We start from the raw sequence: 82,069 nt of genomic DNA on the forward strand, positions 1-82,069 counted from the left end.
GATTCGACACCTTTATCAAAACGGGTAACTCTCTCTTTTTCAAGATGATGTGTCAGATCTAGTCTGAGCTAATTCAACTAAGGATAGCTGAACAACATCCTGAAGTTTTTAGTGAGTTAAGATAAGCGCATTGGCTAATAACAAATCAATGAAGACGGACGTTCGCAAAGAGCGCGATCGCTGCTTATTGAGGCGTTGGTATGAATATGACAACAACGGTATCGATCATCTCGCTTTTACTACTGAGTTTCGTGGTTTTCCTGACTACATTGGTAGAAGTGACTACGTGTACTCAGGGCAGTCTCGATGTTTGGCTTGTATCATTATTCGTGTTCGTGCCAGCAATTGTAGGTCTTTCTAGCGTTGCTCTCATTGGGCGAGCGCGAAGAGCTTTTATACGCTGGTTCACATTGCCTGTGTTATTGGCGCTACCGTTGTCCAGTTATCATGTAGTCCGATATATCATCGGCATTAATTTAAAAGGGGAGCATCCTTGTAGCATTGCCACGGGAACGGATTTCGAATCTTTTCCTCTGGAGCCATGGGTACCTTATTGGGCCCCCATCCATTTTGCGGCGCTTGTTTTTTGCAGCTGGGTTGTCATCCAATTTTGGTTCGGCAAGAGAAAAGGCTAATAAGGTTATCAACTTGATGCACCATACTCCGCGCCTTTTTGGGGTGGCTACGCGACCTTACCCAAAAAGCCACTCCATATGTGGCACAGATTATCATGGCGTTAGGTGTGTTTTATCCAAAGACCAAGGAGGAGGTTCTGATGACTGATTATGTGGGTTCTTGTCTATGTGGCACTGTGAGTTTTGAGATAAAGGGTGATTTTGATAGTTTTTACCTGTGTCATTGTCAGCATTGCCAAAAAGATACGGGTTCAGCTCACGCTGCAAATCTATTCTCACAGTCCGCTAAATTGGTCTGGCGGTCGGGAGCAGATGCTGTGACGTCCTTTACGCTTCCTAGCAGTCGTCATAACAAAAGCTTTTGTAAGGTCTGTGGTTCAGCACTGCCAAATACTCAGATCGAAGGTTTGCTCGTCGTTCCCGCAGGGTGCTTGGACACTGAAATATCTATAGCGCCAACAGCGCACATCTTTTTGTCCAGCAGAGCTGCTTGGGATGAGGAGTTAGGGGAAGTACCAAAGTTCGAGGGGCTGCCTGATTGAGCTACTATCACATACTGTTGGTGGACGCATCTATGCTCCGGCACATCGGAAAGCCAAAGGTTAAATTTTCAATCAGGTTTAGTGATGAATATTGAAGTTGTAGAAAAAGCAGATCATCTTAGGCTGCTAAAAATTTGGGAAGGATCGGTGAGAGCAACCCATGATTTTTTGGCGGAAGAAGATCTTCAGGAATTAAAGCCACTGATCTTAGAGCAGTATTTTGACACCGTTGATTTAAGGTGTGCAAAAAATAGTAAGGGTGAAATATTGGGGTTCTGTGGTGTGCATGGAAGTAACATTGAGATGCTGTTCATTTCACCTGATGCGCGTGGCAAAGGTTTAGGAGCTCTGTTAGCTACTTATGCGATCAAGTCTCAAGGGGCTAGCAAAGTTGATGTTAATGAACAGAATGAGCAAGCGTTAGGTTTTTACCAGCATATTGGTTTTTCTGTTACGGGCCGTTCACCAATTGATGGTCAGGGCAAGCCTTATCCGCTATTGCATATGGCGCTATAAACATTAAACAAGGCCAAGCAACGTGATAGCTTTTTGTAGGGAACGCCAACCAATCACTAAAGAGAATCTAATTTAGATGCCAGAACCTGATCCATTAAAAATCATTGCATTTGCAACGCCAAAAGATCTTGGCAAGTGGCTCGAGAAGAATCATGCAAGGGAACGTGAGTTGTGGGTAAAGATTTTTAAAAAGAATACTGGAATTCCAAGTGTTACTTGGAATGATGTGGTGATAGAAGTTTTATGCTGGGGCTGGATTGACGGTGTAAAAAAGTCAATTGATGATCAAGCCTATCTTCAACGCATAACTCCTAGAACAGCACGAAGCAACTGGTCTAAAAGAAACACAGAGCATGTGGAACGTTTGATAGGCGAAGACCGGATGAAGGAACCTGGGCTTGTACATGTGCATGCAGCAAAGACTGACGGTCGGTGGGAAAACGCCTATGTAGTAAGTGAAATGGAAGTGCCTGCAGATTTCTTAGCAGCATTGGATAATCAGCCAAGAGTAAAAAGATTTTTTGAGACACTTAATAAATCGAGTCGTTATGTTATCGCTTACGGTTTAACAAGCGCAAAGAAACCCGAAACTAGACAAAGGCGTTTCACAAAATATATGGAAATGCTTGTGCATGAGGAAAAACCCAAATAGTTGAATCGTGTATATCAATGCGCTTAGTACTCAGGGTTGGGGCAGAAATAATACTATGTCGAATCACTATACTTTTACGTTGAATTTAAAACTTAAACGCAATCTAACGACCACAGAAATTGCCACATTAGAATATATTCTTAATGGTAATGGCTCTCCACCGACTGATTCACCCAATCACTCCTTTTTTCTAGCGGCTTAACTAACTATGTTTACTGGCAATCATACAGCGAGTTTCCAGTAGGAGGTTGGCGATCTGAGTTTTGGCAATCAGGCTGCTCGCCAGCTTGCCTTGCCGATGATCAAATGAATTAAACCTTAAGGGTCAGGTCTTGCAGCGTGCAGTTAATTGCTGGAATTAAAGGAGTCAGCTAATATTCCTACAAACCGCATTGGATGCATCGATAATGAAATTAAAAACAGTATCATGTGTACTTGGTCTGCTAGCTCTCAGCAGCGGATCAGCGGTCGCAGAAGATTATGCCGATCTATGCGGAAGCAATATTGAAGGCGTGAACCTAACGATGCCGAAGGACGAGGTTCAGTTAACTTTGGCAAGCGGTGGTTACGAAAAAGCCGCTGATAGTGACGATAGTAAGAAGAAAAAAACAGAATCGGCCCGAATCCATACAATCGTTGCTCTTTCAAACTGAAGACCGGCAACCCAATGCAGATTTCATCCGCTCTGTAAGTTGGAAGCGTACTCTTTCGACCGGACGTAATACAATTTATGTTACCTATGTTGTGCCAACCGATCCGGCTCGATTGGAAGCCTATGAAGCGTTCTGGTGTTCTAAGATAATCGATTATTGCATGCATGAGATCGACACATTACGTGCGACATCCTCAGCCCAGAGTGTTTCGAAAGTGTCGAGAATGAACCCGAATCCCATGTCACCTATGCATGAGTTTTGCGAGAACGCCTTGCAGGGAGCGTTTCGCACTAACGGTATCGGCCATGCTCAGACCCCTCCAGGTACATTGCATATCACCGGTGCGCAGGGCTGTAGAGTTTTTTACCGAAACGCCAATCTTCGGGGTTTCACTTCAGCTTTTATAATAGGTTTTGAGCACATACGATAATGGCTTGTGAAGGCAACCTTAAGCGCGAAGATAAGACCAACCAGCGGCTTGTTGATGAGCAAGGTACTGCACAGCGGCGTCCACCAGCTTAACGTCTGCCTGAGCGGTCAGCGATTGTGCTTGTAAACTATTACGACACATCACCAGTCGACTTAAAATATCCTCATCTGTCAAGGTGACCGCCATTGCCATTGCGGGACCATTGACGACGATTTCCACTTGGGCATCCGCTTCTAATTTGAGTAAATTACGAGCGTTATTTTGCGCTCGCTTTAATGCATCTACTGTTGGTGCGTGAATCAATAATTGTGTAACAGCCATGAGGGTATCCTTCTAACAATTATTCTAAAAAATTAAAGTGCGTTTGCGATCTCTTGAGCCATTTTTTGCAAGCTATCTGTGCCACGATCTCTTGGACGGGGCAGGTCAATGGGTTTATCTAACACCACGTTCGCAGGTGAGCCCGACAAGACAATCACTCGGTCCGCTAAATATATTGCTTCTTCAATATCGTGGGTGATAAACATCACGGCTTTACGCGTCTTTTCCCAGATAGCCAGTAACTGATCTTGTAAATGTTGACGAGTGATCGCATCCACCGCGCTAAAAGGCTCATCCATCAACAACAAATGAGGCTTTACTGCTAATGCTCGGGCTATGCCGCCCCTTTGTACTTGGCCACCCGATAGCTGGTGTGGCCAACGCTCGGCTAGCTCATCAAGGCGAGTCAGTTTTAATACTTCGTCTACTCGGTTACGTTTCTCTTCGGCGGTCAGTTTTAGGCCCGTCAGCCCGTAAGCTATATTGCTGCGCAATCGACGCCAAGGCATAAGGCGACCATCTTGAAACACCACGCTGCGAGAGCGTCGGGTTTCGTCTTCTTCCACGTTGAGCGAAATAGTGCCATGACTCGCTGAGGTAAGGCCAGCGACACAACGTAACAGGGTTGATTTACCAACGCCTGAACCACCAACGACCGCTATAAACTCGCCGTCTTCTATTTGAAGATTCAAATGAGAAAACACGGGGTCAGGATTGTTACCGTAGTGATAACTCAGATCTTCAATCTTTAGGATGGGCGCCATGTTAACACTCGCTTTTCAATGAAACCAAACAGGGTATCGCTCAAGGTGTAAACCAGAGAAATAATCAGCATGTAAACCACAACCACTTCATAAGCGCCTACGCCTGCGGCTGAATTCATCTCTTGCCCCATGCCGGGGACGCCTAACAATTCGGCGGCGATCAAGGTCATCCAAGCTTGTCCGATACCGGTGCGAATACCCGAAAAAATACCCGTGGCAGCACCCGGTAAGGTTACTTGAAAGGTTTGACGTAAATGACCATGTTGCCCAAAAGCACGGGCCAGTTCATAAAAACGAGAATCCACATTGCGTACCGCTGAATAGGTTGCAAAGTAGTTTACCCAGAATACGCCTATGGCAATAACAAAGGCGGCTCCCGCATGGCTTACTTTAAACCAAGCGATGGCAAAGACTACCCAGGCCAATGGCGGAATTGGACGTAGAATCCGCGCGAGCAAAGCATGTAATGCGTCTAGCAGCGATGAAGACGCCGCCAATGTACCCACTAAGAAACCAAGAAACGTACCAATCGCCAAGCCCCATGCGTAATGAACTAAACTTGAGAGGACGGCTGGCATTAAGCGCTCGGACGTCCACTCATCTGCCAGTGCTTGTGGCAGTTTAAATGGGTCCGGAATGGTGCCAGCGGCCGCCCAGCCTGCCGCTTGTGCGTATTTCCACAACAGCACAAATGCGGCTAGACCTAAGATTCCCAGTAAAACACGCCCCCATCGAGAGCGTGTTAAAGGGTGAGTGTGTGATTCCATGATGTGGAATTACTCCCTAATGAGTTCGTTATAAAAACGAACATCAAATAGTGCGTTTAGGTCCACGCTTGCTTTAAGTGTGCCTTGGCTGGCTTGAAAATCATGCATGGTACGGGTGCCATCGATGATGGCGTTCGGATCTGCTTGGAACTGATCGTGTGAGTTCTTTAATGCATTTAGGATAATTTGTTTCGGTAAACGACCACCACCGACGTATTTACCAACCGCTTTAGCTGCTTGTTCTGGGGCGTTACGCAGTTCATCGGTGGCGGCGATGTGTGCTTTCACTAATGCTTTCACCAATTCAGGGTGCTCATTGATCAATGATTCACGCACGGCTAATACAGCGCCTGGCTGATGAGGGAACATGCCCGAGCCAGAAGCGACGACTTTAGCAGCGGATTTTTTATCACGAATAATACTAACAACCGGCTCTAAAATAGCTGCGCCATCAACCGCTTCGGTCATCAGTGCTTGTTGTACCTGTGCTGCGCCTTGGTAAATGATGTCGATATTTTGCTTAATCTCATCACGGCTCATACCCAACTGGTTCTGCAACCAATACTGTAAGACGGTTTCGGGTACTGAACCCCTAGGGAAGGTGGAGATAACGGCTTTACGGCCTTTATCTGCTTTAAAGCGAGCAAAGGCTGTTTTTGCATCACCATTATCAAAGTAAGGAGACAGTTCGCCCAATGCGATCATGCTGATTTGTTCAACAATGTTAGAGGCAACCACTTTAATGTCTGCCCCTTTGGCGCGCGCAACCATGGCAGGCCCAATACCTAGATAAGCAACATCTAATTGACCGGCTAACAGGGCTTGTACAATGGCGGGTCCATTTTGAAATTTAAATAGCTTGGGATCGTTAACGCCAGCCTTTTGTAAAGTGTCATTTTCTAACACAATAAAAGCTTGGGAAATTGGAATAATCGGCATATAGCCAATTTCAAGATTTTTATCAGCCGCAGTCACTAAACTGCTCCAGCCACACAATAACAAGGTCATCAGAGCCACGAAACGGGACATTAGAGCACTCCAGAGAATTAAAATTTGAGTATGGATTATATATAATGCAAAAGAATATTAAATATTATTTAAATACTATTTTGGAATAAGTAAATAAGCTATTTGGGGGGATGAGTAGATAGGGATAGAAATCGATAAGCATTTTATATCAATGCATAAACTAGGTCTGCTCTTAATTATTTACAATAACCTAACGTGGCTGCTCTTTATCGTTTTTTATTATCAGGGTCTTTGGTCTTAACTATTTCGGCCAAAGGTTGGCTTCCTACAGGGAGTCATAACCTAGAAAATACTCTAGGACGGCGCGGTTGGAAAAGAGGGAAAAATACCCGTCTTTATGACACACCTTTCATTGCTTGACCGGTCACTGCCCTATAAAAACAGCAAAGAATTTCAAAGCCTCTATCTCTGTGATATCTTCCCGCACAACTTGTAGTTAACTGTTGATGCAAACAGTAAATGTTGAAGGTTTAGGATTAAGTTGTATGAAAAAACAAAAAAGCCAAACATCAGTACCGTCCTGTACTATAGCGTTTCATATAAGCGCATGATGATCAATAAAACGCATAAGCGGTTATTCATACTACTATCTATAATGCTTTTTGTAGCAGATACGTTGTTCGTCACTATTAACTATATTAGTGATAAGCGCACCTTGCAGCAGAGCTTGAAGCAGGATGGTCAACAGCTTAAAAGATCATTTGAAGTCGCATTAACCATGACGCTCAATAACATGTCTCAACTCGCGACCTTTATTGCCAGCTCAACGGAGGTGCAGCACTTATTTGCCCAAGGTGTACAAGCGGTTCAGGAAGAGGGAGGAGGTGCGGGAGGCGCTGAATCAGCTCACTTGCGAGACATACTCTACGATAGTGTGTCGTCAGGATGGGCTACCATGACGGAAAAGTATCAGGTTCGTCAGTTGCATTTTCATCTTGGTCCAGGCTCGACCAGTTTCCTTCGTGTTCATAAGCCTGAGAAATTTGGCGATAATATGGATAATCTTCGGCACATGGTAGTCGATGTTAATCGTGATGGTGTTCCTCGACAGGGCTTTGAACTAGGGCGTGTATATTCAGGCCTTCGTGGCATCGTGCCGGTTTTTTCTGATAATCATCCCAAACATCAAATTGGCGCGTTGGAAGTAGGAACCTCTTTTAAAACCTTAATTGATTCGTTGGGTTCTTCTATTGGAGGAAATATTGCGGTGTTGCTTAACGAGGCCAATGTTGAAAATGCTACTTGGTCTCGTCCAGATGAACCTGAAAGCAGGACACCTTGTGGCTGCTTTATTGAAGCGACGTCATCATCTGAACTGAGTGCTTTGTTAGCTGAGCGATCGACTACTAAGTGGTCTAAGCCGCCTAAGAGCGTGCGTACGATTTTAGTTAATATGGCAAATGGTCCTGTTGCTTTGACTGAATTTGCACTGTCAGATTATGTTGGGGAGCGAGACGGCAGCGAGACTCCGGTGGGCCGTATTCTGATCTGGAAATCGGCCACTGATGTTGTACAAGAGCTCAATCATAATACTGGGATTAACATTATCTATGGGATTATCGGTTTTCTCATAATTGAACTGGCTCTTTTTTTGGGTATTCGATTGGTGTTAGGTCAACTTAAGCAGACCGTGGATGAGCGGACGCAGGAAATACAGGTCTTGAATAGGCAATTAGAGGAAATTGCACACCAAGATATGCTTACCGGTGTTTCTAGTCGTCACTACTTTATGATGCGGTTCCAGCAAGAGCTTAATCGTAATCAGCGCTCGAAACAGCCCATGACATTATTGATGGTGGATGTAGATTACTTTAAAAGGGTAAATGATACTTGGGGCCATCAGGTCGGTGATCAAGTGTTGTCAGACCTAGGTCACTTGATGGTAGAAAACAGTCGCAACTATGATGTGGTTGGTCGCTATGGGGGAGAGGAGTTTTGTCTTTTGTTACCGGGTGTTGATGCAGTAACTGGGTTACAAATGGCTGAAAAACTACGCGAGCGGGTTGAACGTCAAATCATAATACCGGGTAGTGATGGTATACATGTGACTATTAGCATCGGTGTTGCGCTTTATGCAAAGGGGCAAAGTGCTGAAGAGTTGATTAACGCGGCTGACCAAGCCTTATATAAGGCTAAACGTGGTGGCAGAAATCGATGCTTACTAGCCGAAACGGCTACCCCAAACCTCTGTTAACAATTTAAAAGAAAGCATGGAACTCGAGTGTAAACTCTTGGCGATATATAGGACAAAAATAGGCCTGCGCAAAAAATTGACAGAACGCAATAGAATTGTAATCGTTCCTCCAGCATCTCATCCAGCCCGCTATAATGAATTCTGATCTATTTTCTAGATTGATTTCTATACATACGGAGATGAGCCATGAAGAATTTTCCTGAACACTTTAAAGAACTTAGTAGCTGGATGGAAAAGCTTGGTCTGGAGATTCCTGGCGCAATGCAGGGGTTTTCTGCATTACATGAGTCCAGCCTAAAACCCGGTGCATTAGAGACAAAAACGAAAGAGCTGATTGCTTTAGGTATTGCTGTCACTGTTAGATGTGATGGGTGCATATCTTTCCACGTACATGATGCTTTAAAGGCGGGTGCCAGTAAAGAAGAGGTCGCCGAAACAGTATCCGTTGCTATTCTTATGGGCGGTGGACCCTCAGTTGTTTATGGGATTGAGGCGATGCAAGCGCTAAGTCAATTCCAAGAGCAAGGCCTTTAAATCTATCTTTTCGTAGGGCTAATAAGCCAATACAAAAGGTGAGATTAGGACAGGCACTTTTAAGACCTTTTTAATTAATCGATCAGACTTTTAGGGTGTCTGTCCTATTTCAAAATTTTATGTTTTCAGATGACCCGTCTCCACATAAATCATTCTTTAGTAAACGGTTTATGATGGCTCCGATGAAACTGCGTAGCCAAGAACCTTTAGGGTTGAAATACCCAGCTACATTCACAAAGCATTATTTAATATGCCGCTGTTGGCCATTAAAAAACGATATAACAGTTTTTTTGTGCAAATAAGCGATGTTATTTGTTTAATAGACCTATTATACGCCCCTTAATTTCCCCAAAGTTGAAACATATTGCTTAGAAATTGGGTATTTATTCTATGATGTTGTACCGTTGTTATATGAAAAAAATCAATGGAGGATCGAAAGATGAAGAATCCTTTAAAGTGCCGAGCTGAAAATTTAATATTTCATAACCCGCCTGAGAACAGAAAATATAAAAAGGTAACAGATAAAGGGGGGAATTCATGATCGAAATAAGCTTCTTGTGTTCATTATTTTTATTTTTAATCATTGGGTTATCCTCCATGCTTAAGAGTAAAAAAACAACTGAAGATTATCTGGTCGCAGGTAAATCTATACCCGCTTGGCTTGCTGGGCTTTCTGCGGTGGCGACAAACAACAGTGGTTTTATGTTTATCGGCATGATTGGGTTGACCTATACGACAGGGCTATCTTCTATTTGGTTGATGCTGGGCTGGATCGCTGGTGACTTGATGGCCTCACTAATCACGTTGAAGCCTCTGCATGCTGCTTCGCACAAAAACAAAATACACTCTTATGGGGAGTTGTTAGCGCATTGGCATGGCGGTGAAAATCATGGATTACGTCGCTTAGTGGGTTTGCTGACACTCTTTTTTCTTACGCTTTATGCGGCAGCTCAGTTTAAAGCGGGAAGTAAGGCAACATCAGTACTGCTGGAGTGGGATCCGACCTGGGGTATCATAATTAGTGCCGTTATCGTCCTTTTGTACAGTGCAGCAGGCGGATTACGGGCCTCTATTTGGACTGATGCTGCTCAATCATTTGTGATGCTGATTGGCATGGCAATGTTGATTGCTGGGGGTATTGAATTAGCGGGTGGATGGACGTTGGCATTGGATAAGATCGACCGTGTTGATGTGAATTTTCTTGGCTGGTTCCCTGATAAAGACTGGATTGGCATCATACTCTTTATTGTTGGTTGGGTGTTTGGTGGATTTGCTGTGATTGGTCAGCCTCATGTTGTCGTTCGTTTTATCAGCTTAAAAGACGAGTCGGAAATTAAGCGCATGCGCTTTTACTATTATAGTTGGTTTACGTTGTTTTACGGGGCAACTATTATGGTGGGCTTGTTAAGCCGTATAGCCTTTCCAGAGAGTACAAGCTTTGATTCAGAGCTGGCATTACCGACCATGGCGCAATTGGTCTTGCCTGATATCTTTGCCGGTATGGTTCTTGCCGCACTGTTTGCCGCGACGCTGTCCACAGCGGATTCGTTGGTTCTTTCATGCTCTGCTGCGGTCACCCGTGATTTTGTTCGGTTACCGGGGAAGATGCATTCACTCTGGGCCGCAAAACTCACCACAGCAAGTGTCATCACTGTTGCCGTTATTATTGCGTTAACGGGCGCTGAGTCGGTATTTTCTTTAGTGCTTGATGCATGGGGTTTACTTGGTTCAGCTTTTGCGCCGTTGGTCATTTTACAGGCTTTAGGCAAACGTATTCCGCAGTCGGTATCCATTAGCATGGTTATTGCTGGTGTTGGGATCTTTCTTTTATGGCAACAAATGGGCTGGGGTGGAGCAATTTATAGTGTTGCGCCAGGCATAATGACGGGCTTTATTGTTTACATTTTATTTAAGGTGCGTGGACCTGAAAGAGGCGCTGAATCGGTAGCTAATGAAAACTAAAATAGAAAAGTAAGGATAGTTTTTAAAAACGGTTAGTGTTAAGCCGCCACGGTCGGGCTTCTTCTGTGGCGAGCCTTCCTTGCTTGCGAAGTCTAAAGGCTCTTATATGTTATAGGGCGAGATTAGTTCTATATTACTGAACACTACACCATCACGTCCTTGTGCTTTAGCTTGATAAAGGGCTTCATTGGCGCGTTGGAGCCATGTATCTATAGTTGTCTTTAGCTGGCAAGAGGCAACTCCAAATGTTAATGAAGGCTGCGATTATTGCACTGACTAGACGGGTTTTTTGGAGTAAGCGGCATAAGGAACTAAGGCTATAAGTCTAAGCATGATCATCATATCTATAATGGCAGCGGTGACATTCCCCGCCATATAGCGGAGGACTACAAATGGAAAAGCGCCCACATTGCTACAGAGCTAAGCAGCATTAATAAGCAGAGTTGATATTTTTCCTGTAGCTGATTAATCATAATCGTGCTCAAGTAAAAAGGATTTTCATGTCTATAAAGTTAATAGCTACACAAGGGGATGATTTTATTTATTGTCAAAATTTACATTTAATCTGTGCTTAATCTTAAATGGGTTGTTATTGGTTGGAAGTCGTTGCAGATAATTACCTATACAACGGAAAAAACTATACCAGCCCGTTCATGATGTTTTAGCTGTAACCAGACTTTATGACTCTATTATGGAATATGAATCAGGCGCTAGTTTAAAGGTGTTGTAGCTTAAGTATGCTGATCTTATATGGGTTCAGATTTGTTTTATATGTAACGTTTTTTGTTTCACTATTATAGTAACTTAAATGGATGTTTGTATTGTTACGAGGGGAAATTAAAAGAATAGATAAATCAAATAGCAACGTGTCTGATATGATGCCTAGTAAGTGGAACTTAGTATAATTTGAAATTTAAGAGGGAAGTGGAATGAGTAATGACCTTATGCCAGACTTTAAGGAAATCACACAAGATTCGAAAAATATGGCGTTACTATCATGGATTGGGACGTTCTTTTTAGGCTTTATTCCAGGATTGATTCTTTATGTGATCAAAACGGATGATGCTTATGTTCAGGATCAATCGAAAGAATCATTAAATTGGTCGATAACCGTAATGATTGCCTATGTAACAGCTTTTTTGTTGAGCTTTATCGCTATTGGTGTCGTTCTTTTCCCTATTATCGGTATTTGCCATTTGGTTTTTTGTATTATGGGAGCGGTTTCAACGTCAAAAGGGAATCAGTTTCGTGTGCCTTTCGCGATTCGGTTAATAAAATAACTTAATCACTTTGCTAAAAGTGTGATGATGAAAACGTCGTATTTAGGCTGATATATACGTTCACATTGCTAGAGATAAGGCCAAGTCTGATGGTTCTTTCCGTTACGGCTTAGCCTTTATTTTTTGTGCCATATAGCTTGTTTTATCTAATCAAATTGTTTGTAAATAGGCTCTAACGTTTGAGGTTTAAGCCTGATGAAATTTTATGTTTTCCTCCCCCTGCTTTTTTTATCGCTCTCTTGTTCGGAAATAGGGAAGGCTCCTAAACGGGTGTTTACGTTTAGTGGTTCAACTATTGATCTGTCTACTAAAATAGAAGGTGACTGGGACAAGGTCTGCTTATTAACACCTTATTCTAGCAATCAAGAAGCGGAAAGGCTTATCGGCTTTGAGTTTGATATAGAGTCAAAGAGTAATATTTATGAATTGGATAGCATCACCTTATTTCTAGTCGTCAAAAGGCAGCAGGTGATTGACTACTTTGAAGTACCGCGTAACAGTATAGATTTTTCAGCTAGAGAGGCTGATTGTTATCCGCGAGAAAAGGCGTGGTTTAAGATTGTGACCGATAGTGCTGGTGGTTATAAGATATAAACCTATATAACGATCTAACTAGGTTAAGAAGGCTATGAGAAAAGTTTTAATATTCGGCAATTCTGGATCAGGAAAATCGACCCTTGCGAAAGCAATCAGTCGATCTGAAGGCCTTTCTCATTTAGATCTTGATACATTGGCCTGGAAAGAGGAAATGCCACCGGAAAGGAGGCCGCTAAGTGAATCATCATTAGAAATAAGTGGCTTTATGAATGCCTATAATGGCTGGGTAATAGAAGGTTGCTATGCTGATTTACTGGAAGTTGCGTTGCCATTTTCGAACGAAATTATCTTTATGGATCTACCTATAGCTCTCTGCATAGAGAACGCGCGTAATCGTCCTTGGGAGCCTCATAAGTATAGTTCTAAGGCAGCGCAAGATAAGAATTTAAATATGTTAATTAATTGGATCTCACAATACTCAGATAGGAAAGATACTTTTTCCAAGTCGGCTCATGAGCACCTATTTAACAATTTTTCTGGGGTCAAAAAAAGGGTGATCGAAAATCAATCGGTTAACGAACTTTATAATCCGATAAATATAAAGAAAGAAGGTTGAGAGAGAAGCATGCTTATACAAATAGTCGACCCAATCTTCAAGTGTGCTGTGGATGAAGAGGTGTTTATTTCACGTTTACATGGCATGAGCACTTATCAATCTGTTTTTAGGCGGAATGATACTTACCAGCTTCGTTTAGCCGGACCTTTAGATAAAACTGAAAATGACGAGTTACAAGAGATTTGTGATATCTGGGGCGCTGATTTTAACTTAGTCGAGGAGGGAGAGTGAAGTTTTATAAACATAGAATCAACCTGCTTAGAACTATTTTGAAAGGAAGCGTATGTCATACCCTATAGATAAAAAACTGGTTGTTGCCGTATCTTCCAGTGCGTTATTTGACCTTTCTGAATCGAATTCTGTCTTTGTCGAGGAGGGGCCGCAGGCCTATAAAGACTTTCAGAAGAAAAACTTAAATAAAGTACTCGATAAAGGAGTCGCCTTTCCTTTTATTAAACGCTTTTTACAGATTAATAAGCGCTTCCCAGGTAAAGAGCCGGTGGAAGTTGTTTTGCTTTCAAGAAACTCGGCCGCGACGGGGAAGCGTGTTTTCCGTTCGATACAGCATTATGGGCTTGATATATCTCGTGCTGCGTTTATGGAGGGGAAGTCTCCCTATGAATATATTCCAGCTTTTAATGCATCTCTATTTTTATCCGCGAATGAAGAAGATATTCAGAATGCTATAAATTCGGGGTATCCCGGCGGGGTTGTATTGCCGAGTAAAAGTATAAACGACGATGATAGCGAGATACTTAGAATTGCTTTCGACTTTGATGGCGTTATTGCTGATGATGAATCTGAGGCTGTCTTCAAAGGCGCTGATCTTCCCGGTTTTTATGATTATGAGGTTGAGAAATCTGAGATACCGCATAAGCCGGGTCCTTTAGCCGATCTATTTAGAAAGCTATCCTTTTTACAAGAACTTGAAGATAAAGAGGTTGAGCGTGACCGGGATTACCAACGTATATTAACGACTGCGATTGTTACTGCTCGCAGCGCTCCTGCCCATGAAAGGGTCATCACAACGCTGGAAGATTGGGGGGTTAGTGCAAATGAGGTCTTTTTTCTTGGTGGGATGTCAAAAGATCGAATTCTTTCAAAACTGAAACCGCATATGTTCTTTGATGATCAGCGTAGCCATCTGGAATCGGAGGCGGGTGATATTCCAATGGTTCATATTCCGTTTGGTATAGCTAATAAAAATCAGTAAATAGATTTCCTTGTCAGCTAACCCCTCCTGTTTGTAAATGTTGAGGAAATATGAAAAAGGCCGCATTATGCGGCCTTTTATATTTATTAAATAATCTTATTTAATAAATAGCATTTCTGCATATTTAGGCAAAGGCCAAGCACTATCTGCAACAATAGTTTCAAGTAGATCTGCATGAGTCCTAATGCTGTCCATTAGAGTACGAATTTCATTCGCGCAGAATTTCATATGATCTTCTACGGTAGGGAAATCATGCTTGGTAATGGCAATAGACAGAGCATCTACATCAGCCATCATTGCGTCAGCAGTACTTGCTACTTTTTGCGCAATGCTATTATCAAGTGTCACACCCACATTTGATGCTGTGGCAATCGTTGATGCTAGCTCTGATAGGTAAGTCGCAGCAGCAGGATAGATAGAAGTTGTTGCCATATCGATCACTAACTTAGCTTCTACTTCAATCGATAAAATGTACTGCTCAGAATACACTTCATAGCGGCTTGCTAGCTCAACAGGTGATAATACCCCTGTGTTTTTAAACAAGGAGATAATTTCTTCTTCTTGGAAAACAGGTAGGGCATCTGCTGTTGTTGGGATGTTTTTCAGACCGCGTTCTTCTACAGCGATTTTGTGCCACTCTTCTGAATAGCCGTCGCCGCCGAATATAACATTACCATGCTCATCCATAAGATCTTTTAGTACAGAAAGTACTGCAGAAGCTTGATCTAAGCCTGATTCTAACGCTGTTTCAAGTTTGCCTGCAATCCAATCGAGGGAATCGGCAAGCATAGTATTCATTGCTACCAACGGCCCAGATACAGACTGTGATGAACCGACGGCTCTAAATTCAAAGCGGTTGCCTGTGAAGGCAAACGGAGAAGTACGGTTTCGGTCGCCAGGATCACGAGTAAAGGCCAGAATCTGAGATAAGCCTAGATCCATCTCGCCACCGCAAACTGTTGGTTGTAAGTCGCCTGCTTGAATCTCTTTAAATACTTTTTCTAATTGGTCGCCCAAATAAACCGATAGGATTGCCGGTGGTGCTTCATTGGCACCTAAGCGGTGGTCATTGGATGCCGTCGCTATGACTGCGCGTAATAGTGGGCCATATAAATGTACCCCACGGATAACCGCACCACAGAAGATAAGGAAGTTTAAGTTTTCTTCAGGTGTGTGGCCCGGATCAAGCAAGTTACCTTGGGTTGAGTTACCTACAGACCAGTTTACGTGTTTACCAGAACCGTTAATGCCTGCGAAAGGTTTCTCATGTAGTAAAGCAAGGAAACCGTGTTTTTTAGCGGTATTTTTGATGATAGTCATCAACAACTGCTGATGATCAGCAGCTACGTTAGCTGCTTCAAAATATGGTGCGATCTCAAATTGGCCCGGCGCTACTTCGTTATGATGTGTTTTTGCAGGGATGCCTAGCTTAAACAGCTGGTCTTCAAAGTCCTGCATAAAGACTTGTACGCGCTCAGGAATTGCACCGAAATAATGATCGTCAAACTGTTGACCTTTTGCTGGTGAAGCGCCAAATAACGTACGACCGGCAAGTAGCAAATCTGGACGGCTATTAGCAAAGTTTTCATCTACTAAAAAGTACTCTTGTTCAGCGCCACAGCTAGAGTTTAGTGTTGCAACCTCTTTTTCACCCATAAGTGAAAGTACTTTTTTAGCTGCTTTATCCATCGCCGCATTTGAGCGTAACAGTGGAATCTTCTTATCTAATGCTTCGCCAGTCCATGACATAAAGACACTAGGTATCATTAATGTCGCGCCGTTTGGCGTATTCATAATGTAAGCAGGGCTGGTTGGATCCCAAGCAGTATAACCACGTGCGGCATTGGTTATACGTAAGCTACCGTTCGGGAAAGAGGAACCATCAGGTTCGCCTTTGATAAGTAAGCTGCCTGTAAATTCGGTGATAGCAGCGCCATCAGCATTGGTAATAATAAAACCGTCATGCTTCTCAGCAGTAGCATTGGTCATGGGGTAAAAAATATGGGAGAAGAATTTGGCACCTTTGGACATAGCCCAATCTTTCATGGCAGCAGCAACAACATCAGCCGTAGCGGGATCTAAAGGTGATCCTGTTTGCACGGTTTTCTTTATCGCTTTAAAAGCGTTTTTGGATAGTGCTTCTTCCATTTTGGCTAGATTAAATACATCGCTAGCCCAAATTTTACTTAATGGTTTTGGCATCTCCACATCGATAGGTTTACCGCTAGTGATTGCACTGATTGATGTTAATCTTGATGTGTTACCACTCATTATGTTACCCCAGAAAAATTATTCAATTCGTTAAACGCAGCATCCAACATATTCATAAACAACGACCATATTGATGCTCAATATGCTATTTATTAAGCAAGTACTAGACCAATTAGGGGTTCTCTGTTTGTTATCAAATAACTTATTGTTTTATAAATGAAAAATTAAATTTCCTAATAGGGAGGAGGGTATTTTAAATTATATTTAGCACTAATATGGTGCACCATATGTTTTGTATTGGTGCGTAATGACCAATATCGTGCATTATAAGTGTTTATGAAGGTTTGTCTGCTTTATTGTGGTGCAAACAAGGGAGGTGAGGGATAATCTATTGGTTGTGTTTCTATCACATTGATCATGAAGAAAAAGCAAAGCTGGCTGCGATGATAGCTACTGTTAAGTGATGGTTATTTAAAGCCCTATTTGAATAACGACTCTTGTGGACCTAATAGATCCTTAAGCCGCTATTAAATAGGACTCCTGTCCTTTGTGTTTGTTGCTGCGAAGGTAGGCGCCTTTACCTTTTTTTGCTTTAACAACTTGTGTTTTGAAAACCCGTGAGGTGACTAGGGCCGCTAAATGGTTGCTACGAATAGTGCCTCTGCCGGTTTCTAGGGAACCTGTGTTCTTGACTCCCTTTTGGGTCTTTTGGGTGTTATGTTTTTTCATGTTGAGTCCTAATGATTGTTTAATTAATAAGTTGCGTGGAACAGTCAGATATTACGCCTCTGTTTACGGAATAAACAGAGTTTAGCTCGCTTTTTTAGCTAAGTGATTATGTAATCTTCTTAAGCACTTTAGCGGGTACACCGGCGACCAGTGTTTGTTTAGCTACATCTTTTGTTACAACTGATCCTGCTGCGATGACAGCGCCTTCATCTATAGTCACACCGGGCAATATTGTTGCTCCCATGCCTATCCAAACATCTTGAGCAATTGTGATTGCTGCTGCTTCAGTTGTACTTTTCTTTCTCTCTGAGGCCAGCAATGGGTGAGTTGTAGTGCTAATAACCACATTGGGGCCTATCATCACATTGTTGCCAATATTAACGGGAGCTGCATCAAGGATAGTACCGTTATGGTTGATATAAACATTCTCTCCAAGCTGGATGTTATAGCCATAATCGCATTGGAAGTTAGGTTCAATCGTAGGTTTGAATCCTTGGCCTAATAATTTACTTAATTTCTGTTGGCGCATGCCTTTTTGATCTGGGTGTAACTGGTTATATTCGAAGCATAGAGCTTTGGCGCGTTTGCGTTCTTTTACAAGTTCAGGATCAAGTGCGTTGAAAGGTAATCCCGAGAGCATTTTTTGTTTTTCACTTATCATCGTATGTGCTCAGCGTTTTAGGTTAAGACTTAGGGCGAAGAGCTTTCTTGCTTGTTCTAGATGCTACATAATGCGCGCTTATTCATTAGGTTACAGCGAGCATTTCTTTGCAGTTACTCAAGATCGATTGTTTAGGCCGTGAGCTTCGTTTAGAAGGATCTATGGCCGGTTGGCAGGCATTGTACTGGGATAATCAGTTGGTGTCTCAGCATGATGCTAGCGCAGACCCTTCCTCATCCTCTCTACATAGTTTCCAGTTAAAAGCGGGGGAGCAAGAGCTCAATTGCGTGCTGCAGCTTGAATTAACATGGCAGCCATTTGCATTAAGTTATTCATTACAGCTAAGTGATGGTTTGAGGGACGAGCTTCTCAGCCAAGGTGAGCGGAGTGAAAAGGATATAGAAGCTCAAGTGATAGAGCCTCGTCCAAAGCAGCCTAATAAAGTGAGTTGGTTAGGTATAGGTTCCTTAGGGTTAAAGCTCTTTAAAAGTGCAAAGGTTCTGAAAGTTCTTTTTGCCGCAGGTAGTTTGGCAGCATATACCTGGCTGTTTTCGATACAGTTCGCGATTGCCCTGATACTTTGTTTAGTGTTTCATGAGTATGGGCATATTCGTGCGATGAAGCGTTTTGGTTTGAAAACAAAAGGGATCTATTTGATTCCGTTTGTAGGGGGCTTAGCCCTGTCAGATGATCGTATTAATACCCGTTGGCAGGACGTTTATATCTCAATTATGGGTCCTTTTTTCGGGCTGTTACTCTCCTGTGCTTGCTTCGTTGTTTATTGGCTGACTGATATAGAGCTTTTTGCGGGTTTAGCCGCCTTTAATGCGCTATTAAACTTGTTTAACCTCTTACCTGTTTTACCTTTAGATGGTGGGCATATTTTGAAGAGTATCGCTTTTTCAGTGAACTCTGTTATAGGTTTAGTTTGTTGTGCTTTAGGTGTTATTGCTGGGGTTGTACTCAGTTACTATTTTAATATGACATTGTTAGGTTTTTTATTAGCTATCGGCAGTATTGAGATTGTGTTTGAATGGAAGCGCCGACATATAAGCGATCTGTTACCTTTAGATCGTTATGGTCAGATTGTGTCGGCTCTTTGGTATTTTAGTACGGTTGGAGGCTTATGCACGGTTATTTGGGTGTTGGCGCAGAGTGGTAATGAGGCGTTGGCACTACCGATGAAGATCCTTGGTAGTTGAGCAACGGGATAGCGGGACGGTAAATAATTGAACTTTACAGAATTGAGTCTGAACCCTCTTATCGTAAATGCAATCGAGAGTGCGGGTTATAGTGAGGCGACGCCTATTCAAGCGGCGGCGATTCCTGTGATTATGTCGGGGCGTGATCTTTTAGCTGGGGCACGAACGGGCACAGGTAAAACCGCCGCTTTTGCTTTGCCTTTGCTAAATAGAATTCTCAGCGAGCATGAGCATCTAAACGATACTGATAACCTTAAAAAAGTATTAAAAATCCTTGTCTTAGCGCCTACACGTGAACTGGCTCAACAGGTTAATGATAGTTTTAAAAAGTATGCCAAAGGTAGCGGATTTAGATCGGCGGTTGCTTACGGTGGGGTCGGAATAGCCCCTCAAGTGAATCAAATAAATAAGGGGATTGATCTTCTTGTTGCGACCCCTGGACGTTTACTTGATCTCATTAAAAAGCGGGTGGTTAATTTATCGACTATCGAAGTGTTAGTGATAGATGAAGCCGACAGAATGCTGGATATGGGTTTTAAGGATGAGATTAAAGCGGTAATGAGTAAATTGCCTAAATCTAGACCTGAGGCAACAACCCGACAGACATTGTTATTCAGCGCAACCTTGAGCGATAGCATCTATAAATTTAGTAAAAACTTATTACATAAGCCTGAACTGGTTGAGGTTGATCAGCGCAATAGTCGATCTCTTGATGTGCAGCAGGTTGTTTATAATTGTGATCCTGAGCGTAAGTTGGCTTTGGTTTCTCATCTTATTGCTAAAGAGGGATGGCTGCAGGTCTTGATTTTTAGCCGGACAAAGCAGGGTGCAGACAAGATTGCTGCGGCATTAAGCTTAACGGGTCTTTGTGCTGAGGCTATACATGCGGATCGTTCACAAACATCTCGTGAACAAGCCTTGTCTGATTTTAAAAGTGGTTTAGTTAAGGTGCTGGTTGCTACGGATGTGGCAGCACGCGGTCTGGATATTCAGCAGTTGGAGGCGGTGATTAATTTTGAGATGCCGTATAAACCAGAAGATTATATACATCGTATAGGCCGCACAGGACGAGCAGGGCATCAGGGAAAAGCGATTACTCTGCTTATTGAGGAGGAAAACTATCTTTTAGAAGAGGTTGAAGCTCTTCTTGATGAGCGTTTACCACAGCAGTGGTTAGAGGGGTTCGAGCCAGATTTTACTCGGGTGATTGAGGTGAATCGAAAGAACTCAAAAAGTGCACAAAAACGCAGGGCAAAAAAGCGAGCATTAGGTAAACGTTGATTATTACAAGAAAGCCCCTACAAAATGACAGCTAATCTTTTGTAGGGGGCTTTGGTTCCAGCTAAAGGTTTTTAACGTTTATTAAATGGAAACATTAAGCGCTTTTACTGTTTCTATATTAATGTATTTATCCGTAGGCAACTGATTGTCGCGTTGGAAATCATTAACCGCACTCATCGTCTCGCGTCCTACAACACCATCAATCTTACCGGGATTATAGCCTTTGCTAGCCAAAGCGCGTTGAATATCCATGATGGTAGTACGCGTCATATTGGTTTCACAAAGAATCGAGCGCCATTCCATATAGCCATCTTTATCTATTTTGCTTAATGAAACGGTTTCGTACTCTGCTGGAATTTCTGTACGGTTTTCGCTAGCTGCTGACGCTAGTTTGGTCACTGTTACAGTTTCGTATTTAGCAGGGATTTCAACTTTCTGCGTTGTCGCAGGCGTTGCTACTACAGTACGTTTGATTGTTTTGTACTGAGCTGGTTGCTCAGTTAAACAGATCTTATTACCTGTGCGTGTTTCTCTTGGGTGTTCATGGTTGTGTACTTCGTGCCATACAAAAGCAACATCACTGACTTTCTTCGTGACAGGTACATCTTTGTATTTAGCCGGTACCGTTGTACGCACCTCTTTTGCTTCAGAAACTAGCTCTTGTACGCGAACGGTTTCATAAACAGCTGGGATTTCAATCGTGCGAGTTGTCGCAGGTGAAGATAGAACGCGTTTAGTTACCGTTTTGAAGGTGTCAGGTACTTCAACTAGGCACATGATCTCGCCGGTTGCCGCATCGATTTTTTGGATTGGACCCGTGCCTTTTTTCCAAATAGTGTGGGCAGGTACGTCGATCACTTGTTCTGTCACAGTAGAGTACTGAGCTGGGATCTCTTCAATACGTGTACTGGCTTCTTTCACCAGTACTGTTTTCTCAACCCAACGGAATTCAGCGGGTTGGGTGGTTACCACTTCATATTCTTCTTGAATAAGAACAGGTTCATTTACTTGTTCAAATTTTGCAGGAAGGTAATGTTCATGGAAACACATTCCAGGCTGTGCTGCTGCTAGATCGATACCATGTTCGCTGGCTGCATCAAGTAGTTTTTGACTGGCAGGAGCGCTGCCTTTTTTTAGATCGATCAACCACTGAGTGCTGGCTTCTTTTACCAGCTTTTGCTCAGTCACTGTTTCGTATTGAGCAGGAACGGCAATCATCTTATAGCTAGCAGGTTGAATAAGTACTTGTTCCGTTACTTTTTCATAGGATGCAGGGATGATGTCGACTTTCTCACTCGCATCTTTAACAAGTAAGGTTTCTGTGTAGTTTTGATAGGTTGGCTCTACCCAAACACGGGCATAGCATTCGCCGGGCTTAGCATTAGGGGGAAGTAGTTCGTTACCATCGGATGTTTGCTGAGTTTCAGCTTCACGTTTTGCAACGGCTTTTTCTCGTTCAACGAGTTCTTTGTTTCTTTGTTCTAATTCTGCTGCTGAATAAGGGGATGATTGGACTTGTGGATTGTTTCCACTACAAGCCGCTAACAAAATAGCGCTTGAGATGAAGCTGAGTTTGATTATACCTTTACTTGTGATAACCATGGTTCCTCCTGGATGGGGTTTACAAGTGTCGACCTAGGGTATTTTAGAGCGTGAAACTTAAGGGAAGCTGTACAGCTCTATCAGCAACTCATGGAATTAAGTATAAAGAGACTATTGTCTTATGCATACAAGCACTTCGTATGCCTCTCTTATTTTAATGAACTGTTCTGGGTCGCCTCCTTTATCGGGATGATGTTGGGAAGCTAGTTGTTGGTATCTTCGACGAATGCTGTTTGTATCGGTGTCACCCTTTAACCCTAAAGTGGCAAGAGCGTGTTCTGCTTCATCAATTTTGTAATAACGTTGCCAGAAACTATCCAGAAGAGTATCAACACTTTCTTGATCGCTTTTTAAAAATTCATTCCAGTCAAGATAGTAAGAGCGTATACCTTCGTCAGAGACTGGAGAGGTTAGCGTTTTATCGGCTGTGTTTTGTCTGGGGCTGAGTTCTATTTTTAATGCGGAGATAGATAGGGATAATCCCTCTTCCCAAAAGACAGGCTGCAGTTGATAAAGAGCATTCATTACTAAAAAGTGGCGACGGAATAAGGTTAAATCAGCGGAAGGGTCTGTGGGTAGCTTTAAGTCGTTATCATCAAAGGCTAACTGTTGAAAGAGTTCATATTCGCTGATCGCTTGCGGAGAATCCCTAAGGATTTTTGCGATAGGTAATAATAAAGGGTTATGTTGCATAGTGCCTGGATAGATTTGAATGTGTGATTCAGCATAAAGTTAATAGATGCCTCTTTCCAGTTTAAGTGTAGGTTATTTATCTCTTTTAAGGTTTATTATGCATTTGGTATCTATTTACCTGTTTTAGGGCTTAATCTTATTTAGTCTCAAGAGTAGAATCGCGGGTATAAATTTAATATGGAAGATTATATGAATTTGGCTGACAAAGTTCAGGCGTTGTATGCGGAATACGGTGCTCTGAAAGGTGTAACAATTGAGATCTATAAGCAGCTTATTGCGGTTAGTGTGAAGAATAAAGCTGCGTCGGCCACTATTTTTCTTCAAGGAGCGCAGCTTGCTGAATACAAACAAGCGGGTGAGCGTCCTTTGCTTTGGTTAAGCGATCAATGCGACTATCAAGTGGGTAAGCCGCTTCGTGGGGGAATTCCTATTTGTTGGCCTTGGTTTGGCGATTTAGCTAAGAATCCGGATCAGGTAAAAGATCAAATATCATTGGATGTTGTTCCCGCTCATGGCTTAGTTCGTGATCAAGAGTGGTGCTTAGCTGATGTTAAGTTAATTGATAGTGAAACTACCCTGATTAAACTGGAATTAGATGTACAGCCATCTGATCTTTGGCCGTTTCCAGCCTTATTAAAGTTAGAGGTGACTGTAGGTCGCTCTCTTTCTATGAACTTTGAAGTAATAAATACGGGAGATAAGGCATTTTCCTTTACCTCTGCACTGCATAGTTATTTTAATATTGCCGGTATTGAGAGGGTTGAGGTCTTAGGGCTAGAGGGTGTGGAATATATAGATACATTGAAGGATTGGCGGCTTAGTTGTTCTAATAATCCTTTACGCGTCTCATCTGAAGTCGATCGCATCTATAAGAATTTGAGCGGTGTTGTGCTGATTAATGATCCCGGTTTTGTACGCCAAATTGAAGTGACAAGCCATAATGCACCAGACCTTGTTGTTTGGAACCCGTGGGCTGAGAAAGCTAAAAGGTTAAGCAATTTTGCTGATCAAGCTTTCCATAAGATGCTTTGTTTGGAAAATGCGCATCTTTTAGATAATCTACAAACCTTAGCGCCTGATCAATCTTTTTCAATGGGGCTGAATTGTCGGGTCTCGATCACTTAAATAGCATTTTTGAGTCGAAGTCAGTATTTGAAGTAATCCGCTTGTCTGCTGTTTTTTACCCGATGTTGACTAGGGTTGTTTCTGGGTACTGGCGTTTTTTTCCACCTTTAATTGTTTTCTTCGTTCAAATGCCGCATTCGCTACTTTGGCGTAAGAGGCATATTGTGCACTGCTAAGGTGTAAGCTTGAATTACCTGACCGACTAACGGTTCTATGATTTGTTTTAGGTGAATTACACATCGCTTAATCTCCACAATCTGATAGTGACTATGATCAGATAAAGGAATAAAAGTTCAATAATTGTTCATTTGCGTTGTTTATTTGAGTTGTGTGTTAAGAACCATCCGTGGCCTTAGCGCGTTAAGATGATTGTGCATCGAGCTTTTCAAGTTGTTTAAACTGGGTTATACCGCTAATTTGATCTTCTGCATGGTGGTTGACATAAAGTACGGTGGTGTCGCCACTAGTGCATATTTTTTCAATCAACGCTAAAACAAGCTGGCGGTTGATATCATCTAAGCCTAAGCAGGGCTCATCTAAAATCAACAGCGTAGGGTGTTTAACCATTGCACGTGCGATCAGCAGTAAGCGTTGATCACCGAACGAAAGCTGATTATAGGGCTCGTTAGCTCGATCTTTCATGCCGAGCAGCGCTAGCCACTGGTCTGCGACTGCTTTTTGCTTGTCTGTACTCTTTGTATAGACCCCAATGCTGTCATGGAAACCAGATAGAATGACGTTACGCAGGCTTATGCTGACTCGGTATTCCCACTGAAGGGCGGTGGATACGTAGCCAATATATTGTTTGATCTGCCAAATCGTTTCACCGTGTCCACGCTGCATACCAAATACAAAAATATCATTGGTATAACACTGAGGGTGATCGCCGGTAATTAGGTTTAATAAACAGGTTTTTCCACTGCCGTTAGGTCCGCTTAATTGCCAATGCTGACCCGCTTCAATCGTCCAATCGAGACCGTCGATAATAGTGGCATCGCCGTAAGCGACTTTAATGTTTTTTAGGCGCACAAGAGGATCTTTGGGGTTGAGTGAAGGCGGGCGGTCAGAAAGATCTGTCGCAGGCACCGAGAGCTCAGTTGTTTTTAAGTGAAGCAGTTGGTAAAGGTCGTCGTAAGCCTGTTTGTTATTGATATCTACGCTGTGTTGAAGCTTGCCGTGATCGGTGTAGGCAATATGGGTAATAAAGTCGGGAATTTCGTCAAAACGGTTGAGCACGAGCACCATTGCTATGGAATCGATCTTGCTTTTTAACAAGCTTTGCAACAGTTGCATAGAGGCCGTATCGAGCCCATCAAAAGGTTCATCAAGAATAATGAGGTCAGGGTTGTTTGCTAATGCTCGAATCAGCATTATCTTACGCGTCTCGCCCGTTGATAGCTTTCTAAAGCTACGATCCAACATCGGTTCTAATTTGAACATGGCAACTAGCTGATCTAGTAAGGCGCTATCAAATTCAGGGTAAAGTGCTTTGCCTTCTTCAAGGATCTCTCTGACGGGGGTGCCTTCGGATATTACATCCATGATGTCAGCATCGTCTTTTTTCAACTCACGCTCAATTAGCTCGGCTTGGGCTTCAAAAGATACAATTTCAATATGCTGAGGTAGGCCTGAAATAGAGCCGCTGACTTTATGGCCCGCACCGGCCAAAATAGCTGATAGGGCAGATTTACCTGAACCGTTAGCGCCAGTGATAACCCAGTGTTGGTTTGGCTCAAGTGTCCAGTTAATATTGTTTAAGGTGAAGGACTCACCAAAGGCTGCCGTATAATTTTCTATTTTGATGCTTTTCATTTCAATATGTGACGGAAGTATTTGGGTCAATACTCTACCGTTCCTCGTCAAAAAAATGTGGAACAACTTACGTTAGTGCGAAAAAAAAGCCAAGACCAAAGGCCCTGACTTTTATTTATTCTATGAATAAAAATGCATAATTATCAAATAATTATACGATCTTCTTCATGTCAGCCATATGGCCACGTAGAACTGCACCAATGGCTTCTACTGGATGGCTGCGTAGGGCAGCATTTACTTCAATCAGGCGAGCGTTATCTACACCGGTGTCTGTTGTATCTAGACCTTTACCGATAACGTCAGTTTTAATGCCTTTCATGAAATCAGCCAATAGCGGTAGGCATGCGTGGTTGTATAGGTAGCAACCGTATTCTGCTGTATCAGAGATTGTTGCGTTCATCTCATAAAGTTTCTTACGCGCAATTGTATTAGCGATAAGCGGTGTTTCATGTAGTGATTCGTAGTAAGCAGATTCAGCAATGATGCCTGCAGCCGTCATTGTTTCGAATGCAAGCTCAACGCCGGCTTTAACCATTGCAACCATAAGGATACCGTTGTCGAAGAATTCCTGTTCAGAAATTTCAACATCGCCTGCAGGAGTTTTCTCGAAAGCAGTCTCAGCCGTTTCTGCGCGCCAGCCTAGAAGATTTTTATCATCATTCGCCCAGTCTTCCATCATAACGCGTGAGAAAGTACCGTCGATGATGTCATCTTGGTGCTTGTTGTAAAGTGGGCGCATGATCTCTTTCAACTCTTCAGCAAGATCGAATGCTTTGATCTTAGCTGGGTTAGAAAGACGATCTAGCATGTTAGTCACGCCACCGTATTTAAGTGCTTCAGTGATCGTTTCCCAACCATACTGAATAAGCTTAGATGCGTAACCAGAATCAATACCTTCTTCAACCATTTTGTCGAAGCAAAGTAGGGAACCTGTCTGAAGCATACCGCAAAGAATTGTCTGCTCCCCCATAAGGTCAGACTTAACTTCCGCGATGAAAGAAGACATTAGAACGCCTGCTTTGTGGCCGCCTGTACCTACAGCGTATGCTTTTGCAAGTGCAAGACCTTCGCCTTTAGGATCGTTGTCTTCGTGAACAGCAATAAGTGTTGGAACACCAAAGCCACGCACGTATTCAGCGCGAACTTCAGAGCCAGGGCACTTAGGTGCAACCATGATTACGGTTAAGTCTTCACGGATTTTCATGCCTTCTTCCACGATGTTGAAACCGTGAGAGTAAGATAGGCAAGCGCCTTTTTTCATAAGTGGCATGACTTCGTTTACAACAGGCGTGTGCTGCTTATCAGGTGTAAGGTTCAATACAACATCAGCTGTTGGGATAAGTTCTTCGTATGTGCCCACAACAAAACCGTTTTCTGTCGCGTTTTTCCAAGACTGGCGCTTTTCAGCAATTGCAGCTGCACGAAGGGTGTAAGAAACATCTAGACCACTATCACGTAAGTTAAGACCTTGGTTAAGACCCTGTGCACCACAGCCGATTACGACTATTTTTTTGCCTTTAAGCGCTTCAACACCATCGCTGAACTCGTCCATAGACATAAAACGACATTTAGCTAGCTGTGCAAGCTGCTCACGTAAAGGTAGTGTATTGAAATAGTTGTTAGACATTTCCAAATTCCGTATTAATTATGTCGGGTGAAACCCGAAAGCTGGTTAATTATGGCGATACTCTAATTGAATTAAAGCGTCGCGTAAAATGATATATATGGGTTGTTCTGTTGCATTTATTGCAATGATAAACTGCATCAAAACAGGTTGGGCTAAATAATAGCTATATTTTGAGCAGGTGCCAGTAGAACCCGCAGATATTGGATCGATTGTGCGAAAAATATCCATTTCATGAAGTTCTGATCAGATAGTAATCAACCTTTTATCTCTATTTCATTTATTTTGCATTTGCGTGAAATAGGGCTTGCTAAAGTCTAAGGCGGTCTATACTATTCGCCCCACATTGATGCGGGGTGGAGCAGCTTGGTAGCTCGTCGGGCTCATAACCCGAAGGTCGTTGGTTCAAATCCAGCCCCCGCTACCAAATACAGAGAAAGCCGATTTAGTTAATTCTAAGTCGGTTTTTTTGCGTCTGAAGCTTGCTTAAATTAATACTAAGACAAGAGATGCTCGTCGGACTCAGCTCATGTAACCCCGGGCGAAGGCCGTTGGTTCCGTGCCCATGGGTCAGCCATTATCTTTGTCGCATTCGGAAACGCGGGATGAGTAATCAGGCTAAATATCGGGCGCTCAGGATCGTTTTTAAATGAGTCTGCAATGCTCAAGACATTGCGACCATTCTTAAACCCTGAGATAGCCGATCAGCACGCCATGAATCGAGAGCTGTAGAACATTTACTTCATCGCTTTGGCCATTGTTGGCATCTGCGATCATTCATTCTCTCCCAGCAACCCCTGCCATGGATCATCGGTCAGCGGGTTACTCTGTTCTTTTCCCGTTTGGCTTGGCTGGTGCCCCAGTCGATGACGGATTATCCTCGGCCAGTACCGCCAGCACAGCATTCAATTTTTCTTGTGGTATTAGCAGCAAAAAGAAACATACATATTGCTTTTATCGAGGTGCTTCTATGTGCTGTTGTTCGCTTATTGTGTTGTGCCAAAATTCGCTTATTGTGCTTATTTCTCAAATGAAAGAGGTGAGGAAAGAGCGAGCGAGCCAAATCTCAAAACCCTAAAAGCCTTCTGCCAGTTTCCCCAATTTGCATAGCAAATAGCGCAAGGCGCTCTAGTTCGGCCTAGTATATGTATATATACCAGTGTGTCCGCAGAAATTTACCGGATTCATTCAGCTTAATAGGCAATTTAAGCGATGTTTATCGGGTTAAATACCCGCTGTGTGATGTGGGCTTTGGTATAGACTGTGTAGCAAAGTATATTCTCTTAATTAGCTTGATTTGTGTGCTAGGGTGCTAGGACGCTTATTTAACCTGACTAATGATAAGTATAACGGGTAGCTCTTTTAATATAATTAAGGAGGGAGTTAATTAAGGGGGTATTGATAGTAAACAATTATTAAGGGGGTAAATATGAATAGGCTCATGCTCTATTTGGTCTGTATGTTAGGCGCAGGAGGTTACGCGTATGGAGGTGGTTCTAATTGGTCGACATATGGTAACGGGCTATCAAATCAGCGTTTTAGCCCATTATCTCAAATTAATGCTGACAATGTTAACCAGCTCAAATTGGCTTGGTCGTATAGCACTGGCATTAAAGCAAGTTTTCAAACCACTCCGATTAACATAGGAAATCGGCTCTATATAAGTACGCCTTTTAATCACGTTGTGGCTTTAGATGCTGAAAATGGAAAGGAAATTTGGCGTTACAAACATACACTAAAACATAAGAAAAGTTGCTGCGGCCCTGCGAATAGGGGGGTAGCAGTGAATCACGGTGCCGTTTTTCAAGCGACGATTGATGGATATTTAATTGCATTGGATCAGGAGACGGGCGCTGTTTTGTGGAAAGTGGAGGTGGAAGATATTGCGTTATCGACACCTGAGAGTATGAAAGGGCTTTTACAAGGCGTTAACCTAGGCAGCAATGCGAAAGTGATTGGTGAAACCAGTCATAGCTTTAATATGGCACCTCAAGTGTATGACGATAAAGTTTTTATTGGTAGCACTGGGGCAGGGTATGGGCTTCATTTAGATACTGATTCAGGTTTAAAGGTTGTTGGCTTAGGTGATGGTCGGACTGGATTGAGAGGTTTTCTTGCTGCATTTGATAGTCAAACAGGAAAGGAGTTGTGGCGTTGGTACAGCATTAATGGCGAAGGTTGGGTAGGGCAATGGCGAGAAATGACAGTCGATGGTGTATTGCTCAATAGAGATATAAAAAATGAGCAAGCACAAGAGGCTCGCTTTCGCCAAAGCTGGAAATTAGGCGGTGGCTCTATTTGGAGTACGCCTGCGATAGATGAAGAAAGTGGTTGGCTTTACATAGGGACAGGTAACCCAGCCCCTAATATGGATGGCTCTACCCGCCCAGGGGATAATTTACATACGTCGAGTATCGCTGCTATTGACAGTAAAAGTGGTGAACTTAAATGGGCTTTTCAGCAGGTACCACATGATCGTTGGGGCTATGATGTTTCAAGTCCTCCTGTGCTTTTTGAGACAGTCATTAATGGTGAGCGAGTTAAAGCCGTGGGGCAAGCAGGGAAAACGGGCTGGTTTTATGCGTTAAACCGAGAAACCGGGGAGCTACTGTATAAATCGGAAGCCTTTGTACCGCAAATAAACTTATTTGCTGATCCCTCAGCAGCAGGGGTGACTATTGCTCCAAGTATTGCGGGGGGGAGTAATTGGTCACCGGTATCTGTTAATCAGGCCAAGCAGCAAGTGTATATTGCCGGTATTCATAAGCCGGCGACTTATTATCGGAAACCGCTAAATGTAAATAAAGAGCTACCTTGGCAAACCTATACCTATTTTGAGTTTAGTGATGAACCAGCATTTGGTACGTTAACAGCGATTGCGCTGACAGACGGTAAAATCCAATGGCAACATAAAACGCGGTTACCTATGTTAGGTGGTGTTCTATCGACAGCGGGTGGTTTGATTTTTAGTGGTGAAGGAGATGGTGAATTTTTTGCCTTAGATGAAAATAGCGGTAAAAAATTATGGTCATTTAAACAATCGTACGGAGTCAATGCGCCTCCGATTAGTTATTCAATCAAAGGGAAGCAATATATTGCCGTTGCGGCTGGGGGAAATAAAATTGCAGGTTATCCAACCGGTGATAGTCTTTTAGTTTTCAGCCTACCTGATAAGTAAGTGACGTGAGTGTAAAGCCGACTTAGTGAATGTCTAAGTCGGTTTTTTTATTGAATGTTTTTAGTCCATTCATTCAGTGCGGGTTATAAACTGAATGCCCGCGCTAATTTACGGTAGCTATCACAGCGTTTTTCAAAACTGTGGGTTACAGCCACAACCATCATCTCGTCTACATCATAGTAGTTCGCTTGCTCTTCTAATTTAGCCCTACATTCACTAGGTGTGCCGGTGATGATGCTATCCCGTGTTTCATGGAAGTAAGCTTGATCAGAAGGTGAGAGTTTTTTCATTAGGTCTAGGCAGACCTCAGGAGGTTTAACCTCTTCACGAATGCCATGGCGAAAGGCTAAGACTTTCCAGTAGGTATGTGAGGAAGCTAAAAGCTCAGCTTCCTCTTTTGTCTCTGCTGCAATGGCGGCACTGGCGATAATGGCGGGTCCCGATTGAGGGGCATTTTCTGTACGTGGTTGATATAGTTTACGGTAGCGATTTATAATATCAGCGGACCGCTCGTGGGTGCCAATAAAGAGGGCTAATACAAAGCCTAATCCCATGGATGCCGCTAAATCTATACTGCCATCGCTTGAACCTAAGGTCCAAAGCGCTGGGGAGCTTCCACCCATAGGTGTCGTTGTGAGGTCTGAAAATGGGTGTTGGTTTGCAAACTGATAATCGTCAATAAAAGCGGTTAAGGCTTCTAGTTGGCGAGGATAATGGTCAGATGCTAATGGGTTGTGTGGATAAGCTAAAGCGATACTTGACGCTTCTGATCCCCCCGGTGCTCGGCCAACACCTAAATCGATTCGACCAGGATGAAAGGCTTCTAGAGTTTTAAAAACTTCCGCAACTTTGTAAGGGCTGTAGTGGGAGAGCATAACGCCGCCACTACCCACTTTGATTTGTTTGGTGTTGGCGGCAATTTGGCCAATAACAATTTCTGGGGCTGAGCTGGCATAAGCAGGGGTTGAGTGGTGTTCAGCAATCCAATAGCGGTGATAATTTAGTTCATCCGCTAACTTGGCTAATTTTATACTGTCATTTAATGCATCAGCTTGGTTTTTCCCATCATGAACAGGGGACTGATCGACAATGCTTAATTTGATATTAGCCATTCAGTTCTGTTTCCTTTACTGCAAATTCTGCAATGGCTGTATCTTGCGCTTCAGTGGCACCTGAGATACCGATCGCACCGATCTGAGCGTCATCAACAAAAATGGGATGCCCTCCGCCAAAACCGATAAGGCCATCGTTAGAATTTTCCATACCTAAGAGGTTTTCCTCTCTAATCAGTTTGCCGAAAACACCGGATGGGATAGGGAAGAGGCTTGAGGTTTTTGCTTTGCCAGCCGCTACATCAATTGATCCTAAAAACGCATTATCCATACGGCGAAAAGCATTAAGGTGTCCACCTTGATCGGTAATAGCGATACAAACTTTAACACCAAGTTCCTCTGCTTTTTGTTCTGCTTTTGTGATTAATGTAGTGGCTAATAATTGGTTCATGTTCTTATCCTTTTTCTTCCATTTTCTTCATGCGGTAAGCGAGTGTGGGTCTAGAAATACCTAAAATACGTGCGGCTTCTGATACATTGCCTTGGGCGTTGTCTAAGGCATAATCTAAAAATTTCTGTTCAATATCTTCTAGTGAACCGCAATCATTAAGTGCTTCTTGAATCCATAGTGTGGAGTGTTGTTTTGCATCATTTTCGGATGAATCTATTAAATGTCCATCCTCTGATAATATTTGGCTTGCTTTAAAACTAAGGGTTGGGAATAAAACCGTTGCGCTGATCTCTTCGCCACTATCAGTAAGAATAAGTGCACGTTCAATCAGGTTTTCTAATTCACGAACATTGCCCGGCCAGTCATAATTCATCATTGCCTGCATGGCCATTCCTGAAAGGCCTGCGGTTCTTTTGCTGTAGTAGGCGTGATATTTCTCAAGAAAGTGTTCAATCAATAAAATAAGGTCTTCGCTACGCTCTCTTAATGGCGGTATATGTATCGGGTAAACATTCAAACGATAGTAGAGGTCGGCTCTAAAGCGCCCTGTTTTAACCGCTTCCTCTAATGATTCGTTGGTTGCGGCGACTACACGGACATCAACTTTTCGGGTTTGACTATCGCCAACGCGTTCGAGTTCACCTTCTTGTAAAACTCTTAAGAGTGCCGCTTGTGCGCGAGGGGATAGCTCAATCACTTCATCTAAGAAAATAGTCCCTTGATGGGCCCGTTCAAATTTTCCTTCTCTGGAATTGCTTGCCCCTGTGAATGCTCCTTTTTCGACACCAAAGAGTTCTGATTCTATAAGGTCAGGGGGGATGGCTGCGCAGTTGACCGCAACAAATTTTTTATTTTCTCGGTTACTTGCATCGTGTATTGCCCGTGCAACCAGCTCTTTACCTACACCGGTTTCACCGAGTAGAAGTACAGTAACATTGGCGTCGGCTGCTCTGTTAGCTAATTTACAGACATGCTGAAAGCCGGGGGATTGTCCGCGGAAGTTACCTAAGGTCGATTTTTTATCAACTTTATGACGTAAAACGGAGATCTGAGATTGAAGTTCATACAGTTCTTCAATAATAGGCGAACGACTAAAATATTTACGATAGGTGGCTACATCGTCCCATTCTTCAGCGGGTTTACCTACGAGCAAGCAGGTGTTGTCACCACAGCCTCGGCAAGTGATCTCTTTAAAAAGTATCTCTCGACCAAGTAGAGCGGATGTGAAGGCACTGGCCTGTCCAATAAGGCTCCAGCAAACAGGTTCTTCAAGTTGTCCTAACTCTGTGCAGAACATTTCAGCTTCATAAGAATCATGCATGATGTATTCAGCATAAAAATGTCCACTGGCTTGATCGACTTCAAGTTGTTGTTCATCAACACGGACAAAGCCTTTAAGGGAGTGAAGGCTAAAACCAGTCCTAATAAGATCTAAAGGTTCTTTGGATTGGCTGAGTCTAAGGGCAAGTTGTGCGTCTTTTTTGCCAATACTATAGCCCAAGCGCATAAAAAAGCCTTTAGCGCGCTCCAGCCCTAGGGTTTCTATCTGCTCTTTACGAAACTCTGCAAGCGCGATCAATTGCATGAGTAGAACTCGTTGTTCGTCCAACCAGATCTGTCCATCTCGTTCATCAAAACGAACTTGTTGGCAAAGCTGTGGATTTACTGGCAATTTTAAATGATCCATACGATCCCCAATTGGCTTTTCGTTTGATTCTATAATATCTCGTATATAAAATTTACTGGTATAATTGAGAACTTAAATCCTACAAATGGGATAATGTGAATGGATTTTCATAATCTTTATCTTTTCGTCAAAGTGGTTGATCGTGGTAGCTATATAGCTGCGGCTAAAGAGCTGAATATGCCGAGCTCTACATTGAGTCGCCGTATACAGCAGCTCGAAGAGCAGCTGGGCTATCAGCTTTTGTATAGGAGCTCACGTAAGCTCTCTATGACAGAAGCCGGCGCATTATTTTACCGACGCTGTCAGCCATTATATGAGGAGCTTAGTGATGCAACTCAAGGCTTAGAGGGGGAGCTGACATCTCCCCAAGGAAACCTAAAAATCACTGCACCAGTGAGTTTAGCTAATGAGTTGTTAAATGCATGGTTTTTTGAGTTTATGGAGTGTTACCCCAAGATCAATATCGATCTATTACTGTCGAACAGTAATATAGCGCTAAAAGAGGAGGGGATTGATATAGCTTTCCGTATTGGAGAGATACATATCGCAGATTGGATATCCCGTTTTTTGTTTACCTCCCGTTTTTCATTATGTGCAAGCCCTCGTCTAATTGAGCGTTTAGGTCATCCGACCTCGATCAACGAGTTAAAAGAGTATCCGTTAATTTTGTCGCGTCGCTCTCCTATTTGGAATTTTACCGATAGATATGGAAATACCTCTGAGTTTACCGGCGAGGCTCGGTTGATCTTTGATGAGCTACAAGGTGCCGCTGAGGCTGTTGAAGCGGGTATTGGTGTGGCTTGCTTACCCGATTATATTGTTGGCGAGGCATTAACAACGGGGCGCTTGATTACCCTTTTACCTGAATATGAGCCGGCTGGGCGAGAGGTGAAAATGGTTTATCCCCATCGCCAATATCTGCCAACCAAAGTTAGATTGTTTATTGACTTTATTTTGGCGAAAACGGAAGAGGAGCGAAAGGTTATGGCCGCGACTTAGTCTTCGACCTTTTGACAAAAAAAGCCCTGCAGGCGCAGGGCAAAGGTGTAGATCAATGCTCGTTTACAAGGACGATGAAGTAGTGAATGTTAATCTTAGCCTAGCTTTACTTACCTAATTTTTTTGCGGACTCTCCCGCGATACCGAAATGCTGTTTAGGCATCTCATTAATCATAATACGGACGCTAGGTTTAGGTGCATCTAAGGCTCTAACACAAGCATCAGTTACTTCGGCTATAAGGCGCTCTTTCTGTTCATCAGAACGTCCTTCCATAATGTTGATCTGTATAATTGGCATATCTTCCCTCAGCTATAAAGCCATGATTTTAATAGACGCGTTACTCTGGGCATAACGACATAGGTCATCAACAAAACTTGGGCTACGACAATTGTTAATGTTTTAAACCAAAAAGACATTGGCTCTAAAATGGGAGCAAACGCTAAGTTGATTGCGACAACAAGAACATAAACGACAATGATTAATATCAGCGCCATTTTGTGAGGGGAAGGGTGCTTTTGGGTGGGGAGTTCAGGTAGATCAAACCAAAACTCAAGTCCTGTTCCTCGTTTTGTTACCGCTTCCCCTTCAACTAAACTTTCAAGTTTAGCTAACCATTCGCTTCTTGTTTCAGATTGTTCCCAATGCTGACAATTAGCATAATTATCAAAGCGATAGATAATGACGTATTCATGGTTAGTTGCTTTGCTCGGTCGTAAAACATTTGTTCCCAGATGACCGGGGTAACTAGATGCAGCATTGATCACACCTGAAACCCAGTTTTCATACTCGGCCTCAGAACCTAACTTTACTTTACGTGAGATGCTGACCGTAATGGGACCTTCATCTCCCGGTTGGCAAACCGTAGGTTTAGTATTTTCTGCTGAATTCATCTAGTTACCCCTTTTAAGTATTAACTATACGAACTTACCACTAACAGTACCTAAGTCTTGATAGCGCACTGTAAAGCTATCGCCTTTATTAACTTGGACGGCCGCGGTAATTGCTCCGATCATAATAAAGGTTCCGGCAGGGATTTCTTCCCCTCGTTCACCTAACATATTAGCCAGCATTGCAACGGAGGATGCTGGGTGTCCTAGTACGGCCGCACCGGCACCTACTTGAACCACTTCACCGTTGATCTCCATTACCACACCAATATTTTTCAGATCTAAGTCTTCTGCTTTTGCCATAGTGCCACCGGCGACAAAACGGCTTGATGAGGAGTTGTCAGCAATAACGCTTTTAAGATCAAATTTAAAATCCTTGTAGCGTGAATCAATGACTTCCACTGCCGGCATAACAAAATCAGTTGCGCGTAGAACATCCGCAATATGTACACCTGGGCCCTTTAGGGGGGCTTTAGTAACAAAGGCTAGCTCGGCTTCTATTTTGGGATGAATCAGTTCATCAATTTTGATCTCACCGCCATCAGGAACAGAAAAATAATCGGCAAGGAAACCATAGCAAGGGTGTTCAACGCCCATTTGAGCCATTTTAGCCCATGAGGTTAACCCCATTTTCATGCCAACAATTTTAGTGCCGCGGGCCTCTTTACGGCGACGCATCTCCCATTGAATATCGAAGGCATCTTCGTAGGTCATATCAGGAAAATCATCTGTGATTTTAGTGATTTCGTATGCTTTTAACTCGGCGTTTTCACAATGCTCGGCTAGTTGTTCAATTTGTGCTTTTGTTAGATTACCCATTAGATTAATCCTTTTTCTTTAGCCATTGTTAGAGCTAAATCTTCAATCATATCTTCTTGACCACCCACAGTACCGCGACGACCAAGTTCTACTAAAATATCCCGTGCTTGGATACCATATTTGGCTTCTGCACGCTGAGCAAAGAGAAGGAATGAGCTATAAACGCCCGCATAACCTAGGGTTAATGCATCACGGTCAACACGTATAGGTTGATCCATTAGAGGGACGACTAAATCTTCCGCAACATCCATAATCTTATAGAGATCTACACCATGATTAGCGTGCATACGATCAAGCACAGCGACAAACACTTCGAGTGGTGTATTGCCAGCGCCGGCGCCTAAACCGGCTACAGATCCATCTATGCGGTTTGCACCTGCATCAACTGCAGCTAATGAGTTAGCAATGGCCATCCCCATATTGTGATGACCGTGGAAGCCTAGTTCTGTATTAGGATTTAATTCAGAGCGTAGTAGGCCGATTTTTTCGGATACTTCATCAGGAAGCATGTAACCCGCTGAATCGGTGCAATAGATACAGTTAGCACCGTAGCTTTCCATCAATTTTGCTTGTTCTAGTATTTTCTCTGCAGACACCATATGCGCCATCATAAGAAAGCCCACAGTATCCATATCCATTTTAGCGGCCATACCTATATGCTGCTCGGATACGTCTGCTTCGGTACAGTGAGTCGCTACACGTATTGTGTTGACGCCACAGTCACGGGCCATTTTAAGATGATCGACGGTACCAATGCCTGGCAGTAATAATGCAGACACTTTTGCGTTTTTAATTTTTGGAATGACAGCGTTTAGGTACTCTTCGTCAGTATGGGCTGGAAACCCATAATTCAAGGATGAGCCCCCTAAACCATCACCATGTGTCACCTCGATTAGGGGGATACCGGCATCATCTAAGCCGGTTGAAATAGCAACCATCTGTTCTAATGAAAGTTGATGACGTTTAGCATGCATCCCATCACGTAGACTCATATCGTGAAGTGTTACTTTTTTACCTGTTAAGTCCATTGTTTTAGCCTCGTTCTGGTAGCGTGATTGTTCCGTTATAGGCTTCTTCAGCAAACATCTCTGCTGTGCGAAGTCCTGCGGCAGTCATAATGTCCAAGTTACCTGCATATTTGGGTAGGAAATCACCTAGCCCTTCAACTTCCATAAAGACAGATACTTTATTGCCATCAAAAATAGGGCCGTTTACTAATTTATAGCCCGGCACATATTTTTGAACCTCTTTGACCATGTTGTGAACGGATGCTGTGATTGCTGCTTGATCGGGCTTTTCTTTCGTTAAGCAATGCACTGTATCGCGCATCATCAAAGGGGGCTCCGCTGGATTGACTATGATGATTGCTTTGCCTCTATCCGCACCACCTACGGCCTCAACTGCACCGGCAGTGGTGCGGGTAAACTCATCAATATTCTGACGGGTGCCTGGGCCAATAGAACGGGAGGAAACGGTCGCAACAATTTCGCCATATTCCACGTCTTGCACTTGTGAAACCGCGGCCACCATCGGTATGGTTGCTTGTCCACCACAAGTCACCATATTGACGTTCATCTCTAATTGAGAGGCGTGTTTCTTTAAATTTACCGGCGGGACGCAGAATGGGCCGATAGCTGCTGGCGTTAGATCCACCATAATCACGCCAAGCTCATTTAATTTCCGGCTGTTTTCTGCGTGTACGTAAGCAGACGTTGCATCAAAGGCGACACGAATATCGTCTTTTATTACTTGATCCAACATACCGTCGATACCTGTGCTAGAGATTTTCATGCCCATCTCTTTTGCACGCTTAAGACCTTCTGATTCAGGGTCTATACCCACCATCCATACAGGTTCAACCCACTCAGAACGCTGCATTTTCATCAGTAAATCGGTACCAATGTTACCCGGACCGATAATGACTGCTTTTAGTTTCTTGCTCATATTTATATCCTCAAAGTCAGTGTGGTCGAGTTAGGTGAAACGAACAGATGCAGATCCAATACCGCCAATACTGACTGTCATGAAGTCGCCTGCTTGAACGGGTTCAAGTGGTACTAATGAGCCGGAGAGTATGACTTCTCCTGCTTTGAGTGATATACCGAATTCACCTAAGGTATTGGCCAGCCAAGTCACGCAATTAACGGGGCTTCCTAGTGCTGCAGCGCCCGCTCCGGTGGAGATAACCTTGCCGTTTTTTTCAACTACCATGCCGCAAGTTGCTAGATCTACTTCACTTGGTTTTACTGCACGGTCGCCCAACACAAAAAGGCCGCAAGATGCATTGTCAGCGACAGTGTCTTCGATTTTTATTTTCCAATCTTCAATGCGTGAATCGACAATCTCAAAGCAGGGCATTACATAATCGGTTGCCGCTAATACATCTGCATTTGTGATGCCTGGGCCAACAAGATCTTTTTTAAGAATAAAAGCAATTTCACCTTCTGCTTTGGGTTGAATCAAGCGTTCGGAGATAGGCATCTCCTCTCCTTGGCTAAACGCCATATCATCAGTTAAATAGCCAAAGTCTGGTTGGTGTACATTCAGCATGTTTTGAACAGCTTTTGAGGTCACACCAATTTTTTTGCCGATAATTTTAGCGCCGGCTTGTACTCGACGGTCCACCATACGTAACGAAATATGATAAGCATCTTCAATGGTTATATCGTCAAAGCGTTCAGTAAATGGCTTTAATGTTTTGTGTTCGGTGAGCGCCTCATAGAGTTCATCACCGCATTTCTCTATCTGTTTTGGGTTCATTTTATTTCTCGTATGCAAGTTGATCACCTTCTTTTAAAAAGGTGGCAATTAACTGATTAAACCGCTCTTCGTGTTCAATTTGAGTCCAATGACCGCATTCACCAAAAATATGAAGTTGAGATCGACTGATCCAGCGGTTTAATGTGAAGCTATTTTCAAGCGGAATGACTTGATCATCCCGGCCATGGATAATGAGAGTTTCATGCCTGAGTGCACGAATCTGTTGTTCTTCACTCGTCATGGCATCGATCCAACGCTGCCTAGGGGCTGGAAACATTGCAGAATATGATCTCTGTACACCTTCACGTATGCTTGCTTGATAACGAAGCTCTGCGAGCTCATCGGTAACAAGGTTTCGGTCAAAGGCAAAGATATCTAACATTTTTTTCATTGATTCTAGTGAGGGCTGATAACCCCAAACCTGATCCAGTCCTTGGGTTAAAGTGAAGGGAACACCGACACTTCCCATCAAGACTAGGCGACGTATGCGGTTGGGGTTTTTAATGGCTATAGCCAGTGCAAGCGCCCCCCCAAATGAGTTGCCTATTAAATCGGTTTGATCAATTTCTAAGTAATCTAGAGTATCGATTAGGTGCTGAACCCATAGGTCCATGGTGTAGTGGTTGTGGGTTGAGCCTTGGGTGTAACCAAAGCCCATTAGGTCTGGTGCGATAACACGCCGCTCTTTTGCTAGAACTTGAATGCTAAGGCGCCAATTGGCCCACGCTGTTACCCCTGGACCTGAGCCATGAAGTAGTACAACGGGGAAACCTGTCCCCTGGTCATGTACATTAGTCATAACGCCTTTAATATCGGTGAGTAAACCGATTTCAGGGTTATTGTTTGTAGCGGTTGTATTCATGGCTCAGCTCGTGTCTTAGAATTTAATGCAGATGTTTTTAGTTTCGGTGTAGAACTCAAGGCCATGAACACCCCCTTCACGACCAATACCTGATTCTTTTGCACCACCAAATGCGGTGCGAAGGTCGCGTAGGAACCAGCTATTAATCCATACCAATCCAACTTCTAGTTGCTCGGCTATACGGGATGCTTTAGCTGAGTTTTCAGTCCATACCGCTGCAGATAAACCGTAGTTGGTATTGTTTGCTAAATGGACAACCTCATCTTCTGAATCAAAAGGGCGAATATGACAGCAGGGCCCAAATACCTCTTCTTTAATGAGGCGAGCGTCATCAGGAAGGTCTGTCCAAATAGTAGGTTCTACCCAAGCTCCAGCATTTAGCGCATCGCCCATCTCTGGGACACCACCACCCGTAACGACGGTTGCACCTTCTTCTACGGCTAATTTGTAGTAGGAGAGGACTTTATCTTTGTGTTCTTGGCTAACCAGTGGGCCAAAATCTACACTTGGATCTTCAGGACGACCCATTTTTAGTTTCTCTACTCCTTCTTTTAAGCGTTGAACAAATTCATCAAACAGAGGACGTTCAACATAAACTCGTTCGGTACCTAGGCAAACTTGACCGCAGTTCACAAAAGCTGAACGTAGGGTACCTTCAACTGCTTTATCAAGATCACAATCTGCGAAAACAATCCCAGGGTTTTTACCACCACACTCCATAGAAATATTACGTAAACCGACAGAGGCAGCACGCATGATTATTTCACCGGTGCGGGTTTCTCCAGTAAATGTAATCGCATCTACATCTTTATGTTCGGTTAAAAAAGCACCAGCAGAGTCTGGACCAAAACCATGAACCACGTTGTAAACCCCTTCAGGTACACCGCATTCATTCATAACTTCACCAAGCAGTGTGGCGGTTGCTGGTGTTTCTTCAGAAGGTTTGACCACTACGGTATTGCCGCAAGCTAAGGCCGGGCCTACTTTCCATGTCATTAATAACAACGGAAGGTTCCAAGGGCTGACAACGGCAATAACACCTTTAGGCGTGCGATGTCCGTAGTTCAGTGCACCTAAGCCATCCGGTGTATCCATGTGGAAAGCTTCAGTCGGATGGTTTGCAACGGTTTCAGAAAAGGCTTTGAAATTCGCAGCACCCCGGGGAATATCAATGTGGGAAGCAATTTTATGAGGCTTACCTGTATCTAAACATTCAGCTTCGAGGAACTCATCAAAGCGTTCGTTAATACGGTCGGCAACTTTGTTAAGTAAGGCGGTACGTTGAGCTTGGGTCATTTCCCCCCAAGGTCCTTTCATCGCAGATTTGGCTGCGCTAACGGCCATGTCAACTTCTTGTAGGCCTGCCTCATGGACAGTACCAATAACACTGTTGTCTACAGGACAGCGGTTCTCGAACGTTTTACCGCTGCTTGAAGTAACAAATTGACCATTTATAAAATTCTTAAATTCTTTCATTCTTTTTCTCAAGCTAAGTAAAAGGATTCAGTGGTTGATACTGATTGAGTAATGGCAGCTTCTAATTGAGACATTAAAAGCTGCACCTTATGCTTACGTTAAAACAGTTAGGAATCGCTCATTGAGGACACGATCATGGTAGAAAATCGCTTTACCTAATTGTTCCTCTTGCCATGTAATCGTGGGGTGATCTGGATAGTGGTAATCACCACCACAAAATACTTCAGTGCGATTTCCGCTAGGATCAAAGAAATAGATGGTTTTGCCGTGCGTTAGGCCATGCCGTGTCGGTCCAATATCGATAGATACATCTCGCATTGAGATGAGATCCGCTGCACGTAAAACATCATCCCAAGTTTCTAGCAGGAAGGAGGCATGGTGGAATTTACCCAGTTCTGGGCATTCAATAAATGCGACGTCATGGGCTTTAGAGCTGCAGGTTAAGAAGCTGGCTATTCTTGTTCCATCGGCGGTTAGTACTTGTTCAGCAAGATCAAAGCCCAGAATATCAGTGAAGATCTCTGTGCTTCCGTCTATATTGGGTCCATAAAGGAGGGCATGATCAAAACGTACCGCCTTCATGCCTTTTAGACCTTCAGGCCAGGCTTCTGGGTTTACAGGATTAATACCCCATTTACCGGTTTGCTCTTTGCTTGCGTATAGCTCAAATGTGTGACCTGTCGGGGTATCAAACTGCACGCGACGACCACAGTCTTTTAGGTCTCCTGCCGGAATATCTTCAACATTACAGCCATACTTAATAAGCTCTGATCGTAGGCTATCGACGGTGGCTTCGTCGATACATTTAAAGGCAAAGAAGTCTAAACCGGGCTCATCTGCTTCACGTAGGACAACTGAAAATTTATCTATTTCAGACCAGGCTTTTAAATAGACGCGCCCCTGATCATCGCGATCCATCTCTATAAGACCTACCAGATCTCGGTAATGGGTAAGTGCCTCTTCCATATCGAGTACGCGTATTTGAACATGCCCTGGACGCATAACACCTTTTTTCATGAAACTATCCTCAATTATTATTTTTAAACGATTATTTGTTTCGGATCGGGTGAGTGAATAACCTCTATCTCAAGATCGCTGGTTGGAAAAATACGACAGGCAAGGACAAATCCATCCTGTAACTCTTTATCCGTTATATGCGCTTTGCTCATTTTTTTACTTGAGAAAGAGCCATTCACAACTCTTATTTTGCAGACCCCGCAGCCTCCGCCACGGCAGCCCACATTGATACAGTGTGAATTAATTGTTTCCATACCAATCAATAAGCTGATCTCGCTAGGGCATAGAAACTCTTGCCCTTGGTTAATTACCTGAATCTTATGTTTAGTTATTGTTTGACTCATGTATCAGTCTCTAACTACTACTGCATTACAGTTTCATACGTGCAAACACTACCAAGCAATCGATATGCCATTGTGGATATTTTTTTGATTCTTTTATTTTAAAATTATGAAAAATAAGGAAAAATTTGTTAATTTTTTATAAAGGCTCTGATCAAAAAGGTGTACTTGGGTAAGGGCTAAGATTATCAAATGATTAAATGATGACTCGGTGTGTGACGAGTTGATTAAATGGAACTGTAGATTTAATGACCGCGGAAATTACTGCAGATATGCCGGTTTATTACTTTTTAGAGGTTAGCGCTAACGCTATAGTTCATAATCACACAAGCGTCGGATAGGGGCTCAGTCGAACCCGTTATATAGGCCTATATTAGGGATGATGGGTTCTGGACGGAGAGACGTTTGTCTAAAGCTGATTTTGCTATTATTTTTTGAGTCGATAGGCCATTTGCGGGCGGGTTATACCTAGAATGCGAGCAGCTTGGGTGATATTTCCATCGGCTTTTTCCATAGCACGCTCAAGTACCTGTTGTTCAAAGTGAGCTAGATCAAAATTATGATTAAGGAGTTGATCGATCACTGTATCTTTAGATGCATCGTCACTTTCTAAGCTGCTCAATTCCCCTGTTTTGCTAATAATATTCAGAGGGTGAGTTGGCTCTGAAAGAGAGGGGAAAAATGAACTCATATCGATACTACGATTATTATCGGTAAGAATAATACCGCGCTCAATCATGTTTTCTAGTTCACGAATATTGCCAGGCCATTTGTAGTGCATCAGTGCTTGTAATGCTTTCTCTGATACACCGAGTGTCTGTTTGTTGTATTTAGCGTGATACTTTTCAAGAAAGTGATCGACTAAAAGGGAGATATCCTCGGATCGCTCCCTTAGTGGGGGGATTAAGACAGGGTAAACATTCAGACGGTAGTATAAATCTTCACGAAACTTACCTGCTTTCACAGCATCAATTAGATTCTCATTTGTCGCTGCAACAATACGAACATCAATTTTACGTAATTGATTATCGCCTACACGTTCCAGCTCTCCTTCTTGGAGTACGCGCAATAGGGTGGCTTGTGCTCTAGGGCTTAATTCAGCCACTTCATCAAGAAAAATTGTGCCAGTATTTGCTCTTTCAAATTTACCTTCTCGAGACTCGGTTGCACCGGTATAAGCGCCTTTCCTAACACCAAAAAGTTCAGCTTCAATAAGATCTGGCGGAATGCACGCACAATTGATTGCAATAAAGGGGTTGTTAGAGCGTTGACTACTTTGATGCAGTGCGCGTGCGACTACCTCCTTACCCACGCCCGTCTCGCCTTGAAGGAGGACGGTGACTGTGCTGTCTGAGGCACGTTGAATCAGATGACAGACATGTTTAAATGCCTCAGATTGTCCGACCGAGTTGAATAATATTTCATCTGAAGGGAATCGGTGAGCTTGGAAGTTTTCTTTTAATGTGCTGACTTCATAACGGAGGGCAAAAAGTTCATCAGCGATAGGGTCGGGTAATAGACAACGTTCTAGTTCTTCTTGATCTTCCCATTCAGAAGCCGGTTTACCAACGATTTTACAGTGATCGGCGCCAGTACCAGCACACTGAGTTTCTTTAAAGATGATTTTGTGGCCCATATAGTATGTGGAGAAACCACTAGCGTAACCGAGCAAGGTCCAGCAGATTGGATCTTCAGATACACCAAACTCATGTATATGCAGATCGGCTTCGTAAGAATCATACCAATTAAATTCGGCATAGAACTGTTTGTCGGGAAGGTCAAATTCGAGTGCGACAGGTTCGACGCGTACCATACCTTTTATACCATGAAGCTGAGGGCCGACAAGGAACGCTTCGGATTTAGTGATTTCTGGGCGAACCTTATGTGCTAGTTCAGCATCTTTCATTCCGCTGTTATAGCCAAAACGCATCAAAAAACCTCTGGCGCGTTCTATGCCTAGGGAGGCGACTAATTCTGTGCGTAAAGAGCCCATAACAGCAGAATGAATAAGGAGCATTCTCTGCTCATCTAACCAGATTTTTCCATTTTCGTGGTCAAACTGTATTTGAGAAATAAGATCTTCAGGCGTAGGAAACTGCAATGCCGGTTGTTCGCTCATTCAAGGACTCGCTATATTTATTTTTTTTATATGCTGCTAGCTATATTTAGGGTGACTTTAAATAATGAATACTAATTCTTTTAGTTTGTCCCCTAATACATTAGATACCCAGATCGCATCGCTAAGTGGTATGAAGTAATAAGAACCTTTATTTATAAAGCGTTTTACTTAGCGGGTGTTAAGCAAGAAACATGCACAATCCGCAAAGCAGCGTTTACCTCTTTCAGCCCTGAGAGGTTGTTTATATGTCTCATCATTTCATCACTATTTCATACTAGCCTAACCATTTCGTCACCCTTTAGATAGAGGGAGTCGTATAAATAATTCGTCGTAAAGTCAGTCTATTTTTATTTGTTCGGGCTTCGGCTTTGTTTATAAAAAGCTATATATATCAATTGGTTATGTTTTTTAATTTGCCTTTGTTTTTGTTTTTACTTCCGGTTCTGGCACAGCCTTTGCTGATAGCTGTTCGACTATGGCCCAAAAGGTGATTGAAACAAAATGAAAAAAGCAGATCTAGATGTGAACAGTCAACAGAACAACGCTTCGTTTGAAGAGTTAGTGAAGTATGTTCGTGTTCGCAGCGCTGAAGGTGCTCGATTTGTGGAGTTTGATTTTGCCATCGGTGACCCGAGTCTGTTTGTTGAATTAGTGATGCCTCAAGGGGCGTTTGAACACTTTTGTTCACACAACAACGTAGTTCATATGACAACAGAACAGACCCAGGCCATTGATGCTGAAATGGATAAATGGCGCTATGGCGAAGAAACGCTAATGGCCCGTAATCACAATCGCACAACCAAATAACAATAAACTCGTTTTGCTGGGGCACAACCGCATGACTATTGAAATAAAAACAGCAACCCTTGAACCCGTCCGAAATACGTTTGCGCATATAGAGCGTCGATTCGGTGATAAGCCCGCTACACGTTATCAGGAGGCAACCTATGATGTGCAATCGGAAAAGTACTTCCATTATCGTCCGCTTTGGCAACCGGATAAGGAGCTGAATGACCCAAGTCGTACCGCTATAAAAATGAAAGATTGGTATGCATTTAAAGACCCACGCCAATTTTATTATGGTGCGTATGTTCAACAGCGCGCAAAAATGCAGGAAGCGGCTGAAAACAACTATGCCTTTTTTGAAAAACGTAATTTAGTTGCGTTGCTGCCTGAAGGCATGAAAGAAAATATCATTAAATACCTCGTCCCGCTTCGCCATGTAGAACATGGTGCGAATCTCAATAATATGTACGCTTGTGCATACGGTTTTGGCACCGCAATTACTCAGGCGTGTCTGTATAACGGAATGGACCGCTTAGGTATTGCTCAATATCTCTCACGTATTGGTTTAATCATTGATGGAAATACAGGGGGTTCATTAACTGAAGCTAAAGTCGCTTGGTTGAATGATCCTATTTGGCAGGGTGTGAGAGCACTGGTTGAAGAGTTGTCGGTGACTGAAGATTGGTTTGAAGTTTTAGTTGCCCAAGATGTTGTGCTGGATTGCTTAATGCATGAGCTAATTTATGTCCAGTTTGATCAATGGCTTCAAGAGAATGGTGCTCAAGATATCGGCATGTTGACTGACTTTATGCAAGCTTGGTCAAAAGATACGAATCGCTGGATAGACGCAACACTAAAGATTGCGGCAACTGAATCGAATGAGAATAGAGCGCTGCTAGAAAAGTGGGTTCTTCATTGGAAGCAAGTCATAACTAAAGCATTGGCACCATTGGCTGCAGACATGCTAAACGACGACGCGTTGGCATTAGCCGAGTCTGTACTTGATAAACGCTTACAGAAAGCGGGTTTGTTCAAATAATAAGGGTGTTAAGCATGTCAAAAGTTTATATCGCATTACAGGATAATGATGAGTCTCGTTATATCGTAGAAGCCATTGAAGAAGATAACCCTGAAGCAACGGTTATTCATATGCCGGCGATGATTCGAATTGAAATGGAAGGCCGGTTGACGGTTTTAAAGGAAACCGTAGAGGAGAAGATGGGGCGTGATTGGGATATTCAGGAGTTGCATCTAAATCTCATTACGCTAGGTGGCAACGTTGAAGAAGATGATGACAGCTTAAGTCTTCATTGGAATGAATAAAAAGAAGGTTTGAATCATGGCTAAGAAACTAAATATAAAAGATAAATATCGCCTGCTAACCCGTGATCTTGATTGGGAATACTCTTATGTGGATAAAAAGGATGCTTTCCCATTTGAAGAATTTGAAGGTATCAAAATTACAGATTGGTCGAAATGGGAAGACCCATTTCGCTTAACAATGGATTCCTATTGGAAGTATCAAGCGGAAAAAGAGAAAAAACTTTATGCAATATTTGATGCATTTTCACAAAATCACGGTCATTTAAACGTATCAGACCCGCGTTATGTAAATGCACTTAAGTTGTTTTTAACCGGCGTTTCTCCGCTTGAATATCAAGCCTACCAAGGCTTTGCTCATGTAGGTCGTCAGTTTGGTGGTGTAGGTGCGCGTGTTGCTTGTCAGATGCAAGCGATTGATGAATTGCGTCATGTACAGACACAGATTCACGCGATGAGCCATTACAACAAGTATTTTGATGGCTTCCAAGATTATAGCCATATGCATGACCGTGTTTGGTACTTGTCTGTACCGAAATCTTTCTTTAATGATGCTCGTGCAGCTGGACCATTTGAGTTTATGGTCGCGATAGGTTTCTCATTTGAATATGTATTAACCAACCTATTGTTTGTGCCTTTCATGTCGGGTGCGGCTCATAATGGTGATATGGCCACAGTGACCTTTGGCTTTTCGGCGCAATCTGATGAAGCACGCCACATGACCTTAGGTCTTGAGGTTATTAAATTCTTATTGGAACAGCATGAAGATAACGTACCGATTGTCCAGAAATGGATTGATAAATGGTTCTGGCGTGGTACGCGTTTATTAACACTAGTGGCGATGATGATGGATTACATGTTGCCAAATAAGGTGATGTCTTGGAAAGAGGCGTGGGAAGTCTACTTCGAAGAGGCGGGTGGCGCGTTATTTAAAGATCTCGCACGCTATGGCATCAAAATGCCTAAATATGCGGAAACCATTGAGAAAGAAAAAGAGCATGTGTCTCATCAGGCATGGTGGATCTTCTATACCCACGGTCATGCTGCAGGCTTCCATACGTGGATTCCATCAGATGAAGAGTTGGATTGGTTATCTGAAAAGTACCCAGATACGTTTGATAAGTACTACCGTCCTCGCTGGGAGCTAGCTAAAGAGATGGAAGCTAAGGGGGAACGTTTCTATACCAAAGCGCTGCCTCAGCTTTGTACGACGTGCCAGATCCCTATGGGCTTTACTGAGATGGATGATCCTACCCAAGTGTGCTATCGCGATTCAGTTTATAACGGCGACCGTTATCATTTCTGCTCCGATGGCTGTAAAGAAATTTTTGATGATGAACCTGAAAAATATGTCCAGTCATGGTTACCGGTTCATCAAATATTCCAAGGTAACTGTGGCGGTCCGGATGTCGAGAATGTGTTAAGCGATTTCTATCGGATGAATTTAGGTGAAGACAACATGGATATGAAAGGCTCACCGGATGAGAAGCGCTGGAAGCAGTGGAAAGGTGTTGCCTGATTAGGCAACAAAATAATTAAACGATCGATAGTCCCTGACAAGAGGGGCTATCGTATTGATCGGGAGAATAATAATGCCTATACATGCCATAACACCTGAATACAAAGGCGAAGTATTAGATAAATTTGAAAATTTTAACGGTAACCAAGTTGTTTATGTAGGTTGGGATCATCATTTGATGTTTTGCGCAGCATTTGCATACCCTTTGCCCCCTGAAATGCTATTTAGAACCCTGTTAGACGATGTAATACCTGAAGCATTTAGCCTTCATCCTGAGTTTTCTAAAATTAATTGGGATAAAGCAGAATGGTTATTAGATGGTCAGCCATTTATTCCTCAACTCAATGCATCATTAATAGATCAAGGGATTGGTCATAAATCATTATTACGTTTCCAAACGCCCGAACTAAAAGGCGTTCAGGAAGCGGGTATCTAAAGCCAGTTTATAAGGTGGAATACTATGACTTATGAAGTAGTTGTTGAGCCGACAGGTGATGTGATTGAGGTGGAAGAGGGCCAGACTATATTAGATGCAGCGCTAAGGCAGGGGGTTTGGCTGCCTTTTGCCTGCGGTCATGGCACTTGTGCAACCTGTAAGTGTCAAGTAACCGAAGGTGATGTGGATCTTGGTAATGCATCGCCCTTCGCGTTGATGGATATAGAGCGAGAAGAGGGGAAAATCTTAGTTTGTTGTGCAACACCTGAATCAGATTTAGTGATTGAAGCTGATATAGATGTTGATGAAGATTTTGAGGGTTTTCCTGTTAAGGACTTTATCGGCACCGTTTCGGCAATTAAAGATCTATCACCGACGATTAAAGGTATACATTTTACCCTTGATGATGAGATCGAATTTCAAGCAGGGCAATATATAAACCTGAGCATTCCAGGTGTGGAAGGATCTCGTGCATTTTCTATTGCTAACAAACCTTCTGATAATAAAGTGCTTGAGTTGCATGTGCGCTTAGTTGAAGGAGGCGCGGGTACTACTTATCTACATGAACAGTTGAAGGTGGGTGACACTTTAGAGCTCTCAGGTCCTTATGGTCAGTTCTTTACGCGTTTGTCTGATAGTCAGGATGTGATCTTTATTGCTGGTGGATCAGGCTTGTCGAGCCCACAATCGATGATTTTTGAATTACTAGAGCGTGGCGATAGCCGTGAGATTTATCTCTTCCAAGGCGCACGCAATGTTGCGGAGCTTTATAACAGAGCTATTTTCGAAAACTTAGCAAAAGAGCATAGTAATTTTCATTATATTCCAGCGCTGAATGCGCCAGAGCCTGATGATGATTGGCAAGGCTTTACGGGCTTTGTTCATGATGCTGCAGATGCGCATTTCAATAGCCGTTTTGATGGTCATAAAGCTTACCTTTGTGGTCCACCTCCTATGATCAATGCCGCGATTACAACGTTGATGCAAGGGCGTTTATTTGAGCGAGATATCCATATGGAACGTTTTCTAACGGCTGCAGATGAGTCTGAAGATCAATCTAGGTCTGCTTTATTTAAGCGAATCTAAACGTTGTTTCTCCTCTCTTCTTAAACCAGCGAATGCTGGTTTTTTTATTTCTTAAGTTTAGTTAGATCTTTGCCATTGATTTAGAGTCAGCCATTAATTATTTGATTACCCCTTTTGACATCATTTGATTATTTGGTGAATGAGGAGATTTGTTAAGTCGAAGATTATGTTGAGATAATCTTATAGGTTATGCCTAACCTACTGAATTTTAAGTATTTTATTTCCTCATCAATAAGCTGGCACGGTGGTTGCTGTATTCTAGTCGTCGAGGTGTATATGCACCTATAAATACAGTTTTTGGTGATGTGAATAAAATGACGTCAATAATTAAAAAAAGATACGTCGATAATCTTAACTTTTATAAATCGTCAGGGCCGACCTTAGCGAAGCTTGAAACAACAGGGCTAGCGCTGGTCATTTCTCTATCTTTAGTGGGCTGTGAAGCACCACTTAATCTTGAAGGGGTTGAAGCCGAGAAACAAAAGCAAGTTCGCCGTACAGATCAGCTTCAGGGCATTGCTGCCAATGCTACAACGCTAGTAGTCGTTGGTTCGGATGGTCTTGTTCTAACCAGTCCTCTAGATCAACTATCTTGGACCCGTCATCAACTTGATGATGCACCAGCGCTCGTTGATGTGGCTGTCTGTCCAGATGAAAGCTTTGTTGCGCTAAGTATCGACAAGAAAGCTTGGTTTAGCCGTGACAGTGGTGCTACATGGCAATCGAAAAAACTCCCCACCGCGGAAGACCTTCTTGATCTAACTTGCGCACCTGATAACAGTATTTGGGTCGTAGGTAGCTTTTCTACTGTCCTTAATTCTACCGATAAAGGTGAATCATGGCATGAGACGACTTTAAACGAAGATGCCATGTTGACGGGTATTCAGTTTGTCGATCAAAACACGGTCTTTATCAGTGGTGAGTTTGGTTTAGTTAGTCGTAGTGATGATGCTGGCATGAGCTGGAATACACCGGAGATGATTCCCAATGACTTCTATACCCATGCGGCTCATTTTACCTCAGCCTCAGAGGGTTGGGTCGGTGGCTTAAGTGGCCAGATTCTTTATACCGAGGATGGAGGGATTAGCTGGGAAAAACAACTAACGCCGACTGAATCACCTATTTATGGTTTTTATTCTGTAGGGGAAAAGCTCTTTGCTTTTGGCGATCACTCAACGCTATTGAGTTTTACCGGTCAGGATTGGGCCGAAATAGATACCCATGGTCGTCCGGTGTATTTGCGTGATGTCACACAACTTAAGTCGGGGAATTTCCTCTTAGCCGGAGGCTCTGGGTCTCTGTTTTCTTTAGCTATCCAACCTACATCTGGTAAGTAGAGGCCTTTATCATGGATAAGCAGTCCACTAAGGCTCATAAAGCCACCCATTTTTTACATAACTTGGATGAGATTGTCTTTTCTTATCCTAAGTTAATTCTAAGTTGTATTTTGCTGGTGACGCTCTTTTTCGCGTACCAGATTCCGAGTGTAAAAATGTACTCGGATTTTGCTGACCTGCTGCCGCAGGAACACACTTACATAGAACTTCACAACGAGATTAAGGAGTCCTTTGGGGGCGCCAATGTTGTGATTGTTGGGGTGGAAGTGGAAGACGGAGATATCTTCAGTAATGCTGCTCTCGAAAAGATCCATCGTGTAACTCAAGCTGTAGATAGCTTACCTGGTGTTAACCATAACCTTGTTGCCAGTGTAACTCACCGTAACTCCCGTAAAGTGTGGATGACGCCGGAAGGGAATGTGAACTCTGAGTCCTATTATGATCCTCAGGGTGGTGAAATGAATGTGGAAGCCCTGTCGGTACTGCGTTCTGATGTGTTGGCTGATCCTAGGGTGTATGGCCCCTTAGTCTCGCCAGATATGAAAATGGCGCTGGTTAAAGCGCAGCTCAATGAAGGCCAGTTGGATTACGTTAAAACCTTTAATGAGATCCAAAGCTTACGTGATGCGGAAAACGCCGAGGGCTTTAAGATCCATGTGACTGGCCAGCCTATGCTTGTGGGTTGGGCGTATCAGTACTTAGATCAGATCATAGAGATCTTCCTGTTTACCGCGCTGATTATGGTGTCGCTATTGATCTTTTACTTCCGTAAAGCCTACGGGGTACTGATTCCTTTAGCCGCGGTGATCGTCTCCTCTATTTGGGGGATCGGTATTATTTCGCTGTTTGGGTATAACCTCGATCCATTAGGACTGGTGATCCCATTCCTTATTTCTGCCCGTGCTATGTCGCATGGTATTCAGATTGTCGAGCGCTACTATCAAGAGTTGAATGACCATTCAGATCATCATGTGGCAGCACGTAGTACATTTGAGAATCTATTTCGTCCTGGGAGCTTAGGTGTTGTCTCTGATGCGATAGGGTTGTTGCTTATTGCGATTGGTTCTATTCCGCTGAATACTAAATTGGCCCATTACGCGTCCCTCTGGGCGCTATGCATTATTATTACCGTATTGCTGGCGGTACCTCTTTTACTCTCAATTCTTCCAAAGCCTAAAAACACTGAAGTTAAACACAACATATTTCGTAATGTTGGCTTTGCCTGTGCGGAGATTATTAGCGATAAACGCTCAGCAAAGAATGCTTTATGGATAGCGGCTTTCTTCCTTGTAGGAGGCTGGTATTTCTCCTCTAAGGTTGTGATTGGTGAGTCTGAGCCGGGATCGCCGATTCTCTATCAAGATCATGATTACAACGTGTCCTCAAAAGCCATCAATGACAGTTTCCCAGGCTCAGAGGAGCTTTACATTGTGGCCGAGACCTCAGAGAAGGGCGGTATTAAACGTCCAGAAGTGCTGAAAGCGTTAAGTGAGCTTGAAAATCACATGATGCTTGATCCTGAGGTTGGTGGGGCGAAAGGGATTCCTGATTTAGTAAAACAGGTTAACCGTTTACTGCACAATGATGATCCCCGTTGGGCTCAGATACCGGCGGATTCACGGTACGTAGGTGGACTTATGTTTACCTATATGATGTCGAGCCCAATCCCTGGCGCATTGAATGAGTTTGTCGATACCGATGAACGTATTGCTAACTTGGTGTTTTATTACAAAGATCACCAAGGGGAAACGATCCGCCGTGCGATCCATACGGCTAAAGAGTGGATTAGCGCGAATGAAGGCAAAGTTGAAGGGCTAACCATTCGCCTCGCTGGCGGCACCATTGGTGTAACTGCGGCGATGAATGAAGCGGCCTATGAAACCAACCTATGGGTTTTACCTTTAGTCTTTATCCTGATCTTTGTGATGGTGATGTTCTTTTACCAATCATTAGCCGCTGGCACGATGATGTTTATGGCGATGCTATTCGCTACCACTTTGACCTATGCCTACATGGGTGTGACTCAAATGGGTATCAATATCAATACTGTGCCGATCATTGCGGTGGGTGTCGGTGTAGGTATCGATTACTCAATCTACATGATGGATCGCATTCGCTCCGAGATGGTGAAGCTGCAAGATTTAAATGTAGCGGTGAGAGAGGCGATCCGAACCACAGGGCTAGCAATCAGCTTTACGGCCATTACCTTAATGGCGGGCATCGTGATGTGGGTGCTGTTATCTGACCTACGTTTCCAATCGGATGCAGCGTTACTGCTGATGGTTATGGTTGTACTTAATGGCGCTGCGGCCATGTTACTGGTGCCGAGTTGGGTGCTGGTCTTTAAACCTAAATTTATCTGCAAGGCTTACCAAGATGAGGATGGTGTACTTCATTCGTGAAGGCCGTTTCATTGGTCAGCGTTGGAGAAAATACTCGCTGGATTGAAAACCTAAAATAAAAAACCTGAAGGGGTTTAGTGATGACAAAAAAAATAAAAACACTTAACAAAGTAGCCATTGGGGTGGCTACAGCGATAGCAATGAGCTATGGCCCAACCGTGTCTGCGGGAGAAACGCAATGGTCCGGTTATGTTGAGAATGCTACCTATTTTCGCGATAAAAAAGGGCTGTCTAAATTTCGAAATACGGCACAAGCGGAGTTTTATAAACCTGTCGAGTCAGATGGTTGGAGCAATGTCAGCATCAACGGTGTGCTGCGTGCTACCTATGATGGGGTATACGACTTAAATGATGGAGAGTTTGGCAAGAATGCAGGTGAAAACTACTTAGGTGAAAACTGGCATGATAATAATACGGCCTCTTCATCGGCAGTATTAAATCCTGGTGTTGCTTTCCCTTGCGAAAATGACCCTGCCTTATGTAACAACCTCGATGGTTACATGGATCAAGATGAGAATGACGCTAAGTTCTCAGACTTTAACGATGAACTAGATTTTATTCGTGAGCTTTATATTACTGCGGATAAGCAGCTTGCTAATGGTGATATTTTCAATGTGACCTTTGGCAAGCAACAGGTTGTATGGGGTAAAACCGACCTGTTCCGTGTTTTAGATGTGGTTAATCCAGTGGACTACTCGCGTCACAATATTTATGACGAGCTTGAAGACATCCGTATTCCTCAGTGGATGTTAACGGCTGAATGGCGTATGGGTGCCAACACCATTTTTGATGATCAGAACCTACAGCTTATCTGGAACATTGATAAGTTCCGTCCTCATAACTTAGGGACCTGTGGTCAGTCCTACAAAATGGTTGATGCCGGCTGTTTCTTTGCCTCGTCCATTCAAGGCGGTGGTCCTTACGTTATCAACGATGTTGAAGAGTATGACTGGAACCTTAAAAACACTCAGTTTGGTGTGAAATGGGAAGGGGTATATGGCGATGCAACGTTCTCACTTAATGCTTTGCATTACCGTCAGCAACTGCCTTCTATTCATGCGCTAGGTGCGCCAGGCAATAACTTCGGCTTGTTCGATATACACTTCCCGCGCGTTACATTGCTAGGTGGTGCGATTGATTATTACTCCATGAATATGGATGCCACATGGCGTTTAGAAGTGGCCTATACCGAAGGGGAAGAGCAGCCAAGAGACACAAACGGTTATAAAGAAACCGATATGCTGCGGTATGTTATTGGGTTTGATAAAAACAAGATCATACCTTCTTTAGGGACACGTAGTGCCTTCCTGATCTCAGCCCAATTATTTGGTGAGCATATTCTCGATCATGAAGTGGATATGCCAAACGACGAAGATAACTGGATCGCTACAGGCTTATTTAAAGGCTTCTACATGAATAACCGCCTTAGCCCTCAGATTATTGTAGCCCATGATTTTGCTGCAAAAGCGACCGCTATTGCACCAAGTATCTCGTTTACACCGGACAACCACTGGATGTTTAACCTTGCCTTGAATGTGAAAACTGGGGGTGATGAAACGTTCCCTTGGAGTGCAACAGGGGGTGAAGCAGGTGGTGGTCAAACGGAGCCTTTAGCTCGTTTCTTAAATGGCCCGATCGGTGTAGCTAATCAGGAAGACGAAATCCAGTTTACGGTTCGTTACAGCTTCTAATTACGACAGAATAATAAAAGGTAGATAGCGATGTTGAAAAAAACATTAATAACGTTAGCGGTTACGACAGCATTAAGCGTAAGCGCTCAAGCGGCACAAGTTTCTGAAGATGTGATTCAGAAAGCGTTTCATCCTTATGCGAAATCACTTCCTAAAGTGGATGCGATAACACCAGGAATGACCATTAATGCAGGTAATGTGGATTCAGTTAAGGAATACCTTGATCCTGCCATGTATATGTTCATCAAAAATGGTGATTATGAAATGAAAGTGGGGGAAACGACCTCATTTGATCTCCATAAGTCCTACATAGACGCCACTCGTAAATACTCAGGGGATGTAAAGTTAGGTTCAAAACCGGGTGAAATATCAGGTTCTGTTGCGGGTCGGCCTTTCCCTCAAGAGCCATCAATGGATGACCCCCGAGCAGGTGAGAAGCTAGCTTGGAACTACAAGTTTGGTTACAACTGGGGAGATTCTTCCGCGATTTACCCGTTCTATTGGAAATACCGCGATATGAACAGTGGTAAAGTAGAACGTACAGTAAAAATGAACTTCCACTTTTTGAATTTCACTCACCGAACGCAACAGGAGCCATTCCCTGAAATTACGCCCAACCCATCCAATCTTTTTCGTGGTATCTACGTGCAAGTGTTAGAGCCGTTTGATGTGAAAGACACTCAATTACTGATCCAGCGATTTGATGATGATCTTAAGCGTGATAATGCTTATTTATATTTAGGTTTTCAACGTCGTGTACGTCGCTTGTCTTCAGGTCAAACAACCGATGCCTTCCTTGGTTCTGATGTCATGATCGAAGATTTTGAGGGTTATAACGGTCGAATTAGTGATATGAACTGGACTTACAAAGGCACCAAATATATTTTGTCGCCGATGTATAACCATAACGAGATGGTGCTTGACACTGAAACCCATAAAGATGATGACGGTTATCAGGTGATTAAGTTCGGTGGTAAAGGGGGATGTTTCCCCGAAATTACTTGGCAGCTGCGTAAAACCTATGTTGTAGAGTCTTCACCTGTTGATCCGAACCATCCAATTAGTAAGCGTGAGCATTACATGGATGCACAGACCTTCATTATCCCACGTAATATTACCTACGACCGCAAAGGCGATATGTGGAAAAGTTGGACTATTGGGCAAGCCCATCCTGATCATCACTTACCTATAAACAAAGGTACTGGTGTTGCTATTGATGATAGCTTCTCCATGGTTGATATACAGGCTAATCATTGTACGACAGGTCAGTTTAAAGGGATTGTTGATCCTGAGCTGACGCCACCAAGTAAAATGACAGTACAAAACTTACGCGCATCAGGCCGTTAAGTTTTTGAGGTTGTTATGGTCCCCTTCTTTACCTTAACAACCTTTCTTTCACAACATACTGCTCGAAGCTGGATGCTTATTTTTTTTAGCCAAGGATGGCTTTTATTTTAAGCTTATTGCAAATACTCCCAACTATAGGACAGTGAATCATCACTTAAATACTTTGAGTGATTGTTAATGACCTATCTCATGATATTCATAACGCTGTCGGTATCTGTTATTCAAATCTGACGTAGAACAATAAAAAATGAATAGATTTAAACAAATGTCCATTAGCTTACGGATTACCTTAGGTTATATGGTGATGATGTGCCTTTTAGCCATGTTAGGTTTTTCCTCTGTCTTTAATATCAGTAAGCTCGCATCTGCTTTGCAGTTTGTATCGGGGCCGGCGCTTCAAGCATCAAATGGAGGTAGTGATACAGCCTTCAGTCTGCAAGCTGAAGTGTTAAAAACACAGCAAATATTACTTAAGCAGATTGATCATAAAAAAGGGTTTGCAGAGATAAAAGAGTTACATAAAGCGGGTCAAAAGGGTTTTTCTCAAGTTTTAGAGAGTGGCTTAGTGGATCAATCGCTATTGAAGTTATCCGCTCAGCAAATGGATGATTATAAAAGCTTAAATGAGCGTGCGCTGTCCCTGTATATCCGTGTTGAAAAAGAGAGGACTGATCTAGCAAAGCTGACTGATATAGTTCTAGAAAACGTAATGGTTTCTCAAGAAGACACCATGATCTTAATTGATGAACATTATAATAATCGTCTAAAGGCCGAGCGCTACCGTGATTTAGATTTACTGCTTTCTGAAGTTAAAACCTTAATTCTCTCACGCAACTATGTGTTACAGCAGTTTTTCAATGGGGTGGAGGTAGAAAAACAGCGTAAAGTAATGGCAGAACAATATAGATTATTAGAGCCAACTTATCAGCGCTTACTTGTGATGCTGAAAAATCTAGCACTAACCGAACATGCGGTGAATATAGAAGCATCTCTCGGCAAATTATTACAACAATATGAGCAAGTGGTTAATGACCACTTAGCGTTTAAAAAAGTACAGGACTCCTCATTTAATAAAGCGCAGGCTCTACTCAGCAACTTATCCAAAATAAAGGATCAAGGTGAGCAGAAAATATTAGAGAACACTCATTCTGTAGTGTCTCTTGTCGAGCAAGCAAAGGAGTTTATCTTAGCCGTTGTAATTATTGGCTTGTTAGTAGGTGTTATTGCAATGTTATTTGGCTACCGAACGGTAGTAAAACCACTTGATGCTATCGCTGATAACTTAGATAAAATTGGTCGTGGTGATGGTAATTTAAATGTAAAACTTAGTGAAAAAGGGGCCAAAGAGCTACGTAAGCTTTCCATCGGCTTTAACGTTTTTGTGAATAAAATCAAACATACCGTTATTGGGGTTAATGATGCTGCTAAAAATCTCTGTAGCCAAACAGATAAACTGGTTGTTATCAGTGATACCACACGAACCGTAATAAACGAGCAAACAACAGATACTGAGCTTGTGGTTGAGGCGATAGACCAACTTGCCATTAGTACCTCTGAAATTGCTGAAAGTGCGGCTCATGCAGCTGATGCAGCAAAAGATGCAGATGCATTTTCAGAGAGCGGTAAACATGAAGTCTATGCCATGATTCAAGCTATTCGTAGCCAAGTCGAGCAGCTTAATAATACAAATACTGTAATGGATAAACTGTCGCATGATTCGAAGCGAATTGGTGAGGTATTAAGTGTTATTAATGATATTGCTGAACAAACAAATCTATTAGCTTTAAATGCTGCAATCGAGGCTGCACGTGCAGGAGAGAAGGGCCGAGGTTTTGCCGTTGTTGCTGATGAGGTAAGAACCTTAGCGAGTAATACGCAGCAAGCGACAACGACGATTCAAAACGTCATTAAAGAGTTACAAAGTGCTTCTAAAGAGGCCGAGTCATCGGTGGCTTATACGCTAAAAATCGCAGAGCAAGGGGTTATTCAAGCGGAGAAAGCGGATGATATTTTAAAGAAAATTACAGATGCGATAGGGACGATTAACAGTGTTAATATGCAAGTTGCCGCGGCGACTCAGCAACAGGCTGTTATTACGCAATCTATAAAAGAGAATATCTATTCTGTCAGCGGTAAATCAATAAAAACGAGCCAATCATTTGATGAAATTAACGAGAGTATAGAGGTTATAATCGCCGTTATTGATGGTTTAAATGGTGGCATTAAGCAATTCAAACTGAACTGAACTTCGCGCTAAGTTAAGAAACTAGGGTGCCTTCGCGGAGGCGCCTTTTTAAACTTCCTTCTTAATATCCCTCAAATCAGTGGATATTAGCTCCTCGATTAACAAAATATTTTTTTAAATATCGATTTTAAGCTTAGGCCGTTTTTTCATACTTAATTAAATCAGAGTAAAACTGAACCAATTCCATGCAAGTTCCGTATAGCTGATTAATTCAAATGGGCATGGGAACGGCTAATGTTTTCAGGTATCACTCAAAATGTATGGGTCAATTTGATCGGATTTAATCTGATATGGATTTTATCTATTACTTATAAAAATGAAGCGGTTCTTATCGTTAGTCTATTTCTATTACTTCACCTATTACTTCATACGGATCCCATAACTGAAGCGTTTATATTGGCCATCGTTACTTTGCTTGGTTATAGCTTGGATAGCGTGATGACTTTATTGGGCGTTTATTGGTTTGAAAATAATAGCCCGAATGATCTTAGAATCTTTGCGCCATTATGGTTGGCACTACTCTGGTTATCATTTGCGGCCACGTTGAGACAAAGTCTAAGCTTTTTCTCTAACAAACTTAAACTAAGTGTAATTGCGGGGGCCTTTTCTGGAGGTTTTTCTTATTTTGCAGCGGCTAATTTAGGTGCCGTTAGCTTTCCGCTAGGCGACTTTGTAACTGTTTTAATGGTTGCAGTTATCTGGGCCTTTTTATTCCCACTACTGCTGATCTTAACCTCTTACATAGAGAGGGCATTATGCACAGAGTATTGATCGTTTTGTGTATCTTCCTGTTTTCTAAGGATAGCTATGCCACCCAGCTACCTTCCGCTTGGCGGGTTGTAGGTTCAGCGGAGTTAAAACTGTTGTGGTTTCCTATTTACAGTGCGCAATTGAAGACCCCTAAAGGTGTGTTTTCTGGTACGGATCGCTCTGTTTTGCTGTCTCTTGAATACCATCGAGATATAGAAAAAGCAGTGTTACTGCGTGAGACGGAGAAAAGTATTAAGCAGACAATATCGCCGGACGATCGTGAAAATTTATTATCAGATCTTGCCATTATGTGGCCGGACATTCAGAAGGGAAGCAGCCTTGCTTTTTTGATTGATAAAGATGGATATGGGCACTTTTTTTATAACGGTGGATTTCTAGGTTCACTAGACGAACCAGAAATGAGCCAAATCATTATTAATATTTGGCTTTCAGATAAAAGTAGATATCCCGATTTGGCGAAACAGCTTAGGGGAGAGTAATTTTGCATAAATATGTTCTTAGGGTGGCCATTATGATTTTCATTCCTTTTGTTACAAGTTGTGCTGTAAATATTGACCAGTATGAAGAGAATCAACCTGTATTAGATCTGAGCGAGTTTTTTGATGGGCACTTGGAAGCGTACGGCATTGTGCAGGATTATAAAGGCAAGGTAAGTCGCCGTTTTCGTGCCGATATACTAGGACAGTGGGATGGTGATAACGGTGTATTAGATGAGTTGTTTTTCTTCACGGATGGTGAAGAGGAACATCGATGCTGGCAGTTAAGCAAACAAGGGAATAACTATACAGGTACCGCGGGCGATGTTATTGGTCGTGCGGAAGGTCAGGTCGCAGGCAATGCTTTAAATTGGAAATATACTTTATCTGTACCGGTGAAAGGTAAGACGTGGAAGATTAATCTTAATGATTGGATGTATCTTGTTGATGATAAGAACCTAATCAACCGTGCAAAAATGTACAAGTTCGGTTTAGAGGTTGGGCAAGTTACTCTCTACATACGCAAGGTCTCATCATTACCCCATCGTAATTTAACGAATGGCTGTAAACTTTAATGATAGGGGAACATTATGAATCATTATGAGCCTTTACCTTGGAAAAATGTTTGGATCACAGGAGCTGGAAGAGGAATTGGGCGTGCGCTTGCTATCCTATTAGCGGGTCAAGGGATAAGAGTTTATGCCTCCTCTCGAACTGAAATTGAACTTGAAAAATTAGTCGCTGAGTATCAACACTTACCCGGTGAAATTATTCCTATAAGATTAGATACTCGATGTGTCGAAGAGCTTGAACAGCTGATCAAAGAGTGGGATCAAACAGATTTCTTTCCAGAATTAGTGGTTCTTAATGCGGGAACTCACGATCCCTTTTCAGCCGCTGAATTTAGCGCTAAGCGCTGTAAACACTTATTCGATATAAACCTGCAAGGCACGATCAATTGCCTAGAGCCTGCTCTCCAGCGAATGCTCAAACGAGATAAAGGGCAGATTGCAGTGATGGCATCTGTCGCGGGATATAGAGGTCTACCCACAGCGGCTGCCTACGGTGCTAGCAAAGCGGCTTTAATTCATCTGTGTGAATCATTGCGGTTAGATCTGAAAAACACGCATATAAAGCTTCAGGTTATAAATCCTGGATTTGTTAAAACCCCGCTGACTGATAAAAATGAATTTACGATGCCGGCTTTGTTGGCTCCAGATGAGGCAGCGACACGCATACTCAATGGTTTATTAAGCGATCATTTTGAAATTACCTTTCCTAAACGCTTTACCTTTATACTTAAACTCTTACGTATTATTCCTTACCGTTTATATTTCTATTTAGCCGGTAAAATAGTGAAGTAACTTGTTTCTTTCATCGAGTAATGGAAATAAAAATGAGTCCTTGGTTAACGAACTATATTACTGTCCTTGAGTCGCTTAGTTCTGCTGATTTACCTCGGTTGCGAGCATGTATCTCTGAGGACATTAAATTTAAAGACCCCTTTAACGACACGAGTACTCAGGATGAGTTTATTGCCATTATGGATGATATGTATTCACGTCTTGATAACGTTCATTTTAAGGTCCACAGCTCAGCAGAATATGAACGTGAGGCTTTTATTGAATGGACCTTCTATGGAGAATCGAAACTGACAGGGACATTTAGTTTTGTTGGTACAAGTAAGTTAATATCAGATCAACGTGGAAAGGTTACACACCATTTTGACTATTGGGATGGTTCAGCGTTAATGGAGAAAATCCCACTGATAGGCTTCTTTATTCGTCAATTAAGAGGCCGCTTTTCACATAAAAATTAACTTTATGAGTATGTCTTAGTAAATGCGTAGAATAGGTTAGTTGATGTTAGGGAAATAGGACTTGCTACATAAATGGATTCATTTTGAATAGATTAAGCTTTTTCTGTATATCACTGGGCACCGCCTGTTTAGTGAACAGTGTATCTTTGTATGCAGATTCACTTGCTCCGTTTACGAGTGATGGTTGCAGCGCCTTTCCTGATGGAACCATGCAACACCGCCAGTTGTGGTTAAAATGCTGTACGGCGCATGATTACGCGTATTGGAAAGGGGGAACCTATCAAGAGCGAGTACAAGCAGATAAAGCCCTCAATCATTGTGTTACTGAAGTAGGTGAGCCAGAACTCGCATTATTAATGTTAGCGGGTGTGCGGGTTGGAGGCACTCCTTTTTTCCCTACAACATTTCGCTGGGGGTATGGTTGGCCCTATCCTCGAAACTATAGGGCGCTTACTCCCGATGAGCTGGGGCAAATTCGAAAACTGTCAATGAAAGCGTATATAAACTATCAACTGGAAAAATAGATCTACGCTCTAGTTTTTATTATCTATTTTAAGCTATTATTTTACCACTGCTTATAGTTAGCAGTTCAGCATCAAGGATTGTGCTGTCTCTTCATAGAGTGTTTTCTTTCCTTGTGTCTTTTACTTGTTAGTGGTTTAGGCACATTCTCACATATGCATTTATGTTGTGCTTTTTCCTTTGACCTGTATTTATATATGAAGTTATAGACGTATCACTATCAAAAAAATAATTTAGAGCAGGGTAGGGAATATGAAAACGTGCGCATTGGTCATCGGACATAAAAAAAATTCACCTGGAGCCGTTAATGAGCGCCGTAAACTCACTGAATTTACATTTAATGAGGCGCTGGCAAGTGAGATCGAGCGGGCGGTTGTAGGGGTGAATATTCAGCGGGTTTATAGACGCACATACACATCACTACCTGATGACTTAAATGAGCTAGACCCTGATTTTATACTTAGCCTTCACTGCAATGCGTTTAATAAAAGCGCTTCTGGGACAGAAGTGCTCTATTACCATCGTTCAGCCTTAGGTAGACAAATGGCTGAAATTCTACAGCAGCAGTTAGTTTACGCGCTTGATTTGCCCAATCGAGGCGTTAAACCAAAAAACTCTGAAGATAGAGGAGGTTATCTTTTGCAAAAGACTTATGCGCCTTGTTTAATTGCTGAACCTTTCTTTATAGACAATGATCAAGATCTTGAGGTGGCATCGACCCATTATTCCGCTCTGATCGATGCCTATGCGAGAGGGATAGAGGAGATGGCTGAACTTATCAGTTAATATCTATCCATCGGATAAAACTGATCTGCTTCATTCTAATAATTGCTACACCTATTTGTTAAGATAGGTGTAGATAATTTTATTGAAGGGGATTAATTTGTCTAATCAATTATTAGAAACTTTGTGTGATTTAGTAACGGAAGCCCATACGCGTATTCAAAAGAACTTTAGCCACCTTGATCCAATTGTTGGGGTTAGCCAGAGTATGAGAAAGAGCGGGGTTCCAGCTGATGCGATGACTATCGACTGTCTAAGGTCAGGTAAGCGTATTATTATTGTATTGCATGATGAAAGCCCAAATTTAGTAAACTACCAGTTTGCCTATAGAGATAAAGATCCCTTCAATGATTTTGAACAACTGGCATCCAATGAACTATCGGAGCAAATTTTGTACGACTGGATGCACAGTTATTTCTTAGCTAATGATAAGTGAACCTTATAAGGGCGCTAGCCTTTAAACTATCGTGTTGCTGTATTAAACGGGGTAGTTGTATTGCTGTTTACCCAGATTTCTACACGACGGTTTCGTTCTCTTCCCGCTTTTGTTGTATTGGAAGCTATTGGTGCCATTTCACCTAGCCCTATAGTATTTTTAATATTGATCCCGCGCGATATAAGTGCAGATTCAACCGCTTTAGCTCGCTGCAAAGAGAGGGATTGGTTACCTAATGGATCGCCAATACTGTCAGAAAAGCCGATAAGCATTGCTTGCTGCCCTGGATTTGTTTCAAAAAACTGGACTACACGTTCTAAATCGCGCACCGCTTTATTATCTAAAACAAAAGTACCACTATTAAAACGAAAGTTAAGTGATAGCCGCTGTGCATTCTTAACCGTTTGAATGTATTTTTGTGGAAGGTTATCGGTCAGCATAGGTTTAATGTTATATACATTTTGTGAAATAAACCCTGCCTGTTTAACGACTTCTTGGCCCTCTTTTGATAAGGCAAACTCTATAAATTGATGGGCCTCTGATTGAGTATTAATTGTGCTGGGTTCGTAAATATATAAGCGACGAACAAGAGGGTAGTCTTCTGTAGAAATCGTGAAGGATGTTGGGTAGATAGGTTGGCCGTGTTGATCATCAGATATAGCGAGTGCTTTAGCTCGCAATACATAAGGAAGACCAATAAACCCAATCGCTCCAGGGGTTTTGCTAACGTGATCAGACAGCTCAACGCTTGATTCTATGCGTGTGGCATCCGCACTTAAGGTTGCGCCATGTTTTTTAAGGACCATAGATTTAAACGAATCCCATGTTCCCGAGTTACTATCACGTGCAAAGATCGCTACATCTTGGTTTTTACCACCTAGCTCTTTCCAGTTTTTAATAGTGCCTGAGAAAATTTTGGCCAATTGCTCTGTATTCAAATCACTAATAGGGTTATTGGGATTGATAATTACAGCGAGTCCATCCATGCCAATAATATGCTCAGTGCTTTTAGAGCGAAGGTCACCGTACTGAGCCGTTAATTGTTTGACCTCTTTATCTTTAATGCGCCTTGATGCCATGGCTAAGTCGGTTTTACGACTAGCAAGGGCTTTGAATCCGGTGCTTGAACCATGAGCATAGATAGGTATTGTGCGTTGAGAGCGATCCGATTGGCTATAAACCTCTAAATTCTTTTCAACATCAATATGAGATTCAACAAGTTTAAAGTCAGTAGCCCCTTGGCTTTTATAAAAGGCCTTGATTAATTCTGGAGCCAATACTTCGCCAATAGTGTTTGAGCCTTGAATACGGAAAGCGATATTGTTTTCTTGGCTCTTAATTGTGGGTTGCGATGGTTGAATCTTATTTTTATAGTTTTTAATGATTGAGGAGGCGTCTTGCTGATCTACTATCAGGGGAGCTGCTGCGTCCCTTATAGCTTTAGCGGGTTCTATCGTAACTGTTTTTTTGATCACTGGTGCTTGGGACTTTTCTTGGGAGTTATGAGCAAAAGATTGCACCTCAGTTGTTTTGTCAAACAGCATAAAACTAAGGCTAAATAAGAGAATGATAATAACGCCAGAAATAATGTAGATAGGTTTGTTATTATGATTAAGTACTTCTATGCTAGTTTCTGATGTGTTGCTAGATTGAGTAACAGGCTCCTCCTGTGGAAACTCAACTTCTTTGATGAGCTCTAATTCATCAGTGGTTAAAAGATCAGTGTAAATTTGTTGTAGCGGTTTGCTAATTGGAAGCTCTGTAATATCAACATTGAGTAAAATGGAGCGTCGATACTCTTGATCATGGGTGAAACGATGTAAATCTATTTTCTCATGGCCTTGGCGCTCAAGTTCACGTTTGAGTTTCCAAATTAGGTCAAAAACCGTTGTTTTCACAGCACTATTCTCATCGATGGACAGGGTTTTAGGTGGGGGTAAGGCGGCTGATTCTAATAACGGAACATTGCCGGAATATGACAAAAATAATTTAGCGCTAATTGGCTTTTTGCATATGTAAAAACTTTGTCGCTAGATATAAATCGGAAGAGGTTAAAATGAAAAAACGGATTTTACTGTGTAGCTTTATGATGAGCTTATCCCTCTGTTCTATTGCTGATGAGATGTATAGTTGGGTTGATGAAAACGGTGTTAAGCACTTTAGTAATAAGCCACCTCAAGGGGATGAGAGAGAAACTGTCCGAGGTGAGGTCAATTTTGGTAAATTGAATGGGACTCAGCTTAATACTATGCAGCCTTTTACGCGGCCACAGTCAACAGACCCTGCTAAGCCAACGGAAAATAAAGTAGAGAATAAAAGTGTTGATGAAACCAAAACACCTGTTGCGGATGATGTAGATAAGACAACCCAAGGTAAGACAGACAAATCTAGTTTACAGAGCCGAGCTCAGCAGCTAGAAGGTTATAATAATGGCGGTAAGGCCAAGAGAATTAAGGAGATTAAAGAAGGCTCTGAGCAACAGACCTCTACTAAAACGATCAGTCAAAAGTTAAAGACATACAATGCGTCTAAAGCTGTAAATCAGACGACAAGTGAGTAGATTTCATACTCCCCGCAGCCTTGCAGGAGTAACAGCTGAATAGATGAATTCGCTATTGTTTAAGTAGGTTTTGGTGAATACTTTTCATTGATTATAGCTAGAGTGAAAAGAGTGTCATTTTCTGGGGTTGATGATTTATAGGGATCGGGTGCTAATCTTGACTTTAGCAAGTGACCTTTATGGCATTACTTCTTTTTCTGCTTTAATTTATCCTCGTTTTTATAATATTCATCTTCATAGTATATGCCGCTCACATTGAGTTTTTTTTCTGCCCAACGATTAAATCTGGACCATAGAAAGAAGCCTGGTGTCATCAGGATCATAATACCTAGCATAAGTCCTGATCCTGCATATTTATCAGGCATTTGCTGAGTAATCCAGTCCAAAAAACCAAGCTCTCTGCCAATGTAAAACCATAAAATAAGCCCTACAAATCCGGTTCCTACAGCAAGGTGATGTAAATATTTCTTTGAGTTTTTTTCAGTCATATCATCTATAACGGTGTATGCGTAAGCTTGGCAAGTAGGGCTCTGGGTCAATAATTAGATCGCTACGTTGCTGACGTTTTCGCGTTTCGGGTGGGGTTAAACTGGGTATATTATATTCCGGAAAATTTTCTTTATCACCTAAGGGAAAGAAAATAGGTAGAGGAGCATTTCTTGCTTTGCGTAATAATTGCTCATTCTCTTTCCATAAGATATTAGCACGCATCAATGGTACTTGTGGCTGTAATTGAGCTAAATGTTCTGTTTGGGGTATTTTAGCCAGAGCTTCGAGCTGCAGTTGTATGTGTAATTGAGAGGTATCCATTTTAAGGAGTTTTTTTTCAGCGCTAGCAACTGAGACTTTTTTGATACTTCTGCCGCTGGTATACCAACTAAATAAAACCTTTGCGGGAGTGCTATCTAATACAGGAAAAAGGCGATAGCACTGTTTTAAGTGTAAACGTGCTAAGCCTTGACTCTTAAGCTCAATATTTAGTTGCTCGGAACGTTTTTTTAACAGAGATAAAGGGTCGCCTACTTGTTCTCTAAATATTTTCACCGAATGTTGGAAGTTGGTCTTGGCGTGATTGAGTTGATGAATAATCGGGATAAGCTCAAGTGGAACACCAATTATACCATATAGGTTATCGGTTTTTCGTCCATCCCCTTCATGTAGGTGCCAAATATTAGTGAGGGTGTTAGCAACATTGAGCAGGGATGTCTTCGGTTGATGGTTAGATAGTATCCAATGCTGTGTTTTATTTTCGTCATTATAGTGAAGTAGCAGTGAGCGAAACTGCTTTAAACGTTGATTGAGATGATCAAAATCCCTGACTAAGATTTCTGTTTCGCAACGCTTGGTCATTTAATTATCTTCAGCGGGTGATTCCGACCCTTGTTGTCTTAATCTTGCTTGGCTCTCAAAAATTTGACGAGCCAAAACCATCCGGCAGCTTTCAGGCATTTTTATAAATTCTATACCTATCATAAACCCGCCATCATCTAAGGCTTGACTGCGGCAGCATTGAGCATACAAAAGTAAGCCTAAACAGGATTCAGGGAAAACCAATTTGACCGATACAAATGTGCCTATGTCGAAAGCCTCGTTGCTTTTAAATTGAATACCTCCTTCAGAGAGGTTTACTTCTTGAACCTCTGAGTTGGCGATGATCATTTCATTTGAAGCGATGGCTTGCGCAATACGCTCTATTTTATCGTGTATGATCTGTAGGAAAGAGGCTACGTTACTATCTTTTTCCGAGATTTTTCGGAGCAAATGGTGGCTTTGTGAATCTATTTCTTGAAGTTCACTTAAAAGCAAAAAGTTTGGAGAAACACCAAATTGGGTAGGGCTAGGGTGATGTTCAATCTCTGATTCAGCAATGACCTTTAGCTCCAGTGAAACACGTTGGTCTATTCGGAAATACTGGCGGCGGTCTTGTTCCTGCATTGATGAGCCCTCATCGGTGTAAGTGGTTTATTAACGAGTATAAGTACAAATGCATAGAAAAGCACCACTATAAGGACTTTTTATTAGCATGATTTTATTGAGGTTTTAAGTTGGTTTGTACCTATTAAACAGTAGGTTAGCTATGTTTCGTGTCATTATAAATTAACAGTGTAAACTTTTTACACAGTGACCTTTCTATGGTTTAATCGCGCCATGTTTAAACCATTATCCCTATTTATTGGATTGCGCTATACCGCAGCTAAGCGAAGCAATCACTTTATCTCTTTCATCTCATTGGCTTCGATGCTTGGTTTAATGCTCGGAGTTGCTGCGCTGATCGTTGTTCTTTCTGTTATGAACGGTTTTGACCGTGAGCTGAAACAGAGAATTCTCGGTATGGTGCCGCATGGTTCAATTAGTGCTTACGGCAAACCGCTCGAAAACTGGCCAGTGTTGGTTGAACAACTTTCCCGTCATCCTGATGTTGTTGCCGCTGCGCCCTTTATCCAAGCGCAAGGTATGCTAACTAATAGTGGTGTTGTACGCGGAGCGTTGGTTAATGGTATCGATCCATCAATCGAGCAAAAGGTTTCTATTCTTGGTGATCACATTACTTCGGGTTCTTTAGAGGCATTGAATCAACAACGGTTTGGGATTGTTTTAGGTGATCTTCTTGCTCGTTATTTGGGGGCTAGAGTAGGGGATAAAGTAACATTAGTCCTTCCAGAAGCCTCTGTTAGTGTCGCGGGTGTTGTTCCTCGTTTAAAGCGTTTTACTGTCGTGGGTATTTTTTCCGTTGGTGCAGAGCTTGATGCAAACCTTGCTTATATTAATCTTGATGATGCCGCGAAAATTAAACGTTTAGGCGAAGGGGTTGATGGTATTCGTCTTAAATTTGATAACCTTTTTTCTGCTCCAGGTAAGGTCAAAGAGATTGCTGCTGGGCTACCGGGTTATTATAGCTCAAGTGATTGGACGCGAACCCATGGTAATCTATTTCAAGCGATTCAGCTTGAAAAACGTATGATTGGACTGCTTCTATTTTTGATCGTTTTAGTGGCGGCTTTTAACATCGTTTCAACACTGGTGATGGTCGTTACCGACAAGAAAGCCGATGTCGCTATATTAAGAACCTTAGGGGCTACACCGGGACGAATCATGCGAATTTTCATGGTTCAAGGTACAGTTATCGGTATTTTAGGGACACTATTAGGTACGTTGCTTGGTGTTACTTTGGCGCTGACTATCTCAGACCTCATTGCTTGGGTTGAGCAGACCTTTAATATTCAGTTTTTAAATGCGGATGTTTATTTTATTAGTTATCTGCCTTCAGATTTACAGTGGCCTGATGTTGGCGTTATTACTGTAACCGCTCTTGTTATTAGTTTTTTAGCGACGATTTATCCTGCATGGCGAGCTGCCAAAACACATCCAGCAGAGGCTTTGCGCTATGAGTAAAGGTAATCGCTCTTCAAATATTGTACTTGAAGCTAAAGCTGTATCAAAAATTTATAAAGATGCAGGTAACGAAGTTGCTGTTTTATCTGAGTTAGACTTCTCTCTGCATCGAGGTGAGCAGTTAGCGATTATTGGATCATCTGGCTCAGGGAAAAGTACGTTATTAAATATATTGGGTGGGCTTGATGAGCCTACTCAAGGAGAGGTGCTTGTAGCAGGAAGGAATCTTCATTCTGGTAATGAATCTGAACGAGCTAAAGTGCGTAATGAAACCTTAGGCTTTGTTTATCAGTTTCATCATCTATTGGCTGAATTTTCTGCCTTGGAGAACGTTGCGATGCCTCTATTGATGCGCAACATGCCGATGAAAGAGGTTGTGGAAGAAGCAGAAGCTGTTTTAAATTCCGTAGGCTTATCCCATCGATTTTTACACAAACCATCACAATTGAGTGGTGGCGAACGCCAACGGGTTGCAATTGCAAGGTCACTTATAGGTAAGCCAGCGGTTGTGCTAATGGACGAACCTACTGGTAACTTAGATAGAAATACCGCGGCGAGTATTCAAACGTTAATTGATAGTTTGAACCAAGATTATGATATAGCTTTTGCTTTGGTAACTCATGACCCTGAACTGGCAAAAAGAACAGGGCGAGTACTTGAGTTGGTGGATGGGGCTCTGGTGGAAAGATGATCATAGCTTGAATAATAGTGTGCTTAATACTTTCCTCTTTTTGTTTATTTATTCCTTTTAGTCCGCTTTTTCCAGTTGTGGTTTACATGCCAAGTCCATAAGCCATGGACGGTAAAGAATCCGATAACACCAAAAAACAATCCCGATAGCACAGAGCCTAACAGTAACGGCCACCATATGTGTGATATTCCACTCTCCCAAAACTCTATACTCATTTCAAAATGGATTGAGCTACTGGGGTTTCCAATCAAAAAGCTACCGACCAAATAGTTAAAATAGAATATAGGTGGAATAGTGAATGGGTTGGTTAGCCAAACCAAACTAACCGAAATAGGCAGGTTACTACGTACAGTAATGGCGATAACTGCAGCAACAAGCATCTGAAGTGGAATTGGAAGAAATGCGCAGAATAAACCCACAAAGAAAGCTCTAGCCACTGATTTGCGATTCAGGTGCCAAAGGTTAGGTTCATGAAGGTGGTGCCCAAGCCAGCTCAAATATTTGTGCTGTTTGAATTTTGCTTCATCTGGCATGTATTTTCTTATAAGTTTGCGTGGCATTATCTAACTTACTTATTATGGGCTAGCAAACGAGCGTAATGGGCATTATGCCCGCTGCTCTTAACTAAGCCAAGGAAAGTTAAGCATGAGATCAAGGATGATCGCAATTGCTGTCGGTTTTTTATGCGCCGCATGGCAGCCTCAAGTTATACCTATTACTGGTTGCATTTGTATTGCACTTTTAACATTGGTCTACGCTTTTTATGGTAGATCTTCTTATAAGCCATTTTTTATCTGCTGTTGTGCTGCCTTTCTTTATGCATCCTGCTGGGGTCATTGGCAGCTTTCTCATAAATTACCCGATCAATTACTGCGCTCTGACTGGGTTGTTTCGGGCAAGCTAGTAGGCCTTCCTAATGTTGAGGAGGGAGTCATTAGGTTTAACTTAGATGTTAAGTCGATGGAGTTACTCCGCTTATCGGCAAGTTCACAAATAAGTATTCAAAAAGCAAATGCTATAACAGATACAGATCTTAATGTCCGTTTATTAAAGCTGGCTTGGTATAAGCCTACTAAAGATCTCATACCTGGGCAGTATATTAAACTAATCGTTAGGCTAAAGCCTCCCCATAGTTTAGTTAATCCATCTGGGTTTGATTATGAGCGCTGGTTGTTAACGCATAAAATAGATGCCACGGGTTATGTTCGAGAATTTCTTGGTTCAGAAGATTATATGGATCAGGGAGTCACGAGTTTACGCTACGCTATAAATAAGTTGATAGAGAGTAGGTATGAAGAACCAAGTGATCGGGCTTTAGTTCAAGCCTTAGTCACTGGCTATAAAGATAATCTATCGCAAGATGATTGGGAAAAGCTGCGAGAAAGCGGAACGGTACATCTTGCGGTTATAAGTGGATTACATATTGGTTTTATTGCCCTTGTTGGTTGGTGGCTGGGTCGTATACTGTCAGCGTTTACTCCACGTCTTTATTATTTACCTTACCTTTTGTCCGTTGTTTTAGCGGGTTTATATATGCAAATTGCAGGCGGGGAGGTTCCGACCCAGCGCGCTTTTATTATGGTTCTCGTCTTTACGCTGTCAGGGTTATTGAAGTGGTATATCGATATTTGGCAGCGTTGGTGGTTAGCTTTAGTTTGTGTGCTTATATTTTCGCCTTTAGCGGTTCTCGAGATGGGGTTTTGGTTATCTTTCTCTGCTGTGGCACTGCTTATCTGGTTTGGCCAACAACCTGTACGTTGGTATAGCATCATAAAGATTCAATTTTTACTGCTGATTGGCATGTTGCCTTTTTACCTGTATTTCTTTTCTGGGGTGTCTTTAATTGCCCCTCTAGTGAATATCATTGCTATTCCTTTACTCTCGTTTCTAATTGTTATTATTGCCGTTAATTTGGTTTTTTCAGGTTTTTCTATACCTCTTTTAAGTCAGTGTGAATCTGCTTTAGTTGATCTCTTTTGGACGCTTGTTGATATGTCTGCTAATCAGGCTTGGGCCTACTTAGTAATCGATTATCCTAGTCTCGAGGCCATTGTTTTTGCGGCAATCGGAGTGATTATTTTAATTATGCCATCGGGTTTAGTGCCTAAATACTTAGCTCTTTTTTGTTTTTTATCTTTGGTCAGTCACGAACCGTTTATAGATTATGCAGTTGACAAGAAAGCAGTCGATGATAAGAACTTCTCAGCTATTGTTTTTGATATTGGCCAAGGGCTTAGTGTTTTAATAGAGGTAGGGGAGTATCGAGTTTTATATGATACAGGCGCTTCTTATCCTTCTGGTTTATCTGCATTTGAACGAGCTGCTTTGCCTTATTTTAAGCAAAAGAAAATCAAACAGCTTGATTACATGATCTTGAGTCACAATGATAATGATCATGTAGGTGGTTTCGCTAAGATTAAGCAATGGGTTGATATCAAAACCATTTTTTCTTCATTTCATCCAACCAATCAAAAAATAAAAACCTGTCAAGAGGGGGTGAGATGGAAAATTAACGGTGTGGACTTCGAGTTTCTAGCAGGGTCTAAAGGTCGTAATGATAATGATCGTTCTTGCGTATTACTTATCTCTAACGGGGATTGTTCTCTATTACTACCAGGGGATATTAGTAAGGCTGTAGAATCTAAAATGGTTTTAAAGCATAAGCGGCTTAAAATAGATCAACCATTAACTTGGTTAGTTGCTTCCCATCATGGCAGTCGGACGTCCAGCTCTGATACATTTCTAACCGTAATCTTACCTAAGCATGTTATTTTTAGCGCGGGTTATGGAAATGCATTTAATCATCCACATCCGGAGGTTGTTAGGCGCGCAAAAAGCTATGCAGCGCATACCTATACAACGGCTATAGATGGGGCTGTATTATTGAAATCGGAAGCGGGGCAAGCCTGTAGTACAACAACAATGCGCAAAGATGAAAAACGCTTCTGGAGATAGATTAATTCAATGTGGTAGAGTACGGCGCAGTTAAAGGAGAAATTACTGTGTTTGAAATTTTAAAATCAGGTGGTTGGTTGATGATACCAATCGTAGCATGTTCTATTATTGCCTTAGCTATCTGTTTAGAGCGCCTGTGGACATTGCGTCCCAGTAAAGTTGCCCCAGCCGGACTGTTGGCTGAGGTATGGGCGTTAATCAAACAACGTAATATCACTGCTGAGCGGTTAAGAGATATTAAGAATAGTAGTCCTCTAGGTGTGATTCTCGTTGCCGGGCTGAATAATGCTTCTCATGGTCGTGAGATAATGAAAGAAAGTATTCAAGAGGCGGCAGGGCAGGTTGTCCATGATCTTGAACGTTTTCTTAATCCCTTAGGTACTGTTGCGGCAATTACTCCGCTTTTGGGGCTGCTAGGTACGGTTATCGGTATGATTAAGGTGTTTACCGAAATAATGATTCAAGGCACTGGTAATGCCAATGTTCTTGCCGGCGGCATCTCCGAAGCCTTGATTACTACGGCGGCTGGCTTAACGATCGCAATTCCAGCTTTAATATTCCATCGTTACTTTCAGCGAAGAATTGATTCCTTAGTTATTACGATGGAGCAGGAAACCGTAAAGCTCATAGAAGTCATGCACGGTGAACGTGATATTGATGTTGAGTAAGGGATAATAGTGTGAGATTTCCTAGACAAAAACGGGAAGAGGTTAATGTAAACCTGACTCCACTGATTGATGTGGTTTTTCTGCTACTGATCTTCTTTATGGTTTCAACAACGTTTACAAAAGAAACTCATTTAGAAGTGGATCTTCCACAGGCATCGGGAGATAAAAGTGTTGTAGAAGAGCAAATCTTAGAGATATTAATCACGGATGAGGGAAATTACAGTGTTAATGGTAAGCCTCTAGTCAATACTCAAGCAACAACGTTACGACGGGCATTAAAAGAGCTGTCAGGTGAGAAACGAGATATGCCTCTTGTGATTACAGCTGATGCAAAGACACCACATCAATCAGTTGTTACTGCTATGGATGTTTCTGGGCAACTTGGTTTTAGTAAGCTAAGTATTACGACTAGGGATCCGGACAGCGAATGAGTTGGCTTGAAACGCGCTGGTATAATAGTTTAGCACCGGCGCCTATTTTTTTAAGACCTTTAGAGGCTTTGTTCAAGTGTCTAGCAGGTCATAAAAAAAAGCGAGATCTGATCTCTCAATGGGACGCTCCAGTGCCTGTTATTGTTGTCGGCAATATTAGCGTGGGTGGGACAGGGAAAACCCCTTTAACCGTTTATTTAGTGGACCAGTTAAAGGCGCAAGGTTATAAGCCTGGCATTATTAGTCGGGGCTATAAAAGTAAAGCGCCTCAATATCCATTTGATGTTTCTCTTGCCGTCTCTTCAGATGAGTCAGGCGATGAGCCTTATATGCTGCAGCGCCGTTGTCAGTGTCCGGTTGTTATTGATGCTGATAGGCGATCTGCAGCGGAGTATCTGCTCTCTCATTATGACTGTGATCTGATCATTAGCGATGATGGTTTGCAACATTATCGCTTGGCGCGAGATATTGAGATTGCTGTAGTTGATAGTGAGAGGGGGTTAGGCAATGGTCATTGCTTGCCTGCCGGTCCGTTGCGTGAAGAGCCTTTACGCTTAAAGAGCGTAAATTATGTGGTTAGCAATGGCGGAGAGTGTGCAGCTTTACCTAAAGGGGTTGTTGCGTATGATATGCAGTTGATGCCTTGCTTTTTTCATCCATGTGGCTGGAATAGTGCGTCGAGTCGTTCTTATCCGTTCAATGAGTTTCCATATAAAAAAATTAATGCGGTGGCGGGCATTGGTCATCCTCAGCGTTTTTTTAATACGTTAAAATCAATAGTGGGTGCAGAGGTCTTAGGCTACCCAAAACCAGATCATTATTCATTTAGCGAGAGTGATTTTAATTTCGCTGATGGTGTAACCGTTATGACGGAAAAGGATGCTGTGAAGGTATCCACACTAAATTTAAAGAATGCATGGTATCTTGAGGTTTCAGCTCAGCTACCAGATAGTTTTATGTCAGTATTAATCGAGCAACTTAAACATATTGCGAATAAGAAGGGTAATAAACGTAATGGATAAAAAATTGTTAGATATTTTGGTATGCCCTGTCGCGAAAACGCCTTTGGAATACAATGAAGAAACAAAAGAGCTTATTTCAAAAGCGAGTGGTTTGGCATATCCGGTCCGTGATGATATTCCTGTATTGCTTGAAACAGAAGCGCGAGAGTTAACTTTAGAAGAACGTGAAAGTAAGTAAGGTAATTACATGAGTTTTGCTGTCATCATACCTGCGCGCTTTGCGTCAACGCGCTTTCCCGGTAAACCCCTTGCTGATCTGCAAGGTAAACCAATGGTTCAACATGTTTATGAACGAGCCTGTGAAAGTGAAGCCAGTCGAGTACTCATTGCTACAGATAATCAACAGATTGCTGATGTGGCACGTGGGTTTGGTGCTGAAGTCTGTATGACATCAGCAGATCACCCCTCAGGAACTGACCGCTTACAACAAGTAGTATCTGATTTAGGGTTTTACGCGGATGATATTGTTGTGAATGTTCAGGGTGATGAGCCTCTTGTCCCAGCTCGAATTATCAATCAGGTTGCACACAACTTAAAAGCAGAGCCTGAGGCAAGTATTGCGACCTTGAGTGAACCTATTACTGATATTGAAAGTTTACTTAATCCTAATGTGGTCAAAGTGGTGTCTGACATAAGAGGTATAGCTCTCTATTTCAGTCGAGCTCCAATCCCTTGGCCACGTAATGAGTTTGCTGACGATCCATCAAGATCATCTATGCCGCTCAATTTTCCATGGCAACGTCATATAGGTATTTATGCTTATCGCGTTAAGCTGCTGAATGACTTTGTTAAATGGTCACCCGCAGCGGTCGAAGAAACTGAATGCCTTGAGCAGTTAAGGGCTATGTGGAACGGCGCACGAATACATGTCGCTGAAGCAGATGAGCAACCACCGGCAGGTGTTGATACTCCTGAAGATCTGGAGCGTCTTAGACGTTTACTTGAGCAAGGCCTGTAATAGATGAAGAAGGTTCTATTTGTTTGTCTTGGTAATATTTGTCGCTCACCTACAGCGGATGGCGTGTTTAAGAAGTTGGTTAGCACGCAGAGACTTCATAATAAAATTTATGTAGATTCAGCAGGTACTGCTGCATATCACATAGGTAATCCGCCGGACTCCAGATCCATCGCTGCAGCAAAGCAGCGTGGTTACGATTTGTCATCTCTGCGTGCACGTCAGGTGATAAGTGCTGATTTTGAAGAGTTTGATTATGTGCTGGCGATGGATAATGAAAACCTCTCTAATCTGAAGTCTATATGTCCTGAAAGCGCCAAGGCTTATGTGGGCTTGTTTCTGGACTTTACTGCGCTGCCTGTAGATGAAGTGCCTGACCCTTATTATGGCGGTGAGGGTGGCTTTGAGCATGTACTCGACCTTGTTGAATCTGCATCGGCTGGTTTGTTACAGCATATTCAAAAGGAGCTATGAGAGTGCAGTGGCAAAAAGATATTGATCTGACCCATAAAAATAGCTTTGGTTTTCCTGCTATAGCGGATCATTTTGCAGAAGTGGATCAAATTGAAGATTTAGAATCGGTATTAGACTCTGTTGAAAAAAATGGCTGGCCACTTCTTATTTTAGGGGGTGGAAGTAATTTGGTTTTGAGGGAAAAGATTCCTGGCGCGGTTCTTTCTGTTGCAACACAAGGTTTAAATATTCTTGCTGATAATGAACATACAGCCATTATTGAAGTAGGCGCCGGTGAGAACTGGCATGGATTTATTACCCAATTATTGCAAAAAGGACTGCACGGTCTTGAAAACTTAGCCTTGATTCCAGGGAGTGTTGGTGCGGCTCCCGTGCAGAATATAGGTGCGTATGGTGTCGAGATCGCTGATTGTTTTCATAGCTTGACGGCGTACGATCGAATTAACAAAGAGCTGGTGCAGTTAGGCAAAGATGAATGCCAATTTGGCTATAGGGATAGTCTTTTTAAATCAGACGCTAAAGGTCGGTATATTATTTGGACCGTTCGCTTTTCTTTAAGCACGGTTTTCACCCCTAAGATTGGATACAAAGGGATTTCAGATCATTTAGATGCTTTAGGCATTGTTGAGCCTAGTGCCTATCAAGTTTATCAAGCGGTATGTGATATCCGCATGGGCAAACTGCCACTCCCAACTGAATTAGGCAATGCTGGCAGCTTTTTTGAAAATCCGATTGTCACTGAATCGACGTATCAGCGCTTAAAAGCTCAGTTTCCAGATATTGTTGCTTATCCCGATAAAGCCGGTCATTTTAAGTTAGCTGCAGGATGGTTAATTGATCGAGCTGGCTGGAAAGGCTGTCGAGTGGGCGAGGTTGGTGTATACGACAAGCAGGCCTTAGTGTTAGTAAACTATGGGCAAGGGCTTGCTACCGATCTGCTTAAACTAGCTGAAGATATTTCCCTTTCGGTTAAAAATCAGTTTGATGTGAAGCTGAAAATAGAGCCTAGAATCTATCCTGAATAAACTTCAGATATATTCATCTATTTTTTAAAGCGCTGCTCCTTAGAGTGGCGCTTTTTTGTTTGCGGCCGCGAAAGTTAATCGTTTTATCATTCTTTCGTATAGTAGTGGTTTTCGTATATTGTCGACAATCTGTATTTCTGCTCCTGTGAAATGGGGCTTTGATAACCATTAGCAGTTTATAATTACTCCTTGCTGCAGTAGCAAATAAACCTTTTGTAGTAGATTAATCTACAATAAAGTCAGATAAAGTGTGCGTATAAATCAAAGTAAGTGTCTACAATAATTATAAGCTTGCTAAAAACAACCGATCGTTAACTTTATTATAAAGGGCCTTAGCACATGTCCTATCAGGCAGAATATTCAAAATCTATAAATACACCCGAAGCGTTCTGGGGTGAAAAAGCTCAGGATCTAGCATGGTATAAGCAACCAGAGAAAATTCTTTCCAAGGATGAGAATGGAATAGATCGCTGGTTTGCCGATGGCGAGCTTAACACCGCATATCTTGCTCTTGATTACCATGTTGAGAATGGTCGTGCCGATAATACGGCGATTATTTATGATTCACCGGTGTCTGGGCAGAAGCGTAAAATTTCATTTTTAGAACTGCGTGATGAAGTCGCTAAGTTTGCTGGCGTGCTTAAAGCTCAAGGTGTAGAGAAAGGCGATCGTGTTGTTATTTATATGCCAATGATGCCTGAAGCCTTAGTAGCGATGCTTGCTGTTGCTCGCTTGGGTGCTATTCACTCTGTCGTCTTTGGTGGTTTTGCCCCCCATGAATTAGCGGTACGAATTGATGATGCTGAGCCGAAAGTGATTGTTTCTGCTTCATGTGGCATTGAGATTTCAAAAGTTATTGAATATAAGCCCATGCTGGATGAGGCGATTGAAAAGTCTGCCTACAAGCCTTCTGCCTGTGTGATATTACAGCGCCCAGAAGCTAAAGCTACAATGATTGAAGGTCGAGATATCGATTGGAAAGAAGCAGTAGCAAATGCAGAGCCAGCGGATTGTGTGCCAGTTAAAGGTACCGACCCACTTTATATTTTGTATACATCAGGTACTACAGGTAAGCCTAAAGGAGTTGTACGTGATAACGGTGGCCATGCGGTTGCCATGAAATATTCTATGAAATCAATTTATAACGTTGAAGCGGGTGATGTTTTCTGGGCTGCTTCCGATGTAGGTTGGGTTGTAGGTCACTCTTATATTGTTTACGGCCCTCTCTTGGCTGGTTGTACGACAATTGTTTATGAAGGTAAGCCGGTACGGACACCTGATGCAGGTGCGTTTTGGCGTGTTTGTGAAGAGTATAAAGTTAAAGTGCTCTTTTCTGCGCCAACAGCTTTCCGTGCGATTAAGAAGGAAGACCCTGAAGGTAAGCTAATCGCAAATTACGATCTATCTAATCTCCACACAGTCTTTATGGCTGGCGAGCGTTTAGATCCACCAACTTATCATTGGACTATGGAAGTAACAGGCAAGCCTGTTATTGATCACTGGTGGCAGACCGAAACAGGTTGGGCGATCTGTGGCAATATGACCGGTATTGAAACGCTTCCACCAAAAGCAGGATCTGCGACTGTGCCTATCTCTGGTTTCAATGTTCAGATTCTTGATCCTGATGGGAATGAGCTTCCAGCGGGTGAGCAAGGCGCAATAGCTTTGAAATTACCGCTACCTCCTAGCTGTTTACCAACAGTGTGGGGTGATTATGAGCGTTTCCGTACGGGTTATTTGACTGACTACCCAGGCTACTACTGTTCCGGCGATGGCGGTTATAAAGATGAAGATGGCTATGTTTTCATTATGGGGCGTACCGATGATGTTATTAACGTAGCGGGTCATCGTTTATCTACAGGTGAAATGGAAGAGATTGTTGCAGATCATCCTGCTGTAGCTGAATGTGCTGTTATTGGTATTAATGATCCATTGAAAGGGCAGCAGCCTATAGGGTTTGTTTTGCTGAAGAATGGCGTTGATATTGATGGTCAGCAACTCGAATCAGAACTTGTTGCATTAGTGCGTAAAGAGATCGGTGCTGTTGCTTGTTTTAAGCGCGCAGTTATTGTTGATCGCTTGCCAAAAACGCGCTCAGGAAAAATCTTACGTAAATTGATGCGACAGATAGCAGATGGTCAAGATTACACTGTCCCTTCTACTATCGATGATCCTGTTAGTTTATCGGTCATTGAAGACGTTATGTCTGAAAATGGTTTAATAACTTCGTAAAGTTTTAACAGTGTATTACCCTTAGCTCTGTGCAGGCGATCTTCGGATCGCCTTTTTTATTTATTCTCGCTATTAGATATTTTGTTAAGCACCCAGTCTAAGCATCTTGTAGAAAGAGCTCTCCGCAGTATGGCGAATAACTTAGTAGGAAAAGTAACGTAATAGCGGGATTTTGGTCGATTGCTTTCTAAAGCATGCTTTAACGCCAGATAAACGGCGTCAGGGCCTAAGGTAAAAGCATCTTTTTTCTGGGTAGACTTTTCTTTCGCTAATCGTCTTTGTACTGCCGTATATATATCTTTATGTGCGCTTGTTTCTACATCAATATTGTTATTGAAAGCAATATGGGCATTTTTTCTAAAACTGCTCTCTATAGGGCCCGGTTCAATTAGGCTCACTTTTATATTGGTATCAGAAAGCTCCTGCCTCAACGTATCTGTTAATCCCTCTAGTGCAAATTTAGAGGCGTTATACGCACCGCGATATTTCATGGTAATAAGACCTAAAACCGAGCTGTTTTGAATGATTCGTCCATGCCCTTGTTTTCTCATCTGTTTGATAGCTTTGCAGGTAAGTTCATGCGTGCCGAATAGGTTGGTCTCGAACTGTTGGCGTAATGTGTCGCGTGATAAGTCTTCTACTGCACCTGGCTGACCATAGGCCCCATTATTGAAGAGGGCATCGAGTTGGTTAGTTTGCTGAAGAACCCAATCTAAGGCGTAGCTAATAGATTCGCTATCTTGGAGGTCTAGTTTTATGCTTTGAAAGCCTTCTCTTAATAGGCGATCCACATCGACCTGCTGGCGGGCAGTGGCAAAGACTTGATAGCCATCGGCTTGCAACGCCTTGGCACAATAATAACCTATACCTGAAGAGCAGCCAGTAATAAGAATAGTAGGCATTATTAATAGACCTTGTTGTTGAATTTAACGGGGCGGTCAATGCCGCTGATTATTGTTGCAGACTTTAGCATATTGATATAATTCATGTTCAGCGCTATAGTGAACTAATAGAACGGATGGCAGGACTCTCATTCAAACGAAATGAGGTGTTTTTTAATTCCAAAGTATCATATATGATATAGGTCAGCCTTCTTATTATGTTTATGGTATACACCTTTTAAATAACAAAAACAGAGGATAAGCATTATGTGGACTAAGCCAGCTTACACAGACCTTCGTATCGGTTTTGAAGTAACTATGTACTTCGCAAATCGTTAATAGAAAATTCTATTTTTGATTCTATAATTACCCCGGCCTTTGTCGGGGTAATTTATCTTGGAAGGACCCTAATCGCGTTCGCGATCTCTTAAATGCTATCCGCTCACTTTCCTGTTACGTTGCATCTTGTTAAACACAGGAATATGACAGTCATAAAGAAGAAAAATAATGAAAGTACAAGTATTAGGCTCAGCCGCTGGCGGCGGTTTTCCTCAGTGGAACTGTAACTGTCG

At 42.5% G+C, this 82,069-nt stretch carries 81 protein-coding genes, 1 tRNA gene and 1 pseudogene; 51 read left to right on the forward strand and 32 right to left on the reverse strand.

Going from position 1 to position 82,069, the window contains the following annotated elements:
• The first annotated feature begins 148 nt into the window (after positions 1-148).
• The 5 genes from A3774_RS16645 (at position 149) to A3774_RS11235 (ending at position 2,998) form a co-directional block, all read left to right on the forward strand.
• Positions 149-361, forward strand: coding sequence for a hypothetical protein (locus A3774_RS16645; protein ID WP_231867972.1), 213 nt, complete (start codon positions 149-151; stop codon positions 359-361).
• 414 nt (positions 362-775) lie between these two features.
• On the forward strand, positions 776-1,177 hold the full coding sequence (locus A3774_RS11220) for a GFA family protein (RefSeq protein ID WP_067867456.1): 402 nt from the start codon (positions 776-778) through the stop codon (positions 1,175-1,177).
• 84 nt (positions 1,178-1,261) lie between these two features.
• Positions 1,262-1,693, forward strand: a complete 432-nt coding sequence (locus tag A3774_RS11225; protein ID WP_067867256.1) for an acetyltransferase — start codon at positions 1,262-1,264, stop codon at positions 1,691-1,693.
• A gap of 76 nt (positions 1,694-1,769) precedes the next feature.
• Entirely contained in the window at positions 1,770-2,345 is a 576-nt protein-coding gene (locus tag A3774_RS11230) for a YdeI/OmpD-associated family protein (RefSeq protein ID WP_067867258.1), read from the forward strand.
• A gap of 407 nt (positions 2,346-2,752) precedes the next feature.
• Positions 2,753-2,998 carry a hypothetical protein gene (locus tag A3774_RS11235; protein ID WP_067867260.1) on the forward strand — a complete coding sequence of 82 codons (246 nt, stop codon included), beginning with the start codon at positions 2,753-2,755 and terminating at the stop codon, positions 2,996-2,998.
• Between the two features lie 448 nt (positions 2,999-3,446).
• Here the strand turns inward: A3774_RS11235 and A3774_RS11240 are convergent, their stop codons facing one another.
• The 4 genes from A3774_RS11240 to A3774_RS11255 are packed head-to-tail and all read right to left on the reverse strand — an operon-like array spanning position 3,447 to position 6,309.
• Complete coding sequence (locus tag A3774_RS11240; RefSeq protein WP_067867262.1) at positions 3,447-3,749, reverse strand: DsrE family protein; 303 nt, start codon at positions 3,747-3,749, stop codon at positions 3,447-3,449.
• Positions 3,750-3,781: 32 nt separating this feature from the next.
• Positions 3,782-4,513 carry an ABC transporter ATP-binding protein gene (locus tag A3774_RS11245; protein WP_067867264.1) on the reverse strand — a complete coding sequence of 244 codons (732 nt, stop codon included), beginning with the start codon at positions 4,511-4,513 and terminating at the stop codon, positions 3,782-3,784.
• A complete protein-coding gene (locus A3774_RS11250; protein ID WP_082792422.1) occupies positions 4,498-5,280 on the reverse strand; it encodes an ABC transporter permease in 783 nt (260 codons plus the stop codon). Before A3774_RS11250 ends, A3774_RS11245 begins: the two co-directional genes overlap by 16 nt.
• A gap of 9 nt (positions 5,281-5,289) precedes the next feature.
• Complete coding sequence (locus A3774_RS11255) at positions 5,290-6,309, reverse strand: ABC transporter substrate-binding protein (protein ID WP_067867266.1); 1,020 nt, start codon at positions 6,307-6,309, stop codon at positions 5,290-5,292.
• A 595-nt stretch (positions 6,310-6,904) separates the two neighbouring features.
• Here A3774_RS11255 and A3774_RS11260 point away from each other — a divergent pair.
• The 3 genes from A3774_RS11260 (at position 6,905) to A3774_RS11270 (ending at position 10,999) form a co-directional block, all read left to right on the forward strand.
• A complete protein-coding gene (locus tag A3774_RS11260) occupies positions 6,905-8,503 on the forward strand; it encodes a sensor domain-containing diguanylate cyclase (RefSeq protein WP_197468060.1) in 1,599 nt (532 codons plus the stop codon).
• 186 nt (positions 8,504-8,689) lie between these two features.
• A complete protein-coding gene (locus A3774_RS11265) occupies positions 8,690-9,037 on the forward strand; it encodes a carboxymuconolactone decarboxylase family protein (RefSeq protein WP_067867271.1) in 348 nt (115 codons plus the stop codon).
• 597 nt (positions 9,038-9,634) lie between these two features.
• Positions 9,635-10,999 (forward strand): sodium/proline symporter, encoded by a 1,365-nt coding sequence (locus tag A3774_RS11270; RefSeq protein ID WP_197468061.1) that lies wholly within the window; start codon positions 9,635-9,637, stop codon positions 10,997-10,999.
• Positions 11,000-11,101: 102 nt separating this feature from the next.
• On the opposite strand, the pseudogene A3774_RS17255 reads toward A3774_RS11270, so the two are convergent.
• Positions 11,102-11,248 (reverse strand): annotated as a pseudogene (locus A3774_RS17255) (hypothetical protein); the annotation flags it as partial.
• A 680-nt stretch (positions 11,249-11,928) separates the two neighbouring features.
• Between A3774_RS17255 and A3774_RS11275 the strand changes: the two are divergent.
• From A3774_RS11275 to A3774_RS11295, 5 genes are all read left to right on the forward strand, one after another.
• Positions 11,929-12,279, forward strand: a complete 351-nt coding sequence (locus A3774_RS11275) for a DUF4870 domain-containing protein (RefSeq protein ID WP_075107961.1) — start codon at positions 11,929-11,931, stop codon at positions 12,277-12,279.
• A gap of 195 nt (positions 12,280-12,474) precedes the next feature.
• Positions 12,475-12,873 (forward strand): hypothetical protein, encoded by a 399-nt coding sequence (locus tag A3774_RS11280; RefSeq protein WP_067867275.1) that lies wholly within the window; start codon positions 12,475-12,477, stop codon positions 12,871-12,873.
• 34 nt (positions 12,874-12,907) lie between these two features.
• The gene (locus A3774_RS11285; protein ID WP_067867277.1) at positions 12,908-13,432 is read left to right on the forward strand and encodes a P-loop NTPase family protein; all 525 of its coding nucleotides are present in this window, start codon (positions 12,908-12,910) and stop codon (positions 13,430-13,432) included.
• A 9-nt stretch (positions 13,433-13,441) separates the two neighbouring features.
• Positions 13,442-13,663, forward strand: a complete 222-nt coding sequence (locus A3774_RS11290) for a hypothetical protein (RefSeq protein ID WP_067867279.1) — start codon at positions 13,442-13,444, stop codon at positions 13,661-13,663.
• Positions 13,664-13,715: 52 nt separating this feature from the next.
• Positions 13,716-14,645, forward strand: coding sequence for a 5'-nucleotidase (locus A3774_RS11295; protein ID WP_067867281.1), 930 nt, complete (start codon positions 13,716-13,718; stop codon positions 14,643-14,645).
• Positions 14,646-14,741: 96 nt separating this feature from the next.
• On the opposite strand, the gene A3774_RS11300 is transcribed toward A3774_RS11295, so the two are convergent.
• The 3 genes from A3774_RS11300 to A3774_RS17195 all read right to left on the reverse strand — a co-directional run bounded on the left by A3774_RS11300 (position 14,742) and on the right by A3774_RS17195 (position 18,246).
• Positions 14,742-16,916, reverse strand: a complete 2,175-nt coding sequence (locus A3774_RS11300) for a glutamine synthetase III family protein (protein WP_067867283.1) — start codon at positions 16,914-16,916, stop codon at positions 14,742-14,744.
• A 456-nt stretch (positions 16,917-17,372) separates the two neighbouring features.
• Positions 17,373-17,585, reverse strand: coding sequence for an alternative ribosome rescue factor ArfA (gene arfA / locus A3774_RS11305; protein WP_067867284.1), 213 nt, complete (start codon positions 17,583-17,585; stop codon positions 17,373-17,375).
• A 106-nt stretch (positions 17,586-17,691) separates the two neighbouring features.
• Positions 17,692-18,246 (reverse strand): sugar O-acetyltransferase, encoded by a 555-nt coding sequence (locus A3774_RS17195; protein WP_067867286.1) that lies wholly within the window; start codon positions 18,244-18,246, stop codon positions 17,692-17,694.
• 107 nt (positions 18,247-18,353) lie between these two features.
• Between A3774_RS17195 and A3774_RS11315 the strand changes: the two genes are divergently transcribed.
• Both A3774_RS11315 and A3774_RS11320 read left to right on the forward strand, forming a co-directional pair.
• Entirely contained in the window at positions 18,354-19,448 is a 1,095-nt protein-coding gene (locus A3774_RS11315; RefSeq protein ID WP_067867289.1) for a site-2 protease family protein, read from the forward strand.
• Positions 19,449-19,475: 27 nt separating this feature from the next.
• Positions 19,476-20,729, forward strand: coding sequence for a DEAD/DEAH box helicase (locus tag A3774_RS11320; protein ID WP_067867291.1), 1,254 nt, complete (start codon positions 19,476-19,478; stop codon positions 20,727-20,729).
• An 81-nt stretch (positions 20,730-20,810) separates the two neighbouring features.
• Here the strand turns inward: A3774_RS11320 and A3774_RS11325 are convergent, their stop codons facing one another.
• On the reverse strand, positions 20,811-22,331 hold the full coding sequence (locus A3774_RS11325; RefSeq protein ID WP_082792424.1) for a peptidoglycan-binding domain-containing protein: 1,521 nt from the start codon (positions 22,329-22,331) through the stop codon (positions 20,811-20,813).
• Between the two features lie 111 nt (positions 22,332-22,442).
• The gene (locus A3774_RS11330; RefSeq protein WP_067867293.1) at positions 22,443-23,024 is read right to left on the reverse strand and encodes a DNA-J related domain-containing protein; all 582 of its coding nucleotides are present in this window, start codon (positions 23,022-23,024) and stop codon (positions 22,443-22,445) included.
• 189 nt (positions 23,025-23,213) lie between these two features.
• On the opposite strand from A3774_RS11330, the gene A3774_RS11335 reads away from it, so the two are divergent.
• Complete coding sequence (locus A3774_RS11335) at positions 23,214-24,149, forward strand: D-hexose-6-phosphate mutarotase (RefSeq protein WP_067867295.1); 936 nt, start codon at positions 23,214-23,216, stop codon at positions 24,147-24,149.
• A gap of 360 nt (positions 24,150-24,509) precedes the next feature.
• Here the strand turns inward: A3774_RS11335 and modF are convergent, their stop codons facing one another.
• A complete protein-coding gene (modF, locus tag A3774_RS11340; protein WP_067867297.1) occupies positions 24,510-25,961 on the reverse strand; it encodes a molybdate ABC transporter ATP-binding protein ModF in 1,452 nt (483 codons plus the stop codon).
• Positions 25,962-26,112: 151 nt separating this feature from the next.
• On the reverse strand, positions 26,113-27,588 hold the full coding sequence (ilvC, locus tag A3774_RS11345; protein ID WP_067867299.1) for a ketol-acid reductoisomerase: 1,476 nt from the start codon (positions 27,586-27,588) through the stop codon (positions 26,113-26,115).
• 347 nt (positions 27,589-27,935) lie between these two features.
• Between ilvC and A3774_RS11355 the strand changes: the two genes are divergently transcribed.
• Both A3774_RS11355 and A3774_RS11360 read left to right on the forward strand, forming a co-directional pair.
• A tRNA-Met gene (locus A3774_RS11355) sits at positions 27,936-28,012 on the forward strand.
• Between the two features lie 1,002 nt (positions 28,013-29,014).
• Positions 29,015-30,763: a pyrroloquinoline quinone-dependent dehydrogenase gene (locus A3774_RS11360; protein ID WP_067867303.1), complete on the forward strand. Its 1,749-nt coding sequence runs from the start codon at positions 29,015-29,017 to the stop codon at positions 30,761-30,763.
• A gap of 83 nt (positions 30,764-30,846) precedes the next feature.
• Here the strand turns inward: A3774_RS11360 and A3774_RS11365 are convergent, their stop codons facing one another.
• From A3774_RS11365 to A3774_RS11375, 3 genes are read right to left on the reverse strand one after another with little or no spacing between them, the layout of a single operon-like run.
• The gene (locus A3774_RS11365) at positions 30,847-31,875 is read right to left on the reverse strand and encodes an LLM class flavin-dependent oxidoreductase (protein WP_067867305.1); all 1,029 of its coding nucleotides are present in this window, start codon (positions 31,873-31,875) and stop codon (positions 30,847-30,849) included.
• Positions 31,868-32,266: a GlcG/HbpS family heme-binding protein gene (locus tag A3774_RS11370; RefSeq protein WP_067867308.1), complete on the reverse strand. Its 399-nt coding sequence runs from the start codon at positions 32,264-32,266 to the stop codon at positions 31,868-31,870. The genes A3774_RS11365 and A3774_RS11370 overlap by 8 nt, the downstream gene beginning before the upstream one ends.
• A gap of 4 nt (positions 32,267-32,270) precedes the next feature.
• On the reverse strand, positions 32,271-33,953 hold the full coding sequence (locus tag A3774_RS11375) for a sigma-54-dependent Fis family transcriptional regulator (protein WP_067867310.1): 1,683 nt from the start codon (positions 33,951-33,953) through the stop codon (positions 32,271-32,273).
• A gap of 99 nt (positions 33,954-34,052) precedes the next feature.
• On the opposite strand from A3774_RS11375, the gene A3774_RS11380 reads away from it, so the two are divergent.
• Positions 34,053-34,952: a LysR family transcriptional regulator gene (locus A3774_RS11380; RefSeq protein ID WP_067867312.1), complete on the forward strand. Its 900-nt coding sequence runs from the start codon at positions 34,053-34,055 to the stop codon at positions 34,950-34,952.
• Positions 34,953-35,058: 106 nt separating this feature from the next.
• On the opposite strand, the gene A3774_RS11385 is transcribed toward A3774_RS11380, so the two are convergent.
• From A3774_RS11385 to A3774_RS11435, 11 genes are all read right to left on the reverse strand, one after another.
• On the reverse strand, positions 35,059-35,250 hold the full coding sequence (locus tag A3774_RS11385) for a 2-hydroxymuconate tautomerase (protein WP_067867315.1): 192 nt from the start codon (positions 35,248-35,250) through the stop codon (positions 35,059-35,061).
• An 8-nt stretch (positions 35,251-35,258) separates the two neighbouring features.
• Positions 35,259-35,843: an antibiotic biosynthesis monooxygenase gene (locus tag A3774_RS11390; RefSeq protein WP_067867318.1), complete on the reverse strand. Its 585-nt coding sequence runs from the start codon at positions 35,841-35,843 to the stop codon at positions 35,259-35,261.
• A gap of 24 nt (positions 35,844-35,867) precedes the next feature.
• On the reverse strand, positions 35,868-36,659 hold the full coding sequence (dmpH, locus tag A3774_RS11395; RefSeq protein WP_067867321.1) for a 2-oxo-3-hexenedioate decarboxylase: 792 nt from the start codon (positions 36,657-36,659) through the stop codon (positions 35,868-35,870).
• Positions 36,659-37,687, reverse strand: coding sequence for a 4-hydroxy-2-oxovalerate aldolase (gene dmpG, locus A3774_RS11400; protein WP_067867325.1), 1,029 nt, complete (start codon positions 37,685-37,687; stop codon positions 36,659-36,661). Before dmpG ends, dmpH begins: the two co-directional genes overlap by 1 nt.
• A 4-nt stretch (positions 37,688-37,691) precedes the next feature.
• The gene (locus A3774_RS11405; protein WP_067867329.1) at positions 37,692-38,603 is read right to left on the reverse strand and encodes an acetaldehyde dehydrogenase (acetylating); all 912 of its coding nucleotides are present in this window, start codon (positions 38,601-38,603) and stop codon (positions 37,692-37,694) included.
• Between the two features lie 30 nt (positions 38,604-38,633).
• Positions 38,634-39,419, reverse strand: a complete 786-nt coding sequence (gene dmpE / locus A3774_RS11410; RefSeq protein ID WP_067867332.1) for a 2-oxopent-4-enoate hydratase — start codon at positions 39,417-39,419, stop codon at positions 38,634-38,636.
• Position 39,420: 1 nt separating this feature from the next.
• Complete coding sequence (locus A3774_RS11415) at positions 39,421-40,281, reverse strand: alpha/beta fold hydrolase (RefSeq protein ID WP_067867335.1); 861 nt, start codon at positions 40,279-40,281, stop codon at positions 39,421-39,423.
• A gap of 15 nt (positions 40,282-40,296) precedes the next feature.
• The gene (locus A3774_RS11420) at positions 40,297-41,757 is read right to left on the reverse strand and encodes a 2-hydroxymuconic semialdehyde dehydrogenase (RefSeq protein WP_067867338.1); all 1,461 of its coding nucleotides are present in this window, start codon (positions 41,755-41,757) and stop codon (positions 40,297-40,299) included.
• A gap of 93 nt (positions 41,758-41,850) precedes the next feature.
• On the reverse strand, positions 41,851-42,774 hold the full coding sequence (locus A3774_RS11425) for a catechol 2,3-dioxygenase (protein ID WP_067867340.1): 924 nt from the start codon (positions 42,772-42,774) through the stop codon (positions 41,851-41,853).
• Positions 42,775-42,797: 23 nt separating this feature from the next.
• Complete coding sequence (locus A3774_RS11430; protein ID WP_067867344.1) at positions 42,798-43,118, reverse strand: 2Fe-2S iron-sulfur cluster-binding protein; 321 nt, start codon at positions 43,116-43,118, stop codon at positions 42,798-42,800.
• A gap of 424 nt (positions 43,119-43,542) precedes the next feature.
• The gene (locus A3774_RS11435) at positions 43,543-45,234 is read right to left on the reverse strand and encodes a sigma-54-dependent Fis family transcriptional regulator (RefSeq protein ID WP_067867347.1); all 1,692 of its coding nucleotides are present in this window, start codon (positions 45,232-45,234) and stop codon (positions 43,543-43,545) included.
• A gap of 501 nt (positions 45,235-45,735) precedes the next feature.
• Between A3774_RS11435 and A3774_RS11440 the strand changes: the two genes are divergently transcribed.
• From A3774_RS11440 to A3774_RS11530, 19 genes are all read left to right on the forward strand, one after another.
• Positions 45,736-46,041 carry a phenol hydroxylase subunit gene (locus A3774_RS11440; RefSeq protein WP_067867350.1) on the forward strand — a complete coding sequence of 102 codons (306 nt, stop codon included), beginning with the start codon at positions 45,736-45,738 and terminating at the stop codon, positions 46,039-46,041.
• 31 nt (positions 46,042-46,072) lie between these two features.
• Positions 46,073-47,059 (forward strand): aromatic/alkene monooxygenase hydroxylase subunit beta, encoded by a 987-nt coding sequence (locus A3774_RS11445; RefSeq protein WP_067867353.1) that lies wholly within the window; start codon positions 46,073-46,075, stop codon positions 47,057-47,059.
• 14 nt (positions 47,060-47,073) lie between these two features.
• Complete coding sequence (locus A3774_RS11450; protein ID WP_067867357.1) at positions 47,074-47,343, forward strand: MmoB/DmpM family protein; 270 nt, start codon at positions 47,074-47,076, stop codon at positions 47,341-47,343.
• A 16-nt stretch (positions 47,344-47,359) separates the two neighbouring features.
• Positions 47,360-48,859: an aromatic/alkene/methane monooxygenase hydroxylase/oxygenase subunit alpha gene (locus A3774_RS11455; RefSeq protein ID WP_067867360.1), complete on the forward strand. Its 1,500-nt coding sequence runs from the start codon at positions 47,360-47,362 to the stop codon at positions 48,857-48,859.
• A gap of 73 nt (positions 48,860-48,932) precedes the next feature.
• Entirely contained in the window at positions 48,933-49,295 is a 363-nt protein-coding gene (locus A3774_RS11460; RefSeq protein WP_067867365.1) for a phenol hydroxylase subunit P4, read from the forward strand.
• Positions 49,296-49,319: 24 nt separating this feature from the next.
• Complete coding sequence (locus A3774_RS11465) at positions 49,320-50,381, forward strand: NADH:ubiquinone reductase (Na(+)-transporting) subunit F (protein ID WP_067867368.1); 1,062 nt, start codon at positions 49,320-49,322, stop codon at positions 50,379-50,381.
• Between the two features lie 314 nt (positions 50,382-50,695).
• Complete coding sequence (locus tag A3774_RS11470; RefSeq protein WP_082792426.1) at positions 50,696-51,718, forward strand: WD40/YVTN/BNR-like repeat-containing protein; 1,023 nt, start codon at positions 50,696-50,698, stop codon at positions 51,716-51,718.
• Between the two features lie 11 nt (positions 51,719-51,729).
• The gene (locus A3774_RS11475) at positions 51,730-54,120 is read left to right on the forward strand and encodes an efflux RND transporter permease subunit (RefSeq protein WP_067867371.1); all 2,391 of its coding nucleotides are present in this window, start codon (positions 51,730-51,732) and stop codon (positions 54,118-54,120) included.
• Between the two features lie 80 nt (positions 54,121-54,200).
• Complete coding sequence (locus A3774_RS11480; RefSeq protein ID WP_067867374.1) at positions 54,201-55,811, forward strand: DUF1302 family protein; 1,611 nt, start codon at positions 54,201-54,203, stop codon at positions 55,809-55,811.
• A 30-nt stretch (positions 55,812-55,841) separates the two neighbouring features.
• Positions 55,842-57,158 carry a DUF1329 domain-containing protein gene (locus A3774_RS11485; protein ID WP_067867378.1) on the forward strand — a complete coding sequence of 439 codons (1,317 nt, stop codon included), beginning with the start codon at positions 55,842-55,844 and terminating at the stop codon, positions 57,156-57,158.
• A gap of 247 nt (positions 57,159-57,405) precedes the next feature.
• The gene (locus tag A3774_RS11490; RefSeq protein ID WP_082792427.1) at positions 57,406-59,403 is read left to right on the forward strand and encodes a methyl-accepting chemotaxis protein; all 1,998 of its coding nucleotides are present in this window, start codon (positions 57,406-57,408) and stop codon (positions 59,401-59,403) included.
• A gap of 234 nt (positions 59,404-59,637) precedes the next feature.
• The gene (locus A3774_RS11495) at positions 59,638-60,174 is read left to right on the forward strand and encodes a DUF2878 domain-containing protein (RefSeq protein ID WP_067867382.1); all 537 of its coding nucleotides are present in this window, start codon (positions 59,638-59,640) and stop codon (positions 60,172-60,174) included.
• On the forward strand, positions 60,159-60,653 hold the full coding sequence (locus tag A3774_RS11500; RefSeq protein WP_067867385.1) for a chalcone isomerase family protein: 495 nt from the start codon (positions 60,159-60,161) through the stop codon (positions 60,651-60,653). Before A3774_RS11495 ends, A3774_RS11500 begins: the two co-directional genes overlap by 16 nt.
• Before the next feature lie 32 nt (positions 60,654-60,685).
• Entirely contained in the window at positions 60,686-61,225 is a 540-nt protein-coding gene (locus A3774_RS11505) for a DUF3833 domain-containing protein (protein ID WP_067867388.1), read from the forward strand.
• 15 nt (positions 61,226-61,240) lie between these two features.
• On the forward strand, positions 61,241-62,014 hold the full coding sequence (locus tag A3774_RS11510; protein WP_067867390.1) for an SDR family NAD(P)-dependent oxidoreductase: 774 nt from the start codon (positions 61,241-61,243) through the stop codon (positions 62,012-62,014).
• A 32-nt stretch (positions 62,015-62,046) separates the two neighbouring features.
• Entirely contained in the window at positions 62,047-62,469 is a 423-nt protein-coding gene (locus tag A3774_RS11515; RefSeq protein WP_067867393.1) for a nuclear transport factor 2 family protein, read from the forward strand.
• Positions 62,470-62,552: 83 nt separating this feature from the next.
• On the forward strand, positions 62,553-62,993 hold the full coding sequence (locus A3774_RS11520; protein WP_231867973.1) for a hypothetical protein: 441 nt from the start codon (positions 62,553-62,555) through the stop codon (positions 62,991-62,993).
• A gap of 250 nt (positions 62,994-63,243) precedes the next feature.
• Positions 63,244-63,777, forward strand: coding sequence for an N-acetylmuramoyl-L-alanine amidase (locus A3774_RS11525; RefSeq protein ID WP_067867398.1), 534 nt, complete (start codon positions 63,244-63,246; stop codon positions 63,775-63,777).
• Positions 63,778-63,874: 97 nt separating this feature from the next.
• Entirely contained in the window at positions 63,875-64,210 is a 336-nt protein-coding gene (locus tag A3774_RS11530; protein ID WP_067867401.1) for a hypothetical protein, read from the forward strand.
• 26 nt (positions 64,211-64,236) lie between these two features.
• Here A3774_RS11530 and A3774_RS11535 read toward each other — a convergent pair whose 3' ends face one another.
• Positions 64,237-66,108 (reverse strand): substrate-binding domain-containing protein, encoded by a 1,872-nt coding sequence (locus A3774_RS11535; RefSeq protein ID WP_156473707.1) that lies wholly within the window; start codon positions 66,106-66,108, stop codon positions 64,237-64,239.
• 158 nt (positions 66,109-66,266) lie between these two features.
• Between A3774_RS11535 and A3774_RS11540 the strand changes: the two genes are divergently transcribed.
• Complete coding sequence (locus A3774_RS11540) at positions 66,267-66,770, forward strand: DUF4124 domain-containing protein (protein WP_067867407.1); 504 nt, start codon at positions 66,267-66,269, stop codon at positions 66,768-66,770.
• Between the two features lie 185 nt (positions 66,771-66,955).
• On the opposite strand, the gene A3774_RS11545 is transcribed toward A3774_RS11540, so the two are convergent.
• The 3 genes from A3774_RS11545 to A3774_RS11555 are packed head-to-tail and all read right to left on the reverse strand — an operon-like array spanning position 66,956 to position 68,705.
• Positions 66,956-67,258 (reverse strand): hypothetical protein, encoded by a 303-nt coding sequence (locus A3774_RS11545; RefSeq protein WP_067867410.1) that lies wholly within the window; start codon positions 67,256-67,258, stop codon positions 66,956-66,958.
• A 1-nt stretch (position 67,259) separates the two neighbouring features.
• The gene (locus A3774_RS11550; RefSeq protein ID WP_067867413.1) at positions 67,260-68,120 is read right to left on the reverse strand and encodes a hypothetical protein; all 861 of its coding nucleotides are present in this window, start codon (positions 68,118-68,120) and stop codon (positions 67,260-67,262) included.
• Positions 68,121-68,705 carry a PilZ domain-containing protein gene (locus tag A3774_RS11555; protein WP_067867416.1) on the reverse strand — a complete coding sequence of 195 codons (585 nt, stop codon included), beginning with the start codon at positions 68,703-68,705 and terminating at the stop codon, positions 68,121-68,123.
• Positions 68,706-68,918: 213 nt separating this feature from the next.
• On the opposite strand from A3774_RS11555, the gene A3774_RS11560 reads away from it, so the two are divergent.
• Together A3774_RS11560 and A3774_RS11565 are read left to right on the forward strand one after the other, a co-directional pair.
• On the forward strand, positions 68,919-70,163 hold the full coding sequence (locus A3774_RS11560) for a lipoprotein-releasing ABC transporter permease subunit (protein ID WP_067867421.1): 1,245 nt from the start codon (positions 68,919-68,921) through the stop codon (positions 70,161-70,163).
• Positions 70,156-70,854 (forward strand): ABC transporter ATP-binding protein, encoded by a 699-nt coding sequence (locus A3774_RS11565; protein ID WP_067867423.1) that lies wholly within the window; start codon positions 70,156-70,158, stop codon positions 70,852-70,854. Before A3774_RS11560 ends, A3774_RS11565 begins: the two co-directional genes overlap by 8 nt.
• Positions 70,855-70,898: 44 nt before the next feature.
• Here A3774_RS11565 and A3774_RS11570 read toward each other — a convergent pair whose 3' ends face one another.
• Entirely contained in the window at positions 70,899-71,387 is a 489-nt protein-coding gene (locus A3774_RS11570) for a DUF2062 domain-containing protein (protein ID WP_231867974.1), read from the reverse strand.
• Between the two features lie 112 nt (positions 71,388-71,499).
• On the opposite strand from A3774_RS11570, the gene A3774_RS11575 reads away from it, so the two are divergent.
• The 9 genes from A3774_RS11575 to A3774_RS11615 all read left to right on the forward strand — a co-directional run bounded on the left by A3774_RS11575 (position 71,500) and on the right by A3774_RS11615 (position 80,616).
• On the forward strand, positions 71,500-73,809 hold the full coding sequence (locus tag A3774_RS11575; protein WP_082792429.1) for a DNA internalization-related competence protein ComEC/Rec2: 2,310 nt from the start codon (positions 71,500-71,502) through the stop codon (positions 73,807-73,809).
• Between the two features lie 47 nt (positions 73,810-73,856).
• Positions 73,857-74,477 (forward strand): MotA/TolQ/ExbB proton channel family protein, encoded by a 621-nt coding sequence (locus A3774_RS11580; RefSeq protein WP_067867431.1) that lies wholly within the window; start codon positions 73,857-73,859, stop codon positions 74,475-74,477.
• An 11-nt stretch (positions 74,478-74,488) separates the two neighbouring features.
• Entirely contained in the window at positions 74,489-74,908 is a 420-nt protein-coding gene (locus A3774_RS11585) for an ExbD/TolR family protein (RefSeq protein ID WP_067867434.1), read from the forward strand.
• Positions 74,905-75,930 carry a tetraacyldisaccharide 4'-kinase gene (gene lpxK, locus A3774_RS11590; protein ID WP_067867437.1) on the forward strand — a complete coding sequence of 342 codons (1,026 nt, stop codon included), beginning with the start codon at positions 74,905-74,907 and terminating at the stop codon, positions 75,928-75,930. Before A3774_RS11585 ends, lpxK begins: the two co-directional genes overlap by 4 nt.
• Positions 75,923-76,108 carry a Trm112 family protein gene (locus tag A3774_RS11595; RefSeq protein WP_067867440.1) on the forward strand — a complete coding sequence of 62 codons (186 nt, stop codon included), beginning with the start codon at positions 75,923-75,925 and terminating at the stop codon, positions 76,106-76,108. Before lpxK ends, A3774_RS11595 begins: the two co-directional genes overlap by 8 nt.
• Before the next feature lie 9 nt (positions 76,109-76,117).
• Positions 76,118-76,888 carry a 3-deoxy-manno-octulosonate cytidylyltransferase gene (gene kdsB, locus A3774_RS11600; protein WP_067867442.1) on the forward strand — a complete coding sequence of 257 codons (771 nt, stop codon included), beginning with the start codon at positions 76,118-76,120 and terminating at the stop codon, positions 76,886-76,888.
• Positions 76,889-76,891: 3 nt separating this feature from the next.
• A complete protein-coding gene (locus A3774_RS11605) occupies positions 76,892-77,359 on the forward strand; it encodes a low molecular weight protein-tyrosine-phosphatase (protein ID WP_067867445.1) in 468 nt (155 codons plus the stop codon).
• A gap of 2 nt (positions 77,360-77,361) precedes the next feature.
• The gene (gene murB / locus A3774_RS11610) at positions 77,362-78,384 is read left to right on the forward strand and encodes a UDP-N-acetylmuramate dehydrogenase (protein ID WP_231867975.1); all 1,023 of its coding nucleotides are present in this window, start codon (positions 77,362-77,364) and stop codon (positions 78,382-78,384) included.
• Between the two features lie 339 nt (positions 78,385-78,723).
• Complete coding sequence (locus A3774_RS11615) at positions 78,724-80,616, forward strand: propionyl-CoA synthetase (protein ID WP_067867451.1); 1,893 nt, start codon at positions 78,724-78,726, stop codon at positions 80,614-80,616.
• Between the two features lie 56 nt (positions 80,617-80,672).
• Here the strand turns inward: A3774_RS11615 and A3774_RS11620 are convergent, their stop codons facing one another.
• Positions 80,673-81,518, reverse strand: a complete 846-nt coding sequence (locus tag A3774_RS11620) for an SDR family oxidoreductase (RefSeq protein WP_067867453.1) — start codon at positions 81,516-81,518, stop codon at positions 80,673-80,675.
• A 246-nt stretch (positions 81,519-81,764) separates the two neighbouring features.
• Here A3774_RS11620 and pqqA point away from each other — a divergent pair, with 246 nt between their 5' ends.
• Positions 81,765-81,836 carry a pyrroloquinoline quinone precursor peptide PqqA gene (pqqA, locus tag A3774_RS16405; protein ID WP_003243383.1) on the forward strand — a complete coding sequence of 24 codons (72 nt, stop codon included), beginning with the start codon at positions 81,765-81,767 and terminating at the stop codon, positions 81,834-81,836.
• Positions 81,837-82,069: the final 233 nt, after the last annotated feature.

The sequence above is a fragment of the Neptuniibacter marinus genome (assembly GCF_001597725.1).
Lineage (GTDB): Bacteria > Pseudomonadota > Gammaproteobacteria > Pseudomonadales > Balneatricaceae > Neptuniibacter > Neptuniibacter marinus.

Coding starts and splice junctions, on each gene's coding strand:
- A3774_RS11370 (WP_067867308.1), bottom strand. CDS start 32,266: ATGAACCAATTATTAGCCACTACATTAATCACAAAAGCAGAACAAAAA.
- A3774_RS11555 (WP_067867416.1), bottom strand. CDS start 68,705: ATGCAGGAACAAGACCGCCGCCAGTATTTCCGAATAGACCAACGTGTT.
- A3774_RS11575 (WP_082792429.1), top strand. CDS start 71,500: ATGAGATCAAGGATGATCGCAATTGCTGTCGGTTTTTTATGCGCCGCA.
- A3774_RS11300 (WP_067867283.1), bottom strand. CDS start 16,916: ATGAGTGGTAACACATCAAGATTAACATCAATCAGTGCAATCACTAGC.
- A3774_RS11420 (WP_067867338.1), bottom strand. CDS start 41,757: ATGAAAGAATTTAAGAATTTTATAAATGGTCAATTTGTTACTTCAAGC.
- A3774_RS11480 (WP_067867374.1), top strand. CDS start 54,201: ATGACAAAAAAAATAAAAACACTTAACAAAGTAGCCATTGGGGTGGCT.
- A3774_RS11595 (WP_067867440.1), top strand. CDS start 75,923: ATGGATAAAAAATTGTTAGATATTTTGGTATGCCCTGTCGCGAAAACG.
- A3774_RS11380 (WP_067867312.1), top strand. CDS start 34,053: ATGGATTTTCATAATCTTTATCTTTTCGTCAAAGTGGTTGATCGTGGT.
- ilvC (WP_067867299.1), bottom strand. CDS start 27,588: ATGTCTAACAACTATTTCAATACACTACCTTTACGTGAGCAGCTTGCA.
- modF (WP_067867297.1), bottom strand. CDS start 25,961: ATGAAAAGCATCAAAATAGAAAATTATACGGCAGCCTTTGGTGAGTCC.
- A3774_RS11510 (WP_067867390.1), top strand. CDS start 61,241: ATGAATCATTATGAGCCTTTACCTTGGAAAAATGTTTGGATCACAGGA.
- A3774_RS11465 (WP_067867368.1), top strand. CDS start 49,320: ATGACTTATGAAGTAGTTGTTGAGCCGACAGGTGATGTGATTGAGGTG.
- A3774_RS11450 (WP_067867357.1), top strand. CDS start 47,074: ATGTCAAAAGTTTATATCGCATTACAGGATAATGATGAGTCTCGTTAT.
- A3774_RS11425 (WP_067867340.1), bottom strand. CDS start 42,774: ATGAAAAAAGGTGTTATGCGTCCAGGGCATGTTCAAATACGCGTACTC.
- A3774_RS11385 (WP_067867315.1), bottom strand. CDS start 35,250: ATGCCAATTATACAGATCAACATTATGGAAGGACGTTCTGATGAACAG.
- dmpG (WP_067867325.1), bottom strand. CDS start 37,687: ATGGACTTAACAGGTAAAAAAGTAACACTTCACGATATGAGTCTACGT.
- A3774_RS11285 (WP_067867277.1), top strand. CDS start 12,908: ATGAGAAAAGTTTTAATATTCGGCAATTCTGGATCAGGAAAATCGACC.
- A3774_RS11615 (WP_067867451.1), top strand. CDS start 78,724: ATGTCCTATCAGGCAGAATATTCAAAATCTATAAATACACCCGAAGCG.
- A3774_RS11550 (WP_067867413.1), bottom strand. CDS start 68,120: ATGACCAAGCGTTGCGAAACAGAAATCTTAGTCAGGGATTTTGATCAT.
- A3774_RS11235 (WP_067867260.1), top strand. CDS start 2,753: ATGAAATTAAAAACAGTATCATGTGTACTTGGTCTGCTAGCTCTCAGC.
- A3774_RS11230 (WP_067867258.1), top strand. CDS start 1,770: ATGCCAGAACCTGATCCATTAAAAATCATTGCATTTGCAACGCCAAAA.
- A3774_RS11405 (WP_067867329.1), bottom strand. CDS start 38,603: ATGAGCAAGAAACTAAAAGCAGTCATTATCGGTCCGGGTAACATTGGT.
- A3774_RS11360 (WP_067867303.1), top strand. CDS start 29,015: ATGAATAGGCTCATGCTCTATTTGGTCTGTATGTTAGGCGCAGGAGGT.
- dmpH (WP_067867321.1), bottom strand. CDS start 36,659: ATGGGTAATCTAACAAAAGCACAAATTGAACAACTAGCCGAGCATTGT.
- A3774_RS11500 (WP_067867385.1), top strand. CDS start 60,159: ATGCACAGAGTATTGATCGTTTTGTGTATCTTCCTGTTTTCTAAGGAT.
- A3774_RS11280 (WP_067867275.1), top strand. CDS start 12,475: ATGAAATTTTATGTTTTCCTCCCCCTGCTTTTTTTATCGCTCTCTTGT.
- A3774_RS11240 (WP_067867262.1), bottom strand. CDS start 3,749: ATGGCTGTTACACAATTATTGATTCACGCACCAACAGTAGATGCATTA.
- A3774_RS11270 (WP_197468061.1), top strand. CDS start 9,635: ATGCTTAAGAGTAAAAAAACAACTGAAGATTATCTGGTCGCAGGTAAA.
- A3774_RS11330 (WP_067867293.1), bottom strand. CDS start 23,024: ATGCAACATAACCCTTTATTATTACCTATCGCAAAAATCCTTAGGGAT.
- A3774_RS11490 (WP_082792427.1), top strand. CDS start 57,406: ATGAATAGATTTAAACAAATGTCCATTAGCTTACGGATTACCTTAGGT.
- A3774_RS11250 (WP_082792422.1), bottom strand. CDS start 5,280: ATGGAATCACACACTCACCCTTTAACACGCTCTCGATGGGGGCGTGTT.
- A3774_RS11560 (WP_067867421.1), top strand. CDS start 68,919: ATGTTTAAACCATTATCCCTATTTATTGGATTGCGCTATACCGCAGCT.
- A3774_RS11455 (WP_067867360.1), top strand. CDS start 47,360: ATGGCTAAGAAACTAAATATAAAAGATAAATATCGCCTGCTAACCCGT.
- A3774_RS11570 (WP_231867974.1), bottom strand. CDS start 71,387: ATGCCAGATGAAGCAAAATTCAAACAGCACAAATATTTGAGCTGGCTT.
- arfA (WP_067867284.1), bottom strand. CDS start 17,585: ATGAAAAAACATAACACCCAAAAGACCCAAAAGGGAGTCAAGAACACA.
- A3774_RS16645 (WP_231867972.1), top strand. CDS start 149: ATGAAGACGGACGTTCGCAAAGAGCGCGATCGCTGCTTATTGAGGCGT.
- A3774_RS11265 (WP_067867271.1), top strand. CDS start 8,690: ATGAAGAATTTTCCTGAACACTTTAAAGAACTTAGTAGCTGGATGGAA.
- A3774_RS11540 (WP_067867407.1), top strand. CDS start 66,267: ATGAAAAAACGGATTTTACTGTGTAGCTTTATGATGAGCTTATCCCTC.
- A3774_RS11620 (WP_067867453.1), bottom strand. CDS start 81,518: ATGCCTACTATTCTTATTACTGGCTGCTCTTCAGGTATAGGTTATTAT.
- A3774_RS11605 (WP_067867445.1), top strand. CDS start 76,892: ATGAAGAAGGTTCTATTTGTTTGTCTTGGTAATATTTGTCGCTCACCT.
- A3774_RS11515 (WP_067867393.1), top strand. CDS start 62,047: ATGAGTCCTTGGTTAACGAACTATATTACTGTCCTTGAGTCGCTTAGT.
- A3774_RS11290 (WP_067867279.1), top strand. CDS start 13,442: ATGCTTATACAAATAGTCGACCCAATCTTCAAGTGTGCTGTGGATGAA.
- A3774_RS11495 (WP_067867382.1), top strand. CDS start 59,638: ATGTTTTCAGGTATCACTCAAAATGTATGGGTCAATTTGATCGGATTT.
- A3774_RS17195 (WP_067867286.1), bottom strand. CDS start 18,246: ATGATAAGTGAAAAACAAAAAATGCTCTCGGGATTACCTTTCAACGCA.
- A3774_RS11260 (WP_197468060.1), top strand. CDS start 6,905: ATGCTTTTTGTAGCAGATACGTTGTTCGTCACTATTAACTATATTAGT.
- A3774_RS11525 (WP_067867398.1), top strand. CDS start 63,244: ATGAAAACGTGCGCATTGGTCATCGGACATAAAAAAAATTCACCTGGA.
- A3774_RS11390 (WP_067867318.1), bottom strand. CDS start 35,843: ATGAATTCAGCAGAAAATACTAAACCTACGGTTTGCCAACCGGGAGAT.
- lpxK (WP_067867437.1), top strand. CDS start 74,905: ATGAGTTGGCTTGAAACGCGCTGGTATAATAGTTTAGCACCGGCGCCT.
- A3774_RS11485 (WP_067867378.1), top strand. CDS start 55,842: ATGTTGAAAAAAACATTAATAACGTTAGCGGTTACGACAGCATTAAGC.
- A3774_RS11245 (WP_067867264.1), bottom strand. CDS start 4,513: ATGGCGCCCATCCTAAAGATTGAAGATCTGAGTTATCACTACGGTAAC.
- A3774_RS11445 (WP_067867353.1), top strand. CDS start 46,073: ATGACTATTGAAATAAAAACAGCAACCCTTGAACCCGTCCGAAATACG.
- A3774_RS11325 (WP_082792424.1), bottom strand. CDS start 22,331: ATGGTTATCACAAGTAAAGGTATAATCAAACTCAGCTTCATCTCAAGC.
- A3774_RS11225 (WP_067867256.1), top strand. CDS start 1,262: ATGAATATTGAAGTTGTAGAAAAAGCAGATCATCTTAGGCTGCTAAAA.
- A3774_RS11435 (WP_067867347.1), bottom strand. CDS start 45,234: ATGAGCGAACAACCGGCATTGCAGTTTCCTACGCCTGAAGATCTTATT.
- A3774_RS11470 (WP_082792426.1), top strand. CDS start 50,696: ATGACGTCAATAATTAAAAAAAGATACGTCGATAATCTTAACTTTTAT.
- dmpE (WP_067867332.1), bottom strand. CDS start 39,419: ATGAACCCAAAACAGATAGAGAAATGCGGTGATGAACTCTATGAGGCG.
- A3774_RS11565 (WP_067867423.1), top strand. CDS start 70,156: ATGAGTAAAGGTAATCGCTCTTCAAATATTGTACTTGAAGCTAAAGCT.
- A3774_RS11220 (WP_067867456.1), top strand. CDS start 776: ATGACTGATTATGTGGGTTCTTGTCTATGTGGCACTGTGAGTTTTGAG.
- A3774_RS11295 (WP_067867281.1), top strand. CDS start 13,716: ATGTCATACCCTATAGATAAAAAACTGGTTGTTGCCGTATCTTCCAGT.
- A3774_RS11430 (WP_067867344.1), bottom strand. CDS start 43,118: ATGAGTCAAACAATAACTAAACATAAGATTCAGGTAATTAACCAAGGG.
- A3774_RS11460 (WP_067867365.1), top strand. CDS start 48,933: ATGCCTATACATGCCATAACACCTGAATACAAAGGCGAAGTATTAGAT.
- kdsB (WP_067867442.1), top strand. CDS start 76,118: ATGAGTTTTGCTGTCATCATACCTGCGCGCTTTGCGTCAACGCGCTTT.
- A3774_RS11505 (WP_067867388.1), top strand. CDS start 60,686: ATGATTTTCATTCCTTTTGTTACAAGTTGTGCTGTAAATATTGACCAG.
- A3774_RS11335 (WP_067867295.1), top strand. CDS start 23,214: ATGAATTTGGCTGACAAAGTTCAGGCGTTGTATGCGGAATACGGTGCT.
- A3774_RS11255 (WP_067867266.1), bottom strand. CDS start 6,309: ATGTCCCGTTTCGTGGCTCTGATGACCTTGTTATTGTGTGGCTGGAGC.
- A3774_RS11475 (WP_067867371.1), top strand. CDS start 51,730: ATGGATAAGCAGTCCACTAAGGCTCATAAAGCCACCCATTTTTTACAT.
- A3774_RS11545 (WP_067867410.1), bottom strand. CDS start 67,258: ATGACTGAAAAAAACTCAAAGAAATATTTACATCACCTTGCTGTAGGA.
- A3774_RS11415 (WP_067867335.1), bottom strand. CDS start 40,281: ATGAATACAACCGCTACAAACAATAACCCTGAAATCGGTTTACTCACC.
- A3774_RS11375 (WP_067867310.1), bottom strand. CDS start 33,953: ATGGATCATTTAAAATTGCCAGTAAATCCACAGCTTTGCCAACAAGTT.
- A3774_RS11365 (WP_067867305.1), bottom strand. CDS start 31,875: ATGGCTAATATCAAATTAAGCATTGTCGATCAGTCCCCTGTTCATGAT.
- A3774_RS11275 (WP_075107961.1), top strand. CDS start 11,929: ATGAGTAATGACCTTATGCCAGACTTTAAGGAAATCACACAAGATTCG.
- A3774_RS11440 (WP_067867350.1), top strand. CDS start 45,736: ATGAAAAAAGCAGATCTAGATGTGAACAGTCAACAGAACAACGCTTCG.